Source organism: Pseudomonas sp. Pseusp15, assembly GCF_059492165.1.
Map to the genome: position 1 here is coordinate 3,832,586 of NZ_CP168523.1, position 112,784 is coordinate 3,945,369.

The window sequence follows — 112,784 nt, forward strand, 5'->3', positions numbered from 1 at the left end:
CGTGCTCGCCCAGCACCTGACGCAATGCGGCGTGCAACAAGTGAGTTGCCGAGTGGTTCAGCGACGTCGCATGGCGCACTTCGGCATCGACATGAGTCTCCACCGGAGCACCTACGATCAGGCTGCCCGAATCCAGCACACCGTGGTGCAGGAACGCACCGCCGGTCTTGGTGGTGTCGCGCACGTCGAAACGCGCAGCGCCAGCCTGAAGGAAGCCGCAATCACCAATCTGACCACCGGACTCGGCATAGAACGGCGTTTGATCGAGAACGACGACGCCTTCTTCGCCTTCGCTCAGTACGTCAACCGATTGCCCTTCTTTATAGAGAGCAACGATTTTGGCGGAACCGCTGTGAGCGGTGTAACCGGTGAACTCGGTGGCCACATCAACCTTGACCAGGCTGTTGTAGTCCATGCCGAAGGAGCTGGCGGAGCGGGCACGCACGCGCTGGGCTTCCATTTCGCGCTCGAAGCCTGCTTCGTCGATGGTCAGGCTGCGCTCACGGGCGATGTCGCCGGTCAGGTCCATCGGGAAACCGTAGGTGTCGTAAAGCTTGAACACCACGTCGCCTGGCACCACGTCGCCTTTGAGTTCGGCCAGATCCTGCTCGAGGATTTTCAGGCCCTGCTCCAGAGTCTTGGCGAATTGCTCTTCTTCGGCCTTCAGCACGCGTTCGATGTGCGCCTGCTGGGATTTCAGCTCAGGGAACGCTTCGCCCATCTCGGCGACCAGGGCCGCAACGATCTGGTAGAAGAAGCTGCCCTTGGCGCCCAGTTTGTTGCCGTGACGGCAAGCGCGACGAATGATCCGGCGCAGTACATAACCGCGACCTTCGTTGGACGGCAGCACGCCGTCGGCAATCAGGAAGCCGCAGGAACGGATGTGGTCAGCCACGACTTTCAGGGAAGCCTGATTGTCGTTGGTGCAGCCGATGGCCTTGGCCGATGCGCTCAGCAGGCTCTGGAACAGGTCGATTTCATAGTTCGAGTGAACGTGCTGCAGCACGGCACTGATCCGCTCAAGACCCATGCCGGTGTCCACCGACGGGGCTGGCAACGGGTGCAACACGCCATCGGCGGTGCGGTTGAACTGCATGAACACGTTGTTCCAGATTTCGATGTAACGGTCGCCGTCTTCTTCCGGCGAGCCCGGTGGGCCACCCCAGATGTCGGCGCCGTGATCGTAGAAGATCTCGGTGCAAGGACCGCACGGGCCGGTATCGCCCATGGTCCAGAAGTTGTCGGACGCGTACGGCGCGCCCTTGTTGTCGCCGATGCGAACCATGCGCTCGGCCGGTACACCGACTTCTTTGGTCCAGATGTCGTAGGCCTCGTCATCGCTGGCGTAGACGGTTACCCAGAGCTTTTCTTTCGGCAGGTTCAGCCATTTGTCGGAGGTCAGGAACGTCCAGGCAAAGGTAATGGCGTCACGCTTGAAATAATCACCGAAGCTGAAGTTACCCAGCATTTCGAAGAAGGTGTGGTGACGGGCGGTATAACCGACGTTTTCCAGGTCGTTGTGCTTGCCGCCGGCACGCACGCATTTCTGGCTGCTGACGGCGCGGGTGTACGCGCGCTTTTCCTGGCCCAGGAAGCAGTCCTTGAACTGGTTCATCCCCGCGTTAGTGAACAGCAGGGTTGGGTCGTTGCCCGGAATCAAAGAGCTGGAGGCTACACGGGTGTGGCCTTGCTCTTCGAAGAAGCGAAGGAAGGCTTCACGGATTTCTGCGCTTTTCATTAGGTTCTTCCACGGAGGCTGCGGCCAAAGGCCTGTGCGAAACGTCAACAGACGAAGCGACGGCAAAGGGCCGCATTATATCGGCCCTGCGCGCGGGGTACAGCGTGTTTATACGATAGAAACGGTCAATTGGACCGCTAACGCGATCAGATGCGGGAAAACTCGACGAATGTAGCGACGACCTGCTCGATTTGCGCACGGTTGACGTCCATGTGCGTGACCATTCGCAGACGAGCGGCAGCGCTGAGCTTGACCCCGCGTGTCGCGGCGAAGGCCTTGATCGCTTCGGCCTTGTCGCCCATTTTCACGTAAACCATGTTGGTCTGCACCGGCTCGACCTCATACCCCGCCGCCCGCAGGCCTTCGGCCAGCAATTGCGCGTTGGCGTGGTCGTCGGCCAGACGCTGTACGTTGTTATCCAACGCATACAGCCCCGCCGCCGCGAGAATCCCGGCCTGGCGCATGCCGCCGCCGACCATCTTGCGCAGACGTCGCGCCTTGGCGATCAACTCCGCCGAGCCGCACAGCACCGAACCGATCGGCGCGCCCAGGCCTTTGGACAGGCAAACCGAAACCGAATCGAAATGCTGAGTGATCTCCCGGGCATCGACACCCAGCTTGACCGCCGCGTTGTAGAGACGCGCGCCATCCAGATGCAGCGCCAGGCCATGCTCACGAGTGAAGCGGCGAGCCTGGGCCAGATACTCCAGCGGCAGCACCTTGCCCTGCATGGTGTTTTCCAGCGCCAGCAAACGGGTGCGGGCGAAGTGGAAGTCGTCCGGTTTGATCGCGGCGGCGACTTGCGCCAGGTCCAGCGAACCATCGGCTTGCACTTCCAGCGGCTGCGGCTGGATCGAACCGAGCACCGCCGCGCCACCACCTTCGTACTTATAGGTGTGGGCCTGCTGACCGACAATGTACTCGTCACCGCGCTCGCAGTGGGCCATCAAGCCCAGCAGGTTGCTCATGGTGCCCGTTGGAACAAACAGCGCCGCGGCAAAACCCAGTCGTGTTGCCAGCTCGGCTTCCAGACGATTGACCGTCGGATCTTCGCCATAAACGTCGTCACCGGTGGCGGCATTGGCCATCGCGTCGAGCATCCCTGCGGTCGGTTGGGTGACGGTGTCGCTGCGAAGATCGATAACACTCATGAATCTGGCCTCGGTAAACAGGGGAAAAATCCGTTTCGGAAAGGAATTACTGCGGTCATGCCGACAATTAATCAAGCCTTGAACGAGGAAAAGAGGCTGTATGCCTTCGGAAAAGCCGATAGCAATCATCAGAAAGCAGCCATGCACGCCCCATAAATATGTGTTAAAAACGCTTCGCCGCCAAACAATCTGGCGGCAAAACGTTCTCAGGGCGGGGTGTAATTCCCCACCGGCGGTAATTGCGCGCAATGCGCATAGCCCGCGAGCGCTTGGCGACAGGCACGGCAATGGCTGTGATGGCGGCAAGGTCAGCAGACCCGGTGTGATCCCGGGGCCGACGGTCATAGTCCGGATGAAGAGAGAACGGGATTGACGCCGCCCAGGTTCCGTACCAAAGCGCCGTCCGCAGACACGTGTGCCTGCGTACCCTTAAATCCCATTCGATTCATAACGCCCTGTTTTTCACACAAACAGGAGTCAGAACATGCAACCCACCGCAATCGATAGCAAAAGCAAAAACCATCAGGGCGAGCGCGTCGCGTTCATCCAGGCCTGCTGGCACAAGGAAATCGTCGATCAGAGCCGTAAAGGCTTCGTCGCTGAAATGATTGCCCAGGGTTATCAGGAGTCGGACATCGATTTCTTCGAAGTCGGTGGCGCCTTTGAAATTCCGCTGCACGCCAAGTTGCTGGCCAAGTCCGGTCGTTATGCCGGCATCGTCGCCGCGGGCCTGGTGGTCGATGGCGGCATCTATCGCCACGAATTCGTCGCCCAGTCGGTGATCAGCGGCCTGATGCAGGTTCAGCTGGAAACCGAAGTGCCAGTGTTCTCGGTGGTTTTGACCCCGCACCACTTCCATGCCGGTGAAGAACACCAGAAGTTCTTCTTCGAGCATTTCGTGCATAAAGGTCAGGAAGCGGCGAAGACGTGTGCAGATACGCTGCACAAGGCTCGCGCATTGCGCCGCAGCGAGCCTCGCGCGGTAGCCGTCTAGTTAGACGATCGTTCCCGCGCTCTGCGTGGGAACGATCACTCCACGACAGTCAGACCAGGTTTTCGTCGGTGGTCGGTACGATCAGGATGCCGGCGCGCAGGCCGTTCTTGACCCTGGGGTTCGGGAAGATGATCCGGGCGCCCTGCTCTTCGATGATCCAGCGGGTATTGGCGATATCCTCGGCCAGCACATAACCCACTTTCAATTCCGAAAAGTTTTCGATGTCCGCCGGCAGGTTCAGACGGAAGTTATCGCTGTGCTTGATCACTTCCCGGGCCACGCTGAACAACTGCAACCCTTCCAGCCCTTCATCGGTCATTGGCGGCTCGGAGCCTTCGATGATCTGCTTCAGGCGGGTTTCCAGCAGGCTGACGTTGACCCCTTCGTTCTGCCCGAAGGGCCGGGCCTTGCCCAGCTCCAGGGTGAAGGACTCGGCATCGAGCTTGTCGTAGGTGTAGGAGCTGAAGACGATGGAGGGTTTGTTCTGCAACAGCACCGCTTCCATGCCGGCGGCGCGCAAGCGAGCCAGCTCCTGGCGTGAATGCTGACGGCCTTCTTTCCAGGGGTAGAGGGCGAACTGCTCGATTTTCGAGCCACGGATTGCCGTGTGCAGGTCGTAATGCAGACGATTACGGTCCGGCAGGCTGAAGAACGTCGCCGCCAGCCGCTCCAGCTCACAAGCGCGCAAGGCCTCGGAACCGCTGCTTTGTTCGTGACGGCCGTTGAACAGCCGATTGACGTCCTGCTCGATGAAACGCTCACCGCGACGGATGGCCTCGGGATTGCCGAACAGGAACAGAATACGGGCGCGCGGCTTCAAGTCACCGCGGGCGATGTCATGCAACAGGCGATCGAGCAGCTCGATCGGCGCTGTTTCGTTGCCATGGATACCGGCCGACAGCAGCAGGTCCAGGCCATTGTCGCGAGCTTCAGGTGGCCGGACTTCCAGCGCACCTTCGCTCAACCAGCGCATCCGTACGCCTTCGACAGTCAGTTGAGTCTTCTCCGCCGGTTCGCGGCCGGCGAGGGTCAGTTCAAGCAGTTTGCCGAGGGCGAGCATAGAGCGGTTTCCTTAGTGGTCGTGATTGCAATCCGGGCCGTGCACGTGGTCCTCATCATCACCGAGATCGGCCGGTTCCATCTCCAGTTGCAGACTTACCAGATTAGTCGCCAATGGGCGCAGCAGCAGGTTGGCGTATTCAGCGTCACCCTCTTCGACGTCCACGCCGATCAGCAGCTGGCCACGGCCATCCTGCTGGATCCACAGCTCTTTGCCTTGCCACATGACCGCGACGCGGGTGCAGGAAGTTTCCAGTTGCGTGCCGTCGGTGTCTTCAAGGATCAGCTGCAGGGTATCGCTCATGTATTTACGCTCTCATCTGGAGATTAAGCGGCGCGCTTGCCATTCATATAAAAAGCCAAAGCGCGCCGACTATCAATTGATCTGGAATGGATAAACCGCGCCCAGTTTAAGGATTTGCGTCAGTTCATCCAGTGCCGTCCGGCACTCAAGCAACAATTGCGGGTCCGCCAGATCGTTTTCGGTCATGCGGTCGCGGTAGTGCTTGTCGACCCACTCGGTCAATGTGCCGTACAACGGAGCCGTCATGATAACCCCTTGGTTGACGGCCGCCAGTTCGGTTTCGTTGAGGGCGACGCGCAACCGCAGGCAAGCCGGGCCACCGCCGTTCTGCATGCTCTGCTTGAGATCGAAGACTTTCACTTCGCGGATCAGGCCGCCAGAGCTGGTCAGGCCTTGCAGGTACTGCCAGACGCGTTCGTTGCCATGGCACTCTTCCGGCACGATCAACAACATGGAGCCGTCAGGACGCGACAGCAGTTGGCTATTGAACAGGTAGGAACGAACGGCGTCTTCCACAGTGACCGCGGAACGCGGTACGCAGATCGACTGAAATTTCCCACCGACTTTTGCCAGTTTACCTTGCAGCTCAGCGAGCATCTGGTCGGTGTCGAGGAAGGCGTCCTCGTGATAGAACAGCACCTCGCCGTTGCCCACGGCGATCACGTCGTTATGGAACACGCCCTGATCGATCACCGAAGGGTTCTGCTGGGCGTAGACCACGCCGTCATCGCTCAAGCCATGCAGGCGAGCGACGGCCTGGGAGGCTTCGAGGGTCTGGCGCGCCGGGTACTTCTGCGGGGACGGATAACGGGTGTCGAACGCGCTACGACCGAACACGAAAAACTCGACGCCGGCTTCACCGTAGTCACGGCAGAAACGGGTGTGGTTGGCCGCGCCTTCGTCACCGAACTGCGCCACGGCCGGCAACGCGGCGTGGTGAGCAAAGTGTTTCTGGTCAGCGAACATCGCGCCCAGCACGCGACTGGTAGTCGGGTGCTCGATGCTGCGGTGGTATTTGCAGTTCAGGTTAGCGGCGGTGAAATGCACACGACCGTCGGCGGTGTCGGCACTCGGGCTGACCGTGGCGGCGTTGGCCACCCACATGCTCGACGCCGAGCAACTGGCAACCAGCAGCGGCATCGCGTCTTTGGCGGCTTGCTCGATCACTTGCGCGTCGGTGCCACTGAAACCCAAGCGACGCAGGGCAGCTACGTCAGGGCGTTCCTGTGGTGCGAGCACGCCTTGCTGAAAGCCCATATCCATCAGCGCTTTCATTTTCGCCAGACCTTGCAGCGCGGCTTCCTTCGGGTTCGAGGATTGCTGGCTGTTGCTCTGGGAGGCGACGTTGCCGTAGGACAGGCCACCGTAGTTATGGGTCGGCCCCACTAGACCGTCAAAATTGACTTCAAAGGATTTCATCAGCGAGGCTCCACAAGAATCTGTTGTTATAGGCTGCTACAAGGGTCTGTCTTACGACATGCGCACGCCGGGCGTAAGGGCCGCTGGCAAGGTCAGGCTCGGGGTTTCCAGCGAGGCCACCGGGTACGCGCAGTAATCCGCCGCGTAGTAGGCGCTGGCGCGATGGTTGCCCGAGGCGCCGACGCCGCCGAATGGCGCGCTGCTCGCCGCACCGGTCAGCTGCTTGTTCCAGTTGACGATACCGGCGCGGCTTTCCAGCCAGAACTGCTGATAACGCGCTTCGGAATCCGACAGCAGGCCGGCCGCCAGGCCATAAGCGGTATCGTTGGCTTCAGCGATCGCCGCTTCAAAATCAGCGTAGCGGATCACTTGCAGCAGCGGGCCGAACAGCTCTTCGTCAGGGCGATCGGCAACCGCTGTCACGTCCAGAATGCCCGGGGTCAGCAACGCAGCCTGAGCCTGGGGCTGAGTCATTTCCAGCAGCGCCACGGCGCCGTTGGCCAGCAGATGCTCTTGCGCTTCCATCAGGGCTTTCGCAGCACCGAGGGAAATCACCGAGCCCATGAACGGTGCTGGTTGCTGATCGAACGCACCGACTGAAAGGGTCGAGCTGACCGCCACCAGACGCGCCAGCAGCGTATCGCCCCAGGCGCCTTGCGGCACCAGCAAGCGACGGGCGCAAGTGCAACGCTGGCCGGCAGAAATGAACGCCGACTGAATGATGGTGTAAACGGCCGCATCGAGATCAGCGACCTGATCCACCACCAGCGGGTTATTACCGCCCATTTCCAGCGCGAGAATTTTGTCTGGACGACCGGAAAACTGCTTGTGCAGATGATTGCCGGTACGGCTGGAACCGGTGAAGAACAGACCGTCGATGCCTGGGTTCGCCGCCAGGGCGATACCGGTTTCGCGAGCACCTTGCAGCAGGTTCAGCACGCCGGCCGGCAGACCGGCTTCGATCCAGCACTTGACCGTCAGTTCGGCGACTTTCGGTGTCAGTTCGCTGGGCTTGAACAGCACACTGTTACCGGCCAGCAGCGCCGGCACGATGTGACCGTTCGGCAAGTGACCAGGGAAGTTGTAAGGACCGAACACCGCCACTACGCCGTGCGGCTTGTGACGCAATACAGCGGTGGCGTCGCCCAACGGGCTGCTCTTCTCGCCGGTGCGTTCGCGGTAGCTCTGTACCGAGATGGCAATCTTGTTGACCATGCTGGTGACTTCGGTCGCCGCTTCCCACAAGGGTTTGCCGGTTTCTTCACCGATGGTGCGAGCCAGTTCGTCGGCGTGATTCTTCAGCGCGGCGGCAAAGGCTTCCAGCACACTGATGCGCTCTTCCAGGGTACGACGGGCCCAGCCCGGGAATGCCTGACGCGCGGCTTGCACGGCCGACTCGACCTGGGCGGCAGTGGCGCCTTCGCCGGCCCACAACACTTGCTGGGTCACCGGGTTGACCGATTGAAAGCTTTCACCCTGGCCGGCCAGCCATTCACCAGCGATGTATAGCGAATTCATTATTTCGACTCCCGAGCTGCAGACAACGGAACGGCGCGTACTTGATCGCCAGCGTTGAGTTGAAGACGTTTGGCGGTCAGCGGATCAACCACCAACGTGCCAGCGGCGAAGCGTGCTGGCGCGGCAGTGATCCGGCAGTCTTCGCGCTTGCGGTTATGGATCAGGAACGGCGTGGCGTCATCACCCGGGGTGCCGATGGCCAGCACCAGCGCCTGGCTGTCGCGCACTGCGCGGATCTTGGCGGTTTCGCACTCCACCGCAGGGCCTGCGTCGAAAATGTCGACGTAGCCTTGGTAACTGAAACCTTCACTCTTGAGCATCGCCAGGGCCGGCTCGGTGTCCGGGTGAACCTGGCCAATCACGTTGCGCGCGTCTGGCGACAGGAAGCAGGTGTACAGCGGGAATTTCGGCATCAGTTCGGCGATGAACGCCTTGTTGCCCACGCCAGTGAGGTAGTCGGCCTGGCTGAATTCCATCTTGAAGAAATGCCGGCCCAGGCTTTCCCAGAACGGTGAACGCCCGGCTTCGTCGGACATGCCGCGCATCTCGGCGATGATCTTGTTGCCGAACAGTTGCGGGAACTCGGCGATGAACAGCAGCCGCGCCTTGGCCAGCATGCGGCCGTTGAGGCCACTGCGGTAATCGGCGTGCAGGAACAGCGAGCACAGTTCAGAGTTGCCGGTCAGGTCGTTGGCCAGGAACAGCGTCGGAATTTCGCGGTAGATATTCAGCTCTTGCGAGGCACTGACCGTCAGGCCCACCCGGAAGTTGTACCAAGGCTCACGCAGGCCGACGGCGCCGGCAATCGCGGAAATACCCACCACGCGGCCATTGTCGTCTTCGAGTACGAACAGGTAGTCCGCATCGCCCCGCCCGGCTTCGCCGCGGAAGGTTTTCTCGGCCCAGCCAACCCGATGGGCCAGACGCTCTTCGTTGGCCGGCAAAGTGGTCAGGCCGGTGCCGGTGCTGCGGGCCAGGTCGATCAGAGCGGGTAAATCGCTGCTGCGTACGGGACGAACGATCATGCTATCTCCTCAAACGGGCCGCTTGCGCCACCCGCGAAATTTCGCTGCTTTCCAGACATTTCTCTCCAGGAAGCAGGCGTCAAACCGCCACCAGGCGCACGCTGGCACCTTCACCGACGCCCAAGGCTTCGGCCGCTTCAAGATCCAGGGTCACCGGTTTGCCCGGCGCGTAATCGAGCTCGAGCAACACGGCGCGGTAATCCTGCAACTGGGCATTGGCCACCAGATACTGACGACCGGCGCCTTTGACCGGCTCACCGATTTTCACCGGGACTACACGGCTCTGGGCGATCGAACGGATCCCCGAGACGCGGGCATGCAGAGTCGGGCCACCATCGAAAATATCGATGTAGTGATCGGTCTCGAAGCCTTCGCGCATCAGGATGTCGAAGGTGATTTGCGCCCGCGGGTGCACCTGGCCCATCGCCTCTTGAGCGGAGTCCGGCAGCAACGGCACGTAGATCGGGTAATGCGGCATCAGCTCGGCGAGGAACGTACGGCTCTTCAAACCACACAGACGCTCGGCTTCGGCGTAGTTGAGGTCGAAGAAGTTGCGACCGATGGCATCCCAGAACGGCGAGTCGCCATTTTCATCGCTGTAACCGACGATCTCGGTCACCACGGAATCGGCAAAGCGCTCCGGATGGCTGGCCACGAACAACAGACGGCCACGGGAGTTGAGCTCCGCCCAAGGCGTGCCCACCAACTCCCTTTGCACGTAGAAACTGGTCAGCAAGCTGTTGCCGGTCAGGTCGTGGCACTGGGAGAGCACGTGGATCTTGTTGTGAATCTTCAGCTCGCGGGAGGCGTGCACGAACGTTTCGTTTCGAAAGCTGTAGAACGGCTCGGAATAACCGGCCGAGGCAACGATGGCCGAACAACCGACCAACTTGCCGGTGGCGGTATCTTCGAGCACGAAGAAATAGCTCTCTTCACCGTTGAAGCTCACTTCGGCGGCGAACGAGGCTTCGCTTGCGGCGATTTTGTCGCTCAGGCGTTCAACGTCATCCGGCAAGGAAGTGACACCAATCGGGCTATCCGCAGCCAGACGCTGTACCTCGCCCAGATCAGCCATTTGCGCGGGGCGCATCACCAGCATGGTGTCACTCCTTTCTTAACATCAGGTTGGCGAATTGCGCCAACTCAGGGAAAAAAATGCCGGGCAGGCCCGGCACAGGAAATTATCTCAACGCCTATCTATTACGATAGGCGCTGAGGAGCACTGTATGAATCAGGCTTGCGTCAGCTTGGCCACGGCGCGTTCGAAGCGGTCCAGACCGGCATCGATATCGGCGTCTTCAACCACCAGGCTTGGCGCGAAACGAATCACGTCCGGGCCGGCTTGCAGAATCATCAAGCCTTCACGCTCGGCGGCGTTGAAGATGTCCTTGGCCTTGCCTTTCCAGGCGTCGCTCAGTACGCAACCGAGCAGCAGGCCCAGGCCACGAACCTGAGTGAAAAGGCCGTATTTCTCGCCGATCTGCTCAAGACGGGTCTTGAACTTGTCGTGCTTGGTTTTGACACCGTTCAGCACTTCGGGCGTGTTGATCACGTCGATCACTGCTTCAGCGACCGCGCATGCCAGCGGGTTACCGCCGTAAGTGGTGCCATGGGTGCCGACAACCAGATGTTTAGCCAGGTCTTCGGTGGTCAGCATTGCTGCGATCGGGAAACCGCCGCCCAGGCTCTTGGCACTGGTCAGGATGTCCGGGGTCACGCCGTAATGCATGTAGGCGAACAGCTCACCGCTGCGGCCCATGCCGGTCTGGACTTCGTCGAAGACCAGTAGCGCGTTGTGCGCATCGCACAGTTCACGGGCGCCTTGCAGGTAAGACAGCTCGGCCGGCAGTACGCCGCCTTCGCCCTGGATCGGCTCCAGCACCACCGCGCAGGTCTTGTCGGAAACAGCGGCTTTCAGCGCGGCCAGATCGTTGTAAGGCACGTGGGTGATGCCGGTGATCTTCGGACCGAAACCGTCGGAGTACTTCGACTGGCCACCGACATTCACGGTAAACAGGGTACGGCCGTGGAAGCTGTTGAGCGCGGCAACGATTTCGTACTTCTCGGTACCGAAACGGTCATGGGCCACGCGACGGGCCAGCTTGAAAGCGGCCTCGTTGGCTTCGGCGCCGGAGTTGCAGAAGAACACACGATCGGCAAACGTGGCGTCGACCAGCTTATGGGCCAGGCGCAAGGCCGGCTCATTGGTGAACACGTTGGACACGTGCCACAGCTTGTTCGCCTGTTCGGTCAAGGCAGCGACCAGCGCCGGGTGCGCATGGCCCAATACGTTAACGGCAATCCCGCCGGCGAAGTCGATCAGCTCGCGGCCAGTCTGGTCCCAGACACGGGAACCGGCGCCACGCACAGGAATGAAAGCGGCAGGCGCATAGTTGGGAACCATTACCTGGTCAAAATCGGCGCGTTCTACCGCAGCGTGCTCAACGGACATCGGAGTCTCCTGATGAGGAACACTCGCCTGAAACTGGCGAGCGATGAGGGGATTGTAAGGACAGTTTTCAGCCCGGCCTTGCCGCCAAGCGACAACTTCTTATAGCGCAAACACCGGTTTTGCCCGGGTTTACGGCAATGCGACATATAGGGTCGCAAAGGCGCAGTTTAAACCGCCGGCACAGGTTATAGGCAGGCTTGTCGACCGATGCGGTAAATATGTACCGCACGCAGTGCTTCATCGTCTGTTTTGCTGGCGACTCATCCAAACGCTAAGGGAATAGCGCATGAGCCAACTCGAAAACGATCACCCTTCTGCCGCAGGCGACGATCACTTCGTCACGCAGCCGGATGATCATTACCATCACCTGTTCAACAATCTGCCCGCCTGGGCATTAGAGGCATCGCTTGAAACCCGCAGCGCTCTCAAGAACACCACGCTTGCGACTCCCCAATGGCATAGCACCGCGACACCTTCACAGCATGCCTCGCTGAAAAAGCTCAGCCAGGAACACTGGCACCATCGAAATCGTCTGGATTCAAAGCTGTCGACGCTGAAAAACCCACGGGCATTTGCCGAACCCCTTCTCATCGCGGCCCTGAAAACCCGGTTTGGTCTGGAACTGGACGTCAAGACCACCTTCCTGCGCCTGTACATCCCACAAACCGTGACCCTGTTCAAAATCAACACCGGGGCCGCCCGCACCTGGACGGTATCGCTGCTCGATGCCGCGCTGCATAACTTCCAGGAATCGGAAACAGCCGCAGATGCCTTCGAATCCGCTTCGACCTTCATTACCGAGCCGTCGTCCACAGGGCAGTTCGAAACGTTGCCGGCGATCAAGCACAAAATCACGGTCCAGGCCTTCGCCCGGCTATGCCGTGAACTCGATATCGGTGGCCAGTACACCGCGTATCTCAAGGAATTTGTGGGACTGACCAACCCGGTGGCCGGTGCCGCGTTGAAATCCAGCACGATCGGCTTGAACAAAGCCGCACTCAGGTCGGCGCTGCAGATGGCACACATCCGCAAGGATATTCCAGATGATGCGCACCTCGCGCTCCTGCGCATGGTTGAAGGAGGTTCGAGGGCGCGACTCAATGGCCAGCCGCTCTATGGCCACGACCTGACCCTGATGTCATCCTCGCTGACCGGCATTGTCATTTTCGCGCCGAGCCTTGAGCGGGCACGCAAGAGTACGCGGCTCATTGCCTATATTCCCGATGACCCAGAACATCCGCTCAAGCAATACCCCGACACGCTGGCGTTCATGACCGATCTGACCCGCAAGCTGCGGACAGCCGCTTATCAAGCGTTCTTCAGCCGGTTCGTCGAGCACAAGGAACGCGGACACTTTTTCGCCGATCTCAACAGCCGCCTCCAGACCGTGACCTGGCATCAGCACCAGCCCGGCGATCCATTGCCGAGCTGGCGCGAAACGCCGGTCGAGCGTCCCAATCTGCGTTTCTCCGTGCTCCCGATCAAAGCGGACCTGTGGAACCATGGCTATCAGCGGCAGCTGAACAAAATCCTCAACGACGCCAGCACTGTCGCCGTCTCCACCGCCAGCGCCGATCGAGACGCCCGCTGGGCATTGTGGGATGCCTTCAGCAAAGTGGCCTCCAGGATCCTTGAAGCTGCGTCGTTCGTGGCGGCGCCCTTGGTGCCGTTGCTTGGTGAATTGATGCTGGGATACATGGCCTACCAGTTACTGGACGAGAGCTTCGAAGGCATCGTGGACATGGCTGAAGGGCTGAAAACAGAGGCCTTCGGACACCTGATGACGTTCGTCGAAACCGTCGTTCAAGTCGGGACATTCGCGGTGGGCGGTGCAATCGCCGCCGGCGCCTTCAGCCGGCTTCTGCCCCGTGAAGCCGTCGCGCTCATCGACCCACTCAAACCTGTCGCCGCAGCCGGAGGCAAAACCCGTTACTGGATGCCGGATCTCACACCTTATGAACAGACACTCAGTTTGCCCGAAGGGGTAAAGCCCAATCATCTGGGCTTGTACCCACACGCGGGCAAAACGATGCTGCGCCTTGAGGGAAAACTGTATTCAGTGAAACCCGACCCCATGTCGGACAGGTTCCAGATTGAGCATCCGCGCCGCAACAATGCTTATCAGCCGTCGCTGCGGCATAACCACCACGGCGCCTGGCAAACCGAACTGGAGCAACCGTTGTACTGGGAGCGGGAAAAGGTCATGCGTCGTCTTGGCCATAGTGTCGAGTCGTTCACCAGTGCCGAGCGCGAACAGATCCTGCGGATCAGCGGCTACCACGACAACGTATTGCGCCAGGCGCATGTCGAAAACTATCGCCCGCCGTCGCTGCTGACTGACACGATCAAGCGTTGGCGGATCAACCGTGACATCGAAACGTTTATCGAACAGATCGGCAGCGATCAACCCGAGCACTATCAAAAAGCCGATACCGCCCTGCAGCATGCACTGCTGACACGCCATGACTCATGGCCGGTCGATACGCCACTGCCGACACCGGCAACTCAAACGCCAGCCTTCAGACAGCAAACGGCAACACTGGCCCGCCAATATCGCAAGTCGTTGTTCGAGCAGCTCTACAGCACTCAGGAACACACCGATGATGTGCAGGTTCAGCAACTGCTCGCCGATGTGCAGGGCCTGCCGACCGATGTGGCGCAAGAGCTGGTGAGCAATGCCACCGGCACCGAGTTACGCCAGCTGCACGGTGGGCGCGTGCCTCAGCGGCTCAAGGACGCGGCGAACAAAGCCATGGAGGCAGTCCGCGCAACCCGCGCCTATGAAGGCCTTTATGCCGACGCGCTGGAAAACGTCGACACCCACAGAGTGGCCCTGCACAGCCTGAACGCACTGCCCGGCTGGCCGGACGGACTACGCATCGAAGTGCGGGATTACTCCAGCGAGGGCACCGTGCGCGACAGCATTGGCCCGACCGATGCAGCCATCGTGAAAACACTGGTGGCCAACGAGGATGGCTCCTATCACGTTGATCAGGAGACACCCGGTGATTTCTACCAGGCACTCTTTCAAACGTTGCCCCAGGCCCATCGCAATGCGTTCAGCCCTGCCATCGCTGACGCCCAGGCCCTCAGACAGCGCATTGCCGAAAACGCGCTGGACCAGCCGACGCTACGCACTCTGTTTGCCAGGCATCCCCATCGAAAACCCTACTACGACCCGGCCACCATGCGCCTTCCCGGTGGTGCGGAGGGCTATGACCGCGGAAATCGCATGACACCCACCCTCAACGACAGGGTCCGGGAGGTTTATCCCGATCTGTCCCAGGATCAATTGCAATCCGTGGTCCAGGCGTTGCAAAGCCACCCTGATGGCGCTCGGGTAGCACTCTCACGCGTACACCGCGAGCTGAACCGATTGCATCTGGATCTGGGTCGATGGATCAGCGAAGCCCCGACGGCGCACCCCGACACCGGGGTTGCGCTGAGCGCCCTGGAGCGCCAGGCCGAACAACAGATTCGCAGGTTGCTGGCGCAGGAAATCCAGCGCGCCTGGCGGCGCCAAACCGATCGGGATTTTGACACCGCGGACGACATGGAACGGTACGTACTCAAGTTCGACGAACCGATGCTGGGTGATCTGCCGTCGTTGACTGCAGATTTCAGTCATGTGTCGCTGCTGTCCCTGGAAGGCAGCCATGCAGCGCAAGGTGTTGCTGGTTTTCTACAGGGCTTCAGCGGACTTCGCCGACTGGAACTGCGCCGTTTCTCCCTGACCACCCTCCCCGATGCCATCACCCGGATGCCGCAGCTTGAAGCGCTGGTGTTAAGCGATTGCGGCATCAGGGTAGACGCCCCCACCTGGTTGAAGCTGACGTCATTAAACAAACTGACCATGCTGGATCTTTACCGCAACCCGTTTGAAACGGTGCCCCGCATCGACTCGATGACTGAACTGACCCATCTGGACCTGAGCAGCACCAACCTGACCGAAATCCCGCCCGGCACTCTGCAACACCCGCGCCTGGACACCCTTCTGCTGATGAACAATGGAATCAGCGAACTGCCGGCAGCCTTGTTCGACAGTCCGCTGTATGAAAAGCGTGGCATACACCTCACGCACAATCCGGTTTCCGACAGCTCGCGACAACTCATCAAAAACCATCACGTCGACAGCGCTTTCGACATGGGCGTTTTCGCACCCGAGGCAGACATTGATCGTGTCAGGGCGCTCTACCCTGGCATGGAAGTCGAGCAAGCCAGCGAGTTCGTCTACGAATTGCCCGGCACGCTGGAGGAAGGTCGGGGCGCGTTGACGCGCCTGGAAGAAGAGCTGAGCCAATTGAGGAACGATCTGTCTGCCTGGACCGCCGCTCTTCCGGACCTGCATCCACTGACAGACGAACCTTTCAGCGCAGCTCAACTGCTTGTCGAGCACGCCAACCGCGACGAATTCAAGCAAGCCCTTGAGAACTGCTGGCAACGGGATGCGGAGCTGGATAACTTCAGCGATACGCTTGAACCCACATACGATCTGACACTTTCCACGGTCATCAATGGAGAACTGCCTGCCCTGAGCGCTGATTTCAGCCATGTGTCGTCACTGGAGTTTCGCAGTGCGGAGGGGGTGACGCGCATCGGACGCTTCCTGGAGTCCTTTCCCAACCTGAAAAGCCTCAGGCTGCGCAGCTGTGACCTTGGCGACATACCGGAGGCGGTGTTCAAAATGGGTCAACTCAGGGCTATGTCACTCCCCGAGTGTCGCGTCAGTCTGTCATCAGAATCGGTCGCCGCCCTGGCGGGGATGGAACAGCTCGACTATCTCGACCTGGGCTCGAACCCGCTAGGACAGACGCCTGATGTGAGTCAGATGCCGGCACTGGCGACCGTGCTGCTGAACGACACCGGCATCAACCGGATACCGGATGGACTGTTACAGCTGGCCGAGCTGGACTGGGCAGACTTGAGCGGCAACGCCATCACCGAGGTGCCCAGTGACTTGTCGGAACTGCCGGTGGATGTCGCAGATAATATTTCGTTGAGGGGAAATCCATTTTCCGAGGAAAGCCTGTTACGGCTGATCGCTTACTTCGAACGCACGGGCGCGGATTTTGGGGTGGAAGCCGTGATCAATCGGGGTGAAATAGAAATCTCCGACTCTGAAGGTTCGGAGATCGACGAGTAGTACAGCGCTCGATCATGGCGCGGTTGATCGATCAACCGCGCTCCGACGGCACCGACGACAACTCGAACGGGCTGCTGCTGCGCCGCTGGTTGCGATCCTCCCGCGGCGTAGCACCGAAGAAGTTGCGATAGGCACTGGAGAAATGCGGCCCCGAAGAGAAGCCACACGACAGGCCGATCTGAATGATCGACTTGCTGGTTTGCATCAACATCTGCCGGGCCTTGTTCAGGCGCAGTTCCAGGTAGTACTGGCTCGGCACACGGTTGAGGTACTGCTTGAAGATCCGCTCCAGCTGCCGACGCGATACGCACACATGCTGGGCGATTTCGTCGGTGGTCAGCGGCTCTTCGATGTTGGCTTCCATCAGCAACACCGCCTGGGTGAGCTTCGGATGACTGGAACCCAAGCGGTTCTGCAAAGGAATACGCTGGCGCTCGCCGCCCTCGCGAATGCGTTCGACCACCAGTTCTTCCGACACCGCACCGGCCAGTTCGGCGCCGTGATCGCGGGCCAGCACCGCCAGCAACAGGTCGAGCACCGACATGCCGCCGCACGCGGTCAAGCGGTCACGATCCCAGTCGAACAGGTGACTGGTGGCAATCACCTTCGGGAAACGCTCAGCGAAATCGTCCTGCCAGCGCCAATGCACGGCAGCGCGATAACCGTCGAGCAAACCCAATTGCGCCAATGGGTAAACACCGGCGGACAAACCACCGATCACACAACCGGCGCGCACCAGTTGTTTCAGCGCACTGCTGAGCGGCGGCGCGAGAGAAGTCGGTGGTTCGTCGGCGAGCAGGAACAGTTTCTGAAAGTTTTCGAGCTTGCCGGCCCATGGCTCACCGGGCAATTGCCAGGCGCCGTCGGTCGGCGGTTCGGCCTGCAAAAACGACAATTCGTAAACAACGTCCGGGTGCACACGCTGGGCAACACGCAAGGCCTCCTCAGCCAGCGCAAGCGTCAGAGCTTTAGTGCTGGGCCAAATCAGGAAACCAATTCGATGGGCAGTCATGGCGGGCAATCCGAAACGAAAACAGTGTTAAAGCCAAAGGCGGCTGCAACCAAATTAGACCATCTGGCGCGCGGTGCGCAGCATGACCTAATTTGGTGCGTAACGGGAGCGATTACTTGAGGCTGCCCGAGAGGAATTGTTGCAAGCGTTCCGACTGCGGATTGACCAGCACTTCGCGCGGGTTGCCGCTTTCTTCGACGACGCCTTTGTGCAGGAACACCAGCTGGTTCGACACTTCACGGGCAAAGCCCATTTCGTGCGTCACCACCACCATGGTCCGGCCTTCCTGTGCCAGGGCCTGCATGACTTTCAGCACGTCACCCACCAACTCCGGGTCGAGGGCCGAGGTCGGTTCGTCGAACAGCATCACTTCGGGTTCCATCGCCAGCGCACGGGCAATCGCCACACGTTGCTGCTCGCCACCGGACATGTGCCCTGGGTAGGCGTCCTTGCGATGGGCCACACCGACCTTGTTCAGGTAGTGCTCGGCTTTCTCGCGGGCTTCGGCCTTGGACACACCGAGCACATGCACCGGCGCTTCCATGATGTTTTCCAGCGCGGTCATGTGCGACCACAGATTGAAATGCTGGAACACCATCGACAGGCGCGAACGCATGCGTTGCAGCTGTTTCGGGTCGGCGGCTTTCAGCGCGCCGTCCTTGTTGGCAACCAGTTTCAACTCTTCGTTGTTGAGCAGGATCTTGCCCGCGTGCGGCTGCTCGAGCAGGTTGATGCAACGCAGGAAAGTACTTTTGCCGGAGCCACTGGAGCCGATGATGCTGATCACATCGCCAGCCGCCGCTTTCAGGGACACGCCCTTGAGCACTTCGTGACTGCCATAGCGTTTATGCAGGTCTTGGACTTCAAGTTTGTACATGCGGTCGGTTCTCACAAAAACAGTCAGTCAGTCGTTGAGCAAGCGCCCGTGACGCAGCGCTTCGCGCCCCGCCACCTTGGCCAGCCAGAAACCGGGTTGGGCGTAACGCAGCCGTTCAATGGCAAACAGCACCCCGGACGTACCAGCACACACCGTGCTGACCCGATCCGCCAGCGGATCGATCACTTCAAAAATCTCGTCGCCCGCTTCAACCCATTCACCGGGTTTACGCAGAAAACTCAGCACGCCAGGATGCGGCGCGAACAGTAATTCGGTGCCTTCGAACGGCATGCCTTCGCACGCGTCTTGCGCAGGCTTGGGCCATTCACCGCCGATCAAGCCTTGCTCGGCGAGGAACGCCAGAATGCCTTCGGCGTGAGCTTCTGCCTCAGCGCGACCGGTATCGGCCTGACCACCCAGTTCGATGGTCGTCGCCAGGCAGGCCAGTGGAATCTGCGCATCCGGGAACAGACGCGACAAACGCAGCCACGGCAGCGAGCACGCTTCGTCAAAGGAACTGCCGCCGGAATCTTCCGCCAGCAGACCGACCTTGACGTTCAAGTGCGCAGCCAGTGAACGCCAGTGCGACCAGTGTTGCGGCAAGGCGTACATGTGCAGCGCCGCTTCGCAATCGCAATGCAGATCCAGCACCACGTCAGCGGTGCAGGCATGGCTGAGCAAGATGCGCTGCATGCCTTGCAACTGGCTGCTCGCCTCAGGCAAAGCTGCCAGGTGATCGCTCATGGCCTGACGGATCAGTCGAATATTGGCATGCGGATCATCACCCAGATGCCCATCGAGTTCGGCGGCCACCGGCGCGCTGAGTTCGACGAAATCCCGGTTGAAGTTCTTGCCACTGCCCGCTTCGAAACGCCCCTGATGATTGCCTTGCAGCAATTGACCCAGGCCCAATGGATTGGCCACCGGCACCAGTTCGATCACACCGTTGAGCAAGCCTTGAGCTTCAAGTTCGGTCAGGCGTTTTTTCAGCTCCCAGGCCGTGCGCATCCCCGGCAGTTCATCGGCGTGCAGGCTGGCCTGGATATAGGCCTTGCGCTCGCCAGCGCCGAAGCGGAACACCGAGATCCGGCGTTCACTGCCCAGGTGGCTCCACGGCAAAGCATGATCGATACGTTCCATATCAATGCTTCCGCGGGGCCAGATAGCCCAGCCAGCGGTGTTCGGCCATTTTGAACAGGCGCACCAGAATGAACGTCAGGCACAGGTAGAACGCGCCGGCGGTGATGTAGGCTTCGAACGGCAAGTAGAACTGAGCGTTGACCGTGCGCGCGGCACCGGTGATGTCGATCAGGGTCACGATCGACGCCAGACTGGTGGTCTGCAGCATCATGATCACTTCGTTGCTGTACTGCGGCAGCGCCCGGCGCAGGGCCGATGGCAGCAGGATCCGCTTGTACATCTTGATTCGCGACATGCCCATGGCCTTGGCCGCTTCGATCTCGCCGTTCGGCGTGGCGCGCAGGCTGCCAGCGATGATTTCGGCGGTGTAGGCGCTGGTGTTGATCGCGAAGGCCAGGCACGCACAGAACGAGGCACTGGACAGCCATGGCCAGAGGAAGCTTTCACGCACGGTTTCGAATTGCGCCAGACCGTAGTAGATCAAGAACAGCTGCACCAGCATCGGCGTGCCGCGGATCACGTAGGTGAACAGCCAGGCACTCATGTTGACCAGCGGCTGCTTGGAGACGCGCATCAGCCCCAGCGGCAGCGCCGCCAGCAAACCGAAGAACAGCGACAGCGCGAGCAGTTTGAGGGTGGTCACCAGTCCGCCGAAGTACAGCGGCAAAGCATCCCAAATGACGTTGTAGTCGAAGATCATAGCTCAGCCGCCCTTACGCCTACCGAGTAGCGCTTCTCAAGATGACGCAATGCCAGCAACGAGACGCTGGTGATCACCAGGTACATCGCCGCCACCGCGAGGAAGAAGGTGAAAGGCTCGCGGGTAGCGTCTGCCGCCTGCTTGGCCTTGAACATCATGTCTTGCAGACCCACCACCGAAATCAGCGCGGTGGCCTTGGTCAGTACCAGCCAGTTGTTGGTGAAGCCCGGAATCGCCAGGCGAATCATCTGCGGCACCAACACCCGGAAGAACACCTGAAAACTGCTCATGCCGTACGCCATACCGGCTTCTGCCTGACCTTTGGGGATCGCCATGAACGCACCACGGAAGGTTTCCGACAGGTACGCACCGAAGATGAAGCCCAGGGTGCCGATACCGGCGGCCAACGGGTTCAGGTCGATGTAGTCGTCATAGCCGAGCATCGGCGCAACGCGGTTGAGCAGGTCCTGGCCGCCGTAGAAAATCAGCAGGATCAGCACCAGATCGGGAATACCGCGGATCACCGTGGAATACAGATCGCCCAGCCAGGCCAGCCAGCGCACCGGCGACAGACGCAGCGCAACGCCGATCAGCCCCAGGACGATGGCCAGGGCCATGGACGACAAGGCGAGCTGAAGCGTCAGCCATGCGCCATCGAGGATGACAGCCCCGTAGCCTTTCAACATGATTCAGGTCCTCGAAAGTTGGGATGAAAAAATGGCGCAAACCTCAGAGATCCTGTTGCTTGCGCCATTTCGGACTTGTTGCGGGGACGATTACTTGCCGTAGATATCGAAGGCGAAGTATTTGTCCTGGATTTGCTTGTACTTGCCGTTCGCGCGAATGGCCGCGATCGCGGTGTTGATCTTGTCTTTCAGCGCGTCGCCCTTGCGAACCGCGATCCCTACGCCGTCGCCGAAGTATTTGACGTCGGTGAAGGCAGGGCCAACGAAGGCGAAGCCCTTGCCGGCGTCGGTTTTCAGGAAGCCGTCATCCAGCAGGGTAGCGTCTGCCACGGTGCCGTCGAGGCGGCCAGCGGCCACGTCGAGGTAGATTTCGTTCTGCGAACCGTAAGGCTTGATCTCGGCACCCAGCGGGGCCAGGACTTCGCGGGCGAAACGCTCGTGGATCGAACCACGTTGCACGCCGATGTTCTTGCCCTTCAGCTCAGTCAGGTTTTCGCTGACCTGGGTGCCGGCTTTCATGACCAGGCGAGCCGGGGTGTTGTAGTACTTGTTGGTGAAGTCCACGGACTTCTTGCGGTCTTCAGTGATCGACATGGACGACAGGATCGCGTCGATCTTGCGCACCTTGAGTGCCGGGATCAGGCCGTCGAACTCTTGCTCGACCCACTGGCACTTGACCTTCATCTCTTCGCACAGGGCGTTGCCGATGTCGTAGTCGAAACCCACGATGCTGCCGTCCGGTGCTTTGGAGGCGAACGGAGGGTAAGCCGCTTCGATACCGATTTTCAGAGGTTTTTCATCGGCGAATGTCGGCAGGGACAGCACGGACAGTGCCAGGGCGCCAAGCAGCACGAGTTTCTTCATCTTGGGACTCCATCGGTAAAGGGCAAAAACGGCAGAGTGAGCGACAGCCCAATATGCGAATGGTTAAACCAAAAAGCGGTGCTGCGTCCTAGGAACCGTGCGCTGATTTCAACGCAGGCAACGACGAGCGAGTGATTGGCATTCTAACGACAGGCCCGAAGCCGATATTTCTTCAATGCGACAACAAATTACAGAAGCACCGAGAATGCCGCTTGGGCACGTTGACAGCTCTGCAATTTCATGCAAGAGCAAAAGACAGTGAACCGATCTATGTTGCAAATTGCGGGCCTATTATTGGCAAACCCTTCTAATCCGGCAAGCGTAGCGTTGTGTCTTATTTTTCATGACGATTGAGAAGCCCTGAAACGGGGCTTTGCGTTTCCCAATGCCTCGTTATCGGGCAGGCGGTTACACATTCAGTTACTTGAAAGGTGATGGGTAACAGTGGGAAAGGGCCTACGGGGGAAGCCGATAATTATTGGTTGAAGATCAGTACGAAAAAGCCCCACCAGGCTCAACACCTGGCAGGGCTTCGATGACTCCGAATGCCACTTACGCAACATTCATCGTCTTGTGCGTATCAATCAAATGCTGCACCACACCCGGATCGGCCAGGGTGGAGATATCGCCCAACCCGTCGTATTCCGCCGTGGCAATCTTGCGCAGAATCCGGCGCATGATCTTGCCCGAACGGGTTTTCGGCAGGCCCGGCGCCCATTGAATGACATCCGGCGAGGCAATCGGGCCAATCTCTTTACGCACCCAGTTCTTCAGCTCCAGGCGCAGTTGCTCGCTCGGCTCTTCACCCGCATTCAACGTGACGTAGACATAAATGCCCTGCCCCTTGATGTCGTGCGGTACACCCACCACCGCCGCTTCGGCGACTTTCGGGTGAGCGACCATCGCGCTTTCGATCTCGGCGGTGCCCATGCGGTGCCCGGAAACGTTGAGCACGTCATCCACGCGACCGGTGATCCAGTAGTAACCGTCCGCATCACGACGCGCACCGTCACCGGTGAAGTACATGCCACGGAAAGTCTTGAAGTAGGTGTCGACGAAACGGTCATGGTCGCCATACAGCGTACGCGCCTGGCCTGGCCACGAGTCGAGGATCACCAGGTTGCCCTCGGCAACGCCTTCGATGATGTTGCCCAGGTTGTCCACCAACGCCGGCACCACGCCGAAGAACGGCCGTGCTGCCGAGCCAGGTTTCAGCGCGTGAGCGCCCGGCAGCGGGCTCATCATGTTGCCGCCTGTTTCGGTCTGCCACCAGGTATCCACGATCGGGCAACGGGATTGGCCGACATTCTTGTAGTACCAATCCCACGCTTCCGGGTTAATCGGCTCACCGACCGAACCCAACAGACGCAGGCTGCTGCCATCGGCGCCTTCAACAGCGGCGGTGCCCGACGCCATCATCGCGCGGATCGCGGTCGGCGCGGTGTAGAGGATGTTGACCTTGTGCTTGTCGACAACCTTCGCCACCCGAGTGATGTCCGGATAGTTCGGCACGCCTTCGAACAGCACCGTGGTCGCGCCATTGGCCAGCGGGCCGTAGACGATATAAGTGTGGCCGGTGACCCAACCAACGTCGGCGGTGCACCAGTAAATTTCGCCCGGGCGGTAGTCGAACACGCGCTCGTGGGTCATCGCCGCATACAGCAGGTAACCGCCGGTGGTGTGCTGCACGCCCTTCGGCTTGCCGGTGGAGCCAGAGGTATAAAGGATGAACAGCGCCTCTTCGGCGCCCATCTCTTTCGGCGCGCAGACACTGCCCGCCACTTTCATCAGGTCTTCGTACCAGATGTCGCGATGCTGGTTCCACTTGATGTTGCCACCGGTGCGCTTGCACACAATGACTTTCTGGATGCTGCTGGTTTCCGGGTTGGTCAGCGCGTCGTCGACGTTAGCCTTGAGCGGGATCTTCTTGCCGGCACGAACGCCTTCGTCTGCAGTGATCACCACTTTCGAGCGGCAGTCGATGATGCGACCGGCCAGGGCTTCCGGCGAGAAACCACCGAACACCACCGAGTGAATCGCGCCGATCCGGGTGCAGGCCAGCATGGCGACCACGGCTTCGGGGATCATCGGCATATAGATGGTCACCACATCGCCACGGTGCACATCCTGGCCGCGCAAGGCGTTGGCGAACTTGCAGACTTCTTCGTGCAGCTCGCGGTAGGTGATGTTGCGGCTTTCGGCAGGGTCATCCCCTTCCCAAATAATCGCGACTTGATCGCCACGCTCGGCCAGATGACGGTCGAGGCAGTTGTAGGAAACGTTCAGCGTGCCGTCAGCGAACCATTTGATATCGACATGGTGATCGTCGAAGGACGTCTGCTTCACCGTGGTGAAAGGCTTGATCCAGTCAAGGCGCTTGGCTTGTTCGCGCCAGAAGCCGTCCGGGTTGACGACCGATTGCTGGTACATGGCCTTGTAAGTGGCCTCGTCAGTCAGCGTATTGGCTGCTACCTCGGGACGAACGGGATACAAAGAAGCCGCACTCATCTTTCTTACCTCGGTGGAATAGTTGTTTTTGTATGGCCCCAGTTGTAGCCGGGGCGGGCCTATAGAACCATTCGACGATGGTAGTAACAAGCCCCTACAAAATGTGGCTATACCGCGACGAAGCGCTCAAACCCGGCTATTGCGGGGCCTCGCAGGAGCTGGCGAAGCCTGCGATCTTTTGATCTTCGCGGAGATTGTTACCAAATCTGCCAAAAGTGTTTATCAAAAGCACAGCTATATGCCCGCCATCCCCAAGCCTAAAATCAGCCTCGCCAACACGGCAAAGTGATTAACCCAGTTGCAGCCCCCACGAAGGCAGTTAATCCAAGACTCTTTACTAAAGCTCCACACGCAATCCTAAAAAGATTGCGTGACCCCATTCGACCTCAGAAAGGTAACTTTTAAATGAAAGCTTTATTGGTTCTGGCCCTCAGCAGTCTGTGCGCAACCGCCATGGCAGACGAGGCTCCGACTGATGCCGCAAAACAACAACCCGTCGTCGAGGAATACACCTACTCCACCCATCTGGACATCGCCAAAGTTGTCTCGATGAGCGAAATCCCGAATGTCTGCGAAGTAGTCCCGGCCAAAATGGTCTACGACGACTCCAAAGGCCAGCGACACATTCTGCGCTACAGCGTCATGGGTAACGGCTGCTCCAACGGCTGATCCGCCCCACTTTTATCTCCCGAGGCTCGACCCATCCTTTTTTAGAGACCAGATGAAGCGCCGAGCCTCGCATCGATAAACACGATTGTTTTAAGCATTTATTTGCACTTTTCAATCAAATTATCTGGCGTAGTATGAATTCCACACCAAGGCACACAACGCCAATGAACCTGGAGCCACTACCATGAAAACCAAACTGATCCTCGCCCTGACCCTTTCCATCCTGGCCGCCAACACCTTCGCCGCCGATGGCTACGACCGCACTGGCTCGGCTGCTTTCAACGACGCGGCTGTCGCTTCTGACGGATACGACCACACCGGTTCCGCCTCTTTCGCGGCTGACGGTTTTGATCGTACGGGTGCTGCCAAAGTCGCCGCCGATGGCGCTGATCACATCGGTGCAGCCAAAGTTGCCGCTGATGGTACTGACCGCGTGGGTGCCGCTCGTTTCAGCTGAAACCGGGCGCGACATCACAGCCCGACTTCGGTCGGGCTTAGTTGTGTCTGGAGTGGTTGAAAATCGACCAAAACCACAACATGTAGTGAAAAACAGGGTTTTTTGGTTGTTTTTTGAGCAACGCTTTTCAAGCCCCTTTGCAGCTCAGAATTGCACACAATCTCGTCCACAAAACCCCGTCTATTGCTCTGTAAGCCCCGTCCCATCTGGCTTGCGCTGCCACAGCTGCCCGTAACGACGCAAACACCCCGGCCTCACCGTCAAAAACCAGCCGAAACAGGCGAAAAAAAAACTTCCTCCGCCAAAGCCCTGTAAACCCTCGCTCCAACCTGAAAACGCCCCTCGCCGAGCCCTCCAGGTGCTATTTCGCCGCACCACGGGGCCGAAAATTTCCTTATAATGCGGACTTAAACGGGCCTGCAATATTCCCTTACAGGGGTGAAAAGCCAGTCTGAAGCCCACGCAGAGCGGTTCACGTTCTCTGCGCCCATCAGCGGCTTCGGAATACCCGTACAAAATTCTGTTTATTGCCTGCGTTGTACTGCTGCAACAAACGATTTCCTTTAGATCCAACGCGGCCAGAACCGGCCGTGTGAAAAACCAACCTATCAGTTTTCACACGGGCAACTGGCCCTCACGCAGGAGACGACACGTCATGCTGAGCTGGGACGAATTCGACAAAGAAGATGACGGCGAAGTCGCTGTAAAAGGCGCCAATGCCGGCCACGCTTCTGAAGCCAACATGGACCGCCTCGACAGCGCCGGTGGTGCCGCCGCTCAAGAGGCCCGCGCCGTGACCGCGACGGACTCCGCCGCCATCGCCCGCGCCAAGGCTGCCCTGGATTCCCTCGACGTCGCCGAAGGCCTCGCCGAACTGGAAGGCGCCTCTGCCCGTGTAGCTGTCGATGAAAAGCGCATGATCAACTGCCGCGCCGACCTCAACCAGCTCGTGCCATTCAAATACGACTGGGCATGGCAGAAGTACCTGGACGGCTGCGCAAACCACTGGATGCCGCAAGAAGTCAACATGACCGCCGACATCGCCCTCTGGAAAAACCCGGAAGGCCTGACCGACGACGAGCGCCGCATCGTGATGCGCAACCTCGGCTTCTTCTCCACCGCCGACTCCCTGGTTGCCAACAACCTGGTCCTGGCCGTGTACCGCCTGATCACCAACCCGGAATGCCGCCAGTACATCCTGCGCCAGGCCTTCGAAGAGGCGATCCACACCCACGCCTACCAGTACTGCATCGAATCGTTGGCCATGGATGAAGGCGAAATCTTCAACATGTACCACGAGATCCCATCGGTCGCAAAAAAAGCCACCTGGGGCCTGAAATACACCCGTTCGATCTCCGATCCGAAGTTCGAAACCGGCACCGTCGAAACCGACAAAGAGCTGCTGCGCAACCTGATCGCCTACTACTGCGTTCTGGAAGGCATCTTCTTCTACTGCGGCTTCACCCAAATCCTCTCCATGGGCCGCCGCAACAAAATGACCGGCGTCGCCGAGCAGTTCCAATACATCCTGCGCGACGAATCCATGCACCTGAACTTCGGCATCGACGTGATCAACCAGATCAAAATCGAAAACCCGCACTTGTGGGATGCCGAGATGAAGGAAGAAGCTTCGCAGATGATTCTGCAAGGTACTCAGCTGGAGATCGAATACGCTCGGGATACCATGCCACGCGGCGTACTCGGCATGAATGCGGCGATGATGGAGGATTACCTGAAGTTCATCGCTAACCGTCGGTTGTCGCAGATTGGGTTGAAGGAAGAGTATCCAGGGACGACTAACCCGTTCCCTTGGATGAGCGAGATCATGGACTTGAAGAAAGAGAAGAATTTCTTTGAGACTCGGGTTATTGAGTATCAGACTGGTGGGGCGTTGAGCTGGGATTGATTTCCGAGCTCGCCGTGATTTGATGATGTAAATCGAAAAATCGAATTGCAAGAGGCCCCGATCTGATCGGGGCCTTTTTATTGGGTAAGAAGATTCTCACTGATTCGACCCTCATTACCAAAACTCCTACAACAATTCCAGCACCGTCCGCATTGATGTCGTTTCAGAGCATCTCTAAGCTCTATAGCAGGTGCCTAAGAAACGCCCAACGTAGAAGCTAACTTCTTTTCCACAGTACGCGCGCTGATATCAGCGATATATGCGTAATCCTGTGAGGGGGAGAAACAGCCTGTTGGGATTCTTAGATCCTCTACGTCGGGTTCCGGCCCTCTTCCACTCATACGTAGAGGTAATGGATATGCCTGCAGAAACTCCACACCGATCGGTCATGCGTGATCCCTTTAGGCCGACGATATTCACCCGCCACAACCTTCACCTCCATGCCCTTCTTCTTGAAAATCAACCATGGTTCTGCGCCCGCGATGTTGGCCGTTTGATGGGTGTCCATCTGAGTAATCGTATGGTCAACAAACTGGATAATGATCAGCGTCGCGTTTTGTGGATTGAGTATTTCCGGCAACCAGAAAAACAGTTGATGCTCAGCGAGTCCGGCGTGTATGCGCTGTTGGTGTATCACTACGTTCCAGGGAATCGGTTGCTACGAGAGTGGTTGACCCATCAGGTGGTGCCGGCCTTGCGCGATGCAGAGCAATCTGAAAATTCAGATCGGCCGATGTTGAGCTTGTTGGATTGGCCGGAAATGTCGTTGAGTCTGCTGCATTGGCATAATGAAGGTTGGATTCGGTTACGGGATATGCCTTACCTGTTAAATGATCAGACTCAAAGTCGGGTGAATGTGCCGAAACCATGGTGGCGGAGGGTCGTTCAGGTGTTTCAGTCGTAGAAGCATTCGACGGGCTAGGCGCCGTGTTTTTAGGAATGCCAGCGAAATCCGTAGCTATTTTTAGCAATTCGCAGACAGCTTTGATTACCAAGTATTGCCCGAGGGTTTTCAACCCTCGGGCAATTGTATCGATATCCCAAGTTAGGGTGATCAGAAGCCGAAGTGTTCAGTCGTCCGACAAGCAAATCACTTCAAACTTCCCTGCAACACTCCTCTTACAGCACACAGCTACCTTAGGTTAAGTTGTCGAAAACCCAACGCCCACTGAGAATGCCTTTCAGTTGTTCAACGCTCAGCAACTGGTTGGGCTTTTTATGAACAACCGCGTGGCAATTTGCGCAGAGTGTAATCATGTCGGTTGCTGGATCTACCACCTGGTCTTCTTCATATTCAGAAATGGGCTTCACATGGTGTACGTGGATAAAGCCTTTCGCGTGCTCGCCGTAAGCCTTCTCAAAATCAAATTCACAGGCGTTACATCGAAGCCCGTGAATTTTGATTGCTTGCAGCCTAAGCTTTGGGTTGCGCTCATATCTAACGCCGTAATAGGCGACTTTTTTCCCTTCAATGCCGGTAACTCTAGTCTCAAACTCCTGCGCGCCATCGATTGGGCTAGAACCGTCATCCAGTTGCGTCTTCAGCACCGCGTGAGAGCAAATTCTGTCAAATACGGCTTGATCAATTTCCCGAGCACTTCTGCGCCAATAATTGTTTTTTAGTTTTTGAGGAATTGGCTCAAGGTATTCCCCATCAATTTTGTTCGGGACTGCAAACTCAAAAGGCTTGAAATCCTCAATATCAGCAAACAGATCACCCTTTGTGCTGTCCTTGTCCGCATATATCTTCCCTACTCGAGCAACACCAAAATAGTGTGGGTTCGCACTCAGGCGCTGATCCGAAAAAGCCTTATTTTTCATTTTCCCTTTGTAGTACAGCACCTCCATTCCTTCGGAGAGCACCGGTCTGTACTGCTTTGGGAAGTGATACCGGGCCCCGGTTTTATCGGACCACTTCGATACATCATTTTCGGCAATGACAGCAGGCATCCATTCATCCTCATAACAGAAGATGAAGCCTACCAAACAACATGAAAATTCCTACAGGCTTCGCGAAAAAACCCCACATTTCGATCAGCAAAGGAAGAGTTTCGCTCCAGCAGCTCCAGCAGCTCAATCAAACCCCGCAGAAACATCTCCTTTTTTACAGATGCCGTAGATAGCAAAATCGTAACTGCACCTCATCGTGCGCGAGGCCAAACGTGCCACGCGTACGCCCAAGGATTGAAGATATTGACGAATTAAGAGGTGCGTTATCACGCCCCTCCCGCTATTAATACCCTTCCCCACTCAAGGACCCGAGCCCACCATGAAATTCGACCTCGCCTACTGCCTCAGCCTCGACGACAAGCTGTCGATCTATGACGTGCGCGATTTGAATTTCGACGAGACGATGGAGTTCGATTCCGCCAAGGAGCATTTCCAGTGCCCCAACGATGCTTGCCGTTTGGCGTTTGATGCGGCCAACGTGTTGGGGACGTTCAACGCCAAGAATGTGAATTACGTGCGCACGCCGCACTTCAAGAACATGCCGAGCACGCGGCATGTCGAGGGTTGTCCTTATGTCAGTCTGAAGACGCCGGCGTCGGGCCTGGAGACGGACGGGGCGGAGTCGGATGACGGTCGGGAGGAGCATTTTCCGTCGGAGTTGTTGCTGACTCGGCGTGAGTATGTGCGTAAGCCTGCGAGCCCGGCGGTGGCAGCGGATGTTTTGCGCGATGCCCCAACACTCACTTCAGCGAGCAGTAACGTCGAGCAGCCAAGCCGGGAGTCGGCGCCGGACAAGACCAGTGTCTTCGCCCATCCCGTTGAGTGTTTTGTGTCGAACTTCGCGGACAAGGAGCTGCTCAAGCGCATGCCGCTGAAGATTGGCGAGCACACGGCGCCTTATGGGTCGTTCTTCAAGAAGATCGAGTACCTGCAGGACAACAAGGGGCTGATTTACTGGGGCAAGATCAAGGAGATCAAGGATTACACCCAGAGCTTTCGCATCGATTTCGAACAGAAGGTCTGGTTCAAGCAAGCGGACGGGGCGAAGAAGAAGCCTTATTCGGTGAACGTTTACCTGAGCAAGAAGCTGATCGACAACTACCGCAAGCGCAAGGCGTTTCTGGAAGAGATCAAGCACGCCGTCGACAGTGACGCCGAGTTGTATTGCTTCTTTTATGGCGTGACGCCGGAGTTGAAGCAGGTGCCGAGCAAGAAAAACCCCGAACAGACGTTCGGGGTGTTCAGTGCCAACATCGAGAACCTGGATCACTTCATTATTCGGGAAGCGCCGGGGTTGGCAGCAGGCTAAGGATTAGTTGCGAGGCAGTTCGAGTTTGACCGCGCCGGGATGTTGCTTGACCACGGCGTATGGCAGCACTGACCAGCCAGGATCATCGCAATTACGTTGTACGCGGGCGAAGTACGGTCCCAGGTACAGGCCTTTTGCGGTGAAGTGCCAGTTGGAATAACCCCAAACGCTTTCGTCGGTGTAGTCGCAGCTGTCCTCGTCCGCCGGCTTCTGCATTTCCTCGGGGTACAGCGCGGTGAATTGCTTGATCAGCCATGGTACGAACACTTCGCGCTGATAGGTGAATCGTGCCTTGCTCTCTTCCTCGGTCAACGATGTATCGCTCGCGCCGTCGCGGTCGGCGTGCAGCAGCGGCTTGCCGTTACCCACCCACAGCACGTCTTCCAGCGACAGGCTATGGCCGGTGTGAACGTCGAGGTTGATCGGCGAATTGCCAAAGTCCGGGTGAGCGCCGCCGCAGCTGTAGCTGGTGGAGATGTTCAGGCTGACCACATCGGGCGACAGGAATTGGGGGGCGACGCCTTGGTCGAATTCGGCATATTCCCCACCTCCCAGCAAGCAGCCGTGGTAGTTGATGACTTCGCTCCAGAGCCGCTCCAACAATTGCTGATTGATCCGCTGCTGGTCAGCTTTCGGGTAGCCGGACTCGATGCTGAACATGGAGAGACCGGACGCGGGCTCCGTCCACCATTGCAGGTCGTAGCCCATGAAGGACTCTTTCTTGCCTGGTTTGAGTTTCAAGCCTTGCAGACGCAGATACTCGTAGGGGTCGCTTTTCGGCAGCGCGGCGATGAAGGGCAAGGCGTCTGCTGCCGGTGCCGGGAGCTTGGCCTCGGTCAACAGCACTTTCAGGACTTTACCCTTGGGGCTTTTCCATTCGCCTTGCCAGCCGTTGGCCGTTTCTTGCAACTTCAGGATTGCCAGGGGTTTGTCTTCGCTGTAGCGGCTGTCGCCTTCGGTTAGCGTCAGGGTCTCTTCTTGCAGCGAGCCGCTCAGCCCCAGGTCGCGATGGTATTTCTCATAGAAGTAGCGGCCGGTGACTTCGTCCGGCTGGTTGGTGTTGAGCTCCAGCACGATCGGCATCTTGCCCAAGGTGCCGGTGAACACTCGTCTCCCGTCCTCGGCATGAGCAGTGGAACACAGCATGAGTAACAGCGTGGCGACTGGCGCCAGGCGTAACAATCCTTTGAACATTGATCGATCCCTGAATGAGTCGGAAGCCGCGCCGGGCAGGTTGCATGCGGCGCAGATTGAACGGGGGACGGATTATGGCGAGGTTGCAGGGGAGAATCGAGCCTCACACGCCCCACTTCGTCGCCATGCTGAGCATCACCACTACCAGCAAACCAATATAAACCCGCGCATGCACCCGATCCGGTATCCGCCCGATCCACGGCGTGGCCAGCCGAATCCCCACCAGCGACCCAACCGTCAGCAGCGCAAACGCCAGCACGTCCACATAGCCGACAAACCACGCCCCCAGATCAAACTCGGTAAACCCCGCCATCGCCATATAGGTCAGCGTTCCGGCCACCGCAACCGGAAGACTCAATGGATTAGCCATGGATGTGGCTTGCGACATGCTGAGGCCACAGCGTCTTAGCAACGGCACGGTCATGACGCTACCGCCCACCCCAAGAAACGTGGCGATAGCGCCAATTCCCACACCGCCGCCAGACACTTCTGCCCCGCCCAATCGCCGTGGGATTTCGATGTAGGACTGTGTAAGAAAACCGCGTCTGAACAAGCAGTCCAGAATGGTCACGCCCAGGTAAACGATGAAGGCAGAACGGATCAGCTCACCACTCGCCCACGTCGCGGCCGCAGCTCCGACGATCGCGCCCAAGCCGATGAACCCGCCCAACGGCCACAGGTAATGGCGAATGAGATTGCCCGCGTGGTGATGTTTTCTGGTGGCGATTAGCGCATTGACGATCATCACGCAGGTCGAGGTGGCTACGGCAATGTGCATCGCCGCTTGGCCGATGGGGTCGTCGATGCCGTGGCTGGCCGTGAGCATGCGGTACAGCAAGGGCACGACGACAAATCCGCCGCCGAAGCCGAATAGCACAGCGGTGACGCCGGTCATGCAGCCGAAGAGTGCCAGCAAGAGGTAGAAGAACATCGCGCATCGTCCGTGGGTTGAGAGTGGCCGACGATAGAGCGACGGGGCTTGGCCTGCTTCAGCAAGTCAGCCAATAATATTTGCGTTTACGCCAACCGCTGGGTGCCGCTCGATGCGCAATGTTTCAATTGATCTGCTGGACGACACGCCACGGCCGGTGGTGGCCATCGGCACGGATTACCCCGACGGTCATCGGTTGCCGCGCCATACCCATCGGCGGGCGCAGTTGTTGTATGGCGCCACGGGGGTGATGCAGGTGAGCACGCTCGACGGCAATTGGGTGGTGCCGCCGCAGCGGGCGGTGTGGATTCCGCCAGGGGTGGCGCATGAGGTGTTGATGCTGGGGGTGAGCACTCGCAGTGTGTATATCGAACCGGGGGCGGTTGATCTGGGCAGCCGCTGCCAGGTGATCAGTGTTTCGCCGTTGCTGCGGCATTTGTTGATGGAGGCGGTGGAGGTTGCGCTGGAGTACGACGAGGCCGGGCGCGATGGGGCGCTGATCGACTTGTTGCTGCATGAACTGGCGCGCAGTGCTCACCTGCCATTGCACATTCCGTTGCCTGTGGATTCGCGGTTGCTCGGGTTGTGTCAGAGGTTTCTCCGGCAACCGAACGCTCACCAATCGCCGCAGCAATGGGCCGATGAGTTGCATATCAGCCTGCGTACGTTCAATCGTCTGTTCCGCCAACAAACCGGGCTGAGTTTCAGCCAATGGCGGCAGCGGGCCTGCGTGGTGCTGGCCTTGGCGCGGCTGGCGGTGGACACACCGGTGACGCGCATTGCCCTGGATTTTGGTTATGAAAGTCCGGCGGCGTTTTCGACCATGTTCCGTCGGGTGCTGGGACAGGCCCCGTCCGTTTGGTTGGAGGGGACGAAATGACCACTAAAGCCATCCGCGAAGATTGCACCGCGGTTTCTCAGGTATTACGCATCATCGTTCTTCGTGGGCAAGTCGGATCGCCGCACCGCTCGCGTCTACAGGTTCTGCACTGGGCGGATGATTGTCTTGAGTGGCTTGTTCTGACAGCAATTCAAAGCTCTGCTCCTTCACATCCTGGGAATCCAGGCCGATTTGCACCCGGAACTCACCCGGCTCGGCGACGTATTCCAGTTGGGCATTGAAGAACTTCAAGTCGTTCTCGTTAATGCTGAAGTGGACTGCTCTCTCCTCGCCGGCCTTGAGCATGATTTTTTGAAAGTTTTTCAGTTCTTTGACCGGCCGGGCGACGGAGGCAACGACATCGCGGATATACAGCTGAACCACCGTTTCGCCGTCACGCTGGCCGGTATTTTTCACCATGATGCTGGCGACGAGGTTGTCGGTCTTGTTCAGTGTGGTCGAAGACAGGGCCATGTCGGTCAGGCTGAAATCGGTATAGCTCAGCCCATAGCCGAAGGGGTAAAGCGGCCCATAGGATTGATCGAAATATTGCGACGTGTAGTTGCGAAGCGCACCCGGCAGGTACGGACGGCCGGTGTTCAGGTGGCTGTAGTAATTGGGGATCTGCCCCACGGAACGTGGAAAGGTGATGGGTAATTTGCCGGACGGGTTGTAGTCACCGAACAATACATCCGCAACGGCGTTGCCTCCCTCGGTACCGCTGTACCAGGTTTCCAGAATCGCATCGGCCTGTTTCTGCTCCTTGCCGATCGACAACGGCCGACCGTTCATCAATACCAGTACCAGCGGCTTGCCGGTGGCTTTCAGGGCGGTGATCAATTCACTCTGGCGCCCCGGCAGATCGAGGCTGGTTCGACTGGCCGCTTCATGGGACATGCTGCGGGGCTCGCCCACCACGGCGATGACAACATCGGCTTGCTGTGCAACCTTGACTGCTTCGTCAATCATTTCTTCTGCCGGGCGAGGGTCGTTGGCGATTTCAGACACGCCCTGGTATTCCAGGTATTTAACAACCTCCTGATCCTCCTCGAGATTGGCGCCTCGGGCATAGATCAGCGAGCCCTGGCTCATCGCGCTTTTCAACCCGTCGTAGATCGTCACCGATTGCGCGGGCACACCACTTGCAGACCAACTGCCCATGATATCGACGGTACTTTTTGCCAACGGGCCGATGAGCGCGATCGTGCTCTCTTTTTTCAGCGGCAAGAGCCCGTTTTCATTCTTCAACAGCACCAGTGTCTTGCGTGCCACTTCACGGGCCTGCGCTCTGTGCAGATGGTTTTCGGCGTTGTTATCAGCAGCGCTTTCACTGGCAGCGCCGAGGCGCCGGTAAGGGTCTTCGAATAGCCCCATGTCGTACTTGGCACCCAGTACTTCCCGCACCGCGTCATCAATATCGCTCTGGGAAATGGCGCCAGACTCAAGCAGCCCTGGTAACTCCGGCCCATAGGAGGAGTCGTTCATGCTCATATCAATGCCGGCCCTGATGGCGAGCCTGGCCGCGTCGCGAGGATTCCTCGCAACACCGTGCTGAACCAGATCGGTGACCCCGTTATGGTCGCTGATGACCAGTCCCTTGAAGCCCCACGCTTTGCGAAGCAGGTCCTGCATCAACCATTTATTGGCCGCCGCCGGTACACCATTTATCGAGTTAAGCGCCGCCATGACGGCTCCCGCGCCACCCTCGATCGCCGAACGATAAGGTGGCAGGTAGTCCTGGTACATTCGGGTCAGGCCCATGTCGACGCTGTTGTAGTCGCGCCCCCCCTCGACAGCCCCATACAACGCAAAGTGCTTGGCGCTGGACATGATGCTGTCGGGCGCGTTCAGGCTTTGTCCCTGGTAGGCCTGGACCATCACTCTGGCAATGCGCGAAACCAGATAGGTGTCTTCACCGAAGCCTTCGGATGTGCGCCCCCAGCGAGGATCACGGGCGACATCGATCATCGGGGCGAAGGTCATATCGATACCGTCCGCACTGGCTTCTTTCGCCGCCGTTCGACCGCTCAACTCGATGGCGTCCATATCCCAACTGGAGGCCAAGGCCAGGCCAATGGGGAAAATGGTTCGATGACCGTGTATCACGTCCCAACCGAAAAACATCGGTATCTTCAGGCGGCTTTGTTGAGCCGCGTCCTGCATGGGGCGGTTTACATAACGGCTCACAGAGCCATACGTCCCCCCGATTCGCCCGGCAGTGATCTCCTGGCAGATTTTTTCGGGCGTCATCTTGTCATCGATAGCGATCAGCCGCAGTTGGCCGACTTTTTCGTCGAGGGTCATCTGATTGATGAGGTTGGTGACAAAGGCATCTTTGTCTGGCGATGCCGTATCGGCCAGGACCGGCAGAGTTGTAAAGCTGATCAGGGCACATAGCAGACGTAGTCTTTTCATGATTCCCTTCCCCGCGTAACGCTGTGGCGCACTGCGTTTGAAACGCCACCTTTCCGGCATTGAAGATCAGAAGGCTGACGTTCAATCATTTGGAGCTTTCAGGAAACCGCCTAGAGACAGCGTAGTCGGTCCAACGCCCCTGCCTGAGCGAAAAAAGAGAATCGATCAAAAAATGAGTTTGATCCGGGCGCAAAACAACTGTACAAAAACACAGTACATTTTCGAATCGCCACGCTCGATCCCCGGAGAAAACCATGGCCTCTCTTGCAATGAAAATCACCCTGGAACGCATCGCCCTCTTCCAGTTCACCCCCGCCCACTGCGCCCAGGCCCGAGCGATGCTGGGTTGGAGTGTGGAAGAGTTGTCCGAGGAATCCGGGGTTTCCGTTGACGCCATCCAGCGATTCGAGGCGCAGCGTAATGTGCTGGATGTCACGCGGCTGGCGTTGGCGTATCGGTTTGAATCGCAAGGCCTGGTGTTCTTCCCGGGGTTTGCACCGGGCCGAGGGATGAATGTGAAAGGGTCCACACCGAACCCGGTGGGGCGGGCGGATTATGCGATGGTTGAGTGAGGTTGCAGCAGATGCGGGCCAAAGCCGAACACGTTATGAAAATAGGCATGCTCCTCGAAACCGGTCGGCTGAGTCAGGCTGAGGCGGCCCATAGGCTTGGATTGTCTGAGGAGGAACTGAACGAAATACTCCGTGGAGAATTTTGCGATCTGACCGTGGCAAAAATCTCGGAATATACAAAGCCGTTACTGGACGAACGCAGCTGAAAAGTCCGGGGCGCGTGCCCCGCCAGCGCCCCGGCAGCACAACATCAAGCGTTCTGCACGGTCGCCTGATCGCTTACATCTTCCACACCCAACCACCACGCGCCACCACGCTGCGGATACATCACGTTGAACGCCTCGCCCATTTGCGGCGTGGTGATCGACACGTTCCGTTCCCAGGCCAGCGCCAGAATACGGTCGAAAGGTTCGTACCAGGCGTGCATCGACAGGTCGAAGGTGCCGTTGTGGATCGGCAGCAACCAGCGCCCTTTAAGGTCGATGTGCGCTTGCAGGGTTTGCTCGGGCTGCATGTGCACGTGAGGCCACTCGACGTTGTAGGCGCCGGTTTCCATAAGGGTCAGGTCGAATGGGCCGTACTGCTCGCCGATGCGTTTGAAGCCGTCGAAGTAGCCGCTGTCGCCACTGAAGAAAATCCGCGTATCGCCGTCGATCATCACCCACGATGCCCAAAGGGTGCTGTTACCGTCGAACAGCCCGCGACCGGAAAAGTGCTGCGAAGGTGTGGCTACGAATTGAAGGCCATCGACCTCGGTGCCCTGCCACCAATCCAGTTGGCGCACTTTGCTGGCGTCGATGCCCCACTTGATCAGGGTGTCCCCCACGCCCAGGGGCGTGAGGAAGTAGCGGGTCTTGTCCGCCAGTTTGAGCACGGCCTGATAATCGAGGTGGTCGTAGTGATCGTGGGACAGGATCACCGCTTCAATCGGCGGCAGGTCTTCGAGGCTGATCGGCGGCTGGTGGAAACGCTTGGGGCCGGCCCATTGCACGGGAGAGGCGCGTTCGGCGAAGACCGGGTCGGTGATCCAGAACTTGTCCTGCAGCTTGAGCAGAAGTGTGGAATGGCCCAGGCGATAGACGCTGTGGTTAGGCGCGGCAATCAACGCCGCCTGGGTCAGGGTTTGCACCGGAACGGGGGCCGACGGCCGGGTGTCGTGCGGTTTGTTGAAGATGAAGTTCCACAGGATGCGCAAGGTTTTGCGAAAGCCTTCGCGCTGCACCGGCACATGGTTTCGGTACTGCCCTTGAGCCTGTCGGGACGCTTCAGGCGTTGAAGCGTTGTTCGCTGGGGAAGTTGAAGTGTCCATGACTGAATGACTCCAGAAAAACCGCACAATCGACGATTTTCCGCTTGGGACGATAAATGGCCAAGGCATGCACGCATCAGCCGAAGATTCAATTTCTCACGGTGCAGGATTAACACAACATTACACTGCACAGTGTAGTTTCTAGGTTGCATCAAAGCCGATCACAAGTAAACTACCAAGTGTAATTCTCCACTTTTTCCTGCCGAAGCGTACTTATGACAGCTCCACAGCGCCTCACCGACCGAAAACGCGAAGCCATCATCCAGGCGGCGATTGCCGAATTCCGTACCCACGGTTTCGACATCACCAGCATGGACAAGATCGCCGCCACCGCCGGCGTGTCGAAGCGCACGGTGTACAACCACTTCCCGAGCAAGGAAGAGTTGTTTGCCGAAATCCTCAATCAGTTATGGACCCGAGTAACGGCCGAACAGGAAACGGCCTACCGCCACGACCTGCCCCTGCGCGATCAGCTGCGCCTGATGTTGCAGGCGAAATTGCAGATGCTGGCCGATGACAATTTTCTCGACCTGGCGCGTGTGGCGATTGCCGCCACCATCCACTCTCCCGAGCGTGCGCAGAACATGGTTGCCCGAATGGGTGAGCGCGAAGAAAGTTTGACCGTGTGGATTCGTGCCGCCCAGGCCGATGGCCGCTTGAAACAGGTCGCGCCTGAGTTCGCTGCGCAACAGATCCACGGGTTGCTCAAGTCCTTTGCCTTCTGGCCGCAGATTTCCATGGGCCGAACGGGCCTTTCGCCCGAGATGCAGCACACCGTGGTGGAATCTGCGCTGGACATGTTCCTGGCGTGCTATGAGTGCTGAACCGAGCTGCAAAAAATGACAACGTCCGCCACTTTATCGCTGTTCGATCGCTCTGAATAAAAACACCGAAATGTGTTTCTGAATGAGACTGGCGCTGGAGCTATAGTGAGCCTCAGTCCCATCCCCTCTTCAGAGAGCATCATGAGCACTCCGACCCACGAAACCGAAACCGAAATCACCGGCCCCGTCGATCACCTGCGCTTCCATCGCCCTCACGCGCACCTGGCACCTACTTTCGGTACCGACCGTTTTGCCCTGCGCGCCGAGGCTTTTGCGCGGTTCTTTGGCACGCCGACCTTCCTTGGCGCCCAGACCTTGGTGGTGGTGATCTGGATTTGCCTGAACCTGTCCGGCGTAACCCAATTCGATGTGTACCCCTTCATCCTGCTCAACCTGGCGTTCAGCCTGCAAGCGGCCTACGCCGCGCCGCTGATTCTGCTGGCCCAGACGCGTCAGGCGGCGCGGGACAAAGCCCAGTCCGAAGCCGATGCGCGACATCGTGAAGCCTTGGCCATCGCCAACAGTGAACGTCAGGCCCAAGCCGCGCGGAACACTGCGCAACTGAAGGAGTTGCTGGAGCAAAACACCCGGCTCACCGAAATCACCAAGACCCTGACTGAGCGCATCGAAAGCCTGACCTCGGAAATGCATCAACACTTCATCAGCAAGGAGCCACCGAAGGTTTGATCCGGAGCGCCCGCCCCAACTCGTCGAACAACGTCACCACCGAGCGCAATGCGCGGCAGTCCGGGCGGGTCAGCAGCCACAGCGCGGTGTCGTAACCGTGCAGGGGCTCGGTCAACGGTTGCAGTCCGTCACCGATCAAAAAGTCCGGCAACGCCGCGATGCCCAGTCCGGCCCGCACCAACTCGGTCACCGACAACATGCTGTTGCAGCGATAACCGGGTGTAACGCCAGGCAACTGCTGGCGCCGCCAGGCGACGGTGGGGTGATCGGGAAGAAAGTCGTCCGGGGCGATCCAGGTTAATGAGGCCAGGTCGTGGGATTCGACCGATTGCAGATAGGCCGCGCTGGCACAGACCCGGTAGGAAATGTCTGCCAATCGCCGGCCAACCAGATGCTCGGGCGGGGTACGGGTCAACCGCAAGGCGATGTCGGCGTCGCGGCGGCTGAGGTTGGCGAAGTCGTTGGAGGTGCAGAGTTCAATAGTCAGTGCCGGGTAAGACGGCATGAACCGCGCCAGTGCCGGTAACAGCAGACTTTGCAGGACCGAATCGGTGCAGGTCAGACGCACGGTGCCGCTGATGATTTCTCCGCCCTGCTCCACGCCAATGCGCGCCGCCTCCAGTGCTTGTTCGGCGCGTTCAGCCTGCTCGGCCAGGGTCTGAGCCAACGTGGTAGGCAGGTAACCGGTGCGGCTCTTTTCGAACAGTTGCTGGCCCAGCGCGGCTTCGAGTCGACGGACCGCGCGAAACACCGTCGAAACGTCGACCTTCAACAACGCCGAAGCCCGGGCCAGAGAGCCGCCGCGCACCAAAGCGAGGATCAGCGACAGGTCGGGATAGTCCAGCTGATAGTGCATCGATGCATTGATCACTTGGGATAACGCCAATATTGATTGCGTGAACGCCAATCTATAGTCGGTGCCAGAAATCAACAAGCGTCGAGATCACTCATGGAAACCAACGCCATCCGCATTGCCCTGATCGGTGACTACGATCCACACGTCTCCGCCCATCAAGCCATCCCCGTTGCCCTCGGCATGGCCGCCGAACACACCGGCATGAACCTGCAGTTTGAATGGCTGGCCACCGACCGCATCACCGCCGATACGCCACTGGATGACTTCGATGGTTTCTGGTGCGTACCCGCCAGCCCTTATCGCGACATGGATGGCGCGCTACGGGCGATCCGCTTTGCCCGGGAACAACAACGGCCGTTCCTCGGCACGTGCGGCGGTTTTCAGCACGCGGTACTGGAGTTCGCCCGCAACGTGTTGGGCTGGGAAGATGCTGAACACGGCGAGACTTCGCCCGACGCGACACGGGCGTTGCTCACGCCGCTGGCCTGTGCGCTGGTGGAAGCCGTCGACAGCATTCATTTGGTTGAAGGCTCGTTGATCGCCAAGGCGTACGAAAATGCGGAGATTCGTGAAGGCTATCACTGCCGTTACGGTGTGAATCCCGAGTTTGAACGGCAGCTACTGACGCGACAGTTGCACGCGGTTGGCCACGATTCGGCGGGGGATCTGCGGGCAGTGGAGCTGAAGGATCATCCATTCTTTGTCGCAACGCTGTTCCAACCGGAACGCGCCGCGCTCAAGGGCCTGCTGCCGCCATTGGTCAAGGCGTTGATCGAGGCCTGTGCGAGGAAAAATTCATGATCGCCCAGACACCTGCAGCACCTTACTACGCAGTGATTTTCACCTCGCTGCGCACCGAAGGCGACCAGGGTTACGAACAGGCCGCCGAACGCATGGTGGAACTGGCCCGTGAGCAACCCGGCTTCCTGGGCGTGGAATCGGCCCGGGGCGCGGATGGGCTCGGGATTACGGTGTCCTACTGGGACAGCGAAGCGGCGATCCTGGCCTGGAAGCATCACCCCGAGCACAGCGCGATTCGTGAACGCGGGCGATCGACCTGGTATTCGGTGTGTCATACGCGGGTGTGCAAGGTTGAGCGGGCCTATGCGTTCAAACAGTAAATGATGCAGTGTTCTGGCGTCTTCGCGGGCTTGTCCGCAAAGACGCCAGAACAGCCACCGCAAAACCCTCACCCCCGCACCAAACTCCTCACCGCCGTAATCTGCGGCACGTCCTGTCGATTCATGTACACCCGCAACGGCTCGGTGATGTTGATCCGGTCGTCGATGTTCTGGTCCAGCAGCAACTGAATCAGTTCGCGCTTGAGCGTCATGGTCTGCTCGGGGCCGGGTGCCCAGACGAATTCGCTGGCGGGGATGATGCCGTCGTCGGCCACGTCCATGCCGAAAGCGTCTTCACTGAAGCGCACGATGTACTGGCCGGTTTTGCGATTGAGGCCGACGAAGCCTTTGAGTTGGTCGGCGGCCTGGCAAATGAGCTGGGAAGTGATGCGCATGGTAAACCTCACAAAAGGTCGCTAAGGACCGGTGATCGATGGTTTACACGCAGGGCAAGTGAACGGGTTTCCCTCTGCCGGGGAAACTGCAGGTGTGAAGATTACTGCAAAGAGCCGCACAAAAGCGTCGAAGAAATCTTCTTTAAACACGTTTATGTCGGTCTGGTGATAGCACAAGCGGCGCTCAGTTGTTAAAAGATACGTCTTTGAAAACTCATCGCAAAAGGACTTCGACCATGCCTGTCTCCTTCACCAAAAGCGCCCTGCTGCTGAGCCTGATGCTCGGCCTCGGCCAGGCACAGGCCACCAGCGAGCCAAGCCCCAGCGCACTGGCAACCCGCCTGGGCATTCCGCACCCGGCGGTGATCGCCCACCGTGGCGCCTCTTTTGATGCACCGGAATCCACCGCCGCAGCCTACAAACTGGCTCGCGACCTGGGTGCCGACTACCTGGAAATGGACCTGCAACGCAGCAAGGATGGTGTGCTGTTCGCCCTGCACGACAACAACCTGCAACGCACCACCGACGTCGCTACCAAATTCCCTGAGCGCAAGGACAGCCCGGCCAACGAATTCACCATCGCCGAACTGAAAACCCTGGATGCCGGCAGCTGGTTCAATACGGCGTACCCGGATCGCGCGCGTCCTGGCTACGTGGGTCTGAAGATCCTGACCCTGGACGAAATCATCGACATCGCCCAAGGCAATCCGCTGCATAAGCCTGGCCTGTACATCGAAACCAAAGAGCCGAAGCAGTTTCCCGGCATCGAGCGCGACCTCAAGGATAAATTGCAGGACCGTGGCTGGCTGAGCCCGACGGGTTCCAAACTGGCAAAAAGTAATCTGGCGGTCGGCCAGGGGAAAGGCAAAGTCGTGCTGCAAACCTTCGAGAAGAGCAGCCTCGAACTCCTCGAGAAGGAGATGCCGCAAGTGCCGAAAATCCTGCTGTTGTGGGTCGGCGAAGGCAGCATCGAGCCGAAATCCAAAGTGACGTTCGCTGAGTCCGGAGACAAGGACAAGGCGACTTACTACGCCAAACAGGAACCGAAAGACAAAGCCGAATTCCAGCAATGGGTCGAGTACGCCAAGGCCCAGGGCGCTATCGGCACCGGGCCTTCTGCCGCGCTGACCAAGGGTGGAGATCAGAGCTATTCAGACCTGGTGAAACCGTGGATGAACCAGTTCACCCACGATCAGGGCATGCTGGTGCACGTCTACACCATCGACGATGCCGTGGATTATCAGAAAGTGATGGATGCCGGTGTCGACGGCATCTTCACCAATCGCGCCAGCGAACTGCTGAAGTTCTATAAGCGCCCGGCGGCGGCGAGTGTTGCGCAGTTGTTGCAGAACAACGGGTATTGATTCAAGACCGTGGCGCCTGTTTCGCAGGCAAGCCTCGCTCCTACAATGCCATACGCGGTGGTCGCGTAAATCTGTAGGAGCGAGGCTTGCCCGCGAAGCTTTTAGCTGACGCCACGGGCAATTAAGGGTGAATTAAGTTGCGCTGTTTAACCTGATCCCACTTAAACAGCTCCTCCAAGGAAAGAACTTGATGAAAACCTTAACTGCCCTGTTCACCGCTGCTGCCCTGACCCTCACCGCAGGCCTGGCCCAGGCTGATGTTCGCGTCGACCAGATCCCCGAGTTGGTCAAAAGCGGCAAGATCAAACCCCTGGAAGAAATGAACCAGGCCGCGCTGAAGTTGCATCCGGGCGCCACGATTACCGATACCGACCTGGATAACCACTTCAACGGTTACGAATATGAAGTGGAACTGCGTCTGGCTGACAACACCGAATGGGACGTGGACTTCGATGCCGCCACTGGCAAGGTCCTGAGCAACAAACAAGACAAGTGATTCAACGGCAAAAAGCCGCACGATCTTCGGGTCGTGCGGCTTTTTTGCGTTCGTCGTAAGGCAAATCGCTGAAGTCATGAACGAAGTCGCGCCCTTTTGCGCAGGCCCGCTAGAATCCCTCAACACCACTCAGCATGTTGAAGCAGAGAACCACGGATATGGGGCAAACAGCGGCAGCAGACATCGCCACGATCGGCCGGATCAGCGCGGTGCCGGCGGTTCTTCAGGTGATCAGTGAGCTGACCGGGTTGCGGTTCGCCGCGGTGGCCCGCGTCATCGACAACACCTGGATCGCCTGCGCGGTGCTCGATCGACTGGATTTCGGCGTGCAAGTGGGCGATGAACTGCAGCTGGTCTCCACGCTGAGCGACGAAATTCGCCAGGGCCAGCACTCGGTGGTCATCGACAAGGTCAGTGAAGACCCGCTCAGCCGCGATCAGCACACGCCTCGCACCTGTCCATTCGAAAGCTACATTGCGGTGCCGATACTTCGCACCGATGGACGCTTCTTCGGCACCCTCTGCGCCCTCGATCCTGATCCCGCGCCGCTCAGGTCCAGCACGACCCAGAGCACCATGGAATCCTTCGCCCGGATGCTCGCGCTGCAGATCGAGGCCGAAGAAAACCTGCAACGGACCGAAGCGGCGCCGATCAAGGAACATAAAACCACCGAACTGCGCGAACAGTTTATCGCCGTGCTCGGCCATGACCTGCGCAACCCCTTGTTCGCCATCAGCGCTGGCGCCGAAATGCTCCTGCGCAAACTCAAAGACCCGCCAAATGAGCAACGGGTTCGGCATATCCTCACCAGCGCCCGGCGTGCAACCAAACTGGTCGACGATGTGCTGGACTTCGCGCGCGGGTCATTGGGTCGCGGCATCCCGGTGAATATCGAGCCGTGCCCGGATTTGGGGGATGTGCTGCGGCATGTGATCGCCGAGATCCAGAGCATTCACCCCAAGCGTATTATTCAGTCGTCGATTGGCGACCTGAGCGACATTCATTGCGATCGCGAACGGGTCGCGCAGTTGCTGTCCAACCTGCTGGCGAATGCCGTTGTCCACGGCGATCCCGACGGCCCGGTCGAGGTCAGTGCGCAGGTCAACGAAGGGCACTTCATATTGAGCGTGAAAAACCACGGGCTGATTGCCGAGGATGCGCTGCAGCATCTGTTCCAGCCCTACTCGCGACCGACCGGCGGAACACCGCAGGCCGGCCTCGGGTTGGGGTTGTACATTGCCAATCAGATTGCGCTGGCCCATGGGGGGCAGCTTGATGTGAAATCGACGCAGTCCCATGGAACGGCGTTCATATTCACGCTGCCTTTGACGCGGTGACGACAGCCTCAATGTCTTAGACCGCGTTAGCGTGACTCACGGACGATTGGCTGTTAAACATCTCGACCTTGGCACGGAAAGAACTTGAGGTGGAGGTCGATCCATCCAGATGCTTGATCGTGTAGTAAGCCTCCGCAGCGACAGCCACCTGACTCAGCGCTCCTTTGTCCAAAGGAATGTGTATGGGAAAGAAATCACCTTGTCGATATTTGTGATAAGCAACCTCCACGTTGCCAAACTTCACGAAGATTTCTTCGCCCTCTACAAATTCTTCCCTTGCCGGGATGATTGCTTTCGGAATCACTGGGTCTGCTTCATCGACGAAAAAAATGATCGACTGTCCACCGACAACAGTCATAGGGTTCAATGTTTCGGTCATCGCAATGCTCCTTGTGAAAGTACTGGCACAGGTTCAGTTTGAGTAGGCGCGCCAAGGGATATCTAGCGCCGCGAGAAAAAAACTGTCTACTGTCAGAAATAACAGGTACCGCTGAAATCGGGCGTCTTGGTTGCAAGTACCCGATCAACGGCACACCGACCTTAACAAGGTGTACAGCTGTAATGCTTAAGGATCAGGCCGAGGTGCTGACCACCGAATCCGCCGTACTGCCACCTTCATCCTGCAACGCCTGTGTACCGACTCGGTAACCGATTCGATACACAATCCATTTCACTAGGCGCTCAACCGCGCCGTTACCTCATTCAATTGCCCTGACAGCCCATGCAGGTTGTGGCTGGCCGCTTCGGTGCGCTGCACGTTGTCCAGGTTGGTGCTGGCGATGCTGGTGATTTCGGTGAGGTTGCGCGAGATGTCTTCGGCCACTGAAGTCTGTTCTTCTGCGGCGGTGGCGATCTGGCGGTTCATGTCGCGAATGGCTTCCACGGCATGGGTGATCCGCTCGAGCATGGCGCCGGCCTGGGTCACTTGTTCGACGCTTTGCTCGCTGCGCGACTGGCCGCTTTCGATGGCCTGGGCCGCGTCCACCGCACCGGTTTGCACGGTTTGAATGATCTGGTTGATCTCGATGATCGACGCCGCCGTGCGCTGGGCCAGGCTGCGTACTTCATCAGCGACCACCGCAAAACCGCGCCCGGCTTCACCGGCACGGGCCGCTTCGATTGCCGCGTTGAGCGCCAGCAGGTTGGTCTGTTCGGCAATGCCGCGAATCACTTCCAGCACCTTGCCGATGCGCCCGCTGTCTTCTTCCAGGCGACGGATGACCGTGGCGGTGTTGGCGATTTCGCCACGCATTTGGGTGATGGTGTGAATGGTGCCCTGCATGACCTTCTCGCCTTGCTGGGCGGACTGGTCGGCATCGTCGGCCGCACGTGCCGCTTCGGCGGCGTGGCGCGCGACTTCTTGCGCGGTGGCGGACATTTCGTTCATCGCCGTGGCCACCTGATCGGTGCGATTGAACTGCTCGTTGGTGCCGCTGGCCATAAGGCCGGCAATCGAGTTCAGCTCACCGCTGGCACTGTCCAGGTCCGACGCGCTGCGCTGCAAACGACTGAAGGTTTCGGCGAGGAAATCGCGCAAGGTGTTGGCGGCCCTGGCCAGGTTGCCCAACTCGTCCTGACGGGTGCTGGCCACGCGCTCGGCGAACCGGCCCTGACTGAGTTGCGCCACGTAGTCGATCAGTTTGCGGATCGGCTCCACCAGGTTGCGATTGACCAGCCACAGACTCAACAAACCAATCAGCAGGCCCGACACCAGCATCACCGCGAGCCCCGACAACACCGTCTGATCGGCACTGGCACTGATCAATTTCGATTGTTCGACACTCTGCTTGCGCAGTTCGCCGACCAGTTCATTCATCTGCTCGCTGGCGGCGCGGTCCACGCCCTTGACCGCATTGTCGCCGGCCGCTGGGTCGGCACCGGCCGCCACGTAGGCATCACGGCCCTTCTGATACGCCGCACCTAATACACGATGCTCCTCACGCAGGCGTTCGATGCGGGTCTTGAGTTGCGGCTCCATACCCTTCTGCCCGGCCAGTTCACCAAGGATACCCTGCACATTGCGCTGACCCTCCTCGAACTGCTTCCAGTATTTGTCCAGGTCCGCGGGTTGCTTGCCGCGCAGCAGGACGTTTTTCCACTCCTGAACCTGCACCTTGAATTGCAGGTTGGCTTCATCGATCAGTTGCGAGGTGTGCAACGGGCCTTCGATCAGGTTCGCGTAGTTCTGAACGCCGTTGGACAAAAAGTGAAAGCAGGCCAAAGCGATCAACAACATCGCCAACAGGCTGCCGCTCAACAGGGCGAGAATTTGTGCTCGAAGGGACTTTTGTAAAGACATCGGGAAGTACTCGAAACAGGAATGAGGCACGCGGATGAAGGCGTGAAAAGTATCCGGACATCCCTGTCTGCCACGTTGGCCCTTGGCCGAAGGCGCGCAAACGTAACCCAAGCGTGATCGGCGTTCCAGAGCGGTTCTTGAGGAAAATCCGACCATCGGTATCGCAATCGTTTGCGTACACCTTGCCGTCACAAAACCGTCATGAGCGCTTGCAATGATGAGGCTCAAGTGAACCTGTGAAACCCGCGACAGGCGCCTCCCCGCAGCGAGACTTCATGAACCACAGCATTGATCAACGCCATCGCGATTCCGACCTGTTCGGCCTGCTTTACGGTTTCAGTTTTCGCCCCGGCGAGCGCGGTCGAGAGATCGATTCGGCCAAGGCACTGCACTGCCTGCAACAACTGGACGACAGTGATGAGTTTCTCTGGCTGCACCTGAACCTGGCCCATGCGGCGTGCGAGCGCTGGATGAAAAGCCATCTGGAATTGCCCGACGAGTTTTTCGAAGCCTTGCACGAGGGGTCGCGTTCGACGCGCATCGAGCATGTCGATTCGGCGTTGCTGGCGGTGGTCAACGATGTGGTGTTCAACCTCAGTAGCATGGTTTCCTCGGATGTCTCGACGCTGTGGGTCTGCGCTCGCAGTCGGCTGATCATCAGCGCGCGCCTGCAACCGCTGCACTCGGTGGACAAGCTGCGCTCTTCGGTGAAGGCCGGTGAATGCTTTCGCTCACCGCTGGAATTGCTGGTGCATTTGCTGCGTGATCAGGGCGAAGTGCTGACGCAGATCGTGCGCAAGACCAGCCTCAGTGTCGATCAGATCGAAGATGAATTGCTGTCGTCGCGCCTGTCCACCAACCGCGCCGAACTGGGCGCCAACCGCCGGGTGCTGGTGCGCCTGCAACGGTTGCTGGCGCTGGAGCCGGGCTCGTTGCTGCGCCTGCTCAATCGCCCGCCGCAATGGTTGCAGAAGGAGGACGTCAAGGAGCTGCGCAAATCCACCGAGGAGTTTGCGCTGATCATCAACGACCTCACAGCCCTCGGTGAGCGGATCAAGCTGTTGCAGGAAGAAATCGCCGCCAACCTCAACGAACAGAGCAACCGCACGCTGTTCACCCTGACCGTGGTCACGGTGTTGGCGCTGCCGATCAACATCATTGCCGGTTTCTTCGGCATGAACGTCGGCGGGGTGCCGCTTGCCGGGGATCCGGAGGGGTTCTGGATTCTGGTGGCACTGGTGGCGACGTTTACCCTGATTGCCGGGCGCTGGGCGTTTCGTAAGCGGCGCGATTATTAAACCGTCCATCATCACCGATACCTTGTGGCGAGGGAGCTTGCTCCCGCTGGGCTGCGCAGCGGCCCCTATCCGGTTTATTCATTCAAACAGAATTCTCTGGTTTTACGACTGCTTCGCAGCCGAACGGGAGCAAGCTCCCTCGCCACAGGTATTTGCCTGCCTTAGCATCCGGCATCACAAAAAAACCAAACACTGACCCAGCGCAGTCTCACTGTAATATTTAGCAACGATCATGGCCGATACTCCTTCTCTGCTCAGGATTGTCCGGCATGGCTACGCCTTCCTTCACCGCCGCCTCCCAGGCGCCCGCCAGTGGCGCCAGGCCGCAGTTCGATAAAAAACCCGGCCTGCTCACCTTCGTGATGTTCTTTGCCGTGCTGGGCAGCGGGCTGTTGTTCACCGCCTACAGCCTGATGCACGACATGAGCGAACTCGGCACGGTGGTCACCACCTGGACGCCGTTTCTGCTGTTGGGCGTGGCACTGCTGATTGCCTTGGGCTTTGAGTTCGTCAACGGTTTTCACGACACTGCCAACGCCGTGGCGACGGTGATTTACACCCACTCCTTGCCACCGAATTTCGCCGTGGCCTGGTCCGGGTTCTTCAACTTCCTGGGGGTGTTGCTGTCGAGCGGCGCGGTGGCGTTCGGCATCATCGCCCTGCTGCCGGTGGAGCTGATTCTGCAGGTCGGCTCCTCCGCCGGTTTCGCGATGATCTTCGCCCTGTTGATCGCCGCCATCCTGTGGAACCTCGGCACCTGGTGGCTGGGTTTGCCGGCCTCTTCGTCGCACACCCTGATCGGTTCGATCATCGGTGTCGGCGTGGCCAATGCCTTGATGCACGGCCGCGACGGCACCAGTGGCGTGGACTGGGCCCAGGCAACCAAGGTCGGTTACGCGTTGCTGCTGTCGCCGCTGATCGGCTTCGCGTTTGCCGCGCTGTTGCTGCTGGCGTTGCGCGTCTTCGTCAAAAATCGCGCGCTGTACAAGGCGCCGAAGGGTAATACCCCGCCACCGTGGTGGATTCGCGGCATGTTGATTCTGACCTGCACCGGCGTGTCCTTCGCCCACGGCTCCAACGACGGCCAGAAAGGCATGGGCCTGATCATGCTGATTCTGGTGGGCACGCTGCCGATGGCGTATGCGCTGAACCGCACCATGCCGGCGGATCAGGCCTTGCAATTCGCCGCGGTGGCCGAAGTCACCCAGCAAGCCCTGATGAGAAACACACCACTGCCGATGCCCACCGATCCACGCCCGGTGCTGACCGACTACATGCGCAACAAGGAAGCCACCCCGCAACTGATCCCCGCCCTCGCCGCGCTGGCGGGCCAAATCGGTAACGAAGTGAAGGGTTACGGCTCTCTGTCGAAAGTCCCGGCCGAAGCGATGGGCAACGTGCGCAACGACATGTACCTGACCAGCGAAACCATTCGCCTGATGGACAAGAACAAGGTCGGCAACTTCGACACCGACACCACCGGCAAGCTGCAACTGTTCAAGCAACAGATCGACAACGCCACGCGGTTCATTCCGCTGTGGGTGAAAATCGCGGTGGCCATCGCCCTGGGGCTGGGCACCATGGTCGGCTGGAAACGCATCGTGGTGACGGTCGGCGAGAAAATCGGCAAGACGCACCTGACCTACGCCCAAGGCGCCTCGGCAGAAACCGTGGCGATGCTGACCATCGGCGCCGCCGACATGTTCGGCCTGCCGGTATCGACCACCCACGTGTTGTCTTCAGGCGTGGCCGGGACCATGGTCGCCAACGGTGGCGGCTTGCAGATGAAGACCATCCGCAACCTGCTGATGGCCTGGGTGCTGACCTTGCCGGCGGCGATTGTGTTGTCGGGCAGTTTGTATTGGTTGTTCACCAAGTTTTTCTGATCAACCTGAACACCCACTCCCTGTAGGCGCGAGGCTTGCCCGCGAAGAATGCACCGCGGTCTACCCGAATGACCGCGTTATCGTTCTTCGCGGGCAAGCCTCGCTCCTACAGGGATTTTTTTGCCCGGCGAAAGCATTTCGTCGCAAATTCATGGGATTAATCGTTTATTGATCCCTCTCCCGCCGGATAGCACTTCAGTTTGCTACCGTGTTGCCGACTATTAAGAGACTCGATGTATTCAGGAGGGGAACCGTGAATCTGTATATCAATCAGCTTCAGAAGAAAGCTGACTTCAAAGAAGCCATCTACGCAGGCGACATCTTCCTGAACACTCAGCTACGCACGGCCAAAGAATTGTGTGCGTTTGCCCAAGAAAGCATCACTGCCGCCTTCGACGGCGAGACCAATCACCAGGCGCTGCACACGTTGATGCCGGTGGAAGAATTCGTGGTCCTGGTCACTCGCCTCAAGAGCCAGTTCACTAACAGCCAACGCGCCAAGGACTTGATTCTGGGCTTCATCGATGAAATCGGTGTCGACCCTCGCGAGTACATTTTCGACGTGCCACGAATCCGCGTAGTGCCTAACTTCGACTACCTGCATGCCGGCGTCAGCTATGCCTACAAACCCCATCGCGACACCTGGTACGGCGGCGTCGACTGTCAGATCAACACCTGGATGCCGGTGCATACCATCAGCCCTGACCAGACCATGATGATCAATGGCGGTTATTTCGACCTACCGGTGAAGAACACTTCAAAGGATTGGAGCCTGTCCGACTGGATCAACAACCAGCGTCATCGAGCCAAGGAAAACCTCAAGGAGGAAGTACGGGTACACCCGGTTCCACTGGAAGAGATCAATACTTCTTCGGAAATCCGCGTGGCCGGCAACATGGGCGACATGCTGATTTTTTCCGGTTCTCACCTGCATGGTACGGTTCCCAACTACACGCAACAGACCCGCTTCAGTGTGGACTTCCGCCTGATGCACCTTGACGACCTCAAGCACAAGCGCGGGGCGATCAACGTCGACAGCGCCTGCCCGGACGTCGGTGCAGGGTTCAACGATTATTTCCACGCTCACGACTTTTCGAAATTCCAAGGAATCCAGCAATGACCAAGCGTCGCATTACGCCCGCCGAGGCTCAATACAACGAAACCCGTGCCAATGTCCTGAAACGGGTCGACGCCGAGTATGTGGCCGACGCGCCATTTGTCTTCGCCCACCGCATCGGCGTGACCGCTGCACTGTCGCGCATGGAGCTGTTCAAGAAAGTCGCCGAAATCCCTGGCGCGATCATTGAATGCGGCGTGTACAAGGGCAACTCGCTGATGCTCTACATGCACCTGTCGATGATTCTGGAACCCTACGCGATCAACCGGTCGATCATCGGCTTCGACACCTTCGAAGGCTTCCAGAGTATCGACAAGAAAGAAGACCCGGCGGACGTCAACGAGACCATGTTCTCCGACACCGACCAGTCGCTGATCCAGGACATGATCGACGCCAACGACCTGTTGCGCCCGGTCAACCGTATCCCGCGCTGCGAGCTGGTCAAAGGCGACATCGTCAAGACTGTGCCGGAGTGGGTCCAGACGCGTCCGGACCTGGTGGTGGCGATGCTGATCCTCGACACCGACCTGTACGAGTCGACCAAAGTCGCTCTGGAAACCTTCCTGCCGTACATGCCAAAAGGCGCGATCGTAGTGCTCGACGAAGTCGCCTATCGCAACTTCCCCGGCGAAACCAAAGCCCTGCGCGAAGTGCTCGACCTGAACAAGATCGAACTCAAGCGCCTGCCGTTCGATTCGTGCGTGGGCTACTTCCACGTTTGATGCACAAGTTCCTGTAAACAAAGATCAAAAGATCGCAGCCGAAGGCTGCGATCTTTGCTTTTACCCTTCCAACGCCCTGCGCACCATCAACCGCTCCCGCACCACGTCGTAACCCCAGTGATACACGTAGGTGTACGGCAGGAAAAACAGCAGCACGCCGATGTCAAGCAGGAACGCCTGCCACAGGCTGATCTTCAGCCACCAGGCAATCAACGGCACCCCAAACGCCACCAGCCCGCCTTCGAACAACAGCGCATGCACCACGCGGACCCAAGCGTTACGCACAATGGCGAAGCGCTTGAGCATGCGGTCGAACAGGCCGTTGAAGACCACGTTCCAGGCCAGGGCAAGGGCTGCAATCGCCATGGTTGCCACGCCCATTTCCAACATGGGTTTGTCCATGATCCAGGCCAGCAGCGGAGTACAGATCAATATCGCCAGCAGCTCGAAACCGATGGCCTGGAAGATGCGTTCAGTGATGGATTTGTTGGCGTTCATGGCCAGACTCCCTGAGTGACTGTGGTTGCCATGATCCGTCATCGAACCGATACTTCATAACCAATAACCATCGATCAAGGCGATAGTTCATGGCTTCCCACGAAGTGTTGCTGGCGTTTGTTGAGGCCGCGACCCAAGGCTCGTTTTCCGCCGCGGCGCGCAAGCTCGGGCGCAGTCAGTCGACCATCAGCGCCGCCGTGGCGAGCCTGGAAATCGACCTGAACCTTGTCCTCTTCGACCGCAGCAGCCGCAAGCCGAGCCTGACCCCGGCCGGGCACGTCATGCTGCAACGGGCCGAGGAGATTCTGGCCGCCACCAGCCGTCTGGAAATGACCGCCAGCCAACTGTCCCAAGGCATCGAGCCAAAGTTGACCGTGGCGATTTCCGACACTTACCAGTCCGACCGTTTCGAAGCGGCGCTCAGTGCTTTCGAGCAGCGTTACCCGGACCTGGAACTTGAATGCCTGATCGCCGAATGCGATGACCTGGTAGCACTGGTACAACGCGGCCGCGCGCACGTCGCCTTCGCCGAAATGCAGGACAGCTACCCGCCGGATCTGGTCAGTTCGACGGTGGACGAGCGCACGGAAATCGCCCTGTTCGTGTCCCACGCGCACCCATTGGCGACGCTGAACGACATCGATCAGGACGTGCTGCAACAGCACCGCGAACTGCGTCTGGCGACGATCGTCAATCCGTATGAAAGCCGCGCGAAGGGGCGGGTCTGGTCGGCGCCAAGTTACCTGATGCTGCTGGAAATGGCCCAGGGCGGGTTCGGCTGGGCACCGTTGCCGCGATGGCTGGTGGGACGGTTCGGGGCTGGTTCGTTGGTGGAATTGAAAGTGCGCGGCTGGCCGAAACCGGTGTATGTCGATGCGCTGTGGTCGCGTTTGCACCCGCCGGGGCCAGCGGGGAGTTGGTTATTGGGCAAGATGCTGGAATGAAGGTCCTGCGGACCTTATCGCGGGCAAGCCACGCTCCCACAGGATTGAGGCGATCACACCTTTGCGATTCGATACAATCCTGTGGGAGCGTGGCTTGCCCGCGATGGGGCCATTGAAATCACATCACTCCAACGCCCGGAGCCGTCCCTCGATAAACCGCCGCTCCGGCACCTGCTGTGTCAATTCCAGCGCCCGTTGATACGCCGCTCGCGCCTCTTCCACCCTTCCCAACTGCCGGCAAAACTCTGCCCGTGCCGAATGCGCCAGGTGGTAATCCAGCAACTCGCCCCGGGCCAGAATCCCTTCGATCAACGTCAGCCCTGCCTGTGGGCCATCGCGCCTGGACAGCGCCGCCGCGCGGTTCAGTTCGATCACCGGCGACGGCACCGCCCGCAGCAGCACGTCGTACAGACCGACAATCTGTGCCCAGTCCGTCTCTGCCGCCGAGGGCGCTTCGGCATGCACCGCGGCAATCGCCGCTTGCAGGCAATAAGGCCCGAAGCGCCTTGTCGTCAACGCCCGCTCAATCAAGGCGCAGCCTTCGGCAATCAGCTCGGCGTTCCACAACGAGCGATCCTGTTCATCCAGCACAATCAGCTCACCGCTCGCGGAGGTCCTGGCCGGGCGCCGGGACTCATGCAACAGCATCAGCGCCAACAGCCCCATCACCTCCGGTTCAGGCAACAGCTCCATCAACAACCGACCGAGACGAATCGCTTCGCGCGTCAGGTCTTCACGGATCAGTTCGTTGCCGATGGACGCCGAATACCCTTCGTTGAACACCAGGTAAATCACCCGCAACACGCTGTCGAGTCGCTCGGGCAGTTCCGTCAGGGTGGGCACTTGGTATGGGATTTTCGCGTCACGGATCTTGGCCTTGGCGCGCACGATGCGCTGAGCGATGGTGGCCGGTGCCGAGAGGAAAGCCCGGGCGATTTCTTCCGTGGTCAGGTCGCAGACTTCACGCAGGGTCAGCGGCACTTGAGCGTCCGCCGCCAGTGCCGGGTGACAACAGGTGAAGATCAGGCGCAGGCGATCGTCTTCCACGTCTTCGTCACTCCAGTCGGCCTGCTCCAGCGCCTCCAGTTGAGCGATCAACACCGGCCGGGATGCGTTAAAACGTGCGCGCCGGCGCAACACATCAATGGCCTTGAAACGGCCAGTAGACACCAGCCAGGTGCGCGGATTGTCCGGCACGCCGTCGCGCTGCCAGCGCTCGACCGCGACGAAGAACGCCTCGTGCAGCGCCTCTTCGGCGAGATCGAAATCGCCGAGCAAGCGGATCAGGGTCGCCAGGATTCGCCGCGACTCATCGCGGTAAACCTGCTCGACTTGCGCCCGTACCGATTCGCCCGGCATCAGTCCGGCATGCCTGGGGCCATTTTTCGCTGGACGTATTGCGCACTCATAAAAGAACTCCGTTGTGAGGATTACTCAGGGATTTAACTGGCGAACGGGCCGCACCTCGACGCAGCCGACCCGGGCCGCCGGAATGTTACCGGCGACCTGGAGGGCTTCATTGAGGTCCTTGGCATCGATCAGGTAGAAGCCGGCCAACTGCTCCTTGGTTTCAGCGAACGGGCCGTCGGTGATCGACATTTTGCCGTTGCGCATGCGCACGGTGGTCGCGGTCTGCACCGACTCCAGCGCTTCGGCGGCGATCATCCGGCCGCTGCCCTGGATCGACTCGGCATAGGCCATGCACTCGGCGTCGTTGGGGCTTTCGGGCATCGAGTGCAATTCGTGCTCGTTGCTGTAAACCAGGCATAAATACTTCATGGGACTCTCCATTTCAGGCGGCTTTGCCGTGACCGAACTGATCAACTATGGCTGTCGATTGGCGCTTTGGCGCTGCTTTCCGATAAACAGTCCGACCATCAGGGTTCCAGGTTGAACAGCGCCGCGCCGCTGGTCATGTCGAACGGGGCCGACCAGTGTTCGTGGACGATCTGCCAGAGCCCCGCTTCCTGCCGATAGCACGCGGTAACGCGCATCCAGCACGCCTGGGTTTCACCCTTTTCATTGGTGCCGCCGCAATGCGCCAGCCAGTGAGCGAAAGCGATCTCCTGCGACGGCACGACGTTGATTTCATGGAACTCGAAAATATGCGGGCCGGGGCACATCTCCATGCATTCCTGCCAATGCGCACGGTAGGCCGCCTTGCCCTTGAATTGCAGGGCTTTGACGGCATCGAAGGAGACGATGTCGTCGGCGTACAGGGCCATGACCTTTTCCACATCCTTGGCGATGACCGCCTGACGGTAGTTCTCGATCAAGTTATGGATTTGTGTCTGAGCGTTCATGAGGGTTCTCCACGTTTTTTTGTTGAAGACACCTTTAGTCGTCTGGCGAAAAGCCAAATCGACAACCGAAATAAAAATAATCCATGGAGGCAAACTCGCTAGAATCCGAGGCTCATTTGTGTTGGAAAAAGGACACTCCAGTGACAGCCCGACTCGTGCCTTACGAAAGCCTGAACGCCTTGCAGCGCCGACAGGTCGAGGCCATCGAAATCCACGCCGAACAAATCAGATTCTCCGGCGACATCCACGGTGCATTGCACACCTTGCTGTCCAAACCGGGCCCTGGCGTCAAAGGCTTTGCCCTGCTGGCCGAAGAGGTTCCAGTGGCCTTCCTGCTGCTCAAGCGCCCGCCGGTGCTGCCGGCCTGGGCCGACGAACACAGCGCCACCCTGCACGCCCTGCAAGTCGATCACCGCGCCCAGGGCAAAGGTTACGGCAAGGCCTGTCTGCTGGCGTTGCCGGAGGTTGCGCGTCAGGCCTGGCCGGAGATCAAGGGGCTGGAGTTGTCGGTGGATGCCGACAATGAATCGGCCATCGCGCTGTATGCCAAATACGGTTTTGTCGACAGCGGCGAAGCGTACAAAGGCCGGATCGGTTACGAACGACGGATGGGACTGGTTTTCTGATTCATGGAGGGATGAACGAATGTTGAATTCAATCGAAGCGCTGGAAGCGATCTACGGCCTGCCCCATGAGCGCGGTGCGCAAGCAGATCCCGTTTTTGAACGAGGACTATCAGGCGATGGTCCGCGCCTCGCCGCTGGTGATTATCAGCTCGGTCGGCCCCGACGGCATGGACGGCTCACCGCGCGGCGATACGCCGGGTTTTGTGCGGATCATCGATGAGCGCACGCTGGCGATCCCGGATCGCCCCGGCAACAACCGCATCGACACGCTGCGCAATGTCGTGCTCGACTCGCGAGTATCGCTGCTGTTCATCATTCCGGGGATCGGCGAGACGTTGCGGGTCAACGGCACGGCGCAGATCAGCGCCGAACCGGCATTGCTGGAGAGTTTTGCTGTCAATGGCAAACCGGCGCGCACGGTAATGCTGGTGACGGTGGAAGCGGCGTATTTCCATTGTTCGAAAGCGATTGTTCGTTCGGATTTGTGGAACCCCGAGCGCTACCTCGACCGCTCTGCCCTGCCGACCGCCGGCGCGTTTCACAAACGGCTGAACGATGGGCAGTTCGATGCCGAGACGTATGACCGGGAAGCACCGGCCAGGGTGCGCGATAGTCTCTATTAGAGGATTGGTCGTTACCACGCTCTGCGTTGGAACAATCAATCAGAGGGTGAGCACCATCTCATGCCACGCCATCCCGCCATGGTCGGACGCCGAAGGCTTGATATAGACAAACCCAAACCCGGCATACAGCGCAATGTGCCGCTCTTTGCACATCAGGTGGATGCTGGCCTTGTTCAGTGCGCGCATGCGCTGGATGAATTCACCCATCAAGCGTTTTGCCAGGCCTTGCCCCTGATAATCCGGATGCACCACCACCGACATGATCACCACATGCGGGCCGGCCGGGTCGTGGCCGATCAGTTCCTTGAACGCCTCGTCCGACATTTCCACCTCGAACGCCGCACCGGAATTGACGAAACCGGCTACAACGCCATCCACTTCGGCGACGATGAAGCCCTCGGGCCAAGTGGCGATGCGGGTGGCGATTTTCTCGCGGGTGGCGGCTTCGTCGCCTTCGTAGGCAACGGTTTCGATGGCGTAGCAACGGTCCAGGTCAGCGGGAATGACGTGGCGGATGACGGTGTTCATGGCAGCTCGGAATCGGCGGGGGAAAGGCTGGGATCATAAATTAATAAGGTGTTCATATCGATCACGACAAGTGCCGTAAAGCCTTCGTATAGGCACTTTCATTGCGCGTCTCCCGGGGCTATTTGTGTTGCCTGTCTCTAGTCACCATGAGGGGAACACACCATGAGCAGCGTCCAAATCGGTCTTCTTATGCTGTTGGGCATCAGCACGTTCGGCTTCGTTTCTTTGGCGATCGACCTGTTGCGGGCGCGACGGGTGAACAAGGGAAAATAGTGCCCGCAGGACATGCAGAGGCGGCCGGTTGAGCCGCCTCTGCAAATGTGATCAGGACTTGATCGGCAGCCAGATTTCCAGCACGCCGGTATTGAGCTTCGGGTTGAAGTCTTCGCTGTAGCGTTCGAACTCCGGGGCATCCGCTGCCTCGTGACCGGACTGCGGCAACCAGGTGTTCCAGATGTACTGAAAGGTCTGGGGCAAGGTATCCAGCGAGCCCTTGTGCTCGAAAACCGCGTAATACTGGGGCTGAATCTCGACCCAGCGGTATTTCTCGGGCAGGTCGTCGAGCTTGCTGATCTCGACACCGGCGATGTATTCGAAACCGCCCTTGCCATCCGGGTTGCAGCAAACGCCGTAGGTCACTTCGCCCTTTTGCCCGGGAACATTGCCGATGTGGGGAACGAATTTATCCCAGAGCTTGGGAATCTTGCCGGCCGTCTCTTGGGTAAATCGTCCGCCAAGCCCCGCTATGAGCATGAAGTGCCCGTGTTCGAAGCGTTGCTCAACCTGATCATCGCGTATTTGCTCATCCATGACTCGACTCCTGGGAACGTAAAAAGTGGGTTCGGCTGGGAGTATAGAGGCCAAACCCGATTCGCCCAGTCAGAGCCCCGGAAGCTGCCCGGCGGTGGGCGCACCGATAAACTCGTTGTAACCCGAAAGAATCACGTACACCGCGAAATAGCAGAAGATCCCGGCCGATGCCATGTAGGAATAACGCAGCAGTTTGTCTCCGAGCAGCTTGCCGCCATGGCTCGCCGCAAAGCACAGCGTGACGCACCAGAGAATTCCCGCACAGAGAAATCCACCGAGAAACAACGCCGAGCTGAGGGTGCCGCCGCCACCGGAACGGGCAATCAGGGTGCCGCCCACCGCGGCGAACCAGAGAATCGCACTGGGCGACGACATGGCGAGGAAAATCCCCCGCAAGAACTCTTTGCGATGGGAGTTGTGGCCAACGTCGGCGGTCTCGGCCAACACCGCACTGTGGTAGATCGCCGAATGAATCATCTTCGCCGCGAAGTACAGCAGCAACGCCGACCCGCCGATCCACAACACCCAACGCACGGTTTCGTATTGCAGCAATACGGTCATGCCGGCCAGTGCCAGCACTGCGTAAATCAGGTCGCCGACGCAAGTCCCCAGCCCCAGGGCAAAACCCTGGAAATAGCCGCGCTGCATCGCCAGCGTGATCATCGCGATATTGGCCACGCCGATGTCCAGGCACAGCGAAAGGCTGAGCAGGAAGCCACTGGTAAATTCCATCAACCCGTTTCCTTCGGAAAATTTGTTTACGTAGAGGCTGGACAGTTTGCCATACCTGCCCTTACATTCCGCCACAGGCCACCGCAGTGGCCAGCGTCGCTCGGACGGTTCCGGGCGCTTACGTTATTCGAGGCAACAATGGCCGAACAAGGTTCGCCGCGCCGCTTTGCGCGCATAGATCGACTCCCCCCTTACGTTTTCAACATCACTGCCGAGCTGAAGATGGCCGCCCGTCGTCGTGGCGAAGACATCATCGACTTGAGCATGGGCAACCCCGACGGCGCCACGCCGCCGCACATCGTCGAAAAACTGGTCACCGTCGCCCAGCGCGAAGACACCCACGGCTACTCCACGTCCAAAGGGATTCCGCGCCTGCGCCGGGCGATTTCCAATTGGTACAAGGATCGCTACCAGGTTGATATCGACCCGGAAAACGAAGCCATCGTCACCATCGGTTCCAAGGAAGGCCTGGCGCATTTGATGCTGGCCACCCTCGACCAGGGCGACACCGTGCTGGTGCCGAACCCGAGCTACCCGATTCACATCTACGGTGCCGTGATTGCCGGCGCCCAGGTGCGGTCGGTGCCGCTGATCCCTGGCGTGGATTTCTTCGCCGAGCTGGAACGGGCGATTCGCGGTTCGATTCCGAAACCGAAGATGATGATCCTGGGCTTTCCGTCCAACCCCACCGCCCAGTGCGTGGAGCTGGACTTCTTCGAGCGGGTGATCGCCCTCGCCAAACAGTACGACGTTCTGGTGGTGCACGACCTGGCCTACGCCGACATCGTCTACGACGGCTGGAAAGCCCCGTCGATCATGCAAGTGCCCGGCGCCAAGGACATCGCGGTGGAGTTTTTCACCCTGTCCAAGAGTTACAACATGGCTGGCTGGCGCATCGGCTTCATGGTCGGTAACCCGGAGCTGGTCAACGCTCTGGCGCGGATCAAGAGCTACCACGACTACGGCACCTTCACCCCGCTGCAGGTCGCGGCCATCGCGGCGCTGGAAGGCGATCAGCAATGCGTGCGCGACATTGCCGAACAGTATCGCCAGCGTCGCAACGTGCTGGTCAAAGGCTTGCATGAATTGGGCTGGATGGTCGAGAACCCGAAGGCGTCGATGTATGTCTGGGCCAAGATTCCCGAGGCGTATGCACACCTGGGCTCGCTGGAATTCGCCAAGAAACTGCTGGCCGAGGCCAAGGTCTGCGTCTCGCCGGGTGTCGGGTTTGGTGAGTACGGGGACGATCATGTGCGCTTCGCGCTGATCGAAAACCAGGACCGGATTCGTCAGGCCGTACGCGGAATTCGCGGGATGTTTCGGGCGGATGGGTTGGTCACCAAAACCAACGCCTGACACACAAAACCCTGTGAGAACAAACATCTGTGGCGAGGGAGCTTGCTCCCGCTGGGGCGCGAAGCGGCCCCAAAACCAATCACCATGTTTTTTTCAGATAGAACACGGTGGACGGATTTACGACTGCTACGCAGCCGAGCGGGAGCAAGCTCCCTCGCCACAAAAAGCTTGCTCGACATTGGGTTAGATCTCACCCACAAAAAAACCGCATCGCTGCGGTTTTTTTGTGTTGGCCGTTCGTGTCAGACGAACAATGACAACAGCAGGATGAAGCCCAGGCCTACCACGGACAGGATGGTTTCCATCGCGGTCCAGGTCTTGAAGGTTTCCGCCACGGTCATGTTGAAGTACTGCTTCACCAGCCAGAAACCGGCGTCGTTGACGTGGGACAGGATCAACGAACCGGCACCGGTGGCCAGCACCAGCAGCTCACGGTTCACGCCCGGAATCATCCCCACTACCGGCACCACGATGCCAGCGCCAGTGATGGTCGCCACGGTTGCCGAACCAGTCGCGATGCGAATCACCGCGGCTACCAGCCAGGCCAACAGGATCGGCGAGATCTGAGCCGCCACTGCCATGTGACCGATCACATCACCTACACCACTGGTCACCAGCATCTGCTTGAAACCGCCACCGGCACCGATGATCAGGATGATCGCGGCGGTCGGCGCAAGACTCGAGTCCAGCCATTTGAGCATCTGTTGCGAGCCGATGCCCTGCTTGTAGCCGAAGGTGTACAGCGACAGCAGCAATGCCAGCAGCAGCGCCGAGATCGGGTGACCGATCAGGTCCATGAAGGTGCGGAAGAAGTTGCCATCCGGCAGCACCACATCGGCAAAGGTCTTGAGCAGCATCAGGAACACAGGCGACAGCACGGTGACCAGGGTAATGCCGAAGCTCGGCAGATCGGCGGAATCCGACTCCCGCGCCAGTTGGTCCACCAGTTCCTGATTCGGATGACCGGGAATGTGCTTGGCAATGAACGTACCGTAGATCGGACCGGCGATGATGGCAGTCGGCAGCGCAACGATCAGGCCGTAGAGAATGGTTTTACCAATGTCGGCACCGAACACGCCGATCGCCAGCAGCGGACCCGGGTGCGGAGGAACCAGACCGTGCACGGCCGACAGACCGGCCAGCAGCGGGATACCGATCTTGATGATCGACACACCGGTACGACGGGCGACGATGAACACCAGCGGGATCAGCAGCACGAAGCCGATTTCGAAGAACAGCGGGATGCCGACCAGGAAGGCCGCGAACATCATGGCCCACTGCACCTTGTCCTTGCCGAAGGCCCGAATCAGGGTCTGGGCGATCTGGTCCGCCCCGCCGGACTCGGCCATCATTTTGCCGAGCATGGTGCCCAACGCCAGGATGATCCCGACGAAACCGAGAACGCCACCGAAACCATCCTGGAACGCCTTGATGATGGTGCCGATCGGCATGCCGGAGGTCAGCCCGAGGAACGCGGCGGCGATGATCAATGCAATGAACGGGTGAAACTTGAACTTGGTGATCAGGACAATCAAGCCGATCACCGTGACCACTGCATCGAGCAGCAGAAACGACTCGTGGGACATGCCAAACATGGGGGGGTGTCTCCTGTTTGTTGTTGTTATTAAAGCGATTAATCAGAAGCCGTCAGGACAGCGCTATCTTTTGCAGCAAAACTCAACTGGCGAGTTTCAGGCCGTGATCGAGCCACCAACGGTGGGCCTGAGCGGCCAATTCGTCGACGCTGTAACTTGAAGCATCCAGAGCCAGGGTCAGGGGCTCACCAACGGGCGATTCAAGGGTGGCGAACTGGCTGTCGATCAGGGTCGACGGCATGAAGTGGCCCGGCCGATGGGAGACACGATCGGCGGCGACTTCAGGGGTCAACTCAAGGAACACAAAGCCCAGGCCCGGCAAGGCACTGCGCAAGCGTTCGCGGTAACTGTGTTTGAGGGCCGAACAGGTCAGCACCGGGCGCTCGCCACGGGCGTCGACGCGGCGCAGTTCATCGCACAGGCTGTCGAGCCAGCCGGCACGGTCTTCGTCGTTCAGGGGGATACCCGCGCTCATCTTTTCGATATTGGCGGCAGGGTGGAAAGTGTCGCCTTCAATGGCGGTGGCGCCGCTGAGCTGGCACAGGGCCTGGCTGACGCACGTCTTGCCGCAACCGGCAACGCCCATGATGACCAGGGCGGTGATGGGATGATTCATGTAACACCTCAGCGCGCAGACAGCGCTACCTTTGCTACGTAAAACTCTAGTGCAAAAGCAGATGTTGCCGACGCCTTCTTGTCATTTTTGTGGGTTGCAGCATGTTCGTTCTCGATGCCGAAAAGCGAGGATCAGGCAAACCCCGCTCACGCATTTGCGGCTGCATCGAGACAGCGCTACCTTAGTGCCTTGAATTTTGTTTGGCAAGCCGTCCGATGAATACCCCTAAAAACGATAAAAATACACGAACCACTGGCCGTCCTACCCTCAACGAAGTCGCGCGCCTGGCCGGTGTCAGCCCGATTACAGCCTCCCGCGCCCTGCGTGGCGTCAGCACGGTGGCCACCGAACTGGTGGAAAAAGTCCAGAAGGCTGCCCTCGAGTTGAACTACGTGGTCAACCCCGCCGCCCGCGCGCTGGCCTCAGCCCAGAGCCATTCCGTCGTGGTGTTGGTACCGTCATTATCCAACCTGCTGTTCATCGACACGCTGGAAGCCATTCATCAGGTTTTGCGACCAAAGGGCTTCGAAGTGCTGATCGGTAACTTCCATTACTCGCGCGATGAAGAAGAAAACCTGCTGCGCAACTACATGGCTTATCAGCCGCGCGGCTTGCTGCTGACCGGTTTCGACCGCACCGAAAGTTCGCGGCGGATGATCGAGGCCAGCAACATTCCCTGCGTCTATATGATGGAACTGGACAGTGCGGCGGGACTCAATTGCGTCGGTTTTTCGCAACTGGCCGCCGGCGAAACGGCGGCCGAGCATTTGCTGTCGCGCGGTCGCAAACGCCTGGCTTATATCGGAGCGCAACTGGATCAGCGCACGTTGCTGCGGGGCGAAGGTTTCCGTCGTGCGCTGCAAAAGGCCGGTTTGTATGATCCTGACCTGGAAGTGCTGACCCCGCGCCCCTCCTCCGTCGGTTTGGGCGGTGAGCTGTTTCTGCAACTGCTGGCCAGTCATCCAGACCTCGATGCGATCTTCTTCGGCAACGACGACCTGGCCCAGGGCGCACTGCTCGAAGCCTTGCGCTGCGGGATCAAGATCCCCGAACAGGTGGCGATCCTCGGCTTCAACGACCTGCCCATGTCCGAACACATGGTGCCGCGCCTGAGTAGCATCAATACGCCTCGAGAGGCCATTGGCCGTCGTTCGGCCGAGTTGATGCTGACCTTGATGGCCGGCAATTCGGTGGCCAAACCGGTGCAGGACATGGGGTTTGAATTGAAGGTGCGCGAGAGTACCTGATACGCAATCGTCCATTTGCTCGTGCTAGATTCCCGGCACCTGTAACAGCAAACGGAGAAGCTCAATGGGACATGCGCTGAAGATTTTGGGTAGGGCCTCGTCAATCAACGTCAGAAAGGTCCTGTGGGCCTGCGACGAACTGGGCGTTTCCTACGAACGGGAAGACTGGGGCAGCGGTTTTGCCTCGACCCAGAGTCCGGAGTTTCTCCAGCTCAACCCTAACGCACAGGTGCCGGTGCTCATCGACGAAGCCGGCGTGCTGTGGGAGTCCAACACCATCTGCCGCTATCTGGCCGGCAAATACCAAAACACCGATCTGTTGCCCATCGAGCCGGCGGCGCGCGCTCGTGTGGAACAGTGGATGGACTGGCAAGCCACCGAACTCAATCCGTCCTGGGGCTACGCCTTTTTTGCGCTAGTGCGGCAATTGCCGAACTTCCAGGATCCGCAGCGGATCGCCGATGGCGTTCGCGGCTGGAACGCGAAAATGGGCATCCTCGAACAGCAACTCGCGTCGACCGGTGCGTATGTCGCCGGACCTCGGTTCACCCTGGCCGATATCCTCATCGGCTTGTCGGTCAACCGCTGGCGGATGACCCCGATGGAGCGCCCGGACTATCCCGCCGTCGACGCGTATTGCCAACGACTGGCATTGCGACCGGGGTTCATGGAACACGCCTGCAACGGCGTGCCATAACGCCAAACCCGCTCCCTCTGCCCTTCCATAAAAAGAGAACCCCATGAACGGACTCAACGTACTGCTGACCGGCGCCTGCGGCAGAATCGGCAAAAACTTTTTTGAAGCTTCGCAGGACCGCTACACCTTCGTGCTGACGGATCGCATCGAGCCCGACTTCAATGTCGAAGCACCGCATCGCTTTGTACGCCTGGACCTGTCCGACCTCACCGCCATAAGCGAAGTGCTGAAAGGCATCGACGTCATTGTGCATCTGGCCGGCATCCCTCACGCCACCGCCTCTTTCGATGAGTTACTGCCCAACAATATTCTGGCCACCACTTACCTGTTCGAAGCCGCCGTGGCTGCGGGTTGTAAACGATTGGTGTTCGCCAGCAGCGCGCAGACCATCGAGGGCTATCCGGTGGACCGGCAGATCACACCGGGCATGCAGGTGATGCCGGCCAATCTGTATGGCGTCAGCAAGTGTTATGGCGAAGCCTTGTGTGCGTTCTACGCTGCCAAACACAACCTCTCGAGCATTGCCATACGCATCGGCGCTTTCGAGTTTGCGGACCGTCACGAATTGACCAACGCTCGCGACCTGAGTGCATGGCTCAGCCCTCGTGATGCAGTGCAGTTGCTGCAACTCTCTGTGGAGGTCGAAGGTGTGCAACACCTGATCGCCCACGGTATTTCCAATAACCGTTTCAAACGCCTGGACCTCAGTGAAACTACCCGGGTGTTGGGTTATAGGCCGGTGGACGATGCATTTCAGGAGTTCGACATTCCCATTGGGTTTCCTTGACGGTGCGTCTCCAGAATCCGGGCAACGTGGTTCTTGCGCTGTAGCCTGAGGTCGGTCGACCTCTGCCGCTCGGCGGCAAGGGTTGATCGCCCTCCTTTTCAGTTCCCGGACGAATCAGCCGATAACTGATGTTCTGCGAGCATCCTCAGCAGCGCCCGCACCGCCGCCGAAGGTTCTTTGTCGGGCGCGACCACCAAGGCAAACTCCCGGTCGATGCGCGGCGTCACCGGCACTATCCGCAAGCCTTGGCGATGAGTCGGCAGGGTCATTTCCGGCACCACGGTCACGCCGATGTTTTCCCGCACCAGGGTGAACGCACTGCTCCACTCACGCACCTCGGCCCGCACATCCAGCAGTTGCAACCCGGCATCAGCCGCCAGGCTGCGGGCATTGGTCGAGCACCCGCCCGTGGCCAGCACAAAGGGTTGCTGCGCCAGTTCCGCCAGTGAGACGCCCTCTTCATTCGAGCGACGCGCCAAGGGATGGCCACCGGGCAAAACCGCCACCCAGGCATCACGCCCCAAACGTCCGGCATTGCGCGCGGGTGCCGGGTTCAACGCCACACCGACATCCACCAGCCCGGCACTGAGCAACGTTTCCACTTCATCGTCGCTGACCTCCAGCGCCACCACTTGAATGCCGGGATACAGCCGATTGAACTGGCGTAACAGTGACGGCAGGAACGTCGTCAGCACCAAAGGAAAACTGGCCAGACGAATCGTCCCGCGCTGGATGCCTTTAGCGGCGTCGACGGTGCTGCGAATGTTTTCCAGGGCACCAAGCATGGTTCGCGCCTGTTCGATCACCGGCAAGCCAATGGCGGTCGGCAAGGTCTGGCGATTTTCCCGGATGAACAGCTGAACGCCCAGGGTTTCTTCAATCAAGGCCAGTGCCTGGCTGGCACCGGACTGAGTCATGCCGACCCGCTCAGCGGCGCGGGTAATGTTGCCGGTATCGGCCACCGCCACCACCATTCGCCAATGCATCAAGTTCATCATGGCAGTAGCTTTCCTTATGGCAGTTTTCTGAAAGATTAATTTTACCGAGGGTGCCGCGCACTATGACACTGGCGCAAATCCGCAACCAGAGCCCCGCCCATGAAGTTGTATTACGCCCCGCAAGCCTGCTCATTGGCGCCGCACATTGTGCTGCGCGAACTGGAGCTGCCGTTCGAGTTGGTCCGCGTCGACAACAGCAGCAAGAAAACCGTCACCGGTGATGACTTCCTCGCCATTAACCCCAAAGGCTACGTCGCGGCATTGCAGCTGGATAACAGCGATGTGCTGACCGAAGGCCCGGCGATCCTGCAGTACCTGGCGGATCTGCACCCGGAGGCCAACCTGGCACCGGCGAGCGGAACGTTCGAGCGGGTGCGATTACAGGAATGGCTGAACTTCGTTTCGACCGAGATTCATGGCGGGCTGGGTTGGCTGTTCAATCCGCAGTTTGCGGACGAGGTGAAGGCGCTCATCAAAGAGAAACTGTTCAAGCGCTTTGCCGTGTTGAGCCGGACGCTGGAGCGGCAGGATTACTTGATGCCCGGCGGGTTCAGCATTGCCGATGCGTATCTGTTTACGGTGTTGCGTTGGGCTCAGCTGTTTGCGATTGATCTGGATGATTGGCCGGCGTTGGCCCGGTTTCAGGCGCGGGTTGATCAGCGGCCAAGCGTGAGAGCGGCGTTGGCGGCGGAGTTGGTGTAAGGCTTTAGATCGCTTCGCGGGCAAGCCCGCGATAGCTATCTATCAAATACCGCTGAACTACAAACTCGCACTCACTTTGCTCGCCACCTCACCCGGCACCCAGCCCTTCCACACCTGCGGCTGATCGCGCAAAAACGCTTCGGCGACCTGACGCGGTGGCTGGCGTTTTTCGCTCATCTGCCCCAGGGTCTGGTTCAGCAGATCGATCGGCAAATCGACCTTTTCGAAGAACGCCACCAGGTCCGGGTACTGCGCCTTGAACGGTGCCGACACGCCGATGGCCAGGCTGGCCGGCATCGAACGCGTGCCCTTGGGGTTCGGATTGTTGGCATCGGCCAGGGTTTTCCAGGCTTGCGCGTCGAACGGTGGCTCTTCGAGTTTCACCAATTTGAAGCGGCCCAACAGTGGCGTCGGCGACCAGTAGTAGAACAGCACCGGTTTGCCCCGGCGGATCGATGAAGCGACCTCGGCATCCAGCGCCGCGCCGGAACCGGTGCGGAAGTTCACGTAGCTGGCGGTCAAGTCATAGGCCTTGAGTTTCTGGCTGTTGACGATCTCCGACGTCCAGCCGGTCGGGCTGTTGAGAAAGCGTCCGCGGCTTGGGTCTTCGGGGTCGCGGAATACGTCCTTGTAGCGAGTCAGGTCGGCGACGGATTTCAGCTCCGGCGCCAAGGGTTTAATGCCGCGTTCCGGGTCGCCCTTGATCACGTATTCCGGCACCCACCAGCCTTCGGTGGCGCCTTTGACGGTATCGCCCAAACCAAACACTTTGCCCTCCGATGCCGCCTTGACCCAGGCCGGACTGCGCCCGGCCCACTCTTCGCCGATCACCTGGATGTCGTTCTTGGCCAACGCGGCTTCGAGGCTGACGGTGCTGCCGGGCAAGGTGTCGGTTGGGTAGCCATAACCTTTCTCGACGATCAGCCGCAGGATCTCGGTGATCAGGCTGCCGCTTTCCCAGGTGATGTCGCCGAAATGGATGGGTGTGGCTTTTTCTGCGGCGGGAACATGGCCAGCCACAAGGCTCAGGGCCAGCAGCGAACTGCCGAGCAGGGTTTTGATCGATCTCATGCGGACCTCCGGGTCTGGGGTGTTCGGTTCAAGGACGTTCGGTTCAGGGGTTCGTTGGCGCTGTGCAGCGTGCACAGAGCCTGGGAACGGGTCATGTAGACGCTGACCGAACGCTGGGAAATGCCCAGTTCGGCGGCAATTTGTGGGTAGGTCAGGCCGTCGACTCGCGACAGCAGAAACGTTGCCCTGACCTGGCCCGGCAGGCGGTCGAGGGTTCGATCCAGGTGCTTCAGGGTCTGGGAGAACTGCGCCAGGTCTTCAGGCGATGGCCCGCCAATCGGATCAGTCGGCAGTAACTGCTCGAGGTGTTGGCGTTCCAGATCCCGATGGCGCCACAGCTGATAAATCAATCGCTGGGCGATGGTAGTGAGTAAGGCGCGGGGTTCGCGAATCGGCGTCAGGCCTGGCGACTCGAGCAATTGCACGAAGGTTTCGGCGGCAATGTCTTCGACACTGGGACTGGTTCCCAGATATCGGCGCAGACGTGTGCACAGCCAGGTGTAGTGGGCGCGGAACAATCCGCCCACGTCGTTGCGATGGGAAACGTCGGCGCCGGACATAGGGGCTCCTTGGGTTAGGGGTCGCTGAATGTCCGGTGATCCGGTGGCGCGATCCTAGCAAGGAGCCTTATTCATTAAAAATACTTAAAATGAATTTTTATATTCCATAAATGAATTTACATGAACGAGCCTCATCGCAACCGCCCATACCCCAGCGCTTCGGCGTCCCGCTGATAATCGAGAATAATCTGATAGTCGCTCTCGCTGGCGGGCAACACTTCTTGCAGGCCCAACGTCTCGGCGACCTCGGGCAGTTCCTTCAATGTCTGGTTCATCACCTGTCGAAGCTGTTCAGCCTGCACATCAGTGGTGTCAGCCGCCGCGATGTACGGCAACGTCGGACTGAACGCGGTGCGCGCCAATACTCTCAAGCCAGCGACTTCTGCCTGGGCGTGCTGCGCCAGATAGGTGAAGGTCACGCTGTCGATGGCGGCCAGGTCCGCCAGGTCGTCACGCAGCCAGCGCAGGCTTTCGCGGTGGCTGCCGCTGATGGCGACACGGGCAAAAAACTGCCCGTCGCGGTGCAACGGCGCCAGTCGGTGACGCAACAGGTTCATGCCACTGTTGGAGTCTTCGCCGTTGATCACGCCGCGACTGCCGCGCAAGGCCGACAAGGTTCTTCGAGGATCATCGGCGCGAGTCAGCAACAGGCTGCAATGGTTGCCGCCGCTGCTGTCCGGCAGTTCATAACGAGGACGACCAATGACCCGGACGCGACCGCGCAAGGCTGTCATCAACGGGTAACCACAGGTTTGGGTCAGCAGCAGGTGCGGGGATAGCCAAAGGTCCATTAGCGACAGTTCTTCGGCATCAAGGCGGGTGCTGCCGAGCTGTTCGAGTATCTGCGACAGCCAACGCTCGTTGGCCTGGTGGATCGGCTCGGGAGCGACGTACATCAGTAATTCAGCGAGGTGTTGTGTCATCGAATATTTCTTCACCAGTGAAAATCAATGAAACGGATGCCGCGGACTGTCAATCGCCCTCACCCCGTGCCAACGCACCCACTGGCCATAACCCCGCACCAGAAACCCGCCACTGCGCGCCAGCCATTGCTCGCGACGCGCGCGGTACACCCGTGGCAAGTCGTACCAGGGCAGCCCCGGCAAGTCGTGGTGCACCAGGTGCAGATTGAGATTCAGGAACAACCAGCGCCACGGCCACCCCGCTTCATTGATGACGGTGCGTTGCTCCGGTTGCGCATGCGGACGGTGTTCATAGTAGGAGCGAATCATTGCAATCGACAGCGCCGGCACGCTGATCAGCGACAGGTAATACCAAACCGGAAGCACGCTGTAGCGCGCGATGAACGCCAGCATCAGCAGCGTCAGCGCACCATGGCTCAGCCACATCAACCAGGCTTGGCGCTCACCCGTTTTCAGCCGTTGCAGCTCCTCCCGCACCAGCGCCAGCAAGGCCAGTGGCGCACCGAGGGCCAAGCGCCCCAGCACGGTTTTGTTCAGCCAGTGCAGGCCCTGTTCGAACAGCGAACTGCGCTGCCACTGTTCAGCGCTCAGGTAACGGCTTTCCGGGTCGCTACCTGGGATGGTCAGGTCTTCGTCGCGGTGATGCAGCAAATGGCTGTCGCGGTACAAGGTGTAGGGATACCAGACCGCAAACGGCGCATAACCGAGGACTTTATTCAGCATTGGCCAACGGGTGGGATGACCGTGCAGCAATTCGTGCTGCACCGACAACCACAACACCAGCAGTGGAATCAGCAACAACGTGCTCCACCAGAGCCCCAACCGGGCACTGCCCAGCACAATACTGAACCAGCCGACGTAAACGCCGATCAGCAACAGCCAGGTCGGCCACTCGGTGCGAGCGGTGAAACGTTGGCGCAGGGTTTCGATTTCTTCACGATGGGCAGCGTCAAAGTAATGGGGCATGGCTTTGCTCAGAACGGGAACCAATCCCCCTCTGTGCAACTGCGCCGGGATTTCTTGCAGATTGTTTGGTTATTTCGATAGACGCAAAAAACAGGAGCCCGAGGACTCGGGCTCCATGGACGCGGGATCAGTGGCCGAACACATTCACCTTCTTGGCTTTCTTGTCCGCGCGTTTTTCAATTGCGGTTTTCGCCGGTTTTTTCTTCGCGGCTTTCTTTGATTCCATACCTTTGGACATGATGCGTACTCCACTAACAGGGGATGTGAGATCAGGTATACACCTATCCCGGCGCGCGTGTTCTTTTATAATCTGTGCCCTGCCCACCGACTGTCCGAGCCCATGCCCAACACCCAGTACACCGTGCTCGACGCGCCGTTATGGCCGTTGATGAACAAGTTTTACCGCGCCCACCAATCGTCGATGAAAGCGGTGCGAGACGCTCAATTGTGGGTCGCAAGACGTGAAGAGATCATCGCGGCGCTGTGTTTGCGGCCGGTGGCCGGCGGGCATTGGCTGACCGGGCTGTTTGTCGACCCGAGCTGTCGCGAACAAGGAATCGCCGCGACGTTGATCGCCCACGCCGTCAAGCACCTTGAAGAACCGGTCTGGCTGTTCTGCCATCCGGATTTGCGTGGCTTTTATGAGCGTCGTGGTTTTACCTTCGACCCGCCCCTGCCCTACGCCCTGGCCGAACGGTTGAGCCGTTATGCGCGCAGCAAACCGATGATTGCCATGGGTTTGCAACCAGGTTCGGCATGAACAGCGATCCTTTAGCGATTCAATCGTCCGCCGCAGGATCAAGGTCCGGGAACATCACTTCGGTAAACCCGAACTTGCTGAAGTCGGTGATGCGCGAGGGGTATAACCGGCCGATCAGGTGATCGCATTCATGCTGCACCACCCGTGCATGAAATCCCGAGGCAATGCGCACGATCGGCTCGCCCTTGGGATCAAAGCCTTCATAGCGAATCTGCTGATAGCGATCCACCGCCCCACGCAGGCCCGGCACCGACAGGCAGCCTTCGAAACCCTCTTCGAGGGTCGGGCTCAAGGGCGTGATCAGCGGATTGATCAGAATCGTCTGCGGCACCGCTTCGGCGTCCGGATAGCGCTCGCTGTGCTCGAAACCGAAGATCACCAGTTGCAGGTCGACACCGATCTGCGGCGCGGCCAGGCCGACCCCGCCGACGCTTTCCATGGTCTGGAACATGTCATCGATCAGTTGCCACAATTCGGGGCTGTCTAACATTTCCGCCGACACCGGCGGAGCGATGCGCAGCAGGCGTTCATCGCCCATTTTCAGAATTTCACGGATCATTTTATGACTTCGTCAGTGGTCGGCTGGACAGAGTGATCTCGCCCCAGTCCTGAGACATGCTGTTTGGGTTCTTCGTGCACCTTTTCACCGGGTTTCTTGCCTTCGGATGACATGTGCTCGATCACCGCGTTCATTTCCGCACCGAGCAGCAGCACCGCGGCGGAAATATAGAAGTACAGCAACAACACGATGATCGCGCCGATACTGCCATACATGGCGTTGTAGTTGGCGAAGGTTTTGACGTACAGACCGAAGCCCAGCGAAGCGACGATCCAGACCACCACGGACAACACCGCACCCGGGGTGATGAAGCGAAACTCTTGTTTGACGTCGGGCATGACGTAGTAAATCAGCGCCACCGCCATCATCAACAGAATCACGATCACCGGCCAGCGCGCGATGGTCCAGACGGTCACAATGAAATCTTCAAGGCCCACTTGCGAAGCGATCCAGGCCATCACCTGCGGCCCGAGCACCATCAGCGCAGCGGCGGCCAGCAGCATGCCGGCAATGCCGATGGTGTAGAAAATCGACAGCGGAAAACGCTTCCACACCGGACGGCCTTCAACCACGTCGTACGCGGCGTTCATCGCACTCATCATCAGCCGCACACCAGCGGACGCGGTCCACAGGGCGATCACAATACCCACCGAGAGCAAACCACCCTTGGATTGCTGGAGCTGGTCGATCACCGGGTTCACCTGCTCCAGCGCCTGTGGCGGCAGCACCAGTTCCGATTGCAGGCGCAGCCAGGAGAAGAAGTCCGGCAAGTGCAGGAAGCCGATCAGGGCAATCAGGAACAGGATGAAAGGGAACAGCGAGAACAGCATCTGATAGGCGAGCGCCGAGGCATAGGTCGACATCTCGTCGGCGACGAACTCGGTGACCGTGCGCATCATCACGCGATGCAGGGGCAGACCTTTCATGGTCGGGAAAAACATTAGCGTCTCGCCGCAAAAAAGTTGAAGTCATGGCGACTCAGGGGCCGTTTTCTACAACAAAGTAGCCTACTTGGCGACTTTGAAACAATTTCCTTACTCAAGTTCAAGCTGACACAAAAACGGCCATCCGCGGATGGCCGTTTGTGTTACTCGTCAAAGGCCGGATCACGCCTTGTCGATACCTTTTTTAAGAGCATCCTTGACCTTACCGATGGCTTGCTGGGCTTCGCCTTTCTGTTCCTGCCTGACGCCTTCGGCGCGCATTTTGTCATTACCGGTGGCCTTGCCGACGCCTTGCTTGACGTTGCCGACCGCTTCGTTTGCCATGCCTTTAACTTTATCGCCAGTGCTGCTCATGGTATGTCTCCTGAGAACATTTCAACGGGGAAAGTCGTTACATAAGGGTGGACCGAAAGCCTTTGCGCGGAGTTTCATTTATTTCCCAACAGAACATTTCATCGCGCAAGGCAGGTTAGGCTTTATGTTTGCAGTCTTTGCCCCGAGAATGCGCAACGTATTCAGGCCATGGCGCTGAAGATCCAATCCCGTAGGAACGTTATGAAACTCGATAAAAAGCAGGCCATTGCCCGCAGAAACCAGGAACTTGGCGGTGCCGTGCTTGGCGTCAACAACTGCCATTTCACCGAATTGAACCGTAACCGCAACATTTTCTGGTTCGATATCCCGGTCGCGCGGCTGGCCATTGGTCAGTACGAATGGATTCACTTGCTGATGCACACCCCGGATACCGACGAACTGCTGCACCTGAAAGTGCCGACGGTGTTCCTGCGCGAGAAGCTCGAAGGCCTGGTGGTGCGCAACCAGGGTAAACGCAAGGCCGCCCTGAGCCTGGAACTGAGCGCCGACAAGGACTCGTACCTGCAGGACATGCGTCCGGCGGGCACCAACGTCAATTTCGCGCAGTTCCGCCAGTAATCCTCTCAAGCCATCAAAGAGTCCCCTGTGGCGAGGGAGCTTGCTCCCGCTGGGGTGCGTAGCGCCCCTAAATCAGGTACCTCGATTCACCTGATCAGGCCGCTGGCTGCTTTTGCGACTGCTGCGCAGCCGAGCGGGAGCAAGCTCCCTCGCCACAAAAGCGCTTTTGATACCGCTTTAAACAAAAAGCCCCGCATCTGCGGGGCTTTTTGTTTGATCAGGCGCTGACTTTCTTCACGCCCAGCTTTTTCAGCTCTTCGTCGCGCAACTCGCGGCGCAGGATCTTGCCGACGTTGGTGGTTGGCAACGCGTCGCGGAACTCCACGGCTTTGGGCACCTTGTAGCCGGTGACGTTGGCGCGCATGTGCTCCATCACCTGTTCCTTGGTCAGGGTCACGCCCGGTTTGGCAACGATGAAGATCTTGATCGCCTCCCCCGACTTCTCGTCCGGCACGCCGATGGCCGCGCATTGCAGTACGCCCGGCAGGGTCGCCAGCACATCTTCCAGTTCGTTGGGGTACACGTTGAAACCGGAGACCAGGATCATGTCTTTCTTGCGATCGACAATGCGCATGTAGCCATCGGGCTGAATCAGTGCGATATCACCGGTCTTCAACCAGCCTTCGCTGTCGAGTATTTCATCGGTGGCTTCCTGACGCTGCCAGTAGCCCTTCATGACTTGCGGACCTTTCACACACAGTTCACCGATGCCGCCCAACGGCTGCTCAACGCCGGCATCGTCGATGACTTTGCACCGGGTCGACGGCACCGGAATACCGATGGTGCCGATCTGGATGTTCTGGCTCGGGTTCACCGTAGCCACCGGGCTGGTTTCGGTCATGCCGTAACCTTCGCAGATCGGGCAGCCGGTGACCGCTTTCCAGCGTTCAGCCGCAGCCAGTTGCAAGGCCATGCCGCCGGACAAGGTGATTTTCAGGTTCGAGAAATCCAGCTTGCGGAACGCTTCGTTGTTGCACAACGCGACGAACAATGTGTTCAAGCCGACGAAACCGCTGAACTTCCACTTCGACAGTTCCTTGACCATCGCCGGCAAGTCGCGCGGGTTACTGATCAGGATGTTGTGGTTGCCGATCAGCATCATCGCCATGCAATGAAAGGTGAAGGCATAGATGTGGTACAGCGGCAGCGGCGTGATCAGGATCTCGCAACCTTCGTTGAGGTTGGAGCCCATCAGCGCCTTGCACTGCAGCATGTTGGCCACCAGGTTGCGGTGGGTCAGCATCGCGCCCTTGGCCACGCCGGTGGTGCCGCCGGTGTATTGCAGCACCGCCACGTCGCTGCTGGCCGGGTTGGCTTCAACCACTGGCTGGCCATGGCCTTTGCTCAACACGTCGTTGAATTTGATGGCCTTGGGCAAGTGATACGCCGGGACCATCTTCTTCACGTACTTGATCACGCTGTTGATCAGCAGACGCTTGAGCGGCGGCAGCAGGTCGGCCACTTCAGTGACGATCACGTGCTTGACGCCGGTTTTCGGCACGACGGTCTGTGCCAGATGCGCCATGTTGGCCAGGCAGACCAGGGCTTTGGCACCGGAGTCGTTGAATTGGTGTTCCATTTCCCGCGCGGTGTACAGCGGGTTGGTGTTGACCACGATCAGCCCGGCGCGGATGGCACCGAAGACGGCGACCGGGTACTGCAACACGTTGGGCAATTGCACGGCGATTCGATCGCCCGGCTGCAAATCGGTATGCTGTTGCAGGTAAGCGGCAAAGGCACCGGACAATTCGTACAGCTCACCGTAGGTGATTGTCTTGCCCAGGTTGCTGAATGCCGGTTTGTCAGCGAAGCGTTGGCAGGATTGCTTCAACACTGCCTGAATATTCGGGTACTCGTCTGGATTGATCTCGGCAGCAATTCCAGCTGGGTACTTATCCTTCCAAAAGTCTTCGATCATGGAAGCCCACTCCTCAGCAACGCGAATTCAACACCGCATTTGATGCGATTATTATTGGTGTTTGTCTATTGGTGAATCTGGCTTTACATAGGCCGAGAAGTCACAAAGCGCGCCGAGAGTAGCAGCTTTGCCAAGGGCCGACTAGAGCCTAAATAGGCCCCTACAGTCACTTTGGTGACTCAAGAATGGCAAGCGGTCATTTTAGAGCAAAAATCCTATATCACCCTGAAAGCCGCTGAATTCGCGGCTTTCATCGTCTGAAAAGCATCGCGGGCAAGTCTCGCCCCTACTGTCCGCGTCATTCATAAGATGAACGCCACTGAACCTGTGGGAGCGAGGCTTGCCCGCAATCCGCGCTAAGCGCGGGCCATTCAACGATCAGGCGATATCCCGCAACTCCCGCCGCAAAATCTTGCCCACCGGCGTCATCGGCAAAGACTCACGCAACACGATGTGCTTGGGCACTTTGTACGCCGTGAAGTTTTCCTTGCAGTAAGCCTTCAGCTCTTCAAGGCTGACCCCCGACTCACGGGCCACCACAAACAGTTTCACCGCCTCCCCCGAACGCTCGTCCGGCACGCCGATCACCGCACAGTTGGCGACTTTCGGGTGGGCCATCACCACGTCTTCGATCTCGTTCGGGTACACGTTGAAGCCCGAGACGATGATCATGTCTTTCTTACGATCGACAATACGCACGAAACCATCCGGGTCGATCACCCCGATGTCGCCCGACTTGAACCAGCCGTCGGCATCCAGCACTTCGGCGGTGGCTTCGGGTTTCTGCCAGTAGCCCTTCATGATCTGCGGGCCCTTGATGCACAGTTCGCCACGTTCGCCCAGCGGCTGCTCGACGCCTTCATCGTTGATCACTTTCAGGGTGGTGCCCGGCACCGGCAGGCCGACCGTGCCGATGCGCGATTTGTCACCGTAAGGGTTGGTACAGGCCACTGGCGAGGTTTCGGTCAGGCCGTAACCTTCGGTGATCCGGCAACCGGTGAGTTGCTCCCAGCGCTCGGCGGTGGCCTTGACCAGCGCCGTGCCGCCGGAGTTGGTGAGTTTGAGGCTGGAGCAATCCAGGGTCTTGAAGTCGGGATGGTCCATTAGCGCGACGAACAGCGTGTTGAGCCCCAGCAGCGCCGAGAACCGCCAGTTCTTCAGTTCCTTGATGAAGCCCTTGATGTCCCGTGGATTGGTGATCAGCACGTTGTGGTTGCCGGTCACCATCATGCACATGCAGTTCGCCGTGAAGGCATAGATGTGGTACAGCGGCAGCGGCGCGATCATCACTTCCTGGCCTTCGCGCAGCAGCGGCTGACCGTCGGCACCCAGTTGACTGAGGCATGCCCGCGCCTGCTGCATGTTCGCCACCAGGTTGCCGTGGGTCAGCATCGCACCCTTGGCCAGCCCGGTGGTGCCGCCGGTGTATTGCAACACGGCGATGTCGTCGAGACCGACGTTCAGCGGTTTGATGCCCAGGCCCCGGCCCAGACGTAGCGCGCTCTTGAAGGAGATGGCCCGGGGCAGTGAATAGTCCGGGACCATTTTCTTGACCTTGGCGACCACGGTATTGATCAGCCAGCCCTTGGCGGTGGGCATCAGGTCGCCCATCTTCGCTTCGATCAGGTATTGGATGTCAGTGTCGGGCAACACTTCCTGGACCTTCTGTCCAAACACGTTCAGGTACACCAGCGCCCGGGCACCGGAGTCCTTGAACTGATGACGCATCTCCCGCGCGGTGTACAGCGGGTTGGTATTGACCACGATCAGCCCGGCACGCAGGGCGCCAAACACGGCAATCGGGTAATGCAGGACGTTGGGCATCTGCACCGCGATGCGATCCCCCGGCACCAGATCGGTGTGGGCTTGCAGGTAACCGGCGAACGCAGCGCTGTAACGTTCCAGTTCAGCGTAGGTCAGGGTCACGCCCATGTTGCTGAATGCCGGGCGGTCAGCAAATTTCTTGCAGGAACGCTCGAACACCTCGATCACCGACTTATAGGCCCCAAGGTCGATATCCAGGGGCACGCCGGCCGGGCGTTTGTCATTCCAGAAATCAGGTTGCATTGTTCTTGTCCTCATTACCTGAATCTATCCGGGGCCGCTTTTTCTATCACTTCTGAAAAGCGGTGCTTCCCGGACACTAGCAGCTATGGTGAATCAGGCAAATATGCGCACAGTCCTCATTGATCCCGTGAATCTTGCTGCCCCGGCGCTGCCTGATCAGACGGCGCGCGCGGGATGCGCTATACAATGCAACGACGCCCATGCCGCATGCAGTCCCATGCAAAGGAATCGCCATGATCCATGACACTTTCTGGCTGACCGCGAGCGACCGCAGCCGCCTCTTCGTCAACCAGTGGCTGCCGACTGCACCGCTCAAAGCCGTGATCCTGCTGGCCCATGGCATGGCGGAACACAGCGGTCGCTACGCTCGCCTGGCAGAAAAGCTCTGCGAACAGGGCTACGGTGTTTACGCACCGGACCTGCGTGGACATGGCAAAACCGCTGAAAACGGCACCCTGGGCCACTTCGCCGACAGCGATGGCTGGGGCAAAGTGGTCGGTGACCTCGCCTGCCTCAACCAACATATCGGCCAACAGCATCCCGGCGTGCCAATCGTGCTGTTGGGCCACAGCATGGGTAGCTACATCGCCCAGGCTTACTTGCTGCACCACAGCGCCAGCCTGCACGGGGCGATTCTCAGCGGCTCGAACTTCCAGCCCGTGGCGCTCTATCGCGCAGCGCGGCAAATTGCTCGTCTCGAACGCCTGCGCCAGGGCCCCAAGGGTCGCAGTGCATTGATCGAATGGCTGTCGTTCGGCTCGTTCAACAAGAAGTTCAAGCCAGCTCGCACCTCGTTTGACTGGCTGAGCCGCGACCCGGCCGAGGTCGACAAGTACGCCAACGACCCGCTCTGCGGCTTTCGCTGCACCAATCAGCTATGGATCGATTTGCTCGGCGGCTTGCAGCAAATCAGCAAAGCGTCCAATCTCGCCCAGATCGATCCGGGCCTGCCGCTGCTGGTGATTGGTGGCGAATGTGATCCGGTGAGCGAAGGCAAACGTCTGAAAGATCTGGCCCACGCCCTGCGCGACGCTGGCTGCCAGAGCCTGCACTTGAATATTTACCCGCAGGCCCGGCACGAACTGTTCAATGAGAGCAATCGCGATGAAGTGACTGCCGACGTGCTGAACTGGATCGCCCAGGCCTTGAGCAACCGCCGGCCACCCAGAGCCGAATAGTTTTTTTGTGGATTCATTTAATTCGTCACAGGAATCGAGACAGATGACCCAGGTTACCAACACCCCTTACGAAGCCCTCGAAGTCGGCCAGACCGCCAGCTACAGCAAAACCGTCGAAGAACGTGACATTCAGTTGTTCGCCGCGATGTCCGGCGACCACAACCCGGTGCACCTGGACGCCGAATTCGCCGCTGCCTCCATGTTCAAGGAACGCATCGCCCACGGCATGTTCAGCGGCGCGTTGATCAGCGCGGCGGTGGCTTGCGAGCTGCCTGGGCCGGGGACTATTTATATCGGTCAGACAATGAGCTTTCAGAAGCCGGTGAAGATTGGCGACACGCTGACTGTGCGCCTGGAAATTCTCGAGAAAATGCCGAAGTTTCGTGTGCGGATCGCCACCCGAGTGTTCAATCAGCGTGATGAACTGGTAGTGGATGGCGAGGCGGAGATTCTGGCGCCGCGTAAACAGCAGACCGTGACATTGCCGACGTTGCCGGCGATCAGCATCGGCTGATTCATCACTCATCCGTGGCCTGGATGGGCTTCTGTGGCGAGGGAGCTTGCTCCCGTTCGGCTGCGCAGCAGTCGTAAAAGCTGCTCCGCGCCGGAACAGGTGAATCGAGGTGCCCGATTGGGGGCGCTGCGCACCCCAGCGGGAGCAAGCTCCCTCGCCACAAAAAGCCCCCCTCGCCACGGTGAATGCAGCGTTTCGTTCTCCTACAATCTCGAACACAAAAAAACGCCAGACTCGCTGGCGTTTTTGATGGGTAACGAACGCTTACGAGCGTGCGCGAGCCTGGTTGCGCAGGGCTTTGACCTGATCGTGGTTGCGTTGCACGCCGTGATACTGGCGTTCAACGATGTCACGAATGCCCACCAGGTTGTACTTGTTGATTTTATCCAATGCGTCCTTGTAAGCCTTCTTCGCATGGTCTTCACCGCGTTCGGCTTCGTTCAGCACCGCCTCTTCATCCTTGCCGGTGAACATCGACTTCACATCCACCCAACGACGGTGCAGATCGCCGCTGACACTGGTGGAGGTTTCCGGATCACCGCCCAGGGAACGCACAGTGGCCTGCAGTTCGGCAGCGGCTGAGGCGCAGTCGGCGGAGCGCTGAATGAACAGGTTTTTGAGTTCGGGATTCTTGATGTCTTCAGCGCAAGTCTTGAACCCTTCCTGACCGTCTTTACAGGTTTCAATCAGGTCGTTGAGTACAGAGATCGCTTCTTTATTAATGTCGGTCATTTTTCAATTCCTTGCGGTTGATGAAAGATGCAATCAATCGTTGCACCCTGCATGCCAGCTTCGAATTGAAATTTTTTACTTATATTTCAATGATTTAATCTTTAGTCGAAATCTGTATCCGCTTTTTTTGCATGATCTGTCAATTGGCCTGCATGCAGAATGCCTGTATTTTCCAGACTGTTCTAAATCAAGACGACTGATGATGAATCCCGAAAAGCTCGAACTGCTGATTACCCGCGAGATGCCCTTCGGCAAATACAAGGGCCGTATCATCGCCGACCTGCCCGGTCAGTACCTGAACTGGTTCGCTCGCGAAGGTTTCCCTCACGGGGAACTGGGCGGGTTGCTGGCCTTGATGCAGGAAATCGACCACAACGGCCTGTCGGAACTGCTCGAACCGCTGCGCGCCAAGCACGGCAAACCTGCCCCTCGTCACTGAACCGCCCTATCGCACCGAGTCGCCCATGCCCGATAACACCCGCCGTGCCCGTGATGAAGCCTTTTGGCAGACCTTTGCCGACCGCTACGCTGTCGAACCCGGCCCCCTGAACCTGGAGAACGGTTACTTCGGGCGCATGTCACGCACCGTGGTCGAGGAGTATCAACGCAACATCGAGCTCATCAACCGCGGCAACTCGGTGCATGTGCGCCAGCGCTTCGAACAGGGCGAAAGCGTCAAGATTCGCGCGCAGCTGGCCAAACTGATCGGCGCCCCGGCCGAAGCCGTCGCCTTCACCCGCAACGCCTCGGACGGCTTGCAGTCGCTGATCCGCAACTACAATCGCCTGGAACCGGGCGATCAGGTCCTGCTGTGCGATCTGGAGTACGACACGGTCAAGAGCGCAATGCGTTGGCTGGCCCGCTATCGAGGCGTGGAAGTAATCGAGATCGAGCACCGTCGCCCCGCCAGTTTCGACAGCTTGCTGGCCACGTACCGCGAAGCTTTCACACGTTATCCGCGACTGAAGTTGATGGCCCTGACCCACGTCACCCATCGCACCGGTCTGGTAATGCCGGTGCAGGCGATCGCCGCTGCCGCCAAGAAGCATGGCATCGATGTGATCCTTGACGGCGCCCATGCTCTGGGCCAGATCGAGTTCAACCTCGATGAACTGGGCATCGCCTTCGCCGGCTACAACCTGCACAAATGGATCGGTGCGCCGCTGACTCTCGGCTTCATTTACATCGCGCCCGAGCGCCTGGCCGACATCGACCCGGACATGGGCGAGATGCATTTCCCTGACACCGACATTCGCGCCCGCACGCCATACAGCACCCCGAACATCCCGGCCCTGCTGACCCTGCCGCTGGTGTTCGAAGAGCATCAGGCCATGGGCGGTTCCGTCGCCAAGGGCGCTCGGCTCAATTACCTGCGCAACCGCTGGGTCGATGCCGTTCGGGAGTTACCGGGGATCGAAGTCCTGACCCCGGATGACCCGCGCCTGTATTGCGGCATCACCTCGATGCGCTTTACCCGGCATGCCGACCAACAGGCGATGGTCGAGCGCCTGCTCAACGACTACAACCTGTTTACCGTGGCGCGCAGCGGCGCGGCGTGTGGCCCGTGCATCCGCATCACACCGGGGCTCACGACCATGGCAGCGGACATGGATGTACTGGCCCGGGCGTTGAACGAATTGCGCTGACGTCACACAGTGTATTTATCAAAGTCCTCGGGCTTGATTTGCGATGACACCGCAAACGTGTCGACACCGATGGTCATGTGCCCGAAAAAGCCGTCCTCATTCGAGTCTCGACCGATGGTGTGAATATTCAGGGTCGAGGCCTCGCCGCCCATGCGCTGATAAAACATATCCTGCGCATTGGTCAGCGGTGAGACGGCTCGACCGCTGTACTCACGGGCATTGAGCACCGACCTTGATGCGACCTCGGGAAAGTAAAGCTGGCCGACCCAGGCGACGTGCCGCTCTTCCAGATAGTTATTACCGGCTGTGATGCGTACCGCGACGTGAATATGCAAAGCGCGGCCGGCATAGAACCCCGGATAAATAGTGGTAAACCGCACGATGCCCATTTTGTCGGTGAATTGCCCACCACGCAGGTAGGTGTCGTCGTCGGTGCGCGGGATCGACCCGATATCATCCACATCGACTTCCTTGTCCGGGTTGACCTTGCTCCAGCCCGAATACGCCCCGCGCGCATTGCAATGCCAGATATCGACCAATGCCCCGGTAACCGGTTGACCGGTCATGGCATCGACGATCGTGAGCCGCAGCACCAAGGGAATGCCGTCCATGCCTTCGCTGACGTTTCGCCTGATCAGTTTTGGATTTCGAAAATACGGACCGGCGATCTGCTCGGGTGACAGTTGATAAACCGGTAGTGGGGGTGCAGCCGAGGTGTTGTCGTCCATGACGTTCTCTCTTCCATAAGATGAACGCAGATTAACGCTGGACGTGCGGCGAGATGCGGTAACTATGTATCGCGTGATGTCGATCCTAAAAAGAGCATTTCGACAGTCATGGGGATTTTCACCAGGCAAAAAAAAACGGTGCACCGACCAAGCGCACCGTAAAGCCGTAGAACACACAACGAAGTGTTTGGTAAATCCGGTATATCCGGTAAATCAGATCAGTCCAGCAGCGCCAACGCCTCGGCGGTGCACTCCTGGATGCGGGCCCAGTCGCCGTTCTTGATCCACTCGGGGTCAAGCATCCAGCTACCGCCCACGCACATCACGTTCTTCAACGCCATGTAGCTCTTGATGTTGGCCGGGCTGACGCCGCCGGTCGGGCAGAATTTAACTTCGCCGAACGGGCCGCCCAGGGCCTTGATGGCCGCGACGCCGCCGCTGACTTCCGCCGGGAACAGCTTGAAGCGGCGATAACCCAGGCAATAGCCTTCCATGATGCCGGAGGCGTTGCTGATGCCCGGCAACAGCGGAATCGGGCTGGCGACACTGGCTTCGAGCAAGTCACGGGTGATGCCCGGCGTCACGATGAATTGTGAACCGGCGGCTTCGGCAGCGGCCAGCATGCTGCGATCAAGCACCGTACCGGCACCGGTCACCAGTTCCGGACGCTTTTCGCGCAGGATCTGGATGGCCTTGAGGCCGAACTGCGAACGCAGGGTCACTTCCAGCGCCGTGAGGCCACCGGCGGCCAGGGCGTCGGCCAACGGCAGCACGTCCTGTTCGCGAGCGATGGTGATCACCGGCAGGATCCGCGCCTTGGCGCAGAGGCTGTCGATCAGGGCAACTTTGTCCGCCATGGAAACGGTCGGGGATGTGTTTGTCATAGCGGCTGATCCTTGGTTCATGGGCACCAGTAAATCTCTAACGTAGGTTGCAGAAACGCCCGAATCGGCATGGCGGCGACATCGTCACCGGCCAGTGCGGCGCTCAGGGTGGTCAACTTGGACTGACCGGAAATCGATAGAACGATGTGCCTGGCCGAAGCCAGCAGCGCGCGACTCATGGTCAGGCGCTGACGCGGCACGGTCGGCGCCAGCATCGGCCAGCAACGACGAGTGCCGTCGACTTTCAAGGCGTCGGCCAGGTTCGGGCTGTTGGGGAACAGTGATGCGGTGTGACCGTCGTCGCCCATGCCCAGCACCAGCACATCGATCGCCGGCAATTCGGCGAGCAAGCGATCAGCCTGCTCGGCGGCCTGCTCCAGGTTGGCGGTGGCACTGTAGAGGCTCAGGAACTGGGCCTTGGCCGCCGGACCTTGCAACAGGTAACGCTTGAGCAGACCGGCATTACTGTCGGCATGCTCCACCGGCACCCAGCGCTCGTCAGCCAGGCTGACCACCACCTTCGACCAGTCCAGCGCCTGCTTGGCCAGGTGCTGGAAAAATGCCACCGGGCTGCGCCCACCGGACACCACCAGCGTCGCTGTGCCTTGTGCGGCAATCGCGTCGCTCAGTTGTTTGGCCACTGCCAATGCCAGGCCTTCGGCCAGCAGCATCGGTTTTTTGAACTCATGGGCGCTGACGCCCTGAGGCAGTTTCAATTCAGATATCGCCATACCACGACCTCCCGTCCCGCGTGATCAGTGCAATGGAACTCATCGGCCCCCAGGACCCGGCCGCGTACGGCTTGGGCGCATCACCGGACTTTTTCCACCCGGCAATCAACTGGTCACACCACTTCCACGCGGCTTCGATTTCATCTTTACGGACAAACAGGTTCTGATTGCCACGCATCACTTCCAGCAACAACCGCTCGTAGGCATCGGGAATCCGTGCGCTGCGCCAGGTGTCGGAAAAATTCAGCTGCAACGGACCGCTGCGCAACTGCATGCCCTTGTCCAGGCCTTGTTCCTTGGTCATCACGCGCAAGGAAATGCCTTCGTCCGGTTGCAGGCGGATGATCAGTTTGTTGCTGATCTGCAAGCGCTGCTCGGGGGCGAAGATGTAGTGCGACGGTTCCTTGAAGTGGATGACGATCTGCGACAGCTTCTGCGGCATGCGCTTACCGGTGCGCAGGTAAAACGGTACGCCGGCCCAACGCCAGTTGCGAATGTCGGCACGCAGGGCAACGAAGGTTTCGGTGTCGCTCTGGGTGTTGGAGTTAGGCTCCTCCAGATACCCCGGCACCGACTTGCCTTCGCTGTGACCGGCGATGTACTGGCCGCGCACCACTTGAGTGGTCAGGCCTTCCGGGCTGATCGGCGCCAGTGCCTTGAGCACTTTGACTTTCTCGTCGCGGATGCTGTCGGCGGACAAGTCGGCCGGCGGGTCCATGGCGATCAGGCACAGCAACTGCAACAGGTGATTCTGGATCATGTCCCGTAGCTGGCCGGCCTTGTCGAAGTAACCCCAACGGCCTTCGATCCCGACCTGCTCGGCCACGGTGATTTCCACGTGGGAGATGTAATTCTGGTTCCACTGGGTTTCGAACAGGCTGTTGGCGAAACGCAGGGCGATCAGGTTTTGTACGGTCTCTTTGCCCAGGTAGTGGTCGATACGGTAGGTGCGGTTCTCCGGGAAGAACTGCGCCACGGCGTCGTTGACCTTGCGCGAGGATTCCAGGTCAGAACCGATGGGTTTTTCCAGCACCACGCGGGTGTTTTCGGTCAGGCCGACCTTCGACAGGTTCTCGCAAATAGCACCGTAAACCGCCGCCGGCGTGGCGAAGTAGGCAATCACCCGCTGGGCACTGCCGGCCTGCTCGGCCAGGGCGACGTAATCGTCAGCCTTGAGGAAGTCGACATGCAGGTAACTCAACCGGGCCAGGAAGCGCTCGAGCACGGCTTCATCCAGCTCTTTGGCGCCCACGTAGCGACGCAACTCGGTGGCGATGAACGCCAGATGCTGCTGCTCGCTGCCAGGTTCACGGGCCAGTGCGATAATGCGCGTATCCTCATGAAGCAGGCCGGCACCATCGAGTTGATAAAGGGCAGGAAACAGCTTGCGCAGGGCGAGATCGCCGAGAGCGCCGAACAAGGCAAAGGTGCACGGTTCAACCGTAATCGAAGGCATGATGTTTGTTCTTTTATCAAGTTAAGCTACAAATACCTTTTTTCAAGGCATCACTCAAGGGAAAATGTAGTAATAACCACAACATTTTCGCAAAATATAGATTCCGAGTGGTGGTCGGTCGGAGCCATCAGTAGGATAGGCCACCGTTATGGGCCGTATCAAAGGCCCAATTTGCATAGCCGAGCGCTTGTTTGCGCAGGTGAATTTAGGAACCCATATGGACCGCGTGCGAAATTTACTGGAACAGATCCAGAGTCGCCTCGAAGACCTGAACAAGGCAGAACGCAAAGTCGCCGAAGTGATCCTGCTCAACCCACAGCAGGCGACCCGGTTCAGCATCGCCGCCCTCGCCCAGGCCGCGTCGGTCAGTGAGCCGACGGTCAACCGTTTCTGCCGCTCATTCGGTGTCAGCGGCTACCCTGAACTGAAACTGCAGCTGGCCCAGAGCCTGGCCAGCGGCGCGGCGTATGTCAGCCGTGCGGTGGAAGCCGACGACAACCCCGAGGCTTACACCCAGAAGATCTTCGGCAGCGCCATCGCGTCCCTGGACAGCGCCTGCCAGGCACTGGACCCGAACCTGATCAGCCGCGCCGTCGACCTGTTGATCCAGGCCCGGCAGATCCACTTCTTCGGCCTCGGCGCCTCGGCCCCGGTGGCACTGGATGCGCAGCACAAGTTCTTCCGCTTCAACCTGGCAGTGACCGCCCATGCCGATGTGCTGATGCAACGCATGATTGCCTCGGTGGCCCACACCGGTGAGTTGTTCGTGATCATCTCCTACACCGGCCGCACCCGCGAATTGGTGGAAGTGGCGCGCATCGCCCGGGAAAACGGCGCTTCGGTGCTGGGGCTGACGGCCGAAGGTTCGCCGCTGGCCAAGGCCAGTACCTTGAGCCTGAACATTCCGTTGCCGGAAGACACCGACATTTACATGCCGATGACCTCGCGGATCATTCAGCTGACCGTGCTCGATGTGCTCGCCACCGGCATGACCTTGCGCCGAGGCGTGGACTTCCAGCCGCATTTGCGCAAGATCAAGGAAAGCCTCAATGCCAGTCGGTATCCGATTGGGGATGAGTTTAATTAACCCACTGTGGCGAAGGGGCTTGTCGGAACGCCGCACCGCCACAAAGGTTGTGCGCATCGGCTACGCCCCAACCCGCGCCTGCAAACTCAAATGCGCCCGCTCCCCCGGCGCCAGGCACAGGCTGTCGGTGCCGCCGCTGGCCGCTTCCACACAGACGAACTCGGAAATCTCGTTCCAGCTCACGCCCAGTAATGGCCGCGAGCCGGGATGCCAGACCACCGTGTCCGCATGATCACCGGTGTCGATGCACAGTTCGCGCTGCCAGGCGTGGTCCTTGAGCTGCAGTTCGCCGTCATGCTGGAACACGCGCTGACACCCACCGTCGACCCGCAACTCGCCTTCCTGTTGGCAAGCCTGGCGGTTCAACTGGTCGTAACCTTGCGCTCCTTCGAGCCCAGACAGCGCTATCTCACCGACATCACCAATACGCCAATAGGCGTGCAACGCCTGACTCAACTGGCACGGCATGTCGTCCTGATGCTCGGTGCTCAGGTGCAAATCCATGCGTTCGCCCAGGTGCGCATGCAAGTCCACTTGCCAGTCGCACAGCTGTAACTGCCAGTGCAGGCGCACGCCATCGTCGTCACTGCTGCTGTCGAGCAGCTTCCAGTCGAGCAGGCGCGCCCAACCATGGGACGGCCAGGCGTTTTCGCTTGGGTGGCGGCCATACCACGGCCAGCACACCGGCACGCCGCCGCGAATCGCACCCACGTGCGGCCATTTCGCCGCGCACCACAACCAGGGTTTCTGACCCTTTGGCTGGAAGTGCAACAACTGCGCGCCCTGACGACTGAACACCGCCTGACACAGCGGATGGTCGATCACCAGCACGTCGCGCATCTGATAGCGCTCCCACGCAAACACCGGACGTTCGCGCAAGGATTTGAAGAAGCGTTGTAGCGGATGCTCAAGCATGTGCCACGGTCCTGAAAATCATCTGTCACCCGAGGGTGCGCCACCCCCAAAAAAAAGCGGACAGCCATGGCCGTCCGCAAATATGCGCACATAGAGAGGAGCTTATCGCAACAGCGTTAGAACACCGACTGAATTTTCAGGCCGGCGACCAGCGCGTTATCAACTTCATCCACACCACCCGGGTGAGTGATGTATTGCAAGTTAGGACGCACCGTCAGCCAGTTGGTAACGTGGAAACCGTAGTTGATCTCGTAGTTGTACTCGGTGCTGCGCAGTGGCGCGAACAGTGGATCGTTGTAGTCGGTGACACCATTGGCGGCGTTGACCAACTCGGAGTTTTTCTTCACGTCATCGTTGACATGGATACGGGAGAAACCGATCCCGACGTCGTCTTTTGGACGCGCATCGAACGGGCCCTTGTAAACAAACATCAGCGACTGGTAGTTGTCGACGAAGTTGGTGTCCTTGTCGTGGAAGGTGGCGTTGGCCGCGATGTTCAGACCGCGCGAAGCATCACCGTTATGGGTGGTCAGTTGTTGCTGCGCCACGAACCAGTAGCCGTGCTTGCTGTCATGGCTGCGATAGGCATTGCCGGTGGTCGCTGCATCATTGCCGTTGTCGTCTTTACGGACGTCATTGGCGTCGGCCGTGCTCTTGTAGTAACCGACACGGTATTCGCCCGGCAGGTTGTTAACCTTCGGCGACCAGACCAATTCAACCGGCAAGACGGTGCCCTTGGTGCCACTGCCGCTGAGCTTGAAACCGTTACCGTGCTCAAGTTGCGATGGGTTCTGGTTGTACGCGCCGATCTGCGCATAGAACTCAGGCGTGATGTTGTACTTCACGCGAACCGCTGCCTGCATGACCGGCCAGTTGTACCAGATACCGGTCGCCCAGTTACCCGCCTGGGAACCGCAGAATGCCAGGTTCTGGAACTCGCAAGGGAAGGTGTTGAAGTCTTCGCCTTCGCCGAAGTAACCAGCCTTGACGTCCAGTTTCCCGTCGAGGAACTGGTGCTTGATCCACAGCTGGGTCAGACGGACCATGTGGCCACGGCCGTAGACTTCCTGGGAGGAGCTCAAGGTGCCGGCACGCGGGTCGCCGACACGGTCATTGGAGATGTTCTGACCGTTACGGTTGGTGAGCTGGATCTTGGCCTGGGTGTTATCCCAGCCCCACAGTTTTTGCAGGTCCAGCGCCACGCCCAGACCAAACTGGTCGGCGTAACGCGCCGTTTTGTCGTCGTTGTAGCCGCCGTGCAGGTTGGCGCCCACTTCACCGACATAGTCGGCCTTGATGTCGATACCTTGCTCGATCAGCTTGGTCCGCTCGCCACCCCAGTCCCCCGTCATCCACTGGGAATCGGCACTGAACGCGTCAGCCGCGTGTACGCTACCGGCCAGCATCATCGCCGCAACCGCTGACAATTGGCAGATCAGCTGAGCGTTGTTCTTCTTCTTCATCCCTACATCCTCGTTTTATTGTTATTAACTGTTTTTATCTAACGCGGTTTACATCGATTGCGACGGATGTCTCCATCCGCCACTAATCCCCCCTGTGAGAGCGGGCTTGCTCGCTCCCACATTTGATCTTCAGCGGCCTTTGAACTGGGCCACGTTGGCGCTGTGAGCTTCGGTTTTTGGCAGGCCGGCAACGCCCAGACGCTCACCGGTCTTGGCATCGAACAGCAGCACTTTCGATGGATCGAATTGCAGCGTCAGGGTCTCGCCCGGGGCTGGTGCGACGTCCGGTGCCAGACGGCAGCAGACCTTGGTGTCGTTGAGATTGACGAATACCAGGGTGTCGGGACCGGTCGGTTCGGTGACCTGCACTTCGGCGCGGATGGTCGGCAGGCCGTTGGCTTCGCCGTTCGCCAGCACGATTTGCTCCGGGCGCATGCCGAGGATCACTTCGCGGTCTTCGAGCCCGGCGTCCTGCATGCCCAGCGGCAATTCGCAGCGCGCCTGACCACTGTCGAGCAACGCCAACAGACGGCCGTCCTTGCGCTGCAAACGCAGGGGGATGAAGTTCATCGGCGGCGAACCGATGAAGCTCGCCACGAACAGGTTGGCCGGGTTGTTGTAGATGTCTTTCGGCGTACCGAACTGCTGGATGATCCCGTCCTTCATCACCGCCACTTTGTCGCCCAGGGTCATCGCTTCGATCTGGTCGTGGGTCACGTAGACCGTGGTGGTTTTCAGGCGCTGGTGCATCAGTTTCATTTCGGTGCGCATCTCGACCCGCAGCTTGGCGTCGAGGTTGGACAGCGGTTCGTCGAACAGGTAGATCTTCGGCCGACGCGCCAACGCCCGGCCCATGGCCACGCGCTGTTGCTGACCACCGGAGAGCTGACCCGGCTTGCGGTTGAGCAGGTGTTCGATTTGCAACAGCTTGGCCACGCGAGCGACTTCCGCGTCGATGTCGGCGGCAGGCATCTTGCGGATCTTCAAACCGAACGCGATGTTTTCGCGCACGCTCATGGTCGGGTACAGCGCGTAGGACTGGAACACCATGGCGATGTCGCGGTCTTTGGGGCTCATGCCGCTGACGTCCTGGTCACCGATCATGATCGCGCCGCCGGTGATGGTCTCAAGGCCGGCGATGCAATTCATCAGGGTCGATTTACCGCAACCCGAAGGGCCTACAAGAATCAGGAACTCACCGTCCTTGATCGACAGCTCGATGTTCTTGAGGGTGTCCGGCAGGCCGGGGCCATAGGTTTTGTTTACATTGCGAAGTTCGAGCGTAGCCATGATTACCCCTTGACTGCGCCGGCCGTCAGCCCGCGCACGAAATACTTACCTGCGACCACATAGACCAGCAGGGTCGGCAGCCCGGCGATCATTGCCGCCGCCATATCAACGTTGTATTCCTTGGCCCCGGTACTGGTGTTGACCAAGTTGTTCAACGCCACCGTAATGGGTTGCGAGTCACCGCTGGAGAACACCACGCCGAACAGGAAGTCGTTCCAGATCTGGGTGAACTGCCAGATCAGGCAGACCATGATGATCGGGGTGGACATCGGCAAAATGATCAAGCGGAAGATGGTGAAGAACCCCGCGCCATCGAGCCGCGCTGCCTTCACCAGTGCATCGGGAACACTGACGTAGTAGTTACGGAAAAACAGTGTGGTGAACGCCAGGCCGTAGACCACGTGCACGAACACCAGGCCTGTCGTCGTGCTGGCCAGGCCCATCTTGCCGAGGGTGAACGAGGCCGGCAGCAGGACCGTCTGGAATGGCAGGAAGCAACCGAACAGCAGCAGGCCGAAGAACAACTGCGACCCGCGAAAGCGCCACATCGACAGCACATAGCCGTTCAACGCACCGATGGCCGTGGAGATCATTACCGCCGGAACGGTGATCTTGATCGAGTTCCAGAAGTACCCGTCAACCGTGCCCCAGGCCTTGATCCAGCCAATACCGCTGACCACGGTCGGCCAGCTCAGCAGGTTGCCGGAGTTGATGTCTTCAGGCGTCTTGAAACTGGTCAACAGCATGACCACCAGCGGTATCAGGTACAGCAATACCGCAAGGAGCAGCACGCCATAGATCGCGATGCGACTCAGGCTGATGGCAGGTTTGGCAGCGAAACTAGTCATGACGTTTGGCCCTCAGCTCGGAGTACAGGTAAGGCACGATGATCGCGAGAATCGCACCGAGCATCAGAATCGCACTGGCCGAGCCCATGCCCATCTGGCCGCGACTGAAGGTGAAGGAATACATGAACATCGCAGGCAGATCGGAGGAATAACCCGGGCCACCGGCGGTCATTGCCGCTACCAGGTCGAAACTCTTGATAGCGATGTGGGCCAGGATCATCACTGCGCTGAAGAACACCGGGCGCAGGCTCGGCAACACCACTTTCAGGTAAATGCGCGGCATGCTCGCGCCATCGATCTGGGCGGCACGGATGATCGATTGATCAACGCCACGCAGGCCGGCGAGGAACATCGCCATGATAAAGCCCGAGGCTTGCCATACCGCCGCGATCACCAGGCAGTACACAACGCGATCCGGATCGATCAGCCAGTCCAGGCGAAAGCCTTCCCAGCCCCAGTCACGCAGCAATTTGTCCAGGCCCATGCCCGGGTTGAGCAGCCATTTCCAGGCAGTACCGGTGACGATCATCGAAAGCGCCATCGGGTACAGGTAAATGGTGCGAATGAAACCTTCGCGACGAATGCGCTGATCAAGAAACACCGCCAGCAACACACCGATCACCAGGGTGATACCGATGAACATGCCGCCGAAAAGCGCCAGGTTCTTGCTCGCTACCCACCAGCGATCGTTGTCGAACAGCCGCTGGTACTGCGCCAGACCCGCCCATTTGTAAGTCGGCAGGAAGGTCGAAGTGGTGAACGACAGGACGAAGGTCCACAGGATATAGCCATAGAACCCCACCAGAACAATGAACATGCTCGGCGCCAGCACCAGCTTGGGGAGCCAGCGCTGCAGCGCATCGAACGGCGAGGCCTTGCTGAACACAGCAACAGAACTCATGGGAAGATCCAGTACGAAGAGAGAGAGAATTCGGGCAGGTCCCCTGTAGGAGCCGGCTTGCTGGCGAAGGCGGTGTGTCAGTCGACATCTGCGTTGAATGACACATCGCTATCGCCAGCAAGCCGGCTCCTACAGGCCAAGCATTACTTGGCCGCTTTAATGGCAGTGCCGAGTTGCTTGGCGGCAGTGGCAGGATCGGCTTTCGGATCGTTGATGAAGTTGGTCACGACATCAAAGAAAGCACCCTGTACCGCCAGCGTGGTCGCCATGTTGTGCGCCATGCTCGGCTGCAAGCCACCGGTCTTGGCGTCCGCCAGGAAGTCTTTGGCAGCCGTCTGGGCGCAGGAGTCGAAACCGTACTTGCCCATGTCACTCAGCATGTCGTTTCGAACCGGGATCGAACCCTTGTTGATGCTGAAGACTTTCTGGAAGTTCTCACCCAGCACGATCTTGGCAATGTCCTGCTGAGCTGCAGCAGTGCCCTTGTCTTTCTGCTTGAACACGGCCAGCGAGTCGATGTTGTAGGTGAAGGCCTTGTCGGTGCCCGGGAAGGCTACGCATTCGTAATCCTTGCCGGCGACTTTCTTGGCCGCTGTCCACTCGCTCTTGGCCCAGTCACCCATGATCTGCATGCCGGCCTTGCCGTTGATGACCTTGGCCGCCTCCAGGTTCCAGTCCTGGCCTTTGCCGTCAGCGTCCATGTAGGTCGCGACTTTCTTCAGCTCGGTCAGCGCCTTGACCATGTCAGGACCGGTCAGCGCCGCGTTATCCAGATCGACCAGGGCTTTCTTGTAGCCATCGACGCCCATGACCGAGAGGACCACCGCTTCGAACACGGTGCTGTCTTGCCAAGGCTGGCCACCGTGGGCAAGCGCGATGAAGCCCGCAGCCTTGAGCTTGTCACCGGCCGCGTAGAATTCCTGAAGGGTGGTTGGCGCTTTTTCGATGCCGGCTTTCTTGAAGACTTCCGGATTGATCCACAACCAGTTGACGCGGTGAATGTTCACCGGCACGGCCACATAGTTACCGTCGTACTTCACGGTATCGGAGACTTTCTTGTCGAGCAGGCTGTCCCACTTCTCAGCTTTGGCAGCGTCTTTCAAGACGTCGGTATCGAGCAGACCGGTAGACGCCCATTCCTGAATGTCCGGACCTTTGATCTGCGCTACACCCGGCGGGTTACCGGCCACGGCGCGGCTTTTGAGTACGGTCATGGCCGTGGCACCGCCACCGCCGGCGACTGCGCCGTCTTTCCAGGTGAAACCGTCTTTTTCGACTTGAGCCTTGAGCACATCGACAGCCGCTTTTTCACCACCAGACGTCCACCAGTGAACGACTTCCACCGAACCTTTGGAATCGGCGGCCAGGGCACTGAGCGGGAATGCTGCAACGGGAAGCAGTGAAGCGAGAGAAATGACAGTAGCGAGGCGAGAAATCGCATTCATCTAGTAGTACCTTTCTTGTTGTTATGCATGCAAGTCTGGTGCTTGCGCTGCATGGATTCTAAACAGGAGTCATACCTTCGCAGGTAACGAAGGGACGTTCGAATGTCACCACATGGTTACATGACTGGTTACACAGCAGCGCTCTGGGACAACTGCCCCAGCGCACTGGCCATGCTCGGCGCCAGCGGCAGGCGCGGGATCAATACAGCCTGCCAGGCGTGATACAGGTCAGGTTTACCGGCCCAGATATCGGCGCTCGGGCGGTTCAGCGGATCGAGCTCGTGATGCCAGCTGCCATCGCAGCGGTCGATGAAATGACTGTCACAAAATTCCCAGAACAGTCGGTACCAACGCTCGTATTGCTCATCACCGGTGCGTTTTAGCAGCGCACTGGCGGCGGCGCTGGCTTCGCAATGAGTCCAGTGCAAACGATGACGAACCACCGCGCGATTGTCCCAGTCGAGGGTGTAGACAATGCCCGGCACACCGTCGACGTCCCAGCCGTGACGGCAATTATGCTCGAAGAGTTTTTGCGCATCGGTGGCCAGCCAGCCCGGCGTGAGCATCCCGGCCTGTACCCGCGCCGCTTCAAGGTGCAGTAACAACCGCGCCCATTCGAAACCATGACCTGGCGTGGTGCCGTAAGGGCGGAAACCGTCGGCCGGATTGTCGTGGTTGTAGTCGCGCAGCGGCTGCCAGTCGCGGTCGAAATGCTCGACCACCAGGTAATCGTTGGCGGCGGCGTGTTCGTGAATGACACGCTCGACGATGCGCTGCGCGCGAATCAGCCAGCGGTGGTCCTCGGTGACATCGGCCAGGGCGAGGAAAGCTTCGGTGGCGTGCATGTTGCTGTTGGCGCCGCGATAGGCCTCCTCGCAACTGAAGTCGCGGTTGAAGGACTCGCGCATGGCGCCCTCCTCCTCGCTCCAGAAATGGCTGTCGATGATGTGGATCGCATCATCGAGCAAGGCTTGCGCACCGGGACGCTGGGCAACCACCGCAGAACTCGCGGCCAACGCCACGAAGGCATGCAGGTAAGCGGCTTTGCCGGTATTGCCGTCGCGGTGTTCGGGCGTGGCGAACCAGCCACCGTGTTCGGCGTCACGCAGCGGCCCGCTGAGGGCTTTGATGCCGTGATCCACCAGCTCGGCGAACCCCGGCAAACCCTGGATGTGGGCCATGGCGAAGCTGTGGGTCATGCGCGCGGTGTTCATGGTTTCGGCTTGCGCGTTGACCGCCAGGCGCCCCTTTTCATCAAGGTTGCCGAAACCTTCGGGAAGCTTTGAAGCCCTGGCAAATGCCAACAAGCGCAGGCCTTCGGCGGCGAGCCATTGCTGATGGGCAGGCGCGTTCAGCCAACTGCTGAAGGCGGGTTGGAAGGTGTCCATGCGGTACCTTTTTTTGTTGTTATGACTGGGACCAGTCTAAACAACGGTCGGTGGCGGGCAGGTAACGAAGGGGGAGCGTTATGTCACCGACCTGTGACATTCACCCTGATTTTGAAGTGAGTGGTTAATTGTGGCGAGGGAGCTTGCTCCCGTTGGGGCGCGGAGCGGCCCTGAAAGAGGGACTGCTGCGCAGTCCAACGGGAGCAAGCTCCCTCGCCACAGGGGCAGTGTCAATCCATTGGTCGCGGCAACTGCAACGTCACGCGCAACCCGCCTTCACGCAGGTTTTGCAGGCTGACTTCGCCGCCATGGCTATGGGCGATGTTGCGGGCAATCCCCAGCCCCAGGCCATAACCCTGTTGCTGCCCGGCCAGGCGGAAGTGCGGCTCGAACACTTGCTCCAGCCGCTGCTCCGGCACACCCGGACCTTCGTCGTCGACATGCAGGACGAACGCGCTCTCGTCGTCATCGATGTGCAGATGCGCGTTCTGCCCGTACTTCAAAGCGTTGTCGATCAGGTTGCCGATGCAGCGCTTGAGCGCCAGTGGCTTGCCGGGATACGGCGCCAGCGCCCGCCCCTGCTGAGTCACGCGGCCATTGCCGTTGGGCGCCAGATACGGTTCCACCAGGCAGTCGAGCACATGATTGAGGTCCACCTGCTCGATGTTTTCGTGGATGTCGGTGTCTTTCACGCATTGCAGCGCGCCCTTGACCAACAACTCCAGCTCATCCAGATCACGTCCGAACTTGGCTTGCAGCTTTTCGTCTTCAAGCAATTCAACCCGCAGTCGCAGCCGAGTGATCGGTGTGCGCAAGTCATGGGAAATCGCGCTGAACAACTGGCTGCGCTCAGTCAGGTAACGGCTGATGCGTTCACGCATTGCATTGAACGCGCGACCGACTTCCACCACTTCACTGCCGCCGCCCTGAGCGACCGGTTCGACATCGGCGCCCAAGGACATGTCCCGCGCCGCCCGCGCCAACCGCTTGAGTGGCCGGCTCTGCCAGTGCACCAGCAGGCCGATGAACAGGAGCAAGAAGCCGCTGGTGAGTACGATGAACCAGACTTGCTGTGCCGGCAGGCCTTGCTCTTCGAGACTGGTGTAGGGCTCGGGCAACAGCGAAGCGATGTACAGCCATTCCCCCGGCGCCATCTGGATTTGCGTGACCAGTACCGGTGGATTCACTGGCTCCAGGGTCAACGCGTAGTGCGCCCAGGAGCGTGGCAATTCATCGAGTTTCAGCCCGCTATTGAAGATCCGCAGGTCTTCGGGGCTGACGAACGTCACCGAAATATCGGCGTCCTGGCCCAGCGACTGGCGCAGCACCTCGTCCACCGCTTTGAGCACCGCTTCTTTGCGCGGCGTGATCGGCAGCACTTCCATGCCCAAGGGTTTGTCGTTGAGGGTCACCACGAACCGGGTGCCGCCCATGCTGCGCAACTGGTCGAGCACCAGCGGCCTGAACGCCACCGGCAACGAACGGAAATAGCTGACGCTGGCCGTCATCGAATGGGCCAGGCTGCGGGCGCTGGTGACCAGGCCTTCGAGCTGGGTGGCACGCAATTGCGAAACCCAGATCACGCTCGACAGCGTCTGGGCGAACAGCACCGCCAACAGGGTCAGCAGCAACATGCGCCCGAGCAGCGAGCGCGGCACCGGCACGCGCCCGGCGAGCTTGCGCAGGAACTCAGTGACCATTGCCGGCAACCACGTTGGCTGCCAATTGGTAGCCGCTGCCACGCACCGTCCGGATCAGCCGCGGCGGTTTTTCGGTGTCGCGCAGACGCTGGCGCAAACGGCTGACCGCCATGTCGACGATGCGATCGAGCGGCATCAGGTCACGGCCACGGGTGGCGTTGCCAATGGTGTCGCGGTCGAGGATTTCCTGGGGGTGATCGAGGAACAGTTTCAGCAGGGCGAAATCGGCGCCGGAGAGAATCACTTCCTCGCCGTCGGTATGGAACAGCCGATGGCTGACCATGTCCAGCCGCCAGTCGTCGAAGGCCAGCACTTCACCGCCGGAACGCTCCTGACCGAACTGCGCGCGACGCAACAAGGCTTTGATCCGCGCCTGCAATTCACGGGGGCTGAAGGGTTTGCCGAGGTAGTCGTCGGCGCCCAGTTCCAGGCCGATGACGCGGTCAGCCTCATCGGAACTGGCGGTGAGCATGATGATCGGCACGTGGGCCTGGCGCGGGTGCTGGCGGATCCAGCGGCAGAGGCTGAAACCGTCTTCGTCCGGCAGCATCACGTCGAGGATCACCAGATCGCTCGGCGCCTCGTTCAGCGCCTGACGAAAGCCTGCGCCATCGGGCGTGGTGCGGACCTGGAAACCGGCACGGGTCAGGTAGGTGTCCAGCAACTCGCGTATCTCTTGATCGTCATCGACCAACAAAATCGACTTGTTGACTGAGCTCACGGGGCGGCGTCCTTGTTGTTTGTGTTAGGGAGGATTATGCCTGATCGATCATGGATCTATGTTGTCTGTTCCGGCCTCTTCGCGGGCAAGCCTCGCTCCTACAGGGTTCGTGACATTCCTTGTAGGAGCGAGGCTTGCCCGCGAATGAGGTGACGCGGTCTCAGGCCTGCTCCAGCGCCACACCCGCGCCAACAAGGCCGGAATACGGCGCTGTCACCAGCCACACCGGAATGCCCTTGAAGTAATCGCTCATGCAACCCTTGTCGGCAAAGCACCGGGCGAAACCGCTTTTAACGAAAAAGTCGGCAAACCGTGGAATCACTCCACCAACGATGTACACACCACCCCGTGCACCGGTGGTCAGCACATTGTTGCCGGCCACGCGGCCGAGCCAGCAGCAGAACTGCTCGAGCACTTCCAGGGCAATCGGATCACCCGCCAGCCCGGCCGCCGTGATCGCCTCAGGCGTGTCGAGCACAGGCGTGTGGCCATCCACCGCGCAGATCGCCCGGTACACTCGCGGCAAACCACTGCCGCTCAACGCCGTTTCAGCGCTGACATGGCCGATCTCGTTGTAGATGTGTTGCCACAGCTGGGTTTCTCGCGGGCTGCTCAGCGGCAGATCGACGTGACCACCCTCCCCCGGCAACGCGGCAAAACGGCCCTCGCCCAGATCGAGCAACGTGCCTACGCCCAGCCCCGTGCCCGGACCGATCACCACCGCTGGCCGCAACGGTTCCGGCGTGCCTTCGCAGACCACCCGGAACTCGCCCGGCTGCAAGCGGGTCATGCCCAGCGCCATGGCCGAGAAATCGTTGACCAGCAGCAGTTGATCCACCTGCAAGGTCTTGCAGAAACCCTTGCGACTGAGCCGCCAGTGATTGTTGGTGAACTTGAATTCGTCACCGCTCACAGGGCCGGCCACCGACAGGCACACCGAACCGATCGAACCCGGCGCCAGGCCGAGCCCGTTCAGGTACAGCGCAATCGCTTCTTCCGGGCTGGCGTGGTCTGCCGTCGCCAGCACCTGGACCGATTCCAGCTGCTGGTTTTTCCACAACGCGAAACGTGCGTTGGTCCCACCGATGTCACCGACCAAAGCCAGTTTCAATTAAGCGTCTCCAGGGCAGAAGTAAAGGCGCTGGCGCCTTGCTCTGCGGAGCTGAAGGCCATGCGCATGAAACCAAACAGTTCGCGACCGGTGCCGATGTTGTTGCCCAACAGACCTTTGGCCGGCTCGCGTGCTGCGAATTCTTCGGCGTCCACCTTAAGCTCCAGGGTGCCTTTGACGCCATCGACGCGGATGATATCGCCCTCACGCACCCGTGCCAAAGCGCCGCCCACATAAGCTTCGGGGCTGACGTGGATCGCCGCCGGGATTTTCCCCGAGGCGCCGGACATGCGCCCGTCAGTCACCAACGCAACTTTGAAGCCACGGTCCTGCAACACACCGAGGAACGGCGTCATCTTGTGCAGTTCCGGCATGCCGTTGGAGCGCGGGCCCTGGAAGCGCATTACCGCGACAAAATCCTTCTCCAGCAAACCGGCCTTGAACGCATCGGCCAGGTCCTGTTGATCCTGGAACACCATGGCCGGGGCTTCGACGACCTGGTTTTCCAGGGCGACCGCCGAGACCTTCATCACACCACGGCCGAGGTTGCCTTCCATCACGCGCAAGCCACCCTCTGCCGAGAATGCCCGAGCCACTGGGCGCAGGATGTTTTCGTCGAGGCTTTCGATCGGGCCTTCGCGCCAGACCAGCTCGCCGTTTTCGAGGAACGGCTCTTTGGTGTAGCGGCTCAGGCCGTGGCCGAGCACGGTGTTGACGTTTTCGTGGAGCAGGCCGGCTTCCAGCAGTTCGCGGATCAGGAACGACATGCCGCCCGCTGCCTGGAAGTGGTTGATGTCGGCTTTGCCGTTCGGGTACACGTGGCTCAGGGTCGGCACCACCTCGGAGAGGTCGGCCATGTCCTGCCAGGTCAACTGGATGCCCGCGGCCATGGCGATGGCCGGCATGTGCAAGGTGTGGTTGGTCGAACCGCCGGTGGCGTGCAGGGCCACGATCGAGTTGACCAGCGAACGCTCGTCGACGATTTCGCCGATCGGCAGGAAGTTGCCATTCTGCTTGGTCAGGCGAGTGACCTGATGCGCCGCTTCGCGGGTCAGCGCATCGCGCAACGGGGTGTTCGGGTTGACGAACGAGGCGCCCGGCAAGTGCAGGCCCATGACTTCCATCAGCAACTGGTTGGTGTTGGCGGTGCCGTAGAACGTGCAGGTGCCAGGGCTGTGGTAGGACTTCATCTCCGATTCCAGCAGCTCTTCGCGGGTCGCCTTGCCTTCGGCGTAGCGCTGACGCACATCGGCTTTCTGCTTGTTGGAGATGCCCGACACCATCGGCCCGCCCGGCACGAAAATCATCGGCAGATGACCGAAACGCAACGCGCCCATCATCAGGCCCGGCACGATCTTGTCGCAGATGCCGAGCATCAGCGCGCCGTCGAACATGTTGTGGGACAGCGCCACGGCGGTGGACAACGCGATCACTTCACGGCTCGGCAGGCTCAGTTCCATGCCTGGCTCGCCCTGGGTCACGCCATCGCACATGGCTGGGGTGCCACCGGCGAACTGGCCGACGGAGCCGATTTCGCGCAGGGCTTTTTTGATCTGTTCAGGAAAGACTTCGTACGGCTGGTGCGCCGAGAGCATGTCGTTATATGACGAAACAATTGCGATGTTGGCGGAGTTCATCATCCGCAAGCTGTGCTTGTCGTCGCTGCCACATCCGGCCACGCCGTGGGCGAAGTTGGCGCATTGCAGCTTGCCACGCATCGGGCCGTCACTGGCGGCGCCACGGATCAATGCAAGGTAAGCCTCACGTGTGGCGCGGCTGCGGGCGATAAGCCGTTCGGTGACCTCAAGGACGCGGGGATGCATGTGTAGAACTCCAGGCTAACGGATGTGGCGACCTGATTGTCTATGCTGATCAAACGCCGTTGTGATCGGGATGACAGACGGCTTTCTTGATCATTCGGACCAGTTGATTCAGGTCACTCGTTGTAGATAAAACAAAATATTGCCACTAAAAAGGCTTGTTTTCTATTTTTTTGCGAATAATCTTGTAATTCCAACAACAAAACGACGGCGGCGCTGTAAATGACTCTTCGAATCGCAATCAATGGTTTTGGCCGTATCGGCCGTAATGTCCTGCGCGCACTGTATACCCAAGGCTATCGCCAGGATCTGCAGATCGTGGCAATCAACGACCTGGGCGACAGCTCGATGAATGCTCACCTCCTGAAATACGACACCGTTCACGGCACATTCGATGCCGATGTCCAGCACGATCAGGAAAGCCTGACCGTCAACGGCGACCGTATTTCGGTCAGCGCCATTCGCAACCCGGCCGAATTGCCTTGGGCCGCGGAGAAGGTCGACGTCGTATTCGAATGCACTGGTCTGTTCACCGACCGTGCCAAAGCCGCCGCCCATATTACGGCCGGCGCACGTAAAGTGATCATCTCGGCCCCGGCCAAAGGCGCCGACGCCACTGTGGTTTATGGGGTTAACCACGACATTCTGCGCCAGTCGCACCAGATCATCTCCAACGCCTCGTGCACCACCAACTGCCTGGCCCCGGTGGCCCAGGTGCTGCACCGCGAGCTGGGCATCGAAAGCGGTCTGATGACCACCATCCATGCCTACACCAACGACCAGAACCTGACCGACGTCTACCACACCGACCCGTACCGCGCCCGTTCCGCCACCCAGAACATGATCCCGAGCAAGACCGGCGCCGCTGAAGCGGTAGGCCTGGTGCTGCCAGAACTGGCGGGCAAACTGACCGGCATGGCGGTGCGTGTTCCGGTGATCAACGTGTCGCTGGTGGACCTGACCGTGCAGCTCAAGCGCGAAGCGTCGGCCGATGAAGTGAATGCGCTGCTCAAACAAGCCAGCCAACACTCGAAGATTCTCGGCTACAACGCCCTGCCGCTGGTATCCAGCGACTTCAACCACAACCCGCTGTCGTCGATCTTCGACGCCAACCACACCAAGTCCAGCGGCAAGCTGCTCAAAGTGCTGGCCTGGTACGACAACGAGTGGGGCTTCTCCAACCGCATGCTCGATAACTGCCTGGCGCTCTGCAACGCCGAGTAAACCGTGGAGCAGCAACCGATGATCGGTATCAGCTTTACGCAAAAGACCATGGCAGCGCGCAAGCGTATCGCCCTGGTCGCCCATGACCACTGCAAAGTGTTTTTGCTGGACTGGGCCGAGCGGCAGAAAGACAAACTCGCGCAGCATGAACTGGTCGCCACCGGCACCACGGGGTTGTTGTTGCAACAACGCCTCGGCCTGCCGGTGGAAAGCATGATCAGCGGTCCACTGGGCGGCGACCAGCAACTCGGCGCGCAAATCGCCGAGCAGCGCGTCGACATGCTGGTGTTCTTCTGGGACCCGTTCGAACCGCAACCCCACGACCCGGACATCAAGGCATTACTGCGGGTCGCGGCGGTGTGGAACATCCCCGTGGCCTGCAACGAATGCAGCGCCGACTACCTGCTCAGCAGCCCGTTGATGGATCAGGCTCACGAACACCGCATCCCGGATTACGCGACCTATCTGCAGGGGCGTGGGTAAAGCGCTGGCATAAATCCTCTGTGACAACAGGCTCGCTCCCACGGGAATGCATATCCCCGTAGGAGCGAGGCTTGCCCGCGAAGGTCGCAACACGGTCAACGACTTCGCGGGCAAGTCGGAGCGCCGCACCGCTCTCTCTACAGGATTTCATCTGGCCGAGCCGTCTTTTTGAACTATGCTCGGGCTCTCGCTCCGGAGGGCCTTCGATGACTGATTTACTCACGTCCATTCAAGCCGCACTCGGCTTGCCTCACACCCCAATCCCGTTCACCTCGAGCGGCGCCCTGCCCTCGGCATTTGCCGTGACCGATCTGGCCTGCGCCAGCATTGCTGCCGCCGGCCAGGCCGCCAGCGAACTGCTGCACCGGCAAACCGGTCGTTTGCCCAGCCTTGAAGTTGACCGCCGCCTGGCGTCGTTCTGGTTCGCCACCTCGATCCGCCCCGTGGGCTGGAGCGTCCCGCCGTTGTGGGATCCGGTCGCCGGTGACTACGCGACCAAGGACGGCTGGATCCGCCTGCACACCAACGCGCCCCATCACCGCGCCGCTGCTGAGTCAGTGCTCGGCGCCTGTGCCGACCGCGCAGCGATGGCGAGCAAAGTGGCTCAGTGGGCGAAAAGCGATCTGGAACAAGCGGTGGTCGAGGCCGGTGGTTGCGCCGCCGAGATGCGCAGCTGGAAGCAATGGCAAGCTCACCCCCAAGGTCGGGCCGTGAACGCCGAGCCGTTGATTCAGTTCAGCGTCGATGGCAACCAAACCGCCAAACCGTGGCAAGGCTCGGTGGCGCAACCGCTGGCCGGAATCAAGGTACTGGACCTCACGCGAGTGCTCGCCGGCCCGATCGCCAGCCGCCTCCTCGCCGGGCTCGGCGCCGACGTGCTGCGCATCGACCCACCGACCTGGAACGAACCGGGCGTGGTGCCGGAAGTCACCTTGGGCAAACGCTGTGCGCGCCTGGATCTGCACGACAAAGCCGATCGCGCGGTGTTCGAAAGCCTGCTCAAGGACGCCGACATCCTGCTCCACGGCTACCGCGCCGATGCCTTGGAACGCCTGGGTTACGGCATCGCCCAACGCCAGGCACTGGCCCCGGGCCTGATCGATGTTTGCCTCAACGCTTACGGCTGGAGCGGCCCTTGGCAGAACCGTCGCGGCTTCGACAGCCTGGTGCAGATGAGCAGCGGGATTGCCGACGCGGGCATGCACTGGAAGAAGGCGGATAAACCGACACCGCTGCCGGTCCAGGCCCTTGATCACGCCACCGGGTATTTGATGGCGGCCAGTGCAATCAAGCTATTGGGGCACGGTGGCTCTGCGCGGCTGTCGCTGGCACGGACGGCGAAGCTGTTGATCGAACATGGCGCCGGAACCAACGAGCCGTTGCGCGCAGAGGATGACCACGATCAAGGGATGTTGATTGAGCAAACGCCGTGGGGACCGGCCCATCGGTTACAGGTGCCGTTGAAGATCACCGGGACACCACTGCAATGGGCGCTGCCGGCCGGGGAACTGGGCGCCCATCGCGCGCAGTGGTGGTGATCACCAGATAGCTTTCGCGGGCAAGCCCGCTCCCACAGGTATAGCGTGATCCTGTGGGAGCGTGGCTTGCCCGCGATGAGGCCAGAACAGTCACTGCAAACACTGTCACGTAGTTATTTTTAACTAAACAGATAAAACGAAATAACGATTATTCATTAATTCCAGTACCGCGCACCTGATAAATCAAATCTGTCATATAAACAGTTATCAGAAAATTGGCGAAACCGCAGAAACACACTAATTTCAAAGCCCAAGCAATACCGCTTACGCCCACCTGACTTGCCCCCTCTGAACAGGGCTTCCCCGGTAATACCGCTATGTCCGAGAAAGATACATAAGTCTTTCATTAACAATGGAATGTGCCCATGCACTGATCTATGTCAGCTGATTGAACAGCCAGCAGAACTACTCTGTTGTCTCTCTTCTCCTGCACTGGAGTCATGCGATGTCTGAATCCCCCGGAAAACTGAAACTCGGTGCGCTCGTTGCTTTAGTGGTCGGGTCAATGATTGGTGGCGGAATCTTCTCTTTGCCCCAGAACATGGCCGCCAGTGCTGATGTCGGTGCTGTTCTTATTGGTTGGGTAATCACCGCAGTGGGCATGTTGACCCTCGCTTTCGTCTTCCAGACCCTGGCCAATCGCAAGCCTGAGCTGGATGGCGGTGTTTATGCCTACGCCAAGGCCGGTTTCGGCGACTACATGGGTTTCTCGTCGGCCTGGGGATACTGGATCAGTGCCTGGCTGGGCAATGTGGGTTACTTCGTTCTGTTGTTCAGCACCCTCGGTTATTTCTTTCCGATCTTCGGCGAAGGCAACACCGTTGCTGCCGTCATCGGCGCCTCGCTGCTGCTTTGGGCGGTGCACTTTCTGGTGTTACGGGGAATCAAGGAAGCGGCTTTCATCAACCTGGTGACCACCGTCGCCAAGGTCGTACCGCTGCTGCTGTTCGTGTTGATCGCCTTGTTCGCGTTCAAACTGGAGATCTTCACCGCCGACATCTGGGGCATCAAAAACCCAGACCTGGGCAGTGTGATGAACCAGGTGCGCAACATGATGCTGGTCACCGTGTGGGTGTTCATCGGCATCGAAGGCGCGAGCATCTTCTCGGCCCGTGCCGAAGTACGCAGCGACGTGGGTAAAGCCACCGTCATCGGCTTCATCACCGTGCTGTTGTTCCTGATGCTGGTGAACGTGTTGTCTCTGGGGATCATGACCCAACCTGCGTTGGCGAAACTGCAGAACCCGTCGATGGCCGCGGTGCTGGAACATGTCGTCGGTCATTGGGGCGCGGTGCTGATCAGCGTCGGCCTGATCATTTCCTTGCTCGGGGCGTTGCTGTCATGGGTGTTGCTGTGCGCGGAGATCATGTTCGCTGCCGCCAAGGACCACACCATGCCGGCGTTTTTGCGCCGTGAAAACGCCAACCTTGTACCGGCCAACGCGCTGTGGCTGACCAACGCGATGGTGCAGCTGTTTCTGATCATCACACTGTTTTCGGCCAGCACTTACCTGTCGCTGATCTACCTCGCTACCTCGATGATCCTGGTGCCCTATCTGTGGTCGGCGGCCTATGCCCTGCTGCTGGCAGTGCGCGGCGAGAGCTATGAAAACGCTGCGGCCGAGCGCAGCAAAGACCTGGTCATCGGTGGCATCGCACTGATCTACGCGATCTGGCTGCTGTACGCCGGCGGCGTCAAATACCTGCTGCTCTCCGCCCTGCTGTATGCCCCCGGCGCGATCCTGTTCGCCAAGGCCAAACTTGAAGTCGACAAACCGGTTTTCACTAACGTCGAGAAGCTGATTTTCGCCGCCGTCGTCGTAGGCGCCCTGGTGGCGGCCTATGGGCTGTATGCCGGTTTTCTGACCCTTTAGCACTGTAATGAAAAGCAGCACCTGATTGTTTTCATCTGGAGGAACACGGTAATGACCACGGAAAAAGTTAAGTACGGCGTCCATTCCGAAGCCGGCAAACTGCGCAAAGTCATGGTTTGCTCCCCCGGCCTGGCCCACCAGCGGCTGACCCCGAACAACTGCGACGAACTGCTGTTCGATGATGTGCTGTGGGTCGCCCAAGCCAAACGCGACCACTTCGACTTCGTCACCAAAATGCGCGAGCGTGGTGTCGACGTGCTGGAAATGCACAACCTGCTGACGGACATCGTCGCGATGCCTGAAGCGCTGGACTGGATTCTGGAACGCAAGATCACCGCCAATTCGGTCGGTCTCGGCCTGGTCCATGAAGTGGGGGCCTGGCTACGTAGCCTGGAGCCACGCAAGATCGCCGAATTCCTCATCGGCGGGGTTTCCGCCGATGACCTGCCGGACAGTTTCGGTGGCAAGACCATTCAGATGTTCCGCGACTTCCTCGGTCATTCCAGCTTCATTCTGCCGCCGCTGCCCAACACCCAGTTCACCCGCGACACCACCTGCTGGATCTATGGCGGCGTGACCCTGAACCCGATGTACTGGCCGGCGCGTCGTCAGGAAACCTTGCTGGCCACCGCCATCTACAAATTCCACCCGCAGTTCACCAACGCCGACTTCCAGATCTGGTACGGCGACCCCGACCAGGACCACGGCAACGCTACCCTTGAGGGCGGTGACGTGATGCCGATCGGCAACGGCGTGGTATTGATCGGCATGGGCGAGCGCTCGTCCCGCCAGGCCATCGGCCAATTGGCGGTCAACCTGTTCAAGAACAAAGCCGTGGAACGAGTCATCGTCGCCGGCCTGCCGAAATCCCGCGCGGCGATGCACCTGGACACCGTGTTCAGCTTCTGCGACCGCGACCTGGTGACGATTTTCCCGGAAGTGGTGAAGCAGATCGTCGCCTTCAGCCTGCGCCCCGATGAAAGCAAACCGGGCGGCATCGACGTGCGCCGTGAAGAAACCAGCTTCCTCGACACCGTGGCCAAGGCCCTCAACCTCAAGGCGCTGCGCGTTGTCGAAACCGGCGGTAACGCCTTTGCCGCCGAACGCGAGCAATGGGACGACGGCAACAACGTGGTGGCGGTGGAGCCAGGCGTGGTCATCGGCTACGACCGCAACACCTACACCAACACCCTGCTGCGCAAGGCCGGCGTCGAGGTCATCACCATCAGCGCCAGTGAGCTCGGGCGCGGGCGTGGCGGTGGCCACTGCATGACCTGCCCGATCATTCGCGACCCTATCGATTATTAACTTTCGAGCCTTGGCCGATGCTTATCCAGCACGGCCGAGGGGATAACCGAAACCCAAGGAGATCCAATCATGGCTTTCAACATGCGCAACCGCAGCCTGCTCTCGCTGATGCACCACACCACTCGCGAGCTGCACTACCTGCTGGACCTGTCCCGCGACCTCAAGCGCGCCAAATACACCGGCACCGAGCGTCCGCACCTGCAAGGCAAGAACATCGCGCTGATCTTCGAAAAAACCTCGACCCGCACCCGGTGCGCCTTCGAAGTCGCGGCCCATGACCAGGGCGCCCACGTCACCTACATCGACCCGGTGTCGTCGCAGATCGGCCACAAGGAAAGCATGAAGGACACCGCCCGCGTGCTGGGGCGGATGTTCGACGCCATCGAGTACCGTGGCTTCGAACAGGAAATCGTCGAAGAGCTGGCCAAGTTCGCCGGCGTACCGGTATTCAACGGCCTGACCGCTGAATTCCACCCGACGCAAATGATCGCCGACACCCTGACCATGCGCGAACACAGCGACAAACCGCTGCACGACATCAGCTACGCCTACCTGGGCGATGCGCGCTACAACATGGGTAATTCGTTGCTGATGATCGGCGCCAAACTCGGCATGGACGTGCGCATCGCCGCACCGAAAGCGCTGTGGCCGCATCAGGACTTCATCGATCAGTGCAAAGCCTTCGCCGAAGAGAGCGGTGCGCGCATCACCATCACCGAAGACCCGAAAGCCGCGGTCAAGGGCGTGGACTTCATCCACACTGACATCTGGGTGTCGATGGGTGAGCCGGTGGAAGCGTGGGACGAGCGCATCGAGCAACTGCTCCCGTATCAGGTCAACGCCGACATGATGAAGGCCTCGGGCAACCCGCGCGTGAAGTTCATGCATTGCCTGCCGGCGTTCCACAACAGCGAAACCAAGGTCGGCAAGGACATCGCCGCACGCTATCCGCACCTGGCCAACGGCGTCGAAGTGACTGAAGAAGTCTTCGAATCGCCGGCCAACATCGCCTTCGAGCAAGCGGAAAACCGTATGCACACCATCAAGGCTATTCTGGTGTCGGCGCTGGCGGATATCTGACGGCTGAACACTTGCTCATGATCGTTCCCACGCAGAGCGTGGGCACGATCATCAGGGAGATCAGATTGCCCGCCCCTATTTAGAAGGACTGCACTATGCGTATCGTCATTGCTCTGGGCGGTAACGCCCTGCTCCGCCGGGGTGAGCCCATGACCGCGGACAACCAGCGCGCGAACATCCGGATCGCCACCGAACAGATCGCCAAGATTCATCCCGGCAACCAACTGGTGATTGCCCACGGCAATGGTCCGCAGATCGGCCTGTTGTCGCTGCAAGCGGCGGCCTACAGCCAGGTTTCGCCTTACCCGCTGGACGTACTCGGCGCCGAAACCGACGGCATGATCGGCTACATCATCGAACAGGAACTGGGCAACCTGCTGGACTTCGAAGTGCCGTTCGCCACCCTGCTGACCCAGGTCGAAGTCGACCCCAACGACCCGGCGTTCCAGGCCCCCAGCAAACCGATCGGCCCGGTTTATTCCAAGGCCGACGCCGAGAAACTCGCCGCCGAGAAAGGCTGGGCCATCGCCCCGGACGGCGACAAGTTCCGGCGCGTGGTCGCCAGCCCGAAACCCAAACGTATCTTCGAAATCCGCCCGATCAAGTGGCTGCTGGAAAAAGGCAGCATCGTGATCTGCGCCGGTGGTGGCGGCATCCCGACGATCTACGACGCCAACGGCAAACTGCAGGGTGTGGAAGCGGTGATCGATAAAGACCTGTGCTCGGCACTGCTGGCCGAACAGTTGGAAAGCGATCTGTTGGTGATCGCCACTGACGTCAATGCGGCCTTTATCGATTTCGGCAAGCCCACCCAGAAAGCCATCGCCCAGGCTCACCCCGATGAAATGGACAAACTCGGCTTCGCCGCCGGCTCCATGGGACCAAAGGTCCAGGCGGCCTGCGAGTTCGCCCGCCATACTGGGAAAGTCGCGGTAATCGGTTCACTCTCGGACATCGAAGCGATCATCCAGGGCAAGGCCGGCACCCGTATCAGCACAGCGACGCCTGGCATCAGTTATCAATAGAAAGAAACGAGTAGAAAGAAACGCAGGGGGGCAGGCGTGAGGTCTGCCCTGATTCAATGCCTTTGAAGGAGAGACGCCAATGGCTACGTTCGAACCCGGACACCTGCACATCGAGCGCCATGCGCTGAACAAGGACGATTACAGCTACAACCTGCACATTGAATACAAAATTGCTCAGGATCCCAAGGAAGGCCAAGGCATGCTCTTCAAGCTGCGTGGTTCGGTCGAGGGCAAGGAGCTGAATAATGAAGAGTTTTATCTGCCCAAGGACCAGGCCTTCGACTTTGCCCGCCACGCCACGCGCATCGCGCAAAAGTACGGCATGCCCAAGACCGCCAACATCGGCGCCATGCACAAGTACTACGACGAAATGTTTGAAGACGTGCGGGCCCAACTCGACGTCAAATCCGGCGACCCGGTCAAACCTGAACACCTGGGATAAAACGGTGAACGCTGAACCTGTGGGAGCGGGGCTTGCCCGCTCCCACAGGAGATCATCGTTGTCATGAAGTCCTGTACAGGATTTCACCATTGGCCCGCCCCAAGGCATACTTGCCACCCTCCGCACTCCAGAACCAAACCGCCCCATGCGCATCCACGTCAGTTTCATCGACCGCGTCGGTATCACCCAGGAAGTCCTGGCTCTGCTCGGTGGGCGCAATCTCAATCTGGATGCGGTGGAAATGGTGCCGCCCAACGTCTACATCGACGCCCCGACCTTGAGCCCGGCCGTGCTCGAAGAGCTGCGCGATGCGCTGTTCAACGTGCGTGGTGTACAAGCGGTGACGGTGGTCGACATCCTTCCCGGCCAACGCCGTCACTTGCAGCTCGATGCGCTACTCGCCGCCATGACCGACCCGGTGCTGGCCCTGGACAGCGCCGGCAAGGTGCTGCTGGCCAACCCGGCACTGATTGCCCTGTACGGTCGCGAACCGGCGGGTGAAAGCATCAGCGAGCTGTTTGCCGACCCGGTGCTGCTCGACACATTGCTGGAAAACGGCTTCCGCCTGCCGCTGCGCGAGATCACCGTCAACGGTCAAACCCTGCTGCTGGATGCCACGCCGATCACCGACGCCGGCGCCCTGCTGACCCTGTATCAACCGAACCGCATCGGTGAACGCCTCTCGGCGCTGCACCACGATCACGCTGAAGGTTTCGATGCGCTGCTCGGCGAATCCCCGGCGATTCGTACGCTCAAGGCCCGCGCCCAGCGCGTCGCAGCCCTCGATGCACCGTTGCTGATCCAGGGTGAAACCGGCACCGGCAAAGAACTGGTGGCCCGCGCCTGCCACGCCATCAGCGCCCGCCACAGTTCGCCGTTCCTGGCCTTGAACTGCGCGGCATTGCCGGAAAACCTCGCCGAAAGCGAACTGTTCGGCTACGCCCCCGGCGCTTTCACCGGGGCGCAACGGGGCGGCAAGCCGGGGCTGATGGAACTGGCCAACCAGGGCACGGTATTTCTCGACGAGATCGGTGAAATGTCGCCGTATTTGCAGGCGAAACTGCTGCGCTTTCTCAACGACGGCAGCTTCCGCCGGGTTGGCGGCGATCGCGAAGTGAAGGTCAACGTGCGGATCCTCAGCGCGACCCATCGCGACCTGGAAAAAATGGTCAGCGAAGGCACTTTCCGCGAAGACCTGTTCTATCGCCTCAACGTGCTGAATGTCGAAGTCCCGCCCCTGCGCGAGCGCGGCCAGGACATTTTGCTGCTGGCGCGTTACTTCATGCAGCAGGCCTGCGCGCAGATCCAGCGTCCGGTCTGTCGCCTGGCCCCCGGCACTTACCCGGCGCTGCTGGGCAATCGCTGGCCAGGCAACGTACGGCAATTGCAGAACGTGATCTTCCGCGCCGCGGCGATTTGCGAAAGCAGCCTGGTGGACATCGGCGACCTCGACATCGCCGGCACCTCTGTGGCGCGCCAGAGCGACATTGAGGTCGACAGCCTCGAACAGGCCATGGAAGCGTTCGAGAAGGACCTGCTGGAAAAGCTCTACGTCAGCTACCCCTCGACCCGCCAACTGGCCAGCCGCCTGCAAACCTCCCACACCGCGATTGCCCATCGGTTGCGCAAGTACGGGATTCCCAATAAGCCGTGAGGCTTACTCGGTGATCGTTCCCACGCTCTGCGTGGGAATGCAGCCTGGGACGCTCCGCGTTCCAAGAGCGGACGCAAAGCGTCCATTGAGGCATTCCTTTGCTGCGCGTGGGAACGATCATGTCGCCTTCAAAACCATGCCCGAAAGCGACCTCCATCTGTACTGAAAGCGCTACAGTGGAACGATATCGATACACCCTCTTCTGATCAGCGCTGTGCAAGGCTTTGATCCACCTAGGCTTTTTTCTTTGCTTCAGGCTGTAGCGATTTCGCTACAGCTGCAGAAATATAACGGCTTACGAAAACTTATAAGTTATTGTTTTTAAACATAAAAATAACATTGGCCGCCTTTTTGCTTAGTAACCTCCTATAAAGCAGGGTTTTTGCCCCTGCATTCCATCGCGTCCACCAGACGAGTCTGGCCCCCTTAGGAGTTTCCATGAGCGAATTGCGTTTTACTGAAGATCACGAATGGCTGCGCACCGAAGCTGACGGCACCGTTACGGTCGGCATCACCGCTTTCGCACAGAACGCACTGGGCGACGTGGTTTTCGTACAACTGCCTGAGCTGCAGTCCTACGACAAAGGCGCAGAAGCCGCCACCGTGGAGTCGGTAAAAGCTGCCAGCGGCGTGTACATGCCTCTGGACGGAGAAGTGGTCGAGACCAACCCGGCCCTCGATAGCAGCCCTGAACTGGTCAACGAAGATCCGCTGGGCGAAGGCTGGTTCTTCCGCTTCAAGCCAACCGACGCCTCGGCTGTCGGCCAACTGCTGGATCAAGACGCTTACGACCGTCTGATTGCCCAAGCCTGAGGAGCGCCGACATGACTCAAGTCAATCTGACGACCGCCAACGAATTCATCACCCGCCACATCGGCCCGCGTGCAGGCGACGAGCAAGCCATGCTCAACAGCCTCGGGTTCGACTCCCTGGAAGCCCTGAGCGCCAGCGTCATTCCCGACAGCATCAAAGGCACCAGCGTCCTCGGCCTCGAAGACGGCCTGAGCGAAGCCGATGCCCTGGCGTTGATCAAATCCATCGCCGGCAAAAACCAGCTGTTCAAGACCTACATCGGTCAGGGCTACTACGGCACTCACACGCCGTCGCCAATCCTGCGCAACCTGCTGGAAAACCCGGCCTGGTACACCGCCTACACCCCGTACCAACCGGAAATTTCCCAGGGTCGTCTCGAAGCGCTGCTGAACTTCCAGACCCTGATCAGCGACCTGACCGGCCTGCCGATCGCCAACGC

General features: G+C 59.3%; 106 protein-coding genes, 1 pseudogene and 1 riboswitch (2 of these 108 running past the window's edge). Of the genes and pseudogenes, 47 read left to right on the plus strand and 60 right to left on the minus strand.

Annotated features, from left to right (window positions below; translation table 11 throughout):
* Together alaS and ltaE are read right to left on the minus strand one after the other, a co-directional pair.
* Positions 1 to 1,738: the 5' portion of an alanine--tRNA ligase gene (gene alaS / locus ACEN8R_RS17400; RefSeq protein ID WP_018926383.1), read on the minus strand. 884 nt of this gene lie to the left of the window's left edge; the window shows 1,738 of its 2,622 coding nt (coding positions 1-1,738); it begins with the start codon at positions 1,736 to 1,738; its stop codon lies off the left edge, out of view.
* 146 nt (positions 1,739 to 1,884) lie between these two features.
* Entirely contained in the window at positions 1,885 to 2,889 is a 1,005-nt protein-coding gene (gene ltaE / locus ACEN8R_RS17405; protein WP_018926384.1) for a low-specificity L-threonine aldolase, read from the minus strand.
* A 198-nt stretch (positions 2,890 to 3,087) separates the two neighbouring features.
* A riboswitch (FMN riboswitch) is annotated at positions 3,088 to 3,258 on the plus strand.
* Between the two features lie 115 nt (positions 3,259 to 3,373).
* On the opposite strand from ltaE, the gene ACEN8R_RS17410 reads away from it, so the two are divergent.
* Positions 3,374 to 3,883, plus strand: coding sequence for a 6,7-dimethyl-8-ribityllumazine synthase (locus tag ACEN8R_RS17410; protein WP_018926386.1), 510 nt, complete (start codon positions 3,374 to 3,376; stop codon positions 3,881 to 3,883).
* A gap of 49 nt (positions 3,884 to 3,932) precedes the next feature.
* On the opposite strand, the gene astE is transcribed toward ACEN8R_RS17410, so the two are convergent.
* From astE to ACEN8R_RS17445, 7 genes are all read right to left on the minus strand, one after another.
* Positions 3,933 to 4,943, minus strand: a complete 1,011-nt coding sequence (astE, locus tag ACEN8R_RS17415) for a succinylglutamate desuccinylase (protein WP_018926387.1) — start codon at positions 4,941 to 4,943, stop codon at positions 3,933 to 3,935.
* A gap of 12 nt (positions 4,944 to 4,955) precedes the next feature.
* The gene (locus ACEN8R_RS17420) at positions 4,956 to 5,246 is read right to left on the minus strand and encodes a hypothetical protein (RefSeq protein ID WP_018926388.1); all 291 of its coding nucleotides are present in this window, start codon (positions 5,244 to 5,246) and stop codon (positions 4,956 to 4,958) included.
* A 72-nt stretch (positions 5,247 to 5,318) separates the two neighbouring features.
* Complete coding sequence (gene astB, locus ACEN8R_RS17425) at positions 5,319 to 6,665, minus strand: N-succinylarginine dihydrolase (RefSeq protein WP_018926389.1); 1,347 nt, start codon at positions 6,663 to 6,665, stop codon at positions 5,319 to 5,321.
* Between the two features lie 51 nt (positions 6,666 to 6,716).
* Positions 6,717 to 8,186 (minus strand): succinylglutamate-semialdehyde dehydrogenase, encoded by a 1,470-nt coding sequence (gene astD, locus ACEN8R_RS17430; protein WP_167331184.1) that lies wholly within the window; start codon positions 8,184 to 8,186, stop codon positions 6,717 to 6,719.
* Positions 8,183 to 9,208 carry an arginine N-succinyltransferase gene (gene astA / locus ACEN8R_RS17435; RefSeq protein WP_018926391.1) on the minus strand — a complete coding sequence of 342 codons (1,026 nt, stop codon included), beginning with the start codon at positions 9,206 to 9,208 and terminating at the stop codon, positions 8,183 to 8,185. The genes astD and astA overlap by 4 nt, the downstream gene beginning before the upstream one ends.
* A gap of 79 nt (positions 9,209 to 9,287) precedes the next feature.
* A complete protein-coding gene (gene aruF, locus ACEN8R_RS17440; protein ID WP_007934901.1) occupies positions 9,288 to 10,307 on the minus strand; it encodes an arginine/ornithine succinyltransferase subunit alpha in 1,020 nt (339 codons plus the stop codon).
* A 132-nt stretch (positions 10,308 to 10,439) separates the two neighbouring features.
* Positions 10,440 to 11,660, minus strand: a complete 1,221-nt coding sequence (locus ACEN8R_RS17445; RefSeq protein WP_018926392.1) for an aspartate aminotransferase family protein — start codon at positions 11,658 to 11,660, stop codon at positions 10,440 to 10,442.
* A gap of 286 nt (positions 11,661 to 11,946) precedes the next feature.
* Between ACEN8R_RS17445 and ACEN8R_RS17450 the strand changes: the two genes are divergently transcribed.
* Positions 11,947 to 16,803: a dermonecrotic toxin domain-containing protein gene (locus ACEN8R_RS17450; protein WP_018926393.1), complete on the plus strand. Its 4,857-nt coding sequence runs from the start codon at positions 11,947 to 11,949 to the stop codon at positions 16,801 to 16,803.
* 31 nt (positions 16,804 to 16,834) lie between these two features.
* On the opposite strand, the gene ACEN8R_RS17455 is transcribed toward ACEN8R_RS17450, so the two are convergent.
* From ACEN8R_RS17455 to acs, 7 genes are all read right to left on the minus strand, one after another.
* Positions 16,835 to 17,815, minus strand: coding sequence for a GlxA family transcriptional regulator (locus ACEN8R_RS17455; RefSeq protein WP_007934898.1), 981 nt, complete (start codon positions 17,813 to 17,815; stop codon positions 16,835 to 16,837).
* Positions 17,816 to 17,927: 112 nt separating this feature from the next.
* Positions 17,928 to 18,692 (minus strand): ABC transporter ATP-binding protein, encoded by a 765-nt coding sequence (locus ACEN8R_RS17460; protein WP_007971015.1) that lies wholly within the window; start codon positions 18,690 to 18,692, stop codon positions 17,928 to 17,930.
* Positions 18,693 to 18,719: 27 nt separating this feature from the next.
* Positions 18,720 to 19,832, minus strand: a complete 1,113-nt coding sequence (locus tag ACEN8R_RS17465; RefSeq protein WP_018926394.1) for a succinylglutamate desuccinylase/aspartoacylase family protein — start codon at positions 19,830 to 19,832, stop codon at positions 18,720 to 18,722.
* A gap of 1 nt (position 19,833) precedes the next feature.
* Positions 19,834 to 20,532, minus strand: a complete 699-nt coding sequence (locus tag ACEN8R_RS17470) for an ABC transporter permease (RefSeq protein ID WP_018926395.1) — start codon at positions 20,530 to 20,532, stop codon at positions 19,834 to 19,836.
* Positions 20,529 to 21,218: an ABC transporter permease gene (locus ACEN8R_RS17475; protein ID WP_007934894.1), complete on the minus strand. Its 690-nt coding sequence runs from the start codon at positions 21,216 to 21,218 to the stop codon at positions 20,529 to 20,531. Before ACEN8R_RS17475 ends, ACEN8R_RS17470 begins: the two co-directional genes overlap by 4 nt.
* A gap of 90 nt (positions 21,219 to 21,308) precedes the next feature.
* Positions 21,309 to 22,082: an ABC transporter substrate-binding protein gene (locus tag ACEN8R_RS17480; RefSeq protein ID WP_018926396.1), complete on the minus strand. Its 774-nt coding sequence runs from the start codon at positions 22,080 to 22,082 to the stop codon at positions 21,309 to 21,311.
* A gap of 552 nt (positions 22,083 to 22,634) precedes the next feature.
* Positions 22,635 to 24,590 carry an acetate--CoA ligase gene (gene acs, locus ACEN8R_RS17485; protein ID WP_018926397.1) on the minus strand — a complete coding sequence of 652 codons (1,956 nt, stop codon included), beginning with the start codon at positions 24,588 to 24,590 and terminating at the stop codon, positions 22,635 to 22,637.
* Positions 24,591 to 24,995: 405 nt separating this feature from the next.
* Between acs and ACEN8R_RS17490 the strand changes: the two genes are divergently transcribed.
* From ACEN8R_RS17490 to ACEN8R_RS17505, 4 genes are all read left to right on the plus strand, one after another.
* Positions 24,996 to 25,259 carry a DUF2790 domain-containing protein gene (locus tag ACEN8R_RS17490; protein ID WP_018926398.1) on the plus strand — a complete coding sequence of 88 codons (264 nt, stop codon included), beginning with the start codon at positions 24,996 to 24,998 and terminating at the stop codon, positions 25,257 to 25,259.
* Between the two features lie 184 nt (positions 25,260 to 25,443).
* A complete protein-coding gene (locus ACEN8R_RS17495; RefSeq protein ID WP_018926399.1) occupies positions 25,444 to 25,716 on the plus strand; it encodes a hypothetical protein in 273 nt (90 codons plus the stop codon).
* 655 nt (positions 25,717 to 26,371) lie between these two features.
* A complete protein-coding gene (locus tag ACEN8R_RS17500; protein WP_007934889.1) occupies positions 26,372 to 27,622 on the plus strand; it encodes a ribonucleotide-diphosphate reductase subunit beta in 1,251 nt (416 codons plus the stop codon).
* A gap of 388 nt (positions 27,623 to 28,010) precedes the next feature.
* Positions 28,011 to 28,526, plus strand: coding sequence for a BRO-N domain-containing protein (locus tag ACEN8R_RS17505; protein WP_026286447.1), 516 nt, complete (start codon positions 28,011 to 28,013; stop codon positions 28,524 to 28,526).
* A gap of 233 nt (positions 28,527 to 28,759) precedes the next feature.
* On the opposite strand, the gene ACEN8R_RS17510 is transcribed toward ACEN8R_RS17505, so the two are convergent.
* Positions 28,760 to 29,572, minus strand: coding sequence for an HNH endonuclease (locus ACEN8R_RS17510; RefSeq protein WP_018926402.1), 813 nt, complete (start codon positions 29,570 to 29,572; stop codon positions 28,760 to 28,762).
* A gap of 319 nt (positions 29,573 to 29,891) precedes the next feature.
* Between ACEN8R_RS17510 and ACEN8R_RS17515 the strand changes: the two genes are divergently transcribed.
* Positions 29,892 to 30,881, plus strand: coding sequence for a hypothetical protein (locus ACEN8R_RS17515; protein ID WP_495624220.1), 990 nt, complete (start codon positions 29,892 to 29,894; stop codon positions 30,879 to 30,881).
* Between the two features lie 3 nt (positions 30,882 to 30,884).
* Here the strand turns inward: ACEN8R_RS17515 and ACEN8R_RS17520 are convergent, their stop codons facing one another.
* Positions 30,885 to 32,075: a hypothetical protein gene (locus tag ACEN8R_RS17520; protein ID WP_258613239.1), complete on the minus strand. Its 1,191-nt coding sequence runs from the start codon at positions 32,073 to 32,075 to the stop codon at positions 30,885 to 30,887.
* Positions 32,076 to 32,178: 103 nt separating this feature from the next.
* Positions 32,179 to 33,006 (minus strand): sulfite exporter TauE/SafE family protein, encoded by an 828-nt coding sequence (locus tag ACEN8R_RS17525; protein ID WP_258613238.1) that lies wholly within the window; start codon positions 33,004 to 33,006, stop codon positions 32,179 to 32,181.
* Positions 33,007 to 33,118: 112 nt separating this feature from the next.
* Between ACEN8R_RS17525 and ACEN8R_RS17530 the strand changes: the two genes are divergently transcribed.
* The gene (locus ACEN8R_RS17530; protein ID WP_138866940.1) at positions 33,119 to 33,886 is read left to right on the plus strand and encodes an AraC family transcriptional regulator; all 768 of its coding nucleotides are present in this window, start codon (positions 33,119 to 33,121) and stop codon (positions 33,884 to 33,886) included.
* Between the two features lie 51 nt (positions 33,887 to 33,937).
* Here the strand turns inward: ACEN8R_RS17530 and bglX are convergent, their stop codons facing one another.
* On the minus strand, positions 33,938 to 36,301 hold the full coding sequence (gene bglX / locus ACEN8R_RS17535; protein ID WP_477759263.1) for a beta-glucosidase BglX: 2,364 nt from the start codon (positions 36,299 to 36,301) through the stop codon (positions 33,938 to 33,940).
* A gap of 254 nt (positions 36,302 to 36,555) precedes the next feature.
* Between bglX and ACEN8R_RS17540 the strand changes: the two genes are divergently transcribed.
* Both ACEN8R_RS17540 and ACEN8R_RS17545 read left to right on the plus strand, forming a co-directional pair.
* Entirely contained in the window at positions 36,556 to 36,873 is a 318-nt protein-coding gene (locus ACEN8R_RS17540; RefSeq protein ID WP_018926408.1) for a helix-turn-helix domain-containing protein, read from the plus strand.
* A gap of 11 nt (positions 36,874 to 36,884) precedes the next feature.
* On the plus strand, positions 36,885 to 37,079 hold the full coding sequence (locus ACEN8R_RS17545) for an XRE family transcriptional regulator (RefSeq protein ID WP_138866939.1): 195 nt from the start codon (positions 36,885 to 36,887) through the stop codon (positions 37,077 to 37,079).
* 44 nt (positions 37,080 to 37,123) lie between these two features.
* On the opposite strand, the gene ACEN8R_RS17550 is transcribed toward ACEN8R_RS17545, so the two are convergent.
* On the minus strand, positions 37,124 to 38,182 hold the full coding sequence (locus ACEN8R_RS17550) for an MBL fold metallo-hydrolase (protein ID WP_026286448.1): 1,059 nt from the start codon (positions 38,180 to 38,182) through the stop codon (positions 37,124 to 37,126).
* Positions 38,183 to 38,397: 215 nt separating this feature from the next.
* Here ACEN8R_RS17550 and ACEN8R_RS17555 point away from each other — a divergent pair, with 215 nt between their 5' ends.
* Both ACEN8R_RS17555 and ACEN8R_RS17560 read left to right on the plus strand, forming a co-directional pair.
* Positions 38,398 to 39,006 carry a TetR/AcrR family transcriptional regulator gene (locus ACEN8R_RS17555; RefSeq protein ID WP_064616432.1) on the plus strand — a complete coding sequence of 203 codons (609 nt, stop codon included), beginning with the start codon at positions 38,398 to 38,400 and terminating at the stop codon, positions 39,004 to 39,006.
* A 141-nt stretch (positions 39,007 to 39,147) separates the two neighbouring features.
* Entirely contained in the window at positions 39,148 to 39,693 is a 546-nt protein-coding gene (locus tag ACEN8R_RS17560) for a DUF1003 domain-containing protein (RefSeq protein WP_018926412.1), read from the plus strand.
* On the opposite strand, the gene ACEN8R_RS17565 is transcribed toward ACEN8R_RS17560, so the two are convergent.
* Entirely contained in the window at positions 39,668 to 40,627 is a 960-nt protein-coding gene (locus ACEN8R_RS17565; protein ID WP_495624221.1) for a LysR family transcriptional regulator, read from the minus strand. The genes ACEN8R_RS17560 and ACEN8R_RS17565 overlap by 26 nt on opposite strands.
* 15 nt (positions 40,628 to 40,642) lie before the next feature.
* On the opposite strand from ACEN8R_RS17565, the gene ACEN8R_RS17570 reads away from it, so the two are divergent.
* Both ACEN8R_RS17570 and ACEN8R_RS17575 read left to right on the plus strand, forming a co-directional pair.
* Positions 40,643 to 41,350 (plus strand): CTP synthase C-terminal region-related (seleno)protein, encoded by a 708-nt coding sequence (locus ACEN8R_RS17570; RefSeq protein WP_086944532.1) that lies wholly within the window; start codon positions 40,643 to 40,645, stop codon positions 41,348 to 41,350.
* The gene (locus ACEN8R_RS17575; RefSeq protein WP_495624222.1) at positions 41,347 to 41,670 is read left to right on the plus strand and encodes an antibiotic biosynthesis monooxygenase family protein; all 324 of its coding nucleotides are present in this window, start codon (positions 41,347 to 41,349) and stop codon (positions 41,668 to 41,670) included. Before ACEN8R_RS17570 ends, ACEN8R_RS17575 begins: the two co-directional genes overlap by 4 nt.
* Positions 41,671 to 41,738: 68 nt before the next feature.
* On the opposite strand, the gene ACEN8R_RS17580 is transcribed toward ACEN8R_RS17575, so the two are convergent.
* Entirely contained in the window at positions 41,739 to 42,065 is a 327-nt protein-coding gene (locus ACEN8R_RS17580) for a DUF2025 family protein (RefSeq protein WP_064616425.1), read from the minus strand.
* A gap of 236 nt (positions 42,066 to 42,301) precedes the next feature.
* On the opposite strand from ACEN8R_RS17580, the gene ACEN8R_RS17585 reads away from it, so the two are divergent.
* From ACEN8R_RS17585 to ACEN8R_RS17595, 3 genes are all read left to right on the plus strand, one after another.
* Positions 42,302 to 43,429 carry a glycerophosphodiester phosphodiesterase gene (locus ACEN8R_RS17585; RefSeq protein ID WP_018926417.1) on the plus strand — a complete coding sequence of 376 codons (1,128 nt, stop codon included), beginning with the start codon at positions 42,302 to 42,304 and terminating at the stop codon, positions 43,427 to 43,429.
* 190 nt (positions 43,430 to 43,619) lie between these two features.
* Positions 43,620 to 43,925, plus strand: a complete 306-nt coding sequence (locus ACEN8R_RS17590) for a PepSY domain-containing protein (protein ID WP_007934833.1) — start codon at positions 43,620 to 43,622, stop codon at positions 43,923 to 43,925.
* Between the two features lie 158 nt (positions 43,926 to 44,083).
* On the plus strand, positions 44,084 to 45,262 hold the full coding sequence (locus ACEN8R_RS17595) for a GAF domain-containing sensor histidine kinase (RefSeq protein ID WP_495624223.1): 1,179 nt from the start codon (positions 44,084 to 44,086) through the stop codon (positions 45,260 to 45,262).
* Between the two features lie 16 nt (positions 45,263 to 45,278).
* On the opposite strand, the gene ACEN8R_RS17600 is transcribed toward ACEN8R_RS17595, so the two are convergent.
* Positions 45,279 to 45,641 (minus strand): hypothetical protein, encoded by a 363-nt coding sequence (locus tag ACEN8R_RS17600; RefSeq protein WP_018926420.1) that lies wholly within the window; start codon positions 45,639 to 45,641, stop codon positions 45,279 to 45,281.
* Positions 45,642 to 45,935: 294 nt separating this feature from the next.
* Positions 45,936 to 47,561 (minus strand): methyl-accepting chemotaxis protein, encoded by a 1,626-nt coding sequence (locus ACEN8R_RS17605; RefSeq protein WP_018926422.1) that lies wholly within the window; start codon positions 47,559 to 47,561, stop codon positions 45,936 to 45,938.
* Positions 47,562 to 47,836: 275 nt separating this feature from the next.
* On the opposite strand from ACEN8R_RS17605, the gene ACEN8R_RS17610 reads away from it, so the two are divergent.
* The 4 genes from ACEN8R_RS17610 to ACEN8R_RS17625 all read left to right on the plus strand — a co-directional run bounded on the left by ACEN8R_RS17610 (position 47,837) and on the right by ACEN8R_RS17625 (position 52,584).
* A complete protein-coding gene (locus tag ACEN8R_RS17610) occupies positions 47,837 to 48,859 on the plus strand; it encodes a transporter (protein ID WP_018926423.1) in 1,023 nt (340 codons plus the stop codon).
* Positions 48,860 to 49,128: 269 nt separating this feature from the next.
* Complete coding sequence (locus tag ACEN8R_RS17615) at positions 49,129 to 50,745, plus strand: inorganic phosphate transporter (RefSeq protein ID WP_018926424.1); 1,617 nt, start codon at positions 49,129 to 49,131, stop codon at positions 50,743 to 50,745.
* 253 nt (positions 50,746 to 50,998) lie between these two features.
* Positions 50,999 to 51,865, plus strand: a complete 867-nt coding sequence (locus tag ACEN8R_RS17620) for a 2OG-Fe(II) oxygenase family protein (protein WP_138866930.1) — start codon at positions 50,999 to 51,001, stop codon at positions 51,863 to 51,865.
* On the plus strand, positions 51,862 to 52,584 hold the full coding sequence (locus ACEN8R_RS17625; protein WP_018926426.1) for a TylF/MycF/NovP-related O-methyltransferase: 723 nt from the start codon (positions 51,862 to 51,864) through the stop codon (positions 52,582 to 52,584). Before ACEN8R_RS17620 ends, ACEN8R_RS17625 begins: the two co-directional genes overlap by 4 nt.
* Positions 52,585 to 52,644: 60 nt before the next feature.
* Here ACEN8R_RS17625 and ACEN8R_RS17630 read toward each other — a convergent pair whose 3' ends face one another.
* Entirely contained in the window at positions 52,645 to 53,082 is a 438-nt protein-coding gene (locus tag ACEN8R_RS17630; RefSeq protein ID WP_111454781.1) for a multidrug/biocide efflux PACE transporter, read from the minus strand.
* A gap of 89 nt (positions 53,083 to 53,171) precedes the next feature.
* Here ACEN8R_RS17630 and ACEN8R_RS17635 point away from each other — a divergent pair, with 89 nt between their 5' ends.
* The gene (locus tag ACEN8R_RS17635) at positions 53,172 to 54,026 is read left to right on the plus strand and encodes a LysR family transcriptional regulator (RefSeq protein ID WP_018926428.1); all 855 of its coding nucleotides are present in this window, start codon (positions 53,172 to 53,174) and stop codon (positions 54,024 to 54,026) included.
* A gap of 123 nt (positions 54,027 to 54,149) precedes the next feature.
* Here ACEN8R_RS17635 and ACEN8R_RS17640 read toward each other — a convergent pair whose 3' ends face one another.
* The 3 genes from ACEN8R_RS17640 to ACEN8R_RS17650 form a co-directional block, all read right to left on the minus strand.
* Entirely contained in the window at positions 54,150 to 55,385 is a 1,236-nt protein-coding gene (locus ACEN8R_RS17640; RefSeq protein WP_477744600.1) for an RNA polymerase sigma factor, read from the minus strand.
* Between the two features lie 75 nt (positions 55,386 to 55,460).
* Complete coding sequence (locus tag ACEN8R_RS17645; RefSeq protein WP_495624224.1) at positions 55,461 to 55,805, minus strand: YciI family protein; 345 nt, start codon at positions 55,803 to 55,805, stop codon at positions 55,461 to 55,463.
* A 98-nt stretch (positions 55,806 to 55,903) separates the two neighbouring features.
* Positions 55,904 to 56,329, minus strand: coding sequence for a YybH family protein (locus ACEN8R_RS17650; RefSeq protein WP_018926431.1), 426 nt, complete (start codon positions 56,327 to 56,329; stop codon positions 55,904 to 55,906).
* A gap of 140 nt (positions 56,330 to 56,469) precedes the next feature.
* On the opposite strand from ACEN8R_RS17650, the gene ACEN8R_RS17655 reads away from it, so the two are divergent.
* Positions 56,470 to 56,955 carry a GNAT family N-acetyltransferase gene (locus tag ACEN8R_RS17655; protein WP_495624225.1) on the plus strand — a complete coding sequence of 162 codons (486 nt, stop codon included), beginning with the start codon at positions 56,470 to 56,472 and terminating at the stop codon, positions 56,953 to 56,955.
* Between the two features lie 19 nt (positions 56,956 to 56,974).
* A pseudogene (locus tag ACEN8R_RS17660) lies at positions 56,975 to 57,578 on the plus strand (pyridoxamine 5'-phosphate oxidase family protein).
* Between the two features lie 39 nt (positions 57,579 to 57,617).
* Here ACEN8R_RS17660 and ACEN8R_RS17665 read toward each other — a convergent pair.
* The 3 genes from ACEN8R_RS17665 to ACEN8R_RS17675 all read right to left on the minus strand — a co-directional run bounded on the left by ACEN8R_RS17665 (position 57,618) and on the right by ACEN8R_RS17675 (position 59,648).
* Positions 57,618 to 58,106, minus strand: coding sequence for a GNAT family N-acetyltransferase (locus tag ACEN8R_RS17665; protein WP_018926433.1), 489 nt, complete (start codon positions 58,104 to 58,106; stop codon positions 57,618 to 57,620).
* A 324-nt stretch (positions 58,107 to 58,430) separates the two neighbouring features.
* On the minus strand, positions 58,431 to 58,916 hold the full coding sequence (locus ACEN8R_RS17670; RefSeq protein ID WP_064616409.1) for a GyrI-like domain-containing protein: 486 nt from the start codon (positions 58,914 to 58,916) through the stop codon (positions 58,431 to 58,433).
* 69 nt (positions 58,917 to 58,985) lie between these two features.
* A complete protein-coding gene (locus tag ACEN8R_RS17675) occupies positions 58,986 to 59,648 on the minus strand; it encodes a LysE family translocator (RefSeq protein WP_495624226.1) in 663 nt (220 codons plus the stop codon).
* 138 nt (positions 59,649 to 59,786) lie between these two features.
* On the opposite strand from ACEN8R_RS17675, the gene alaC reads away from it, so the two are divergent.
* The gene (gene alaC / locus ACEN8R_RS17680) at positions 59,787 to 61,004 is read left to right on the plus strand and encodes an alanine transaminase (RefSeq protein ID WP_018926437.1); all 1,218 of its coding nucleotides are present in this window, start codon (positions 59,787 to 59,789) and stop codon (positions 61,002 to 61,004) included.
* Between the two features lie 242 nt (positions 61,005 to 61,246).
* Here alaC and ACEN8R_RS17685 read toward each other — a convergent pair whose 3' ends face one another.
* Positions 61,247 to 62,599 carry a GntP family permease gene (locus ACEN8R_RS17685; RefSeq protein ID WP_018926438.1) on the minus strand — a complete coding sequence of 451 codons (1,353 nt, stop codon included), beginning with the start codon at positions 62,597 to 62,599 and terminating at the stop codon, positions 61,247 to 61,249.
* An 82-nt stretch (positions 62,600 to 62,681) separates the two neighbouring features.
* On the minus strand, positions 62,682 to 63,215 hold the full coding sequence (locus ACEN8R_RS17690) for a gluconokinase (RefSeq protein WP_019581445.1): 534 nt from the start codon (positions 63,213 to 63,215) through the stop codon (positions 62,682 to 62,684).
* A 215-nt stretch (positions 63,216 to 63,430) separates the two neighbouring features.
* Here ACEN8R_RS17690 and gntR point away from each other — a divergent pair, with 215 nt between their 5' ends.
* The 3 genes from gntR (at position 63,431) to ACEN8R_RS17705 (ending at position 65,946) form a co-directional block, all read left to right on the plus strand.
* Positions 63,431 to 64,462, plus strand: coding sequence for an HTH-type transcriptional regulator GntR (gene gntR, locus ACEN8R_RS17695; RefSeq protein WP_105346473.1), 1,032 nt, complete (start codon positions 63,431 to 63,433; stop codon positions 64,460 to 64,462).
* Between the two features lie 64 nt (positions 64,463 to 64,526).
* Positions 64,527 to 65,159: a glutathione S-transferase family protein gene (locus ACEN8R_RS17700; RefSeq protein ID WP_019651718.1), complete on the plus strand. Its 633-nt coding sequence runs from the start codon at positions 64,527 to 64,529 to the stop codon at positions 65,157 to 65,159.
* A 43-nt stretch (positions 65,160 to 65,202) separates the two neighbouring features.
* On the plus strand, positions 65,203 to 65,946 hold the full coding sequence (locus tag ACEN8R_RS17705) for an NAD-dependent epimerase/dehydratase family protein (protein WP_495624227.1): 744 nt from the start codon (positions 65,203 to 65,205) through the stop codon (positions 65,944 to 65,946).
* 98 nt (positions 65,947 to 66,044) lie between these two features.
* Here the strand turns inward: ACEN8R_RS17705 and ACEN8R_RS17710 are convergent, their stop codons facing one another.
* Positions 66,045 to 66,944: a LysR family transcriptional regulator gene (locus ACEN8R_RS17710; protein ID WP_495624228.1), complete on the minus strand. Its 900-nt coding sequence runs from the start codon at positions 66,942 to 66,944 to the stop codon at positions 66,045 to 66,047.
* Between the two features lie 99 nt (positions 66,945 to 67,043).
* Between ACEN8R_RS17710 and gstA the strand changes: the two genes are divergently transcribed.
* Positions 67,044 to 67,646, plus strand: coding sequence for a glutathione transferase GstA (gstA, locus tag ACEN8R_RS17715; RefSeq protein WP_495624229.1), 603 nt, complete (start codon positions 67,044 to 67,046; stop codon positions 67,644 to 67,646).
* Positions 67,647 to 67,703: 57 nt separating this feature from the next.
* On the opposite strand, the gene ACEN8R_RS17720 is transcribed toward gstA, so the two are convergent.
* The 4 genes from ACEN8R_RS17720 to ACEN8R_RS17735 form a co-directional block, all read right to left on the minus strand.
* Entirely contained in the window at positions 67,704 to 68,717 is a 1,014-nt protein-coding gene (locus tag ACEN8R_RS17720; protein ID WP_018926445.1) for an ABC transporter substrate-binding protein, read from the minus strand.
* Complete coding sequence (locus ACEN8R_RS17725) at positions 68,714 to 69,277, minus strand: sigma-70 family RNA polymerase sigma factor (protein WP_192379714.1); 564 nt, start codon at positions 69,275 to 69,277, stop codon at positions 68,714 to 68,716. Before ACEN8R_RS17725 ends, ACEN8R_RS17720 begins: the two co-directional genes overlap by 4 nt.
* Positions 69,278 to 69,408: 131 nt before the next feature.
* Entirely contained in the window at positions 69,409 to 70,200 is a 792-nt protein-coding gene (locus tag ACEN8R_RS17730) for a phosphate/phosphite/phosphonate ABC transporter substrate-binding protein (protein WP_018926447.1), read from the minus strand.
* A 24-nt stretch (positions 70,201 to 70,224) separates the two neighbouring features.
* Positions 70,225 to 71,166, minus strand: coding sequence for a fatty acid desaturase (locus ACEN8R_RS17735; protein WP_018926448.1), 942 nt, complete (start codon positions 71,164 to 71,166; stop codon positions 70,225 to 70,227).
* Positions 71,167 to 71,506: 340 nt separating this feature from the next.
* On the opposite strand from ACEN8R_RS17735, the gene ACEN8R_RS17740 reads away from it, so the two are divergent.
* Positions 71,507 to 71,926 carry a GNAT family N-acetyltransferase gene (locus ACEN8R_RS17740; protein WP_019581452.1) on the plus strand — a complete coding sequence of 140 codons (420 nt, stop codon included), beginning with the start codon at positions 71,507 to 71,509 and terminating at the stop codon, positions 71,924 to 71,926.
* A gap of 19 nt (positions 71,927 to 71,945) precedes the next feature.
* On the opposite strand, the gene def is transcribed toward ACEN8R_RS17740, so the two are convergent.
* The 3 genes from def to ACEN8R_RS17755 form a co-directional block, all read right to left on the minus strand.
* Positions 71,946 to 72,485, minus strand: coding sequence for a peptide deformylase (gene def, locus ACEN8R_RS17745; protein ID WP_495624230.1), 540 nt, complete (start codon positions 72,483 to 72,485; stop codon positions 71,946 to 71,948).
* Entirely contained in the window at positions 72,482 to 73,426 is a 945-nt protein-coding gene (locus tag ACEN8R_RS17750) for a YihY/virulence factor BrkB family protein (RefSeq protein ID WP_495624231.1), read from the minus strand. The genes def and ACEN8R_RS17750 overlap by 4 nt, the downstream gene beginning before the upstream one ends.
* 165 nt (positions 73,427 to 73,591) lie before the next feature.
* Complete coding sequence (locus ACEN8R_RS17755; RefSeq protein WP_018926453.1) at positions 73,592 to 73,783, minus strand: CsbD family protein; 192 nt, start codon at positions 73,781 to 73,783, stop codon at positions 73,592 to 73,594.
* Positions 73,784 to 73,984: 201 nt separating this feature from the next.
* Between ACEN8R_RS17755 and ACEN8R_RS17760 the strand changes: the two genes are divergently transcribed.
* On the plus strand, positions 73,985 to 74,362 hold the full coding sequence (locus ACEN8R_RS17760) for a hypothetical protein (protein ID WP_018926454.1): 378 nt from the start codon (positions 73,985 to 73,987) through the stop codon (positions 74,360 to 74,362).
* A 217-nt stretch (positions 74,363 to 74,579) separates the two neighbouring features.
* Here the strand turns inward: ACEN8R_RS17760 and fadD1 are convergent, their stop codons facing one another.
* Positions 74,580 to 76,280, minus strand: coding sequence for a long-chain-fatty-acid--CoA ligase FadD1 (gene fadD1 / locus ACEN8R_RS17765; RefSeq protein WP_018926455.1), 1,701 nt, complete (start codon positions 76,278 to 76,280; stop codon positions 74,580 to 74,582).
* Positions 76,281 to 76,658: 378 nt separating this feature from the next.
* Positions 76,659 to 78,347 carry a long-chain-fatty-acid--CoA ligase FadD2 gene (gene fadD2, locus ACEN8R_RS17770; protein ID WP_064616391.1) on the minus strand — a complete coding sequence of 563 codons (1,689 nt, stop codon included), beginning with the start codon at positions 78,345 to 78,347 and terminating at the stop codon, positions 76,659 to 76,661.
* Between the two features lie 233 nt (positions 78,348 to 78,580).
* Here fadD2 and ACEN8R_RS17775 point away from each other — a divergent pair, with 233 nt between their 5' ends.
* Together ACEN8R_RS17775 and ACEN8R_RS17780 are read left to right on the plus strand one after the other, a co-directional pair.
* Entirely contained in the window at positions 78,581 to 79,525 is a 945-nt protein-coding gene (locus ACEN8R_RS17775) for an alpha/beta hydrolase (RefSeq protein ID WP_018926457.1), read from the plus strand.
* Positions 79,526 to 79,568: 43 nt separating this feature from the next.
* Positions 79,569 to 80,039, plus strand: coding sequence for a MaoC family dehydratase (locus ACEN8R_RS17780; protein WP_018926458.1), 471 nt, complete (start codon positions 79,569 to 79,571; stop codon positions 80,037 to 80,039).
* A gap of 264 nt (positions 80,040 to 80,303) precedes the next feature.
* Here ACEN8R_RS17780 and ACEN8R_RS17785 read toward each other — a convergent pair whose 3' ends face one another.
* A complete protein-coding gene (locus tag ACEN8R_RS17785; protein WP_477744591.1) occupies positions 80,304 to 80,771 on the minus strand; it encodes a ferritin-like domain-containing protein in 468 nt (155 codons plus the stop codon).
* Positions 80,772 to 80,973: 202 nt separating this feature from the next.
* On the opposite strand from ACEN8R_RS17785, the gene ACEN8R_RS17790 reads away from it, so the two are divergent.
* Positions 80,974 to 81,210 carry a DUF3820 family protein gene (locus ACEN8R_RS17790; RefSeq protein ID WP_007949456.1) on the plus strand — a complete coding sequence of 79 codons (237 nt, stop codon included), beginning with the start codon at positions 80,974 to 80,976 and terminating at the stop codon, positions 81,208 to 81,210.
* A gap of 25 nt (positions 81,211 to 81,235) precedes the next feature.
* Positions 81,236 to 82,417 carry an aminotransferase class V-fold PLP-dependent enzyme gene (locus ACEN8R_RS17795; protein WP_495624232.1) on the plus strand — a complete coding sequence of 394 codons (1,182 nt, stop codon included), beginning with the start codon at positions 81,236 to 81,238 and terminating at the stop codon, positions 82,415 to 82,417.
* Between the two features lie 2 nt (positions 82,418 to 82,419).
* Here the strand turns inward: ACEN8R_RS17795 and ACEN8R_RS17800 are convergent, their stop codons facing one another.
* From ACEN8R_RS17800 to zwf, 4 genes are all read right to left on the minus strand, one after another.
* Positions 82,420 to 83,145 carry an intradiol ring-cleavage dioxygenase gene (locus ACEN8R_RS17800; RefSeq protein ID WP_495007612.1) on the minus strand — a complete coding sequence of 242 codons (726 nt, stop codon included), beginning with the start codon at positions 83,143 to 83,145 and terminating at the stop codon, positions 82,420 to 82,422.
* 218 nt (positions 83,146 to 83,363) lie between these two features.
* On the minus strand, positions 83,364 to 84,029 hold the full coding sequence (locus tag ACEN8R_RS17805; RefSeq protein ID WP_018926462.1) for a bifunctional 4-hydroxy-2-oxoglutarate aldolase/2-dehydro-3-deoxy-phosphogluconate aldolase: 666 nt from the start codon (positions 84,027 to 84,029) through the stop codon (positions 83,364 to 83,366).
* 17 nt (positions 84,030 to 84,046) lie between these two features.
* On the minus strand, positions 84,047 to 84,760 hold the full coding sequence (gene pgl, locus ACEN8R_RS17810; RefSeq protein ID WP_111454767.1) for a 6-phosphogluconolactonase: 714 nt from the start codon (positions 84,758 to 84,760) through the stop codon (positions 84,047 to 84,049).
* Positions 84,747 to 86,216 carry a glucose-6-phosphate dehydrogenase gene (gene zwf / locus ACEN8R_RS17815; protein ID WP_018926464.1) on the minus strand — a complete coding sequence of 490 codons (1,470 nt, stop codon included), beginning with the start codon at positions 86,214 to 86,216 and terminating at the stop codon, positions 84,747 to 84,749. Before zwf ends, pgl begins: the two co-directional genes overlap by 14 nt.
* A gap of 226 nt (positions 86,217 to 86,442) precedes the next feature.
* Between zwf and ACEN8R_RS17820 the strand changes: the two genes are divergently transcribed.
* Positions 86,443 to 87,303: a MurR/RpiR family transcriptional regulator gene (locus ACEN8R_RS17820; RefSeq protein ID WP_172901244.1), complete on the plus strand. Its 861-nt coding sequence runs from the start codon at positions 86,443 to 86,445 to the stop codon at positions 87,301 to 87,303.
* A gap of 60 nt (positions 87,304 to 87,363) precedes the next feature.
* On the opposite strand, the gene ACEN8R_RS17825 is transcribed toward ACEN8R_RS17820, so the two are convergent.
* From ACEN8R_RS17825 to edd, 11 genes are all read right to left on the minus strand, one after another.
* Positions 87,364 to 88,218 carry a D-hexose-6-phosphate mutarotase gene (locus ACEN8R_RS17825; protein WP_064616385.1) on the minus strand — a complete coding sequence of 285 codons (855 nt, stop codon included), beginning with the start codon at positions 88,216 to 88,218 and terminating at the stop codon, positions 87,364 to 87,366.
* A gap of 116 nt (positions 88,219 to 88,334) precedes the next feature.
* Positions 88,335 to 89,681, minus strand: coding sequence for a carbohydrate porin (locus ACEN8R_RS17830; protein WP_018926467.1), 1,347 nt, complete (start codon positions 89,679 to 89,681; stop codon positions 88,335 to 88,337).
* Between the two features lie 129 nt (positions 89,682 to 89,810).
* Entirely contained in the window at positions 89,811 to 90,971 is a 1,161-nt protein-coding gene (locus tag ACEN8R_RS17835) for an ABC transporter ATP-binding protein (protein WP_018926468.1), read from the minus strand.
* A gap of 2 nt (positions 90,972 to 90,973) precedes the next feature.
* Entirely contained in the window at positions 90,974 to 91,819 is an 846-nt protein-coding gene (locus tag ACEN8R_RS17840) for a carbohydrate ABC transporter permease (RefSeq protein WP_019581464.1), read from the minus strand.
* On the minus strand, positions 91,812 to 92,720 hold the full coding sequence (locus ACEN8R_RS17845) for a carbohydrate ABC transporter permease (protein ID WP_018926470.1): 909 nt from the start codon (positions 92,718 to 92,720) through the stop codon (positions 91,812 to 91,814). Before ACEN8R_RS17845 ends, ACEN8R_RS17840 begins: the two co-directional genes overlap by 8 nt.
* Before the next feature lie 143 nt (positions 92,721 to 92,863).
* Entirely contained in the window at positions 92,864 to 94,165 is a 1,302-nt protein-coding gene (locus ACEN8R_RS17850; protein ID WP_064616384.1) for an ABC transporter substrate-binding protein, read from the minus strand.
* Between the two features lie 128 nt (positions 94,166 to 94,293).
* Complete coding sequence (locus tag ACEN8R_RS17855) at positions 94,294 to 95,553, minus strand: D-mannose isomerase (RefSeq protein WP_495624233.1); 1,260 nt, start codon at positions 95,551 to 95,553, stop codon at positions 94,294 to 94,296.
* A 230-nt stretch (positions 95,554 to 95,783) separates the two neighbouring features.
* Positions 95,784 to 97,253, minus strand: coding sequence for an ATP-binding protein (locus ACEN8R_RS17860; protein ID WP_086944507.1), 1,470 nt, complete (start codon positions 97,251 to 97,253; stop codon positions 95,784 to 95,786).
* On the minus strand, positions 97,243 to 97,974 hold the full coding sequence (locus ACEN8R_RS17865) for a response regulator (RefSeq protein WP_007934711.1): 732 nt from the start codon (positions 97,972 to 97,974) through the stop codon (positions 97,243 to 97,245). Before ACEN8R_RS17865 ends, ACEN8R_RS17860 begins: the two co-directional genes overlap by 11 nt.
* Positions 97,975 to 98,134: 160 nt before the next feature.
* A complete protein-coding gene (locus tag ACEN8R_RS17870) occupies positions 98,135 to 99,085 on the minus strand; it encodes a glucokinase (protein WP_086944506.1) in 951 nt (316 codons plus the stop codon).
* Positions 99,082 to 100,908, minus strand: coding sequence for a phosphogluconate dehydratase (gene edd, locus ACEN8R_RS17875; protein WP_019581468.1), 1,827 nt, complete (start codon positions 100,906 to 100,908; stop codon positions 99,082 to 99,084). The genes ACEN8R_RS17870 and edd overlap by 4 nt, the downstream gene beginning before the upstream one ends.
* Positions 100,909 to 101,127: 219 nt before the next feature.
* Between edd and gap the strand changes: the two genes are divergently transcribed.
* The 11 genes from gap to gcvP all read left to right on the plus strand — a co-directional run.
* Positions 101,128 to 102,129 carry a type I glyceraldehyde-3-phosphate dehydrogenase gene (gene gap / locus ACEN8R_RS17880; RefSeq protein ID WP_007934706.1) on the plus strand — a complete coding sequence of 334 codons (1,002 nt, stop codon included), beginning with the start codon at positions 101,128 to 101,130 and terminating at the stop codon, positions 102,127 to 102,129.
* Between the two features lie 18 nt (positions 102,130 to 102,147).
* Positions 102,148 to 102,612 carry a methylglyoxal synthase gene (locus ACEN8R_RS17885; RefSeq protein WP_349746590.1) on the plus strand — a complete coding sequence of 155 codons (465 nt, stop codon included), beginning with the start codon at positions 102,148 to 102,150 and terminating at the stop codon, positions 102,610 to 102,612.
* Positions 102,613 to 102,818: 206 nt separating this feature from the next.
* Complete coding sequence (locus ACEN8R_RS17890; protein ID WP_495624234.1) at positions 102,819 to 104,150, plus strand: CoA transferase; 1,332 nt, start codon at positions 102,819 to 102,821, stop codon at positions 104,148 to 104,150.
* A 445-nt stretch (positions 104,151 to 104,595) separates the two neighbouring features.
* Positions 104,596 to 106,023 (plus strand): arginine-ornithine antiporter, encoded by a 1,428-nt coding sequence (gene arcD, locus ACEN8R_RS17895; RefSeq protein ID WP_111454762.1) that lies wholly within the window; start codon positions 104,596 to 104,598, stop codon positions 106,021 to 106,023.
* Between the two features lie 51 nt (positions 106,024 to 106,074).
* Positions 106,075 to 107,331, plus strand: a complete 1,257-nt coding sequence (gene arcA / locus ACEN8R_RS17900) for an arginine deiminase (protein ID WP_018926480.1) — start codon at positions 106,075 to 106,077, stop codon at positions 107,329 to 107,331.
* Positions 107,332 to 107,400: 69 nt separating this feature from the next.
* Complete coding sequence (locus ACEN8R_RS17905; protein ID WP_018926481.1) at positions 107,401 to 108,411, plus strand: ornithine carbamoyltransferase; 1,011 nt, start codon at positions 107,401 to 107,403, stop codon at positions 108,409 to 108,411.
* 95 nt (positions 108,412 to 108,506) lie between these two features.
* A complete protein-coding gene (arcC, locus tag ACEN8R_RS17910; protein ID WP_018926482.1) occupies positions 108,507 to 109,436 on the plus strand; it encodes a carbamate kinase in 930 nt (309 codons plus the stop codon).
* A 79-nt stretch (positions 109,437 to 109,515) separates the two neighbouring features.
* Positions 109,516 to 109,878 carry a DUF5064 family protein gene (locus ACEN8R_RS17915; RefSeq protein ID WP_019651449.1) on the plus strand — a complete coding sequence of 121 codons (363 nt, stop codon included), beginning with the start codon at positions 109,516 to 109,518 and terminating at the stop codon, positions 109,876 to 109,878.
* Positions 109,879 to 110,023: 145 nt separating this feature from the next.
* Complete coding sequence (gene gcsR, locus ACEN8R_RS17920) at positions 110,024 to 111,532, plus strand: transcriptional regulator GcsR (RefSeq protein ID WP_111454759.1); 1,509 nt, start codon at positions 110,024 to 110,026, stop codon at positions 111,530 to 111,532.
* Positions 111,533 to 111,970: 438 nt separating this feature from the next.
* Positions 111,971 to 112,345, plus strand: coding sequence for a glycine cleavage system protein GcvH (gene gcvH, locus ACEN8R_RS17925; RefSeq protein ID WP_018926486.1), 375 nt, complete (start codon positions 111,971 to 111,973; stop codon positions 112,343 to 112,345).
* A gap of 11 nt (positions 112,346 to 112,356) precedes the next feature.
* Positions 112,357 to 112,784, plus strand: the 5' end (the start) of a protein-coding gene (gene gcvP / locus ACEN8R_RS17930) for an aminomethyl-transferring glycine dehydrogenase (protein WP_086944501.1). Its footprint extends 2,425 nt past the window's final position; the window shows 428 of its 2,853 coding nt (coding positions 1-428); the start codon lies at positions 112,357 to 112,359; its stop codon lies off the right edge, out of view.

What these genes read in the sequence shown, in the direction of transcription:
- ACEN8R_RS17600 (WP_018926420.1), bottom strand. Translation starts at nt 45,641, where the DNA reads ATGACCGAAACATTGAACCCTATGACTGTTGTCGGTGGACAGTCGATC.
- ACEN8R_RS17860 (WP_086944507.1), bottom strand. Translation starts at nt 97,253, where the DNA reads ATGGTCACTGAGTTCCTGCGCAAGCTCGCCGGGCGCGTGCCGGTGCCG.
- ACEN8R_RS17465 (WP_018926394.1), bottom strand. Translation starts at nt 19,832, where the DNA reads ATGGAACGTATCGATCATGCTTTGCCGTGGAGCCACCTGGGCAGTGAA.
- gcvH (WP_018926486.1), top strand. Translation starts at nt 111,971, where the DNA reads ATGAGCGAATTGCGTTTTACTGAAGATCACGAATGGCTGCGCACCGAA.
- ACEN8R_RS17840 (WP_019581464.1), bottom strand. Translation starts at nt 91,819, where the DNA reads ATGACTAGTTTCGCTGCCAAACCTGCCATCAGCCTGAGTCGCATCGCG.
- ACEN8R_RS17635 (WP_018926428.1), top strand. Translation starts at nt 53,172, where the DNA reads ATGGCTTCCCACGAAGTGTTGCTGGCGTTTGTTGAGGCCGCGACCCAA.
- ACEN8R_RS17510 (WP_018926402.1), bottom strand. Translation starts at nt 29,572, where the DNA reads ATGCCTGCTGTCATTGCCGAAAATGATGTATCGAAGTGGTCCGATAAA.
- ACEN8R_RS17650 (WP_018926431.1), bottom strand. Translation starts at nt 56,329, where the DNA reads ATGAACGCTCAGACACAAATCCATAACTTGATCGAGAACTACCGTCAG.
- ACEN8R_RS17780 (WP_018926458.1), top strand. Translation starts at nt 79,569, where the DNA reads ATGACCCAGGTTACCAACACCCCTTACGAAGCCCTCGAAGTCGGCCAG.
- ACEN8R_RS17730 (WP_018926447.1), bottom strand. Translation starts at nt 70,200, where the DNA reads ATGACACAACACCTCGCTGAATTACTGATGTACGTCGCTCCCGAGCCG.
- ACEN8R_RS17520 (WP_258613239.1), bottom strand. Translation starts at nt 32,075, where the DNA reads ATGTTCAAAGGATTGTTACGCCTGGCGCCAGTCGCCACGCTGTTACTC.
- ACEN8R_RS17830 (WP_018926467.1), bottom strand. Translation starts at nt 89,681, where the DNA reads ATGAAGAAGAAGAACAACGCTCAGCTGATCTGCCAATTGTCAGCGGTT.
- ACEN8R_RS17790 (WP_007949456.1), top strand. Translation starts at nt 80,974, where the DNA reads ATGAATCCCGAAAAGCTCGAACTGCTGATTACCCGCGAGATGCCCTTC.
- ACEN8R_RS17795 (WP_495624232.1), top strand. Translation starts at nt 81,236, where the DNA reads ATGCCCGATAACACCCGCCGTGCCCGTGATGAAGCCTTTTGGCAGACC.
- ACEN8R_RS17785 (WP_477744591.1), bottom strand. Translation starts at nt 80,771, where the DNA reads ATGACCGACATTAATAAAGAAGCGATCTCTGTACTCAACGACCTGATT.
- ACEN8R_RS17570 (WP_086944532.1), top strand. Translation starts at nt 40,643, where the DNA reads ATGGAAACCAACGCCATCCGCATTGCCCTGATCGGTGACTACGATCCA.
- ACEN8R_RS17735 (WP_018926448.1), bottom strand. Translation starts at nt 71,166, where the DNA reads ATGCCCCATTACTTTGACGCTGCCCATCGTGAAGAAATCGAAACCCTG.
- pgl (WP_111454767.1), bottom strand. Translation starts at nt 84,760, where the DNA reads ATGGCGATATCTGAATTGAAACTGCCTCAGGGCGTCAGCGCCCATGAG.
- ACEN8R_RS17725 (WP_192379714.1), bottom strand. Translation starts at nt 69,277, where the DNA reads ATGTCCGGCGCCGACGTTTCCCATCGCAACGACGTGGGCGGATTGTTC.
- alaC (WP_018926437.1), top strand. Translation starts at nt 59,787, where the DNA reads ATGGCCGAACAAGGTTCGCCGCGCCGCTTTGCGCGCATAGATCGACTC.
- astB (WP_018926389.1), bottom strand. Translation starts at nt 6,665, where the DNA reads ATGAAATCCTTTGAAGTCAATTTTGACGGTCTAGTGGGGCCGACCCAT.
- ltaE (WP_018926384.1), bottom strand. Translation starts at nt 2,889, where the DNA reads ATGAGTGTTATCGATCTTCGCAGCGACACCGTCACCCAACCGACCGCA.
- ACEN8R_RS17495 (WP_018926399.1), top strand. Translation starts at nt 25,444, where the DNA reads ATGAAAACCAAACTGATCCTCGCCCTGACCCTTTCCATCCTGGCCGCC.
- aruF (WP_007934901.1), bottom strand. Translation starts at nt 10,307, where the DNA reads ATGCTGGTGATGCGCCCCGCGCAAATGGCTGATCTGGGCGAGGTACAG.
- def (WP_495624230.1), bottom strand. Translation starts at nt 72,485, where the DNA reads ATGATCCGTGAAATTCTGAAAATGGGCGATGAACGCCTGCTGCGCATC.
- ACEN8R_RS17630 (WP_111454781.1), bottom strand. Translation starts at nt 53,082, where the DNA reads ATGAACGCCAACAAATCCATCACTGAACGCATCTTCCAGGCCATCGGT.
- ACEN8R_RS17490 (WP_018926398.1), top strand. Translation starts at nt 24,996, where the DNA reads ATGAAAGCTTTATTGGTTCTGGCCCTCAGCAGTCTGTGCGCAACCGCC.
- ACEN8R_RS17800 (WP_495007612.1), bottom strand. Translation starts at nt 83,145, where the DNA reads ATGGACGACAACACCTCGGCTGCACCCCCACTACCGGTTTATCAACTG.
- fadD2 (WP_064616391.1), bottom strand. Translation starts at nt 78,347, where the DNA reads ATGCAACCTGATTTCTGGAATGACAAACGCCCGGCCGGCGTGCCCCTG.
- ACEN8R_RS17805 (WP_018926462.1), bottom strand. Translation starts at nt 84,029, where the DNA reads ATGACAAACACATCCCCGACCGTTTCCATGGCGGACAAAGTTGCCCTG.
- ACEN8R_RS17575 (WP_495624222.1), top strand. Translation starts at nt 41,347, where the DNA reads ATGATCGCCCAGACACCTGCAGCACCTTACTACGCAGTGATTTTCACC.
- astA (WP_018926391.1), bottom strand. Translation starts at nt 9,208, where the DNA reads ATGATCGTTCGTCCCGTACGCAGCAGCGATTTACCCGCTCTGATCGAC.
- ACEN8R_RS17450 (WP_018926393.1), top strand. Translation starts at nt 11,947, where the DNA reads ATGAGCCAACTCGAAAACGATCACCCTTCTGCCGCAGGCGACGATCAC.
- ACEN8R_RS17475 (WP_007934894.1), bottom strand. Translation starts at nt 21,218, where the DNA reads ATGTTGAAAGGCTACGGGGCTGTCATCCTCGATGGCGCATGGCTGACG.
- ACEN8R_RS17605 (WP_018926422.1), bottom strand. Translation starts at nt 47,561, where the DNA reads ATGTCTTTACAAAAGTCCCTTCGAGCACAAATTCTCGCCCTGTTGAGC.
- ACEN8R_RS17525 (WP_258613238.1), bottom strand. Translation starts at nt 33,006, where the DNA reads ATGTTCTTCTACCTCTTGCTGGCACTCTTCGGCTGCATGACCGGCGTC.
- ACEN8R_RS17410 (WP_018926386.1), top strand. Translation starts at nt 3,374, where the DNA reads ATGCAACCCACCGCAATCGATAGCAAAAGCAAAAACCATCAGGGCGAG.
- gntR (WP_105346473.1), top strand. Translation starts at nt 63,431, where the DNA reads ATGAATACCCCTAAAAACGATAAAAATACACGAACCACTGGCCGTCCT.
- astE (WP_018926387.1), bottom strand. Translation starts at nt 4,943, where the DNA reads ATGCTCGCCCTCGGCAAACTGCTTGAACTGACCCTCGCCGGCCGCGAA.
- ACEN8R_RS17555 (WP_064616432.1), top strand. Translation starts at nt 38,398, where the DNA reads ATGACAGCTCCACAGCGCCTCACCGACCGAAAACGCGAAGCCATCATC.
- gap (WP_007934706.1), top strand. Translation starts at nt 101,128, where the DNA reads ATGACTCTTCGAATCGCAATCAATGGTTTTGGCCGTATCGGCCGTAAT.
- ACEN8R_RS17460 (WP_007971015.1), bottom strand. Translation starts at nt 18,692, where the DNA reads ATGTACAAACTTGAAGTCCAAGACCTGCATAAACGCTATGGCAGTCAC.
- acs (WP_018926397.1), bottom strand. Translation starts at nt 24,590, where the DNA reads ATGAGTGCGGCTTCTTTGTATCCCGTTCGTCCCGAGGTAGCAGCCAAT.
- ACEN8R_RS17665 (WP_018926433.1), bottom strand. Translation starts at nt 58,106, where the DNA reads ATGAACACCGTCATCCGCCACGTCATTCCCGCTGACCTGGACCGTTGC.
- ACEN8R_RS17480 (WP_018926396.1), bottom strand. Translation starts at nt 22,082, where the DNA reads ATGAAGAAACTCGTGCTGCTTGGCGCCCTGGCACTGTCCGTGCTGTCC.
- ACEN8R_RS17915 (WP_019651449.1), top strand. Translation starts at nt 109,516, where the DNA reads ATGGCTACGTTCGAACCCGGACACCTGCACATCGAGCGCCATGCGCTG.
- ACEN8R_RS17545 (WP_138866939.1), top strand. Translation starts at nt 36,885, where the DNA reads ATGCGGGCCAAAGCCGAACACGTTATGAAAATAGGCATGCTCCTCGAA.
- ACEN8R_RS17595 (WP_495624223.1), top strand. Translation starts at nt 44,084, where the DNA reads ATGGGGCAAACAGCGGCAGCAGACATCGCCACGATCGGCCGGATCAGC.
- ACEN8R_RS17825 (WP_064616385.1), bottom strand. Translation starts at nt 88,218, where the DNA reads ATGCTTGAGCATCCGCTACAACGCTTCTTCAAATCCTTGCGCGAACGT.
- ACEN8R_RS17760 (WP_018926454.1), top strand. Translation starts at nt 73,985, where the DNA reads ATGAAACTCGATAAAAAGCAGGCCATTGCCCGCAGAAACCAGGAACTT.
- ACEN8R_RS17845 (WP_018926470.1), bottom strand. Translation starts at nt 92,720, where the DNA reads ATGAGTTCTGTTGCTGTGTTCAGCAAGGCCTCGCCGTTCGATGCGCTG.
- ACEN8R_RS17705 (WP_495624227.1), top strand. Translation starts at nt 65,203, where the DNA reads ATGAACGGACTCAACGTACTGCTGACCGGCGCCTGCGGCAGAATCGGC.
- ACEN8R_RS17670 (WP_064616409.1), bottom strand. Translation starts at nt 58,916, where the DNA reads ATGGATGAGCAAATACGCGATGATCAGGTTGAGCAACGCTTCGAACAC.
- ACEN8R_RS17550 (WP_026286448.1), bottom strand. Translation starts at nt 38,182, where the DNA reads ATGGACACTTCAACTTCCCCAGCGAACAACGCTTCAACGCCTGAAGCG.
- arcD (WP_111454762.1), top strand. Translation starts at nt 104,596, where the DNA reads ATGTCTGAATCCCCCGGAAAACTGAAACTCGGTGCGCTCGTTGCTTTA.
- ACEN8R_RS17855 (WP_495624233.1), bottom strand. Translation starts at nt 95,553, where the DNA reads ATGGACACCTTCCAACCCGCCTTCAGCAGTTGGCTGAACGCGCCTGCC.
- ACEN8R_RS17455 (WP_007934898.1), bottom strand. Translation starts at nt 17,815, where the DNA reads ATGACTGCCCATCGAATTGGTTTCCTGATTTGGCCCAGCACTAAAGCT.
- ACEN8R_RS17530 (WP_138866940.1), top strand. Translation starts at nt 33,119, where the DNA reads ATGCGCAATGTTTCAATTGATCTGCTGGACGACACGCCACGGCCGGTG.
- ACEN8R_RS17775 (WP_018926457.1), top strand. Translation starts at nt 78,581, where the DNA reads ATGATCCATGACACTTTCTGGCTGACCGCGAGCGACCGCAGCCGCCTC.
- gcsR (WP_111454759.1), top strand. Translation starts at nt 110,024, where the DNA reads ATGCGCATCCACGTCAGTTTCATCGACCGCGTCGGTATCACCCAGGAA.
- ACEN8R_RS17740 (WP_019581452.1), top strand. Translation starts at nt 71,507, where the DNA reads ATGCCCAACACCCAGTACACCGTGCTCGACGCGCCGTTATGGCCGTTG.
- ACEN8R_RS17615 (WP_018926424.1), top strand. Translation starts at nt 49,129, where the DNA reads ATGGCTACGCCTTCCTTCACCGCCGCCTCCCAGGCGCCCGCCAGTGGC.
- ACEN8R_RS17515 (WP_495624220.1), top strand. Translation starts at nt 29,892, where the DNA reads ATGAAATTCGACCTCGCCTACTGCCTCAGCCTCGACGACAAGCTGTCG.
- ACEN8R_RS17645 (WP_495624224.1), bottom strand. Translation starts at nt 55,805, where the DNA reads ATGAAGTATTTATGCCTGGTTTACAGCAACGAGCACGAATTGCACTCG.
- ACEN8R_RS17625 (WP_018926426.1), top strand. Translation starts at nt 51,862, where the DNA reads ATGACCAAGCGTCGCATTACGCCCGCCGAGGCTCAATACAACGAAACC.
- arcC (WP_018926482.1), top strand. Translation starts at nt 108,507, where the DNA reads ATGCGTATCGTCATTGCTCTGGGCGGTAACGCCCTGCTCCGCCGGGGT.
- ACEN8R_RS17850 (WP_064616384.1), bottom strand. Translation starts at nt 94,165, where the DNA reads ATGAATGCGATTTCTCGCCTCGCTACTGTCATTTCTCTCGCTTCACTG.
- gstA (WP_495624229.1), top strand. Translation starts at nt 67,044, where the DNA reads ATGAAGTTGTATTACGCCCCGCAAGCCTGCTCATTGGCGCCGCACATT.
- ACEN8R_RS17905 (WP_018926481.1), top strand. Translation starts at nt 107,401, where the DNA reads ATGGCTTTCAACATGCGCAACCGCAGCCTGCTCTCGCTGATGCACCAC.
- ACEN8R_RS17690 (WP_019581445.1), bottom strand. Translation starts at nt 63,215, where the DNA reads ATGAATCATCCCATCACCGCCCTGGTCATCATGGGCGTTGCCGGTTGC.
- ACEN8R_RS17445 (WP_018926392.1), bottom strand. Translation starts at nt 11,660, where the DNA reads ATGTCCGTTGAGCACGCTGCGGTAGAACGCGCCGATTTTGACCAGGTA.
- ACEN8R_RS17500 (WP_007934889.1), top strand. Translation starts at nt 26,372, where the DNA reads ATGCTGAGCTGGGACGAATTCGACAAAGAAGATGACGGCGAAGTCGCT.
- ACEN8R_RS17755 (WP_018926453.1), bottom strand. Translation starts at nt 73,783, where the DNA reads ATGAGCAGCACTGGCGATAAAGTTAAAGGCATGGCAAACGAAGCGGTC.
- ACEN8R_RS17885 (WP_349746590.1), top strand. Translation starts at nt 102,148, where the DNA reads ATGATCGGTATCAGCTTTACGCAAAAGACCATGGCAGCGCGCAAGCGT.
- ACEN8R_RS17560 (WP_018926412.1), top strand. Translation starts at nt 39,148, where the DNA reads ATGAGCACTCCGACCCACGAAACCGAAACCGAAATCACCGGCCCCGTC.
- zwf (WP_018926464.1), bottom strand. Translation starts at nt 86,216, where the DNA reads ATGCCTTCGATTACGGTTGAACCGTGCACCTTTGCCTTGTTCGGCGCT.
- ACEN8R_RS17700 (WP_019651718.1), top strand. Translation starts at nt 64,527, where the DNA reads ATGGGACATGCGCTGAAGATTTTGGGTAGGGCCTCGTCAATCAACGTC.
- ACEN8R_RS17540 (WP_018926408.1), top strand. Translation starts at nt 36,556, where the DNA reads ATGGCCTCTCTTGCAATGAAAATCACCCTGGAACGCATCGCCCTCTTC.
- edd (WP_019581468.1), bottom strand. Translation starts at nt 100,908, where the DNA reads ATGCATCCCCGCGTCCTTGAGGTCACCGAACGGCTTATCGCCCGCAGC.
- ACEN8R_RS17610 (WP_018926423.1), top strand. Translation starts at nt 47,837, where the DNA reads ATGAACCACAGCATTGATCAACGCCATCGCGATTCCGACCTGTTCGGC.
- fadD1 (WP_018926455.1), bottom strand. Translation starts at nt 76,280, where the DNA reads ATGATCGAAGACTTTTGGAAGGATAAGTACCCAGCTGGAATTGCTGCC.
- ACEN8R_RS17580 (WP_064616425.1), bottom strand. Translation starts at nt 42,065, where the DNA reads ATGCGCATCACTTCCCAGCTCATTTGCCAGGCCGCCGACCAACTCAAA.
- ACEN8R_RS17675 (WP_495624226.1), bottom strand. Translation starts at nt 59,648, where the DNA reads ATGGAATTTACCAGTGGCTTCCTGCTCAGCCTTTCGCTGTGCCTGGAC.
- ACEN8R_RS17470 (WP_018926395.1), bottom strand. Translation starts at nt 20,532, where the DNA reads ATGATCTTCGACTACAACGTCATTTGGGATGCTTTGCCGCTGTACTTC.
- ACEN8R_RS17835 (WP_018926468.1), bottom strand. Translation starts at nt 90,971, where the DNA reads ATGGCTACGCTCGAACTTCGCAATGTAAACAAAACCTATGGCCCCGGC.
- ACEN8R_RS17685 (WP_018926438.1), bottom strand. Translation starts at nt 62,599, where the DNA reads ATGTTTGGCATGTCCCACGAGTCGTTTCTGCTGCTCGATGCAGTGGTC.
- ACEN8R_RS17720 (WP_018926445.1), bottom strand. Translation starts at nt 68,717, where the DNA reads ATGAGATCGATCAAAACCCTGCTCGGCAGTTCGCTGCTGGCCCTGAGC.
- ACEN8R_RS17750 (WP_495624231.1), bottom strand. Translation starts at nt 73,426, where the DNA reads ATGTTTTTCCCGACCATGAAAGGTCTGCCCCTGCATCGCGTGATGATG.
- ACEN8R_RS17585 (WP_018926417.1), top strand. Translation starts at nt 42,302, where the DNA reads ATGCCTGTCTCCTTCACCAAAAGCGCCCTGCTGCTGAGCCTGATGCTC.
- arcA (WP_018926480.1), top strand. Translation starts at nt 106,075, where the DNA reads ATGACCACGGAAAAAGTTAAGTACGGCGTCCATTCCGAAGCCGGCAAA.
- ACEN8R_RS17420 (WP_018926388.1), bottom strand. Translation starts at nt 5,246, where the DNA reads ATGAGCGATACCCTGCAGCTGATCCTTGAAGACACCGACGGCACGCAA.
- ACEN8R_RS17505 (WP_026286447.1), top strand. Translation starts at nt 28,011, where the DNA reads ATGCGTGATCCCTTTAGGCCGACGATATTCACCCGCCACAACCTTCAC.
- ACEN8R_RS17640 (WP_477744600.1), bottom strand. Translation starts at nt 55,385, where the DNA reads ATGCCGGGCGAATCGGTACGGGCGCAAGTCGAGCAGGTTTACCGCGAT.
- ACEN8R_RS17590 (WP_007934833.1), top strand. Translation starts at nt 43,620, where the DNA reads ATGAAAACCTTAACTGCCCTGTTCACCGCTGCTGCCCTGACCCTCACC.
- bglX (WP_477759263.1), bottom strand. Translation starts at nt 36,301, where the DNA reads ATGAAAAGACTACGTCTGCTATGTGCCCTGATCAGCTTTACAACTCTG.
- ACEN8R_RS17710 (WP_495624228.1), bottom strand. Translation starts at nt 66,944, where the DNA reads ATGATGAACTTGATGCATTGGCGAATGGTGGTGGCGGTGGCCGATACC.
- ACEN8R_RS17890 (WP_495624234.1), top strand. Translation starts at nt 102,819, where the DNA reads ATGACTGATTTACTCACGTCCATTCAAGCCGCACTCGGCTTGCCTCAC.